The 115,343-nt window shown below is 48.5% G+C and carries 95 protein-coding genes, 1 pseudogene and 1 CRISPR repeat array (2 of these 97 cut by a window edge); of the genes and pseudogenes, 62 read left to right on the plus strand and 34 right to left on the minus strand.

Annotation, left to right across the window (positions count from 1 at the left end; translation table 11 throughout):
• The 4 genes in view from menD to menE are tightly spaced (at most 27 nt apart) and all read left to right on the plus strand, a layout consistent with a single transcriptional unit that may run on beyond the window.
• Positions 1-556, plus strand: the end of a protein-coding gene (menD, locus tag COW15_RS00260) for a 2-succinyl-5-enolpyruvyl-6-hydroxy-3-cyclohexene-1-carboxylic-acid synthase (protein ID WP_293628632.1). Its footprint begins 1,166 nt before the window's first position; the window shows 556 of its 1,722 coding nt (coding positions 1,167-1,722); the start codon falls outside the window, past its left edge; it ends in the stop codon at positions 554-556.
• A complete protein-coding gene (gene menH, locus COW15_RS00265) occupies positions 556-1,344 on the plus strand; it encodes a 2-succinyl-6-hydroxy-2,4-cyclohexadiene-1-carboxylate synthase (RefSeq protein WP_293628634.1) in 789 nt (262 codons plus the stop codon). The genes menD and menH overlap by 1 nt, the downstream gene beginning before the upstream one ends.
• 27 nt (positions 1,345-1,371) lie before the next feature.
• Positions 1,372-2,466 carry an o-succinylbenzoate synthase gene (menC, locus tag COW15_RS00270; RefSeq protein ID WP_293628636.1) on the plus strand — a complete coding sequence of 365 codons (1,095 nt, stop codon included), beginning with the start codon at positions 1,372-1,374 and terminating at the stop codon, positions 2,464-2,466.
• The gene (gene menE / locus COW15_RS00275) at positions 2,441-3,880 is read left to right on the plus strand and encodes an o-succinylbenzoate--CoA ligase (RefSeq protein ID WP_293628933.1); all 1,440 of its coding nucleotides are present in this window, start codon (positions 2,441-2,443) and stop codon (positions 3,878-3,880) included. Before menC ends, menE begins: the two co-directional genes overlap by 26 nt.
• 68 nt (positions 3,881-3,948) lie before the next feature.
• On the opposite strand, the gene rpoH is transcribed toward menE, so the two are convergent.
• The 4 genes from rpoH to ftsY form a co-directional block, all read right to left on the minus strand.
• Positions 3,949-4,806: an RNA polymerase sigma factor RpoH gene (rpoH, locus tag COW15_RS00280; protein WP_293628638.1), complete on the minus strand. Its 858-nt coding sequence runs from the start codon at positions 4,804-4,806 to the stop codon at positions 3,949-3,951.
• 232 nt (positions 4,807-5,038) lie between these two features.
• On the minus strand, positions 5,039-6,004 hold the full coding sequence (gene ftsX / locus COW15_RS00285; protein ID WP_293628640.1) for a permease-like cell division protein FtsX: 966 nt from the start codon (positions 6,002-6,004) through the stop codon (positions 5,039-5,041).
• Positions 6,001-6,711: a cell division ATP-binding protein FtsE gene (ftsE, locus tag COW15_RS00290; protein WP_293628642.1), complete on the minus strand. Its 711-nt coding sequence runs from the start codon at positions 6,709-6,711 to the stop codon at positions 6,001-6,003. The genes ftsX and ftsE overlap by 4 nt, the downstream gene beginning before the upstream one ends.
• Positions 6,712-6,714: 3 nt before the next feature.
• Positions 6,715-8,232 carry a signal recognition particle-docking protein FtsY gene (ftsY, locus tag COW15_RS00295; RefSeq protein WP_293628644.1) on the minus strand — a complete coding sequence of 506 codons (1,518 nt, stop codon included), beginning with the start codon at positions 8,230-8,232 and terminating at the stop codon, positions 6,715-6,717.
• A gap of 288 nt (positions 8,233-8,520) precedes the next feature.
• On the opposite strand from ftsY, the gene rsmD reads away from it, so the two are divergent.
• Positions 8,521-9,129, plus strand: coding sequence for a 16S rRNA (guanine(966)-N(2))-methyltransferase RsmD (rsmD, locus tag COW15_RS00300; protein WP_293628935.1), 609 nt, complete (start codon positions 8,521-8,523; stop codon positions 9,127-9,129).
• Positions 9,104-9,388, plus strand: coding sequence for a DUF1145 domain-containing protein (locus tag COW15_RS00305; protein WP_293628645.1), 285 nt, complete (start codon positions 9,104-9,106; stop codon positions 9,386-9,388). Before rsmD ends, COW15_RS00305 begins: the two co-directional genes overlap by 26 nt.
• A 102-nt stretch (positions 9,389-9,490) precedes the next feature.
• Here the strand turns inward: COW15_RS00305 and COW15_RS00310 are convergent, their stop codons facing one another.
• Positions 9,491-10,054, minus strand: a complete 564-nt coding sequence (locus tag COW15_RS00310) for a NapC/NirT family cytochrome c (RefSeq protein WP_007651987.1) — start codon at positions 10,052-10,054, stop codon at positions 9,491-9,493.
• Positions 10,055-10,491: 437 nt separating this feature from the next.
• Here COW15_RS00310 and COW15_RS00315 point away from each other — a divergent pair, with 437 nt between their 5' ends.
• The 7 genes from COW15_RS00315 to COW15_RS00345 all read left to right on the plus strand — a co-directional run bounded on the left by COW15_RS00315 (position 10,492) and on the right by COW15_RS00345 (position 18,460).
• Positions 10,492-10,854 carry a hypothetical protein gene (locus COW15_RS00315; RefSeq protein ID WP_293628649.1) on the plus strand — a complete coding sequence of 121 codons (363 nt, stop codon included), beginning with the start codon at positions 10,492-10,494 and terminating at the stop codon, positions 10,852-10,854.
• Between the two features lie 96 nt (positions 10,855-10,950).
• Positions 10,951-11,406 carry a DUF2057 family protein gene (locus tag COW15_RS00320; RefSeq protein ID WP_293628651.1) on the plus strand — a complete coding sequence of 152 codons (456 nt, stop codon included), beginning with the start codon at positions 10,951-10,953 and terminating at the stop codon, positions 11,404-11,406.
• 107 nt (positions 11,407-11,513) lie between these two features.
• Complete coding sequence (locus COW15_RS00325; RefSeq protein WP_293628653.1) at positions 11,514-11,951, plus strand: hypothetical protein; 438 nt, start codon at positions 11,514-11,516, stop codon at positions 11,949-11,951.
• Positions 11,952-12,164: 213 nt separating this feature from the next.
• Positions 12,165-12,425 (plus strand): heavy metal-binding domain-containing protein, encoded by a 261-nt coding sequence (locus COW15_RS00330; RefSeq protein ID WP_293628655.1) that lies wholly within the window; start codon positions 12,165-12,167, stop codon positions 12,423-12,425.
• 27 nt (positions 12,426-12,452) lie between these two features.
• Positions 12,453-13,994 carry an efflux RND transporter periplasmic adaptor subunit gene (locus COW15_RS00335; protein WP_293628656.1) on the plus strand — a complete coding sequence of 514 codons (1,542 nt, stop codon included), beginning with the start codon at positions 12,453-12,455 and terminating at the stop codon, positions 13,992-13,994.
• 9 nt (positions 13,995-14,003) lie between these two features.
• Entirely contained in the window at positions 14,004-17,153 is a 3,150-nt protein-coding gene (locus tag COW15_RS00340) for a CusA/CzcA family heavy metal efflux RND transporter (RefSeq protein WP_293628658.1), read from the plus strand.
• Positions 17,154-17,371: 218 nt separating this feature from the next.
• Positions 17,372-18,460, plus strand: a complete 1,089-nt coding sequence (locus tag COW15_RS00345) for a ribonuclease T2 (protein ID WP_293628937.1) — start codon at positions 17,372-17,374, stop codon at positions 18,458-18,460.
• An 82-nt stretch (positions 18,461-18,542) separates the two neighbouring features.
• On the opposite strand, the gene COW15_RS00350 is transcribed toward COW15_RS00345, so the two are convergent.
• The 3 genes from COW15_RS00350 to plsB all read right to left on the minus strand — a co-directional run bounded on the left by COW15_RS00350 (position 18,543) and on the right by plsB (position 23,137).
• On the minus strand, positions 18,543-19,316 hold the full coding sequence (locus tag COW15_RS00350; protein WP_293628660.1) for a VOC family protein: 774 nt from the start codon (positions 19,314-19,316) through the stop codon (positions 18,543-18,545).
• Positions 19,317-19,457: 141 nt separating this feature from the next.
• On the minus strand, positions 19,458-20,714 hold the full coding sequence (gene mtr / locus COW15_RS00355) for a tryptophan permease (protein ID WP_293628661.1): 1,257 nt from the start codon (positions 20,712-20,714) through the stop codon (positions 19,458-19,460).
• A complete protein-coding gene (gene plsB, locus COW15_RS00360) occupies positions 20,714-23,137 on the minus strand; it encodes a glycerol-3-phosphate 1-O-acyltransferase PlsB (protein ID WP_293628662.1) in 2,424 nt (807 codons plus the stop codon). Before plsB ends, mtr begins: the two co-directional genes overlap by 1 nt.
• Positions 23,138-23,297: 160 nt before the next feature.
• Between plsB and lexA the strand changes: the two genes are divergently transcribed.
• The 6 genes from lexA to COW15_RS00390 all read left to right on the plus strand — a co-directional run bounded on the left by lexA (position 23,298) and on the right by COW15_RS00390 (position 29,441).
• The gene (gene lexA / locus COW15_RS00365) at positions 23,298-23,918 is read left to right on the plus strand and encodes a transcriptional repressor LexA (RefSeq protein WP_293628663.1); all 621 of its coding nucleotides are present in this window, start codon (positions 23,298-23,300) and stop codon (positions 23,916-23,918) included.
• On the plus strand, positions 23,915-24,427 hold the full coding sequence (locus COW15_RS00370) for a SulA-like leucine-rich domain-containing protein (RefSeq protein ID WP_293628665.1): 513 nt from the start codon (positions 23,915-23,917) through the stop codon (positions 24,425-24,427). Before lexA ends, COW15_RS00370 begins: the two co-directional genes overlap by 4 nt.
• Positions 24,428-24,830: 403 nt before the next feature.
• On the plus strand, positions 24,831-26,384 hold the full coding sequence (coxB, locus tag COW15_RS00375; RefSeq protein ID WP_293628666.1) for a cytochrome c oxidase subunit II: 1,554 nt from the start codon (positions 24,831-24,833) through the stop codon (positions 26,382-26,384).
• A 9-nt stretch (positions 26,385-26,393) separates the two neighbouring features.
• Positions 26,394-27,986 carry a cytochrome c oxidase subunit I gene (gene ctaD / locus COW15_RS00380; RefSeq protein WP_293628668.1) on the plus strand — a complete coding sequence of 531 codons (1,593 nt, stop codon included), beginning with the start codon at positions 26,394-26,396 and terminating at the stop codon, positions 27,984-27,986.
• Position 27,987: 1 nt separating this feature from the next.
• Positions 27,988-28,569: a cytochrome c oxidase assembly protein gene (locus COW15_RS00385; protein WP_293628670.1), complete on the plus strand. Its 582-nt coding sequence runs from the start codon at positions 27,988-27,990 to the stop codon at positions 28,567-28,569.
• Positions 28,566-29,441: a cytochrome c oxidase subunit 3 gene (locus tag COW15_RS00390; protein ID WP_293628672.1), complete on the plus strand. Its 876-nt coding sequence runs from the start codon at positions 28,566-28,568 to the stop codon at positions 29,439-29,441. Before COW15_RS00385 ends, COW15_RS00390 begins: the two co-directional genes overlap by 4 nt.
• Before the next feature lie 4 nt (positions 29,442-29,445).
• On the opposite strand, the gene COW15_RS00395 is transcribed toward COW15_RS00390, so the two are convergent.
• A complete protein-coding gene (locus COW15_RS00395) occupies positions 29,446-29,664 on the minus strand; it encodes a DUF2909 family protein (RefSeq protein WP_006079600.1) in 219 nt (72 codons plus the stop codon).
• Here COW15_RS00395 and COW15_RS00400 point away from each other — a divergent pair.
• From COW15_RS00400 to COW15_RS00420, 5 genes are all read left to right on the plus strand, one after another.
• Entirely contained in the window at positions 29,663-30,427 is a 765-nt protein-coding gene (locus COW15_RS00400) for an SURF1 family protein (RefSeq protein ID WP_293628687.1), read from the plus strand. The genes COW15_RS00395 and COW15_RS00400 overlap by 2 nt on opposite strands.
• Before the next feature lie 91 nt (positions 30,428-30,518).
• Complete coding sequence (locus COW15_RS00405) at positions 30,519-31,064, plus strand: hypothetical protein (RefSeq protein WP_293628689.1); 546 nt, start codon at positions 30,519-30,521, stop codon at positions 31,062-31,064.
• The gene (locus COW15_RS00410; protein ID WP_293628691.1) at positions 31,064-32,041 is read left to right on the plus strand and encodes a COX15/CtaA family protein; all 978 of its coding nucleotides are present in this window, start codon (positions 31,064-31,066) and stop codon (positions 32,039-32,041) included. Before COW15_RS00405 ends, COW15_RS00410 begins: the two co-directional genes overlap by 1 nt.
• 14 nt (positions 32,042-32,055) lie before the next feature.
• On the plus strand, positions 32,056-32,961 hold the full coding sequence (cyoE, locus tag COW15_RS00415; RefSeq protein WP_293628693.1) for a heme o synthase: 906 nt from the start codon (positions 32,056-32,058) through the stop codon (positions 32,959-32,961).
• Between the two features lie 34 nt (positions 32,962-32,995).
• Positions 32,996-33,628 (plus strand): SCO family protein, encoded by a 633-nt coding sequence (locus COW15_RS00420; RefSeq protein WP_293628695.1) that lies wholly within the window; start codon positions 32,996-32,998, stop codon positions 33,626-33,628.
• Here COW15_RS00420 and COW15_RS00425 read toward each other — a convergent pair whose 3' ends face one another.
• Positions 33,629-34,675: a polysaccharide deacetylase family protein gene (locus COW15_RS00425; RefSeq protein ID WP_293628696.1), complete on the minus strand. Its 1,047-nt coding sequence runs from the start codon at positions 34,673-34,675 to the stop codon at positions 33,629-33,631. It lies immediately after the preceding gene.
• A 22-nt stretch (positions 34,676-34,697) separates the two neighbouring features.
• On the opposite strand from COW15_RS00425, the gene COW15_RS00430 reads away from it, so the two are divergent.
• Both COW15_RS00430 and COW15_RS00435 read left to right on the plus strand, forming a co-directional pair.
• Complete coding sequence (locus COW15_RS00430; RefSeq protein WP_293628697.1) at positions 34,698-36,065, plus strand: MATE family efflux transporter; 1,368 nt, start codon at positions 34,698-34,700, stop codon at positions 36,063-36,065.
• 80 nt (positions 36,066-36,145) lie between these two features.
• The gene (locus COW15_RS00435) at positions 36,146-38,083 is read left to right on the plus strand and encodes a S9 family peptidase (protein WP_293628698.1); all 1,938 of its coding nucleotides are present in this window, start codon (positions 36,146-36,148) and stop codon (positions 38,081-38,083) included.
• A 98-nt stretch (positions 38,084-38,181) separates the two neighbouring features.
• On the opposite strand, the gene nfuA is transcribed toward COW15_RS00435, so the two are convergent.
• Positions 38,182-38,760, minus strand: a complete 579-nt coding sequence (gene nfuA / locus COW15_RS00440) for a Fe-S biogenesis protein NfuA (protein WP_293628699.1) — start codon at positions 38,758-38,760, stop codon at positions 38,182-38,184.
• A 218-nt stretch (positions 38,761-38,978) separates the two neighbouring features.
• A complete protein-coding gene (locus tag COW15_RS00445; RefSeq protein WP_293628700.1) occupies positions 38,979-39,779 on the minus strand; it encodes a ComF family protein in 801 nt (266 codons plus the stop codon).
• Between the two features lie 32 nt (positions 39,780-39,811).
• Here COW15_RS00445 and bioH point away from each other — a divergent pair, with 32 nt between their 5' ends.
• The 12 genes from bioH (at position 39,812) to cas2e (ending at position 52,123) form a co-directional block, all read left to right on the plus strand.
• Complete coding sequence (gene bioH, locus COW15_RS00450; RefSeq protein WP_293628701.1) at positions 39,812-40,600, plus strand: pimeloyl-ACP methyl ester esterase BioH; 789 nt, start codon at positions 39,812-39,814, stop codon at positions 40,598-40,600.
• A gap of 61 nt (positions 40,601-40,661) precedes the next feature.
• Positions 40,662-41,216, plus strand: a complete 555-nt coding sequence (locus COW15_RS00455; protein WP_293628702.1) for a hypothetical protein — start codon at positions 40,662-40,664, stop codon at positions 41,214-41,216.
• Between the two features lie 211 nt (positions 41,217-41,427).
• Positions 41,428-42,267 carry a WYL domain-containing protein gene (locus COW15_RS00460; protein ID WP_293628703.1) on the plus strand — a complete coding sequence of 280 codons (840 nt, stop codon included), beginning with the start codon at positions 41,428-41,430 and terminating at the stop codon, positions 42,265-42,267.
• A 226-nt stretch (positions 42,268-42,493) separates the two neighbouring features.
• Entirely contained in the window at positions 42,494-45,202 is a 2,709-nt protein-coding gene (gene cas3, locus COW15_RS00465) for a CRISPR-associated helicase Cas3' (RefSeq protein ID WP_293628704.1), read from the plus strand.
• A 505-nt stretch (positions 45,203-45,707) separates the two neighbouring features.
• Entirely contained in the window at positions 45,708-47,330 is a 1,623-nt protein-coding gene (gene casA / locus COW15_RS00470; protein ID WP_293628705.1) for a type I-E CRISPR-associated protein Cse1/CasA, read from the plus strand.
• Positions 47,327-47,899, plus strand: a complete 573-nt coding sequence (casB, locus tag COW15_RS00475) for a type I-E CRISPR-associated protein Cse2/CasB (RefSeq protein WP_293628707.1) — start codon at positions 47,327-47,329, stop codon at positions 47,897-47,899. The genes casA and casB overlap by 4 nt, the downstream gene beginning before the upstream one ends.
• Before the next feature lie 34 nt (positions 47,900-47,933).
• On the plus strand, positions 47,934-48,968 hold the full coding sequence (cas7e, locus tag COW15_RS00480; RefSeq protein ID WP_293628709.1) for a type I-E CRISPR-associated protein Cas7/Cse4/CasC: 1,035 nt from the start codon (positions 47,934-47,936) through the stop codon (positions 48,966-48,968).
• A 13-nt stretch (positions 48,969-48,981) separates the two neighbouring features.
• Positions 48,982-49,725: a type I-E CRISPR-associated protein Cas5/CasD gene (gene cas5e / locus COW15_RS00485; protein ID WP_293628711.1), complete on the plus strand. Its 744-nt coding sequence runs from the start codon at positions 48,982-48,984 to the stop codon at positions 49,723-49,725.
• 2 nt (positions 49,726-49,727) lie between these two features.
• Entirely contained in the window at positions 49,728-50,429 is a 702-nt protein-coding gene (gene cas6e, locus COW15_RS00490; protein ID WP_293628712.1) for a type I-E CRISPR-associated protein Cas6/Cse3/CasE, read from the plus strand.
• A gap of 25 nt (positions 50,430-50,454) precedes the next feature.
• Positions 50,455-50,904, plus strand: a complete 450-nt coding sequence (locus COW15_RS00495) for a KilA-N domain-containing protein (RefSeq protein ID WP_293628713.1) — start codon at positions 50,455-50,457, stop codon at positions 50,902-50,904.
• 2 nt (positions 50,905-50,906) lie between these two features.
• Entirely contained in the window at positions 50,907-51,827 is a 921-nt protein-coding gene (cas1e, locus tag COW15_RS00500) for a type I-E CRISPR-associated endonuclease Cas1e (protein WP_293628714.1), read from the plus strand.
• A complete protein-coding gene (gene cas2e, locus COW15_RS00505) occupies positions 51,827-52,123 on the plus strand; it encodes a type I-E CRISPR-associated endoribonuclease Cas2e (RefSeq protein ID WP_293628715.1) in 297 nt (98 codons plus the stop codon). The genes cas1e and cas2e overlap by 1 nt, the downstream gene beginning before the upstream one ends.
• A gap of 87 nt (positions 52,124-52,210) precedes the next feature.
• Positions 52,211-60,961: a CRISPR direct-repeat array (repeat unit 29 nt; unit sequence CCGTTCCCCGTAAGCACGGGGATAAACCG).
• A gap of 211 nt (positions 60,962-61,172) precedes the next feature.
• Here cas2e and COW15_RS00510 read toward each other — a convergent pair.
• The 3 genes from COW15_RS00510 to greB all read right to left on the minus strand — a co-directional run bounded on the left by COW15_RS00510 (position 61,173) and on the right by greB (position 66,396).
• Complete coding sequence (locus COW15_RS00510; protein WP_293628716.1) at positions 61,173-63,137, minus strand: LTA synthase family protein; 1,965 nt, start codon at positions 63,135-63,137, stop codon at positions 61,173-61,175.
• A 215-nt stretch (positions 63,138-63,352) separates the two neighbouring features.
• Positions 63,353-65,728, minus strand: coding sequence for a Tex family protein (locus COW15_RS00515; protein WP_293628717.1), 2,376 nt, complete (start codon positions 65,726-65,728; stop codon positions 63,353-63,355).
• Positions 65,729-65,892: 164 nt separating this feature from the next.
• Positions 65,893-66,396 (minus strand): transcription elongation factor GreB, encoded by a 504-nt coding sequence (gene greB, locus COW15_RS00520; RefSeq protein ID WP_293628718.1) that lies wholly within the window; start codon positions 66,394-66,396, stop codon positions 65,893-65,895.
• Positions 66,397-66,773: 377 nt separating this feature from the next.
• On the opposite strand from greB, the gene ompR reads away from it, so the two are divergent.
• The 3 genes from ompR (at position 66,774) to COW15_RS00535 (ending at position 70,963) form a co-directional block, all read left to right on the plus strand.
• Entirely contained in the window at positions 66,774-67,499 is a 726-nt protein-coding gene (gene ompR, locus COW15_RS00525; protein ID WP_007652054.1) for a two-component system response regulator OmpR, read from the plus strand.
• A gap of 42 nt (positions 67,500-67,541) precedes the next feature.
• Positions 67,542-68,858, plus strand: a complete 1,317-nt coding sequence (gene envZ / locus COW15_RS00530; RefSeq protein ID WP_293628720.1) for a two-component system sensor histidine kinase EnvZ — start codon at positions 67,542-67,544, stop codon at positions 68,856-68,858.
• Positions 68,859-68,986: 128 nt separating this feature from the next.
• Complete coding sequence (locus tag COW15_RS00535) at positions 68,987-70,963, plus strand: methyl-accepting chemotaxis protein (protein ID WP_293628721.1); 1,977 nt, start codon at positions 68,987-68,989, stop codon at positions 70,961-70,963.
• A gap of 66 nt (positions 70,964-71,029) precedes the next feature.
• On the opposite strand, the gene COW15_RS00540 is transcribed toward COW15_RS00535, so the two are convergent.
• Entirely contained in the window at positions 71,030-72,307 is a 1,278-nt protein-coding gene (locus COW15_RS00540) for a DUF5666 domain-containing protein (protein WP_293628722.1), read from the minus strand.
• Between the two features lie 88 nt (positions 72,308-72,395).
• Between COW15_RS00540 and COW15_RS00545 the strand changes: the two genes are divergently transcribed.
• The 3 genes from COW15_RS00545 (at position 72,396) to COW15_RS00555 (ending at position 74,846) form a co-directional block, all read left to right on the plus strand.
• On the plus strand, positions 72,396-73,064 hold the full coding sequence (locus COW15_RS00545) for a response regulator transcription factor (protein WP_293628723.1): 669 nt from the start codon (positions 72,396-72,398) through the stop codon (positions 73,062-73,064).
• On the plus strand, positions 73,036-74,301 hold the full coding sequence (locus COW15_RS00550; RefSeq protein WP_293628725.1) for a HAMP domain-containing sensor histidine kinase: 1,266 nt from the start codon (positions 73,036-73,038) through the stop codon (positions 74,299-74,301). Before COW15_RS00545 ends, COW15_RS00550 begins: the two co-directional genes overlap by 29 nt.
• A gap of 155 nt (positions 74,302-74,456) precedes the next feature.
• Positions 74,457-74,846, plus strand: coding sequence for a NirD/YgiW/YdeI family stress tolerance protein (locus COW15_RS00555; RefSeq protein ID WP_293628727.1), 390 nt, complete (start codon positions 74,457-74,459; stop codon positions 74,844-74,846).
• Between the two features lie 71 nt (positions 74,847-74,917).
• Here the strand turns inward: COW15_RS00555 and COW15_RS00560 are convergent, their stop codons facing one another.
• Positions 74,918-75,391, minus strand: a complete 474-nt coding sequence (locus tag COW15_RS00560) for a peroxiredoxin (protein WP_293628729.1) — start codon at positions 75,389-75,391, stop codon at positions 74,918-74,920.
• 188 nt (positions 75,392-75,579) lie between these two features.
• Between COW15_RS00560 and COW15_RS00565 the strand changes: the two genes are divergently transcribed.
• Both COW15_RS00565 and COW15_RS00570 read left to right on the plus strand, forming a co-directional pair.
• Positions 75,580-75,864 carry a type II toxin-antitoxin system RelB/DinJ family antitoxin gene (locus COW15_RS00565; protein WP_293628730.1) on the plus strand — a complete coding sequence of 95 codons (285 nt, stop codon included), beginning with the start codon at positions 75,580-75,582 and terminating at the stop codon, positions 75,862-75,864.
• On the plus strand, positions 75,861-76,139 hold the full coding sequence (locus tag COW15_RS00570; RefSeq protein ID WP_253989521.1) for a type II toxin-antitoxin system RelE/ParE family toxin: 279 nt from the start codon (positions 75,861-75,863) through the stop codon (positions 76,137-76,139). The genes COW15_RS00565 and COW15_RS00570 overlap by 4 nt, the downstream gene beginning before the upstream one ends.
• 87 nt (positions 76,140-76,226) lie before the next feature.
• Here COW15_RS00570 and COW15_RS00575 read toward each other — a convergent pair whose 3' ends face one another.
• On the minus strand, positions 76,227-77,036 hold the full coding sequence (locus COW15_RS00575; RefSeq protein ID WP_293628732.1) for a GIY-YIG nuclease family protein: 810 nt from the start codon (positions 77,034-77,036) through the stop codon (positions 76,227-76,229).
• A gap of 274 nt (positions 77,037-77,310) precedes the next feature.
• On the minus strand, positions 77,311-78,243 hold the full coding sequence (locus tag COW15_RS00580; RefSeq protein ID WP_293628733.1) for a choice-of-anchor H family protein: 933 nt from the start codon (positions 78,241-78,243) through the stop codon (positions 77,311-77,313).
• A 357-nt stretch (positions 78,244-78,600) separates the two neighbouring features.
• Between COW15_RS00580 and COW15_RS00585 the strand changes: the two genes are divergently transcribed.
• From COW15_RS00585 to COW15_RS00600, 4 genes are all read left to right on the plus strand, one after another.
• Positions 78,601-78,903, plus strand: coding sequence for a PepSY domain-containing protein (locus tag COW15_RS00585; protein WP_293628734.1), 303 nt, complete (start codon positions 78,601-78,603; stop codon positions 78,901-78,903).
• Position 78,904: 1 nt separating this feature from the next.
• The gene (locus tag COW15_RS00590; RefSeq protein WP_293628736.1) at positions 78,905-79,600 is read left to right on the plus strand and encodes a response regulator transcription factor; all 696 of its coding nucleotides are present in this window, start codon (positions 78,905-78,907) and stop codon (positions 79,598-79,600) included.
• On the plus strand, positions 79,593-80,957 hold the full coding sequence (locus COW15_RS00595) for an ATP-binding protein (protein WP_293628738.1): 1,365 nt from the start codon (positions 79,593-79,595) through the stop codon (positions 80,955-80,957). Before COW15_RS00590 ends, COW15_RS00595 begins: the two co-directional genes overlap by 8 nt.
• Positions 80,958-81,093: 136 nt before the next feature.
• Positions 81,094-82,596, plus strand: coding sequence for a DUF3300 domain-containing protein (locus COW15_RS00600; RefSeq protein WP_293628740.1), 1,503 nt, complete (start codon positions 81,094-81,096; stop codon positions 82,594-82,596).
• A 51-nt stretch (positions 82,597-82,647) separates the two neighbouring features.
• Here the strand turns inward: COW15_RS00600 and COW15_RS00605 are convergent, their stop codons facing one another.
• Together COW15_RS00605 and COW15_RS00610 are read right to left on the minus strand one after the other, a co-directional pair.
• Positions 82,648-83,124: a cytoplasmic protein gene (locus COW15_RS00605; protein ID WP_293628742.1), complete on the minus strand. Its 477-nt coding sequence runs from the start codon at positions 83,122-83,124 to the stop codon at positions 82,648-82,650.
• A 91-nt stretch (positions 83,125-83,215) separates the two neighbouring features.
• Positions 83,216-86,884: an EAL domain-containing protein gene (locus COW15_RS00610; RefSeq protein ID WP_293628744.1), complete on the minus strand. Its 3,669-nt coding sequence runs from the start codon at positions 86,882-86,884 to the stop codon at positions 83,216-83,218.
• 556 nt (positions 86,885-87,440) lie between these two features.
• Here COW15_RS00610 and COW15_RS00615 point away from each other — a divergent pair.
• The 6 genes and pseudogenes from COW15_RS00615 to cyoE (COW15_RS00640) all read left to right on the plus strand — a co-directional run bounded on the left by COW15_RS00615 (position 87,441) and on the right by cyoE (COW15_RS00640) (position 92,860).
• Positions 87,441-87,761, plus strand: coding sequence for a hypothetical protein (locus tag COW15_RS00615; protein ID WP_363699608.1), 321 nt, complete (start codon positions 87,441-87,443; stop codon positions 87,759-87,761).
• Positions 87,762-87,949: 188 nt separating this feature from the next.
• Positions 87,950-88,978: a ubiquinol oxidase subunit II gene (gene cyoA, locus COW15_RS00620; protein ID WP_293628748.1), complete on the plus strand. Its 1,029-nt coding sequence runs from the start codon at positions 87,950-87,952 to the stop codon at positions 88,976-88,978.
• Positions 88,979-88,980: 2 nt separating this feature from the next.
• A pseudogene (gene cyoB / locus COW15_RS00625) lies at positions 88,981-90,960 on the plus strand (cytochrome o ubiquinol oxidase subunit I).
• Between the two features lies 1 nt (position 90,961).
• The gene (cyoC, locus tag COW15_RS00630) at positions 90,962-91,573 is read left to right on the plus strand and encodes a cytochrome o ubiquinol oxidase subunit III (protein ID WP_293628750.1); all 612 of its coding nucleotides are present in this window, start codon (positions 90,962-90,964) and stop codon (positions 91,571-91,573) included.
• A complete protein-coding gene (gene cyoD, locus COW15_RS00635; protein ID WP_023266130.1) occupies positions 91,573-91,914 on the plus strand; it encodes a cytochrome o ubiquinol oxidase subunit IV in 342 nt (113 codons plus the stop codon). The genes cyoC and cyoD overlap by 1 nt, the downstream gene beginning before the upstream one ends.
• Positions 91,915-91,927: 13 nt before the next feature.
• Positions 91,928-92,860, plus strand: coding sequence for a heme o synthase (cyoE, locus tag COW15_RS00640; protein WP_293628757.1), 933 nt, complete (start codon positions 91,928-91,930; stop codon positions 92,858-92,860).
• A gap of 148 nt (positions 92,861-93,008) precedes the next feature.
• Here the strand turns inward: cyoE (COW15_RS00640) and COW15_RS00645 are convergent, their stop codons facing one another.
• Entirely contained in the window at positions 93,009-93,581 is a 573-nt protein-coding gene (locus COW15_RS00645) for a hypothetical protein (RefSeq protein WP_293628758.1), read from the minus strand.
• Positions 93,582-93,700: 119 nt separating this feature from the next.
• On the minus strand, positions 93,701-94,447 hold the full coding sequence (locus COW15_RS00650; RefSeq protein ID WP_293628759.1) for a class I SAM-dependent methyltransferase: 747 nt from the start codon (positions 94,445-94,447) through the stop codon (positions 93,701-93,703).
• A gap of 262 nt (positions 94,448-94,709) precedes the next feature.
• Here COW15_RS00650 and COW15_RS00655 point away from each other — a divergent pair, with 262 nt between their 5' ends.
• Positions 94,710-96,974: a bifunctional diguanylate cyclase/phosphodiesterase gene (locus COW15_RS00655; protein ID WP_293628761.1), complete on the plus strand. Its 2,265-nt coding sequence runs from the start codon at positions 94,710-94,712 to the stop codon at positions 96,972-96,974.
• Between the two features lie 92 nt (positions 96,975-97,066).
• On the plus strand, positions 97,067-97,912 hold the full coding sequence (rlmJ, locus tag COW15_RS00660; RefSeq protein WP_293628763.1) for a 23S rRNA (adenine(2030)-N(6))-methyltransferase RlmJ: 846 nt from the start codon (positions 97,067-97,069) through the stop codon (positions 97,910-97,912).
• Positions 97,913-98,008: 96 nt separating this feature from the next.
• On the opposite strand, the gene COW15_RS00665 is transcribed toward rlmJ, so the two are convergent.
• The 6 genes from COW15_RS00665 to COW15_RS00690 all read right to left on the minus strand — a co-directional run bounded on the left by COW15_RS00665 (position 98,009) and on the right by COW15_RS00690 (position 105,451).
• Positions 98,009-98,743, minus strand: coding sequence for a lytic transglycosylase domain-containing protein (locus COW15_RS00665; protein ID WP_293628765.1), 735 nt, complete (start codon positions 98,741-98,743; stop codon positions 98,009-98,011).
• Positions 98,743-99,777, minus strand: a complete 1,035-nt coding sequence (locus COW15_RS00670; protein ID WP_293628767.1) for a DUF3137 domain-containing protein — start codon at positions 99,775-99,777, stop codon at positions 98,743-98,745. Before COW15_RS00670 ends, COW15_RS00665 begins: the two co-directional genes overlap by 1 nt.
• A 51-nt stretch (positions 99,778-99,828) precedes the next feature.
• Positions 99,829-100,395 carry a LemA family protein gene (locus tag COW15_RS00675; RefSeq protein ID WP_293628768.1) on the minus strand — a complete coding sequence of 189 codons (567 nt, stop codon included), beginning with the start codon at positions 100,393-100,395 and terminating at the stop codon, positions 99,829-99,831.
• 228 nt (positions 100,396-100,623) lie between these two features.
• On the minus strand, positions 100,624-100,935 hold the full coding sequence (locus tag COW15_RS00680) for a hypothetical protein (RefSeq protein ID WP_293628769.1): 312 nt from the start codon (positions 100,933-100,935) through the stop codon (positions 100,624-100,626).
• 226 nt (positions 100,936-101,161) lie between these two features.
• The gene (locus COW15_RS00685) at positions 101,162-104,296 is read right to left on the minus strand and encodes an efflux RND transporter permease subunit (RefSeq protein ID WP_293628770.1); all 3,135 of its coding nucleotides are present in this window, start codon (positions 104,294-104,296) and stop codon (positions 101,162-101,164) included.
• Between the two features lie 9 nt (positions 104,297-104,305).
• A complete protein-coding gene (locus COW15_RS00690) occupies positions 104,306-105,451 on the minus strand; it encodes an efflux RND transporter periplasmic adaptor subunit (protein WP_293628771.1) in 1,146 nt (381 codons plus the stop codon).
• A gap of 860 nt (positions 105,452-106,311) precedes the next feature.
• On the opposite strand from COW15_RS00690, the gene COW15_RS00695 reads away from it, so the two are divergent.
• A complete protein-coding gene (locus COW15_RS00695; protein WP_293628772.1) occupies positions 106,312-106,959 on the plus strand; it encodes a glutathione S-transferase family protein in 648 nt (215 codons plus the stop codon).
• A 22-nt stretch (positions 106,960-106,981) separates the two neighbouring features.
• Here the strand turns inward: COW15_RS00695 and COW15_RS00700 are convergent, their stop codons facing one another.
• Complete coding sequence (locus COW15_RS00700) at positions 106,982-107,512, minus strand: thioesterase family protein (RefSeq protein ID WP_293628774.1); 531 nt, start codon at positions 107,510-107,512, stop codon at positions 106,982-106,984.
• Between the two features lie 188 nt (positions 107,513-107,700).
• Positions 107,701-109,740, minus strand: coding sequence for an oligopeptidase A (prlC, locus tag COW15_RS00705; RefSeq protein WP_293628776.1), 2,040 nt, complete (start codon positions 109,738-109,740; stop codon positions 107,701-107,703).
• Positions 109,741-110,008: 268 nt separating this feature from the next.
• Here prlC and COW15_RS00710 point away from each other — a divergent pair, with 268 nt between their 5' ends.
• The 3 genes from COW15_RS00710 (at position 110,009) to gorA (ending at position 112,956) form a co-directional block, all read left to right on the plus strand.
• On the plus strand, positions 110,009-110,800 hold the full coding sequence (locus tag COW15_RS00710) for a hypothetical protein (RefSeq protein ID WP_293628778.1): 792 nt from the start codon (positions 110,009-110,011) through the stop codon (positions 110,798-110,800).
• A 107-nt stretch (positions 110,801-110,907) separates the two neighbouring features.
• Positions 110,908-111,444, plus strand: coding sequence for a hypothetical protein (locus COW15_RS00715; RefSeq protein WP_293628780.1), 537 nt, complete (start codon positions 110,908-110,910; stop codon positions 111,442-111,444).
• Positions 111,445-111,600: 156 nt separating this feature from the next.
• Positions 111,601-112,956 carry a glutathione-disulfide reductase gene (gorA, locus tag COW15_RS00720; protein ID WP_293628781.1) on the plus strand — a complete coding sequence of 452 codons (1,356 nt, stop codon included), beginning with the start codon at positions 111,601-111,603 and terminating at the stop codon, positions 112,954-112,956.
• Between the two features lie 124 nt (positions 112,957-113,080).
• On the opposite strand, the gene COW15_RS00725 is transcribed toward gorA, so the two are convergent.
• The 3 genes from COW15_RS00725 to COW15_RS00735 all read right to left on the minus strand — a co-directional run.
• Positions 113,081-113,884, minus strand: a complete 804-nt coding sequence (locus tag COW15_RS00725) for a PepSY-associated TM helix domain-containing protein (RefSeq protein ID WP_293628782.1) — start codon at positions 113,882-113,884, stop codon at positions 113,081-113,083.
• A gap of 30 nt (positions 113,885-113,914) precedes the next feature.
• Positions 113,915-114,520, minus strand: a complete 606-nt coding sequence (locus COW15_RS00730; RefSeq protein ID WP_293628783.1) for an FMN-binding protein — start codon at positions 114,518-114,520, stop codon at positions 113,915-113,917.
• A gap of 68 nt (positions 114,521-114,588) precedes the next feature.
• Positions 114,589-115,343: the 3' portion of a porin gene (locus tag COW15_RS00735; protein WP_293628784.1), read on the minus strand. The gene runs 427 nt beyond the window's last position; only the last 755 of its 1,182 coding nucleotides appear in the window; its start codon lies beyond the right edge, outside the window — the gene reads right to left on this strand; its stop codon occupies positions 114,589-114,591.

Consider the following 115,343-nt stretch of genomic DNA (forward strand, 5'->3'; position numbering starts at 1 on the left):
CGCCATCGCCAACACTCGCCCACTAGAACAACAACTGTTTATCGGTAATAGTCTGCCGGTTCGCTTATACGACATGTACGCTCCAGTGAGTTGTTGCACCACCACGACTTTTACTAATCGCGGCGCCTCGGGCATCGATGGCCTACTCGCGACGGCCTGCGGTATTGCTGCCCACGAGGGCAAGCCGACTAGTTTGATCATTGGTGATTTATCCCAATTACACGATCTTAATTCGCTGGCCATCGCCAAGAGCCTATCCAGCCCGCTGGTGATCGTTATCCTCAATAATGATGGCGGCAATATTTTTAATCTATTGCCCGTACCCAATGAACAAGTGCGCAGTGATTATTACCGCTTAAGCCACGGCTTAGAATTCGGTTATGCGGCGGCAATGTTTAATCTTCCCTATAATCAAGTGGATAATCTGGCGGATTTTCAGGATAGCTATAATGAAGCGCTGGATTTTCAAGGCGCTTCGATCATCGAAGTCAGTGTGAGTCAAACCCAAGCCAGCGACCAAATCGCCGCGCTCAACCTGTGGGTGAAACAAAGCTAATGCCGACCTTAGCCCGTTACGGTGAAACAACCCTGCCGACCTTAGTGCTACTGCATGGCTTTTTAGGCACTAAGGCCGACTGGTTGCCGCTAATGCCCAAGCTCAGCCAGCACTTCCATTGTGTATGCCTAGATCTAGCGGGCCATGGGGATAATCAAGCTAGCATCACGGCAGAAATGGAGGATGGTTCTAGTTTTTGTGTCCAAGATATTATCGCCAAGCTCGATAGGCTTAACATTAGTCAGTTCCACCTCTACGGTTATTCCCTCGGGGGCCGCATTGCTTTGCATCTTGCGAAGGCTCATCCCCAGCGATTACTGAGTTTACTGCTTGAGTCCTGTCATCCTGGACTTAACGATCTGCAGGAAAAAGCCGCACGAATCAAAAATGATACCTTGTGGGCCGAGCGTTTACTTAAGCTTAGTAGCATAGATTTTTTAAATTTATGGTATCAGCAACCCGTGTTTACCGATATGACTGCAGCCAAACGTAAAACAGTGGTCGAGAGACGAGCAGCCATGTTAGATCTGCATCCTAAACAGATGCTTAAAGAAGTATTCTTAGCCACCTCACTCGCACGCCAAGCCTCTCTGTGGGATGTGCCTTCGCAACTTGCCTGTGAATGCCATTTCTTTGCGGGCAGTCAAGATGCCAAGTTCCACGCCCTCGCCCAAGAGTGGCAATTGCACGCGCCTATTCTCATCCACAGCATTAACGGCGCCGGACACAACATACACCAAGCCGCTGCCGAGGCATTAACCTCAACAATACTTAAGCTGCTAGGGTAAATACCTGAATTAAAATGTAGGAAATATATGATCTTAACTTCGCTTAACCTGTATCAATATCGACTACCACTCGATGTCTTACTGCCCGTGGGTAAGCAACGCATCGACCACAGGGCCGGATTAGTATTACAGGCAAGCGCCAGCGTCGAAGGGGAACACAGACAAGCCGAAGTTGAAATCGCGCCACTCTCTGGCATAGATATCGATGAACAAATCTTAGTCGGATTTAGCCGCGAAACCCTAGCCCAAGTGCAAACGGCGTTAACTGAGTTATTACCCCAACTCTGTGGCCAACATATCGATGCCCTGTTGGAATGCGCCGAACACAGTCCCTATCCTTCCCTGGCCTTTGGTTTAAGTCTGTTACATGCCAAGTTAATGGGCAAACTCGACGCGATCCGCCCACAGACTGCCGTAGTCCCTTTGATTTATCACCCAACAGATGTGGGCAAAGACTTACTCGATAGCAAGATCGCCGCCCTTGGAATGGACATTCATGCGGTGAAAGTCAAAGTCGCCCAAACCTCCATCGAAGATGAGCTGCGTCTGATCTATGGGATTTTAAGCACTCGATCCGATCTAAAACTGCGTCTAGATGCCAATCGTGGCTTTACCTTAGAGCAAGCCATCACCTTTGCCGCAAGCCTGCCCCTAGATGCCATAGAATACATTGAGGAACCTTGCCAAAACCCGCAGGATAACCTGCCGTTTTATCAAGCGATTGGTATGCCCTACGTCCTAGATGAATCCCTTAACGATCCCGATTATCGGTTTGCGATGCAAAATGGCCTAGCTGCGCTCGTCATCAAACCTATGTTGCTCGGCACCATAGAAAAGCTCGCCAATTTAATCGATACCGCCCAGAGCTATGGTGTGCGTTGCATTATCAGTTCGAGTCTTGAAAGCAGTTTAGGCATTAGCGATCTGGCCCATTTAGCGACGATTCTCACGCCCGATGAGACCCCAGGACTCGATACCCTCAGCGCCTTTAGCCAAGATTTAATCGTGTCATCGGGCAAGAAGCACTGCCTCACACTGTCGCAACTGGAACCCATTGCACAGTATGCCGTTGATTCAAAATCACAAAGTGCTCTTTATGCTGCCAAGAGTGAGGAAAGCTAGTTTGTCTGACACCCACAGCCCAACGTCGCGAGCACTGTCCCCCGTGCATCGAGCCGCGCTTATGTTTCCTCAGCAGACGGCAATTAAGTTGGCGGGACAAGACATAAGTTACGCTGAGCTTAGCCAACGCGTTATCGCCCTGGGTGAACAATTAAGGGCGGCGGGTATCATTGAGGGTGAGCCGCTCGCCTGTATTGCAGTGAATAACCTCGAGATGATTTGCCTCTATTGGGCCTGTATCGATATCGGGGTAATCTTTTTCCCGATTTCGCCCCGTTTCCCACTTGCGCAGATCCAAGGTTTAGCCGATACCTATCGGATCCGCTACTTTTGGAGTTCGGAGATTTCTGCGCTACAGAACTGTCGTCAATTAAACTTACATTTTAATAGTGAAAGCTGTGGCTTAGTTCAACCGATTGATTTTGCACGTCCCGCCAATGTGGTTTTAACGTCGGGCTCTAGCGGCTTTCCAAAAGCGGCTGTGCATTGTTTAGCCAACCATATTGCCAATGCCGAAGGCGCTCGCAGCTTAATTCCACTCGAACAGGGCGACGCTTGGCTGCTCTCCCTGCCTTTATTCCATATCGGCGGCCTTGCGATATTGAACCGCTGCGCCTTAGTTGGCGCCTGTGTTGTGATGCCAGATCAAACGCTCAGTCTTAGCCAGCAGATTGACCAAGATAAGCTGACCCACATGTCTTTGGTACCAGCACAGCTGAGCAAGTTATTAGCCGATACGAACAGCCAACTTAACAGTATCAAAGCCCTATTGCTCGGTGGCGGCGCAGTCTCACTAGACTTACTCGCGCAGCTTAAGCAGCGTAACATTGTGAGCTACACGAGTTACGGCATGACAGAAATGGGCTCGCAGATCACCACAGGTCCCGCCTTAAGCGACGGCAGCAGTGGCAAGTTACTTCCCAAGCGTGAGCTTAAAATCGAAGACGGGGTGATTTGGGTGCGCGGCGAATGCCTGTTTATGGGGTACCTGACAGCAAACTGCATAGAAAGCAGTGTTGATCCCGATGGCTGGTTCTATACCAAAGACAGGGGCGAATGGGACGAAAATGGCAATCTGCACATCCTCGGCCGCATCGATAATATGTTTATCTGCGGCGGTGAAAATATCCAACCAGAAGAAATCGAAGCGGCACTGAAACAGCATCCAGAAATTGATGATGCCATCGTCTTTGCACAACCCGATCCCATCTTTGGCAACCTACCCGCCGCCATTATTCGCGGCAGCATAACCCGTAATATAGGTGCAAAAACCGCTGAGCTAGAAGCCTTTCTCGCCGACAAAATCGCCCGTTTTAAAAGGCCAAGACATTATTACCCTTGGCCTGAAGATAGCGAACAAACAGGGCTTAAGGTGAATAGAAAGACCCTAGTTGCACACATAAACCAGATTTGAGCCATAAAAAAACCTGCCGTAGCAGGTTTTTTATGGCTAACTCACTTTAGATCAAAGCGAGATGCTAATTAGGCTTCCATACAAGCCTTCAGTTTGTTCATGGCATTTTTTTCGAGCTGGCGAATACGCTCAGCCGACACTTGGTAAGTTTCTGCCAATTCCTGCAGTGTGGTTTTATCGTCATCTAACCAACGGGCGCGCAGTATGTGCTGGCTACGTTCGTCTAAGGTTTTGATGGCCGATAATAAACGACCTTGAGCGTTAGATTCCCAGTTATCGTTTTCGATATTTTCGGCTAAGTCCGACGAATGATCTTCGAGATAATGCACCGGCGCGAAGTCCTGTTCATCATCGTTATCACTGGTCAAGTCAAATGCGGGATCCTGCGCCGCCATACGTGATTCCATTTCGGTCACGTCAGCCTTAGAGACCCCTAGATTTTGAGCCACCATAGTGACTTCTTCATCGCTAAACCAACCTAAGCGTGTTTTCGCTTTACGGATATTAAAGAACAACTTACGTTGTGCTTTAGTGGTTGCGACTTTCACTATGCGCCAGTTTTTTAGCACATATTCATGAATTTCGGCTTTAATCCAGTGCACCGCAAAGGATACTAGACGTACGCCAACATCGGGATCGAAGCGTTTTACTGCCTTCATCAGACCAATGTTGCCTTCTTGGATCAAATCCGCCTGTGGCAGACCGTAACCTGAGTAGCCCTTGGCAACGTGCACGACAAAGCGTAAGTGCGACATAATCAGTTGCTTCGCTGCTTGCAGATCACCCGTTTCCTGCAAACGCTTGGCTAACTCATACTCAGCCTCAGCGTCCAGCATGCTAATGCTAGTCACTGAATGGATATAAGCTTCTAGACTACTACTGCCCTGTGGGACTGTCAGTGCCATTGATTGCGTTTGAAAGGTCATTCGCGCTCCTACTTTCTTACTAATTACTTATCAAATATAAGTCGATTACATTCCCTGATGATACAAAACCACCACAGGAATGAGCTGACGAACTATCGGCTAATTGACAGAGTATGTCAACCTTCACCCGTCTAGAGGTTACATTTAACCCCGATGAATAGACATTGCAAGTGAACAAAAGTTCATCGGCTACGTATTTCATCTCTTTATTTTTAGCTTAACAACCTGATACTTAAGAGGGTTCTATCGCCCTTAGATGTTGCCTTACGGATAGATAAGAACCCAGCCAGCCCAAGAAAGAGGCTAGGCCGACTAATTGTAGCAGTTCCATAAAAGTCAGTGACTTCATTTCCAACTGACTACCGTATAGTCCCAATAGCTCTGCCAGGGCAGAATCGAGATACCAAACGAGCAAGTTAATGATAATCCAAGCCAATATGCCGCCTATCACCCCATACCAAATCCCAGTATAAAGAAAGGGACGCTGGATAAAAGATTCTGTTGCGCCCACTAATTTCATCACCTCTATCTCGGTGCGGCGGTTCATAATCGCGAGTCGAATGGTGTTGCCAATCACCAACACCACAGCCAATACCAATAACGCAGCAATGGCCATCACAGTCCGTTCCAGTAAGCGCACCACGGCCTGCAAACGCTCAAGCCATTCAATATCCAAACGACCAAAACTGATCTCGGGCTCACGCTCTAATTTAGACAGTAGTTCGCGGGCACCTACGGGCGTGGAGTATCTTGGTGTCGGTGTCACTGTGATCACTGCGGGCAGCGGATTTTTATCGAGGTAAGCTAAGGCTTCACCAAAGCCCGATAGGCGCTGAAACTCCTCTAGGGCCTGGTTACGGTCGATATACTGCACTTTATCCACTTCGGAATAGGTACGAATACGTGTCAGTAGGCTCTGGATGGTCTGATCGCTGCGGTTTTCATCGATAAATAATGAAATTTCAGCCGCACTGTTCCACGAACTGGTAATAGTCTCGGCATTTTTCACTAAGACTTGTAATGCTGCTGGCAAACTTAAACTGACGCCCAATACGGCCATGGTCATCACGGATGAAACGGGGTTACGCCATAGCTCACCCATACTCGCCATAGCCTGCTGCACATGGCGAATAAAGAACATCACGATTCGACCCGAGATAGGTAATTTACTGCGGGTTAGCTTAGCATTGTCACTCATAGACCTTCCCTCGGTACTGCGGAACTGGTGTGAATGCCTTGATGCAGCTCTTGGGCGCCTATCATACGGCCTTGTTTTAGGGTAAAAGTACGATACTTCATCCGCGCAATCAGCCCCAGATCGTGGGTCGCAATCAGTACACTCGTCCCCGCATCGTTAAAGGTTTCAAACAGGCGCAAAATATCCATCGACAATTTAGGATCTAAGTTACCCGTGGGTTCGTCGGCGAGCAGTAGGGGCGGCTTGTTTACAATCGCGCGGGCGATGCCCACACGCTGCTGTTCCCCTCCAGATAACATAATAGGGTTATGGCGCTCTTTACCATATAAACCCACCATATCGAGCGCACCCGCAACCCGTTTGCGGATCTCGCCGTGGGAAAAACCTTCAATCACTAATGGCAAGGCGACATTGTCGAATACACTGCGGTCCATCAATAAATGGTGGCTTTGGAAGATCATGCCAATATTGCGTCTTAGGTAGGGCACGTGCTTGGCACTGATTTTGGCAATATCATGGCCGTTAATGGCAACCCGTCCCGTAGTTGCCCGTTCGATAACAGTGATCAATTTCAACAGCGTACTCTTACCCGCGCCAGAGTGGCCGGTTAAAAATGCCATTTCACCTTGCTGCAGGTGAAAATTCACATCTTCCAGCGCCATTTGGCCGCCGGGATAAATCTTACTGACCTGTTGAAAATCAATCATAAATTAGCTATCCGCCTTTTCTTGAGTGAAGAGGGCATCGATAAATTCTTTCGAATTAAAGGTACGTAAGTCATCAATTTGCTCACCAACACCAATATAGCGGATCGGTATGTTAAATTTGTCGGCAATCGCAAACACCACGCCGCCCTTAGCCGTGCCGTCTAACTTACTGATGGTAATACCCGTTACACCAACGGCTTCTTGGAATAATTGCGCTTGGCTAATGGCGTTTTGACCTGTGCTGGCATCCAGGGTCAACATCACTTCATGGGGCGCCTCTGGGTCGAGTTTCTTCATCACCCGCACGACTTTCTTTAATTCTTCCATCAAGTGCGCTTTGTTTTGCAGGCGGCCCGCGGTATCGGCGATCAATACATCTATCTTACGCGCTTTAGCGGCTTGCAACGCATCGAAGAGTACCGAGGCACTGTCGGCTCCCGTATGCTGGGCAACCACAGTAATATCGTTACGTTGACCCCAAACCTGTAATTGTTCAACCGCCGCAGCGCGGAAAGTATCACCCGCCGCCAACATCACCGACTTGCCCAGGGCTTGATACTGTTTGGCCAACTTACCGATAGTGGTAGTTTTCCCCACACCGTTGACACCCACCATCAGGATCACAAAGGGGCCACTCGCATTTTCGGGCACTAGGGGAATAGCAACCGGATCGAGTGTTTTTTGCAATTCATCCCGCAACAACTCGTATAGTGCCTCGGCATCTTTAAGCTGTTTGCGTGACGCATGCTCGGTCAAGTTTTTGATCAAACGCGTAGTCGTTTCGACGCCAACATCGGCAATTAGCAACTGTTCTTCGAGTTCTTCAAATAGATCGTCATCGATTTTCTTGCCGCGAAATAGGCCGATAAAACCACTGCCGATATTTTCGCTGGTACGCATCAAACCACGTTTAAGGCGGGCAAATAAGCCTTCTTTTACTGGCCTTGCCTGCGGTTCCGGCTGAACCTCAGCGGTGGGAATATCTTGTTCAGCCTTAGCTTGTGCTTGCTCGGCTGCTAATTGTTCTGCAGCTAATTGTTCTGCCGCAAGACGCACCGCTTCGGCCTGTTGCTCGGCTAAACGCTGGGCTTCGATTTGTGCTTGTTCTTGGGCGAAGCGTTCGGCTTCAGCCTTAGCTTGAGCTTGCTCGGCTGCTAATTGTTCTGCCGCAAGACGCGCAGATTCGGCCTGTTGCTCGGCTAAACGCTGGGCCTCGATTTGTGCTTGTTCCTGGGCAAGGCGTTCGGCTTCAGCCTTAGCTTGAGCTTGCTCGGCTGCTAATTGTTCTGCCGCAAGACGCGCAGATTCGACCTGTTGCTCGGCTAAACGCTGGGCATCGATTTGTGCTTGTTCCTGGGCAAGGCGTTCGGCTTCAGCCTTAGCTTGAGCTTGCTCAGTTGCTAATTGTTCTGCCGCTAGAGGCGCAGTGTCTTGTGTTGGAGTAACAACTGGAGTTTCAGCACCGACCTCATCCTGCGATTTATCTTTACGAAACCAAGAGAAAAAACCTTTCTTTGCCATGTGTGATCCCAGCGCTCTACTTCAGTGTTGAATGTAAAATAAGACCCTGACGTTATACCAGATTGCCTTAGCAATTACGTCCAAAAAGTCGGCAATTAACTAAGCTTGTTAAGCCATCTCACCTTTTAGTGGGACTTTGATATAAAATAGTGGCCTTTATTAAGGTGGCATAGTCTACCACTTTCTTTCTTCAGGCAAAATCACGGGGGAACTTTGATTAAGAACCGAGCGAGCAATCAGAGTGCGGCCAAACAACAGGCGAGCAAAAATCCAACGGCTAAAACCAAAATGGGGACTGGCCAAGTGCGGATTATCGCTGGGCAATGGCGTTCGCGTCGTTTACCTATTCAAGATCTCGAAGGTTTGCGCCCAACAACAGACAGAGTGCGCGAAACCCTGTTTAACTGGCTTGCCAATGACTTAGTTAATGCCCGAGTGCTCGATTGTTTCGGCGGCAGCGGCGCTCTAGCCCTCGAAGCCCTATCTCGCTATGCCAGTTTCGCCAAGATTATCGAATTGCAACGCTCTGCCGCCCTGCAATTGAAAGAAAATCTAAACACCCTAAAATGCGATAGGGCAGAGGTGATCAACGCCGATACCTTAGTCGTGCTGCAAAGGGGCTGCGAGCAAGGTTTCGACGTGGTGTTTATCGACCCGCCCTTTCGCAAGGGATTGGCAGAAAAGACGATTCAATTGCTAGACAGCCAAGGTTGGCTCAATGATGGCGCGCTGATCTATGTCGAAATAGAGTCTGAATTAACCACGCTGACTATTCCATCTAGCTGGAAAGCCTTAAAAGAAAAGAATGCCGGACAAGTGAGTTATCGCTTATATCAATATCAACCCGAAAACACCGCCGAGCCTATCGAAGATGAAAACCATGCCCTTGCTGATTAACTTAGGTAAAGCCATTACCCTGATCGCTTGGTTGATGATGGCCTACAACTTGGTCATGCCATTTGAAGGCAAGGTAGCGATTATTTTGAATATTTTGTTTGGTATTACCTGCATGATGCATTGCTTTCAAGTCGCCATCTTTCATATGCTGTTTAAAAGCTTGCTGCCATTAACTAAGCAGGATTATCTGCAAGTGTTTATCTTCGGCATTTTCAGCCTGTTAGCTTATCGGCAACGGGTGATGACTACAGCGAGTTAAGCTAACATTCAGACACCTTCAGGCACTCAGACACAGATAGCAAAAAGCCCTCAACAGAGGGCTTTTTAATGACTCACGATAACGCAAGTTAATCGCTAAACCTTATCCCTTTGGGTAAGGGTGAGCGATACCTTTATGACAGTCGATACAGGTTTTTCTGTCTTCTGGGGCTTTCTTGAAGTTATTGCTGTGCATTCTCACGGCCATTTTGCTCATATTTTCTGATTGGTTTTCATAAATACGGTTATGGCAGTTTTGGCAGGTTGAAGAATCGATAGAACGTAAATAATCACGTGCTAATTCGGCTTGTTCTTTACGATTTTCATCTAACCATGCTTGAGTATTAAAGCCATCGATAGTTAAGAAGCCAATAACATCTTTAGAAACAATGATTTTTTTCTTCAGGTATTGGAATGGTTCCTGTGCAATATGACATTGCTGACACTGAACCACGATACCGACACGGTTATTACCATGGGCTGATGCCATCACTTCATCTTTCAATGAATGCTGGCTGTGACAGCTCATACAGAATGCATCTTGGCTGGTTGCATGTAAGGTTGTTTGGGTTGCAAAGTAGCCCACAACACCGATAACAATACCGACGACCAGTAGCGCCAGGATTGAATATTTCGCGCTAGGTTTAAATAGTGCACGCCAGTTCATCACTCTATCTCCAAAAATTGCCAAAATTAGTTTTTATAAGACTAGTTTATGTTCTTTCATTTATTAGAAATTTGATTTTAAGCCTAAATCTGCCGATTAAATTAACCTTAAAAGCGCAAAATGAGACTTAGCTCTAACTATGGGGATGACAATTAGCTAAAACCAACTACACAGATCCATAAGGCACTTCAACTAAAGCTAATGCAATCATCACATAATCGCAAGTTATCGGTTATGGGATGGGATTTCCCCTTTGAGAATCAATAACTATTGAAATCATTTCTAAAAAATAGAAATGTGATCTGATCGACGTTTTGTTTAATTATTGAAGGCGAACAGAAAATAAATCATTAAAAATTAAAAATTTGAACCTTATATGAAACTTTATCGGGTTAACTAAGGTCTCTAAGGGTAAGCAATCATTTTTCCGAGTTATCATGGCTAAATTTTGGATCACCATAGCAGTGCTATTTTCACTAGTCGCCCAATCGGCGATGGTGAATGCTATGCCAACTTTAGCCAACACTGATAGCCACAGCAGTCAAACTATGCTGATGATGGACGCAGAAATGAACTGCACCATGCCAGATTGTTCTATATCCGATTGTTTGCAACACTGCCAAGATAGCATGACAAGCCATTGCCAAACCCATTGCCTATCATCACTTTTCCTTGAGCCCGCAGCGCTAAAACTGGCCTTCGCCAACCCATCAAGCAAACCTATTGCCATCCAAGGTTGGGCGATTCAAACTACCAATCTTGGACTCACAACACCGCCACCAAACTCCTCTTTGCTGTAATCGATCTTTTATTAACGATTAAATCAATCCAATACCCAGCGAAGGTGCCACCACGATTGTGCACTCTCGCGCTACAGCAAATTGTCGGAGTTTATTATGAAAACCACTTTATTAAATAAAACCTTAGTTGGCATTACTTTAATCATGAGCGTTATGGTTATCAGCATGACTGCAACAGCCGCCACCCTAAAAGGTACAGATACCCTCAGTGTCATCAGCCTTAATGGTAAAACGGTAAAGGCATTTAAACCTGTGCAGCTTCCTGAAGGTAAAGTGCTCGTTGAAGTAAAATATCAAGATATCTTTAATTACCGTGCAGATGACAGTGGCACTTGGGTGAAGTCTGAACCCTTATTCTTCTCCTTAGATGTTGCGCCGCAGGCGGACTACCAAATCACTAAGCCTAAGTTACCAAGCGAAGACGATGCCCGAGGTTTTATCAAAAACCCCACTATCCAACTGACCATTAATGGTACCGATACACTAAAACTGCCATTGCAAAACCATAGTCAGTTAATGGCGGATATGCTGGAAAGCCATTCATCAAAGTAATTAATCGGTAGGAGTTAAAAGCAGAGGCATTAGCCGAAATGTGAGTTAACGCATTGCAGCATAATGCCTCTATGCTAGAATCGAGCCGTTCATCATTTGGAATACTTATGCATCACACACTCGGTCGTTACTTTTTAGTCATGTTCACTTTACTCGCACTCGTCGGGCAAAGTGTTGTGTCTAATGGTCACGCCATGGTGCCACACACTATGGATATGAGTGCGATGAATCATGAAGCTTCCTCCCAAATGCACCATGCTGCCATGATGCAGATGAACACTGAGAACCCTTCTGACTCACATTCAATGGCCAACGCGGATTGCTGTAACGATAAAATGCTTCCCGGCGCGAAACAGCATTGCTGTGATGGCACCACATCATGTTCGAATGATTGTGGTCATTGTTTGACGATTTCAGTCGCTGGCACTCTATTCAGCCCACACCTCTGGCCAAGTGTGAGCATGAGCGATACTGCAATGGCCACTCCTATGCCTCATTTCCACTCTATCTCGTTATCTTCGGCCCTCAAGCCTCCGATAGCCTAGCCTCGCCGCCCTTTCAGGGCTAACCAAGCAAATTATTTATTTCGCCGTTTATTGTGGTGCACCAAACCTTAAGCACCCAGAGTTAAGCAAACACGTAGTACTGAGCCCGTATGCACTTGCTTGCATCGATTGCCCCTTCATGTTGAAAAACGAGGGATAAGCTCAGCACGTTATGCGCTCATATTCGGCCATTAATCCGATGGAGTGAACAATATGAAAACCTTAACTAATCTTGTCTTAGTGGTATTTTTAATGACCAGCACCAGTGTGTTTGCCACGGCAACCCCCCATGAGCATCAGCACGACAATGCGAGCACACAGCAACAAGCTCAGACCTATGCTTGCCCTATGCATCCAGAGGTTACAGGCGCTAAAGGCGACACTTGCCCTAAATGTGGTATGGACTTAGAGCCAAAAGCGGCGGAAGCAAAAACAGCTGAAGGTACAGTGCACAAAGCGCACGAACACCACTAAGCTAGGCAGGAGATGGAGATGAGGCATATGAACCAATTTAACCGAGTCAAAAAGCAGGCCCCTAAGGCCGTGCTGCTAAGCAGTCTAGTGATGGGAACACCTTGGCTGAGCCATGCTCAACTGGCGGACACGCAGCAACCCGTTGCGACCGAAATAGCGGCGCCGAGTCCTGCCAACAAGCCGAAAAATAATCCATTAAATCAAGTGAAAACTTACACTTGCCCTATGCATCCCGAAGTGATCAGCCATGAGCCGGGTCGCTGCCCTAAGTGTAATATGTTTTTAGTTGAGCAACAGGATGCCGAGAATCCTGCGGAGGAACATGCGGCGCACCAAGCCACAGATAATCCAATGACTGAGCCTAAGCAAACCTCGGCCGCCAAGGCGTCGAGTCAGGTATTCGACACACCAATATCTAAGGTCGACAACTTAGTCAAAGCGCAAAACCAAGGGGCGACAATTAAATATGTCTGTCCTATGCATGCCCATATCATCAGCGATGTCCCTGGCACTTGCCCTATCTGCGGCATGAACTTAGAAAAAGTCGAAACGGGTGGCAATACCCAAGAAATCAACATCAATGTATCCGGCAGTATGCAGCAAGCGTTGGCACTCAAAGTCGCCAAGGTTGAACGCGACACACTGTGGAAGTTTGTCGAAACCGTAGGTCAAATCGACTACGACGAAAGTCAGATCAGCCATATCCACGCCCGCGTCACCGGCTGGATTGAAAAGCTGGCGATCCAATCCGTCGGGGATCCCATCAAGAAAGACCAACTGCTGTATGAGATCTATTCCCCCGATTTAATCAATGCCCAAGATGACTACCTGCTCGCCATGGACACCGCCAAGGCAAACGGTCAAGGCCGCTACAAAGATTTAGTTCGCAATGCGGGCTTGCGCTTATCCTTTCTCGGCCTTAACGATAGACAAATCAAACAATTAGCGGAATCACATCAAACCCAATATCGCGTCCCTTTCTACGCTAAGGAAGACGGCATAGTTAAAGCCCTCGACGTGCGTGATGGCATGTACATTCAGCCTTCGACCGAAGTGATGTCTGTGGTGGATCTCTCCAAAGTCTGGGTGATTGCCGACGTATTCGAGAACGAGCAAAGCTGGATTGCCAAAGGCCAAAAAGCCGAAGTCGCCGTCCCCGCCATGAATATCAGTGGCATCGAAGGTACTATCGACTATATCTACCCTGAATTGGACCCTGTGACCCGTAGCCTGCGGGTACGGGTGGTACTCGATAATTCCGACGTCGATTTAAGACCCAAAACCTTAGCTAAAGTCTCGCTATTCGGCGGCCCAAATAAAGATGTATTAGTGGTCCCACAGGAGGCCTTAATCCAAACGGGTAAAGAAAACCGCGTGATCGTCAAACAGGCCGACGACAGTTTTACCGCTAAAGTCGTTAGGGTCGGCATGATGAGCCAAGGCAAGGCCGAGATAGTGTCGGGCCTCAGCGAAGGTGAACGGGTGGTGATTTCGGGGCAATTCTTACTCGACTCCGAGGCCAGCCTGAAGGGCAGTTTAATGCGTTTAAGCAGCGGTCATCAGCACTAGGAGCGCGTTATGTTGAAATATATTATCGAGGCGTCGATCAGGCAGCGATTTATGGTGTTGATTATCGCCGTCATGATCACCGTCTGGGGCGTACAAGAGCTGCGCAAGACGCCGCTGGATGCATTGCCGGATTTATCCGATGTGCAAGTGATCATTAAAACTCCCTACCCCGGCCAAGCACCTAAATTGGTTGAGGAACAAGTGACTTACCCACTATCGACCGCCATGTTAGCCGTACCCGGCGCCAAAACCGTGCGGGGTTATTCCATGTTCGGCGACTCCTACGTGTATGTGATTTTTGAAGATGGCACCGACATCTACTGGGCGCGTTCACGGGTGTTGGAATACCTAAGTCAGATCAGCAGCCGTTTGCCACAAAATGTGCAACCTTCCCTCGGCCCAGATGCGTCTGGCGTCGGTTGGGTGTTTGAATATGCGCTGGTCGATCGCTCGGGTAATTTGGACCTATCGCAGCTCAAGAGTCTGCAGGATTGGTATCTCAAGCTAGAGCTGCAAAGCGTCGCGGGGGTGTCTGAAGTCGCCACTGTCGGCGGCATGGAGCAAACCTATCAGATCGTACTCGAGCCCGATAAAATGGCGATCTATCAACTGGATATCGCCACCATTAAACAAGCCATAGATAAAGCCAACAGCGAAGCAGGTGGCTCAGTGGTTGAAATGGCCGAAGCCGAATATATGGTGCGCGCTAAGGGCTATCGCCAAACTCTGGAGGATTTCCGTGAAATCCCCCTTGGGATCACCAGTCCTTCTGGCACAGGTTTATTGCTCAAAGATGTCGCTACTGTACGTAAAGGTCCAGCCTCACGCCGCGGCATTGCCGAACTCGACGGCGAAGGTGAAGTCGTTGGCGGCATAGTCGTGATGCGTTACGGCGAAAACGCCCTAGCGACCATTGATGCGGTGAAGGCAAAACTCGAAGAACTCAAGGCTGGTCTACCCGATGGTGTGGAGATCATCCCAACCTATGACAGATCCCAACTGATCCTAAAATCCGTCGATAACTTGTTTAGCAAGGTCGTCGAAGAGATGTTGGTCGTCGGCTTAGTCTGTTTGCTGTTTTTACTGCATGCGCGCTCCACACTCGTGGCCGTGATCACCCTACCGCTATCTATCCTAATCGCCTTTATTGTGATGAATAAGATGGGTGTTAACGCCAATATCATGAGCCTTGGCGGTATCGCCATCGCCATCGGCGCCGTGGTGGATGGCGCGATTGTGATGATCGAAAACCTGCACAAGCATTTAGAGCATTTTAAGGCGGAACATGAGCGCGAACCCAATACAAAAGAGCATTGGCGCATCGTCACCGCAGCGTCGATTGAAGTCGGCCCAGCGTTATTTTTCTCTTTGATTATTATCACCTTAAGCTTTGTGCCTGTGTTTGCACTCGAAGCACAGGAAGGTCGCTTATTCGCGCCATTGGCCTACACTAAAACCTTCGCCATGGCCGCGGCGGCCTTCCTGTCGATCACCTTAGTACCGATCCTGATGGGTTACTTTATTCGCGGCAAAATCCCCAGCGAACGCAGCAATCCCATCAGCCGTTTCTTGATCGCGCTTTACCAACCTTCACTCAAACTGGTGCTTAAATTCCCTAAAATCACCCTGATGTTAGCCTTAGTCGCGCTGGCCAGCGCTTGGTATCCTATGACCCGCATGGGCAGCGAGTTTATGCCCGCACTCGAAGAAGGCGATTTGCTCTACATGCCAACGGCATTGCCAGGCATCAGTGCCAGCAAGGCCGCCGAAGTGCTGCAGCAAACCGACCGCTTAATCAAAACCGTGCCCGAAGTGGCCCGCGTGTTTGGCAAAGTAGGACGCGCCGAAACCGCGACCGACCCCGCGCCGCTGACCATGCTTGAAACCACTATCATGCTTAAACCCCATGACGAATGGCGTGAAGGCATAACGCTGGACGGCATTATTGCCCAACTACAGCAAACCGTAAAAGTACCAGGACTCACCAATGCTTGGGTACAACCCATCAAGACCCGTATCGATATGCTCTCGACCGGGATAAAAACCCCCGTCGGTATCAAAATCACCGGCGCCGATGTCAATGAGCTACAAAGCCTAGGCGCTAAGATTGAGGCTATCTTAAGTAAAGTGCCACACACTAAGTCGGCCTATGCCGAGCGCAGTGGCGGCGGCCGTTATATCGATATCAGCCCAAAACTCGATGTGGCCGCACGTTACGGTATGACGTTGCAGGATATTCAGGATGTGGTGCGTTACGCCATCGGCGGCATGGATATCGGCGAGTCGGTGCAAGGTGCCGAGCGTTACCCTATCAACCTGCGCTACCCACGGGAGCTACGGGACAATATCGAGAAGCTGCGCGAGCTGCCCGTGATCACTAAATCGGGGAATTATCTACCGCTGCGTAACTTGGCCGATATCGAGATCAACGATGGCGCGCCTATGTTAAAAAGCGAGAATGGCCGCTTAATCTCTTGGGTATTTATCGATATTGAAGGTACATCTATTGGTGAGTATATCGCCAGCGCCAAAACCGCCTTAGATGCCGAACTCGTCGTCCCGCCCCGTTACAGCTACAGCTTTGCGGGCCAGTACGAATATATGCAGCGGGTCGATGCTAAGCTCAAACAAGTGATCCCTATGGCGTTAGGGGTGATCTTCATCCTGCTGATGCTGACATTTGGTTCCACCATGCAGGCGAGTATGATCATGCTCAGCCTACCCTTCGCCTTGGTCGGCAGTACTTGGCTGCTATATCTGCTGGATTACAACATCTCAGTCGCCGTCGCCGTCGGTATGATTGCCTTAGCGGGTGTCGCAGCCGAGTTTGGGGTAGTGATGTTGGTGTATCTCAATAACGCCATCAAGCACAGGCAAGAGAAAGACACTTACCACAGCATAGAGGACTTAAAAGAAGCTTTAATCGAAGGTGCTGTGATGCGCATTCGCCCCAAGGCGATGACAGTGGCGACCATCTTCTTCGGCCTATTGCCCATTATGTGGGGCGCAGGTTCGGGTAACGATGTGATGCAGAAAATCGCCGCACCTATGGTCGGCGGTATGGTCACAGCGCCGATACTGTCGCTATTTGTCCTGCCCGCACTCTATCTACTGATTTACTCCCGTAGACTTAAAAATGAAGTTGAGCCCTCACATTAGCCGGGTATAAGTCTCACTATCAATAATCCCACATCCACTATCCCCTCAATATCAATAGGATTGAGGGGATTTTTATTATCAAATTGGCTCAAAAAAACCTAAAATCATCATTCAATATATGGCAGCCCAATAAATAGCTCTACTCTCAAGCAAGGATTCGCTCAATGACCCCATTCTATAAAGCCATAGTCAAAAAGCCCCTAAGTCGCTTATTCATAATGCTATTATGTGTAGTTGGCGCATTAAGTGTTGACCCTTTTCCCGCCTTTGCCACCCCCGCGAGCGGTGAGTTCGTTGCCGATAAACGCTGTGAACTATTTCAATCGAAAAATAAGCAGACGAATCCAGACCAATGGCAGAGTAATATTGGTGAGCGCTATCCCGTGCTCGAAATCCTCGGCAATAGCACTAAACCTGACTGGCTGCGAGTACGGACCAATGCCGCAACCTCGCCATTACGCTGGATTAGCGGCGATTGCGGTCAATATCTGTCTAATATTGCTGGCAGTAATTTATCGACACCTGCAACGGCGGTGGGATCCGTGCAAACCACTAGGGCATCGGAGAGTAAAGCAGACAATAAAGATAGCCTTAACACACCTAGCACCACAGAGAAACGCCCAGCCAATCAATGCCAAATCGAGGGTAATTTTGATTCACACATATTGGCATTGAGTTGGCAAAGTACCTTTTGTGAACTCTATGGCCGCCGCAAAGCCGAATGCCGCGCCCTCAGCCAAACGCCTGAATCGAGCCAGTGGCAACACTTCAGCCTGCACGGACTGTGGCCGAATAAACAACAATGCGGCACGCGTTACGGTTATTGCAGCACAGTCAAACTGCAACCAAATGATTTCTGTACTTATCCTGAGTTTGAACTTAACCCATCGGTGCGCAAAAATTTAGAAGAAGTCATGCCAAGCGCTCACTATGGCACCTGTTTAGAACGTCACGAATGGTGGAAGCACGGAACTTGCCGCAGCCAAGACCCTAACGAGTACTTTTTGCTGGCAACCCAGCTGACCCAAGCCGTAAACGCCTCGGCATGGGTGCAAAAATTTATTCATGACAACATAGGTAAGAGTGTTAGTAAAAGTGAGTTAAACCAAAGCTTTGATACTAGTTTCGGTCAAGGCGCCCACACCAAAATCAGCCTAGAATGTGCGAAGGGATTATTGAGTGAAATCCGCATTAACTTACCCGAAGTCATTAAAGCCTCAGATTCCCTACCTAGTCTACTCGCCAAAGCCAATCGGGCTAAAAAAGGTTCCTGCCTCGAGACTATCATGATTGATAATGCCAATTAAACAAATAGTTAGATGAACAAAAACGACGACTTAATGCCGCCATTTTTATTCTTAATGACACTAGCCGTCCTAAATATGGCAGTTATATCTGATTAAGCTTAATCACCGCAAATGTCGCACCTTGGGGATCGGTAATCACAGCAAATCGGCCAACCTCGGGAATATCACTCGGTGGAACACAAATTTGCCCTCCCAAACTCTGTGCTTTATTGGCAAACACATCGCAATCTGCCACCACAAAATACGGCATCCAATGGGCTGGAATATCTCCCCATTCGGGCATTATCGTCATCATGCCACCGATAGATTGGCCAGCGACCTGCCATTCAATATATTCAATATCAGGCACTTGGCTGGGTAGAGCTGTCCATGGGAATACTTTACAATAGAAAGCCTCTTCAGTGCGGGGGGTTCGACAGGCTAATTCGACCCAACACAGGGTATTGACCTCTCCCTGACGACGGGCACCTATATGGTTTTTGGCCTGCCACAAAGCAAAGCGCGCGCCTTCAGGATCACTCACCTGCGCCATGATCCCCGCATCTCCCACAATATGCGGCCCCATGTGCACTTGGCCGCCCGCCGCTTGAATATCTGCAATACAGGCATCAATATCTCGCACGGCAAAATAGATCCGCCAATGGCTAGGGATCTGTGCCTCTAAACTCGATATTTGATACATGGCACCCAAGTCATCGCCATCTAGGTTGAACAGCGAGAAATGCCCCTCAGGAATAGGCATTTCAATCGCATTCCAACCAAACATTGCATGGTAAAATACCTTAGCGCCTTCCCAGTCGTGGCTTGCGAGTTCAACCCAACATGCATGTCCTTGTGCGTACTGAGTAATCTTCATTATTGGCTCCCATTTTTGTCTCAATCGTAGGAGTTAAGCTGGAGTTTTTCATTATGTCCAGTTTCCGAATTAAAAAGACAGGACTTAGGGGGTAGTACAAAACAAAAAGCCCTCAAATGAGGGCTTTGGCGGCATAAACGACTAGGAATATTGTGGCAGTAAATCCGCCATCGCCAGTAAATGGCAGGCACCCGTGACTATACCAAATAACACCACGAGGATGATCAAGGGTGTACCGCCTATCACTCTAAAACCTGTGCTGTCCTGGAATAGTTGCCTAGATTTATAGGCCATCAGTGCTGGAACTATCACAGCCCATACGGTCGCCGCTAATGCCGCAAACCCGATCGCCACTAAAAAACCATCGGGAAACAGCAATCCCAAAATCGTCGGCGGCACAAAGGTCACTAACGCAGTTTTCATCCGACCTGAACGCGAGTCATCGAAGCCAAATAAGTCGGCTAGATAATCGAACAGACCTAAGGTCACCCCTAAGAAAGATGAAGCCACGGCTAGGTTGGCAAACAGGGTTAACATGCTGTTCAACCAGCTACTCGCCATTACCTTTGACAAGGCGCCCACCAAGACCCCCATATTGCCGCCTTGGGCGATAATATCGCTAAACTGGCTGCGGGGAATATTGCCCATAGTCGCCACTAACCAACAGGTATAAATGACCAGTGCGATAAAAGTACCGATAACAATCGCTTTGATAATAGTGGAAGAGTCCTTACCGTAATACTTTACTAAGCTAGGGACGTTGCCATGGTAACCAAAGCTGGCCAGACCAAAAGGCAGTGCCGCCCATAAATAGGGCGCAAAACGCTGGGTGCCATCGGGTTCGAGCAACTTAGTCACATCAATTTCAATCAACAAATTGCCGATAGCAAGGAAGAAGGTAATGATCATCCCACCGAGCATAATGGTGGTAATACGATCCACGGCCTTAGTGCTGATCAATACGATACTTGCCAACACTAGGGCAAAAACGAGTCCAGCCACGCTTTGGGGTAATACAATCCCCATGCCCTCTAGACTGTGATTCACAATCGATCCGCCACCGCTGATATAGGCATAGGTCAAAATATACAGCACGAAGGCAATAGAAACACCGTTCATAATCCGCCAAAACTGCCCTAGGGTTTGTTTGGTTAAGGTATCGAAGCTGGCGCCGGGTTCAAAATGCAAATTGGTTTCGAGCAAGAGTAAACCCGACATCAACATGCAAAACCAAATGCCGAGCAACATAAAAATCGAATAGCCGAACCACATACCGGCACCCACCACGGGCAGAGAGAACATCCCAGCACCTACGGTCGTGCCAGCTATAATCATGGCACCACCGAGCAAAGACTTACCTGCAGGCTTATGTTTAGCCGCATCCATATAATTTGCCATTAAGCAATGTGCTCCGCAGTGACACTCGCTACAATCGTCTGTCTCACTGAGGCTCTCAATAGGCCATTGGCTTGATCTCGAATGCGCTTAATATCAGATTTATCTTCTTTATCAGAAAGATAACCTAACTCTTTTAATTTAACACTTAAGGTACCGTAGAGTTTTTTATCGTAAAACTCCGGTGCAGTAATGCCGTGCAATGCCCCTAGACGTTGGGCAAGTAGATGGCTTTCGGACTCAAGTTCCGAGCGCTCCATCTTAGGTCTATGGGCTAACAAATTGAAAATAATTGCATAACGCTGCAAGGTTTCACTCACAGAACCCGCCAGCAATAGCAACTGACTGGTGTGCACCGTCACGACCGATAAACCGTCTTGCTCAATCACAAAACCTTGCTCAACAAAGAGATCTAGCACTTGATTCACATAGGCAGATAAATCTTTAATACCCATGAAAAGCTCGGCTTTTAACAGCGGATAAAAGTCATTCACTATTGCGAGGATCTGCTGCCGCTGAATTTGCTCATGGTTGGTCAAACAACTCGCAATCAATGAGGGAATAATAAATAAGTGAATAATGTTATTTCGATAGTAAGTCATAGAGATGGCTTGGCTTTCATCGATAGACACTATTTCACCTAAGGGATCGGCATTGATTGAAAATTTATTTAGCTCAAGGCCTTGCTGCACTAAATACTTACCATCGCCTTCGGCAACCGAAGTGAAAGAAGTGTAAGGCACCCGCTTTAACAGAGTCAGATACAGGTCTAGCTGACGCTCAAGCAGGCAGCGCTCGAGGGCATTTTGCTCCGATGCCAATAACACTAAACTGGTGAGGGTGACAGAACTGGCCGCCGCGGCATCGTTAATGCGTGTCATCACCCGATTCGCTAGCACGTTGACCGCTGGCGTTAACCAACTCGGTTTTTGTTCTGGATCATCGGCAAGCTCTGCCCGCCAATTAGGTGCCCGCTCATTTAAGAAATTTTGCAGCGTTATTGGCTCACCAAAGTTCACATAACCTTGACCAAAATTACCTAATTTACGAATTGCCCCAAAGACTTGCCAAACAGACTCTTTCTGCTTTTTCTTACCGCTTAATTCTTTATGGTAAGTGGCCACTTCCATCACATGGTCATAGCCTAAGTACACAGGTACTAAAGTCACAGGACGCTCAATCCCGCGCAGCACACTGTTCATCGTCATCGCAATCATGCCAGTTTTGGGCGCCAACAGGCGACCCGTACGCGAACGGCCGCCTTCGGAGAAATATTCCACCGAATAGCCCTTAGCAAACAGTTGATCTAAATACTCACGGAATACTGCGGTGTACAGTTTATTACCATTAAAACTGCGGCGAATGAAGAAGGCGCCACCACGGCGGAACAGTGGCCCAGCGGGCCAGAAATTGAGGTTAATGCCGGCGGCGATATGCGGCGGAACCATGCCTTGATAGTACAAAATATAGGATAACAACAGATAATCCATATGGCTGCGATGACAGGGCACATAAACAATCTCGTGGCCATCGTGGTGCAACTGCCGAACTTGCTCGGCACCTTTAATGTTGATCCCGCTGTAAAGCTTGTTCCATAACCAAGTTAAGAAACGCTCGGCGATACGGACTAAACTGTCCGAGTAATTTGCCGCAATTTCATCTAAATATTCAATCGCAGTCTCACGGGCTTGGGTTTCAGAAATTTTCTTGCTGGACGCTTCTTCTTGAATGGCCTTACGCAGGGATTCTGACTTGAGTAACGAATGGAATAGCGCCTGACGATTGGGCAACACGGGCCCTGTCATTACCTTACGCTGACGACGGAAATGCACCCGGGCAACACGCGCTAACTTATGGGCGATCCCCATATCTGTGCCATGTTCGTCGGCCATATAACGCAATGACACTGCATTCGAAAATTGCACAAAATTATGCCGGCCTAAAAATAAAATCATCAAGCACTTGCGCAGCCAAGTCGGGTTTTCACGCTCCAGTACCGCCGCCTTCATAGTGTCGTCTTCTTTACCCGGCGTACGCCCCCAGTACAGGCTGACAGGCACCAATTGGATATCTAATTCAGGTCTTTCCTTATGTACAGCCAATAAGCGCATAAAGCACTCTAGGAAAGGCGCATTACTGGCACGCTCACCAAACAATGGCTTGCGGCCTTCGAGGCAAACGACACGGGGAGCCACAACACCATTGACCACTAAGGGATCGTAGGGACTGGGCAGCCCTAACTTTGCAGTGATTTCGCTCAATGCAGCAATATCACTGAGGGATTCTGTTTTCATCACATAAGCAAGGGGGCTGGAGGCATCCAGATTCAGATCGGCAAAGGGATCCTGGGGCACCACAATAGTGTGCACTAAGTGTTTTTGGATCCAACGTAATGATTTCAACCAAAGAGAGTCTTGTTTAGGCATTTTTCTTATGCAATTAAATACGTTCACTAGCCCAATAGAATACCAGACTCTGGGGAATATTCGCTAATACTCTCCGATATCGTTAAAAAGTGGTTAATACTTGCACTATCCATATTACTGTATATACTAACAGTAACTGTATAGAAAAACAGGAATCACCATGAGACCCTTGACGCCACGCCAAGCTGAAATTTTAGCGCTAATTAAACGAAATATTGCCGATACAGGCATGCCACCTACTCGCGCAGAGATCGCTGCCCGTCTAGGTTTTAAGAGCGCCAATGCGGCTGAAGAACATCTTAAAGCGTTAGCGAAAAAAGGCTGTATCGAGATCATGCCCGGTACGTCTCGTGGTATTCGTCTCCCCGCAGAGGAAGAAGAAGTCACTGAATCGGGCCTCCCCCTTATCGGCCAAGTCGCCGCGGGTGAGCCTATACTCGCCCAGGAACATGTCGAGCAGTATTACCAAGTTGATCCCAGCATGTTTCACCCAGCAGCCGACTTTTTACTGCGAGTAAAAGGCGACAGCATGAAGAATATAGGTATTCTCGAGGGGGACCTGCTGGCCGTTCATAAAGTACAACAGGCAAGAAATGGCCAAGTGGTTGTCGCCAGAGTCGACGACGATGTCACGGTTAAACGCTTCGAAAAAAAAGGCAACTTAGTCTACCTACACGCCGAAAATGAAGATTATTCACCAATTAAAGTCGATTTAAGTTTTCAAAGTTTAACAATTGAAGGACTCGCCGTCGGTGTGATCCGTAATGGAGATTGGCTATGAACAAACTACTCGGCAATGCCCCACGCCATCCAGGCTTGTGGTTAGATGAAGTACGAGATACAGATACCGACTGGCAACATACTCCCATTAGCTGTATGCCAACCCAAACCCAAGGACAGCACGAACTAGGGCAATTGAGCGCTCAGCTAGCCCAGCTCAGCCAACAGGGACGATGGGTTGTACTTATCAATCCTCCCAGCATCGGCTATAAGCAACTCCTCGCTAATGCTGGGGTACGTATGGATCGCATCCTGTTAGTTCACGCTAAAGATGAGGTTGAAACACTCTGGGCAATGGAAAAAGCCCTGACAAGTGGTACGTCCAGTGCGGTCATTACTTGGACCCAATCACTCGATGCCCGTGATAATCGCCGCCTACAAATCGTCGCTAAGAGTGCCCGCGCTATGGGGATAGTGCTCGAAGAGGTGAATAGTCACTTACGCTGTGATACTAGGCTCGAGCAACAAACACACTTTAACCAGCAAGCTTTTTTCAACTCTATGCATTAATTTTTTTACGCTATATTTGACCGCGAAAGCCGCCTCACCTATGAATGTGAGGCTTTTTTTTGGCAATTTTTCAGGCAATTAGAAAAATAAGTGATCTTGATCAATATTTAAACTGCAAGTATGGTTGGTGAAGTCGGCGATGATATATCGCCGCCCGTGGCACAGACATCGAGCAGGAATCCTGTTAGCAATGCCACTAAAAATAGAGAACAGATTTATTTCAGTCGTATGTGCCAGCGTGGCTAATACCAGCAGTAATAATACTTAATTAAAAGTAACAGCCGCCAACGCACGTTGAAGTCAAAAACGCTTTTTTGGGAACTGAAGAGTTTGCATAGAGTTGAGACTTACTGTGTTGCTCTTCTTTGTAGTTGCTATTCGCAATTGGCAGAGGAGAAGTCTTGTGAAGCAATTGTTGTATTGTTTACTCGTGGTGTTATTCGCACCACCGTTGGCCGTCGCAGATACGCGGTTCAACATGACCCCCGGCGTGACCGAGATCAGTGGCAAGGTTTATCACTTGCACATGACCATCTTGTATATCTGCTGTGCGATCGGCCTAGTGGTCTTTGGAGCCATGGTTTACGCCATGATCAACTACAGAAAATCCAAAGGCGCTGTCGCGTCCCACTTTCACGAAAGCACTAAAGTTGAAATCGCTTGGACCATTCTGCCATTTATCATATTGATCTTAATGGCGATTCCAGCGACAAAGACCTTAATTGCGATGGAAGATCCCAGCAATGCCGATCTCACCGTAAAAGTCACAGGTTCCCAATGGAAATGGCATTACAGCTATTTCGACCAGGACATTGATTTTTACAGCATACTCGCGACCCCCAGAGCGCAAATCGACGGCACCGAAACCAAGGGTGAACACTACCTATTGGAGGTCGATAAGCCGCTCGTTCTGCCGATAAATCGCAAAATTCGCTTCCTGATGACCTCAGAAGATGTGATCCATTCATGGTGGTTACCCGCCTTTGCGGTGAAAAAAGACGCCAACCCTGGATTTATCAATGAGGCCTGGACTCGCATAGACAAACCCGGCATTTACCGCGGTCAGTGCGCCGAACTCTGTGGTAAAGACCATGGTTTTATGCCGATCGTAGTGCAAGCCCTGCCCGAAGCCGAGTTTGATGCTTGGGTAACAGAACAAAAACAAGCCGCAGGTGCCGCGGCAGAAGCCGCCCAAGCCGCCTTATCACAAACCCTTAGCAAAGAAGAGCTGATGACCCAAGGTGAACAAGTTTACCTTGGGCACTGTGCAGCCTGCCATCAGCCCAATGGTGAGGGATTACAAGGGGTATTCCCACACCTCAAAGGCAGCCCAATAGCAACGGGACCGCTCGGTGGCCACCTTGAAATCGTGCTCAACGGTAAAACGGGGACGGCCATGCAAGCCTTTGGTAAGCAATTGACTGCACAAGAAATTGCCGCAGTGATTACCTATGAGCGTAATGCGTGGGGCAATAATACTGGCGATGCTGTGCAGGCCAAAGATGTCAACGAGCATATGAACGGCAGTGCTGGCACACAGGCATCTGCTACCGCGCCGGCCAATACGACCCCAACACCCGCACCTGCAACTGACGCGCCCACAACTGAGCCCACAGCGGTTGTCGATCCCGCGAGCCTCCCCACACTCAGCCATGACGCCCTGATGGCCGAAGGTGAAACTGTCTACGCCACCATTTGCGCGGCCTGTCATCAGTTGACGGGAGCAGGCGTACCACCCGCCTTCCCCGCACTCGCTGGCAGCGCTATCGCCACTGGACCCGTCGCTAATCACATCGATATTGTGATGCACGGCAAAACGGGCACGGCGATGCAGGCATTTGGCAAACAATTAAGCCCACAGCAACTCGCAGCAGTCATTACCTATGAGCGTAATGCTTGGGGTAACAATACCGGCGATACAGTGCAACCTGCTGATATCGCAAGCCATGGACAGTAGGGGATTATGATGAGCACAATGACTCAAGATCAAACCGCAGCCCATGATGACCATCATCATGGTGCACCAAAGGGCATCATGCGTTGGGTACTAACCACCAACCATAAAGACATTGGTACTCTGTATTTATGGTTTAGCTTCGCTATGTTTTTAACCGGTGGCGCAATGGCCATGGTGATCCGCGCCGAACTCTTTCAGCCAGGATTACAATTGGTCGAGCCCAACTTCTTCAACCAAATGACCACAGTTCACGGCCTAGTCATGGTATTTGGCGCGGTCATGCCAGCCTTTACTGGACTCGCTAACTGGCTGATCCCGATGATGATTGGTGCGCCCGATATGGCGCTACCAAGGATGAATAACTGGAGTTTCTGGATCTTACCCTTTGCCTTTACCATTCTACTCAGCTCGCTGTTTATGGAGGGCGGCGGACCTAACTTTGGTTGGACCTTCTACGCGCCACTGTCGACCACTTATAGCCCTGACAGCACGGCTCTGTTCGTGTTCTCTATTCATATCATGGGGATAAGTTCAATCATGGGTGCAATCAACGTGATTGTCACCATAGTGAACTTACGCGCGCCTGGCATGACATGGATGAAGCTACCGCTGTTTGTGTGGACTTGGCTTATCACTGCATTCCTGCTGATCGCTGTGATGCCCGTACTCGCGGGTGCTGTGACTATGGTGCTGACCGATAAGTTTTTCGGCACTAGCTTCTTCGAAGCGGCGGGGGGCGGCGATCCTGTGATGTTCCAGCATATTTTCTGGTTCTTCGGTCACCCCGAAGTTTACATCATGATCTTGCCGTCCTTTGGCATCATCTCCGCCATAGTGCCCGCCTTCAGTCGTAAAAAACTCTTCGGCTATGCATCAATGGTTTATGCGACGGCGAGCATTGCCATTCTGTCGTTCCTCGTGTGGGCGCACCATATGTTCACCACAGGCATGCCAGTGTTTGCCGAGCTGTTCTTCATGTATTGCACTATGTTGATTGCGGTGCCAACTGGGGTGAAAGTGTTTAACTGGGTCGCAACTATGTGGCGCGGTTCACTCAGCTTCGAAACCCCTATGTTGTTCGCCGTGGCCTTTATCATACTCTTCACTATTGGCGGTTTTTCGGGGTTAATGCTCGCCATTACACCCGCCGACTTCCAATACCACGACACCTATTTTGTGGTGGCGCATTTCCATTATGTGCTCGTGACTGGAGCGATTTTCTCCATCATGGCGGCGGCCTATTACTGGCTACCTAAGTGGACGGGGCACATGTATAACGAGCGATTGGGACAATGGCATTTCTGGTGTTCGGTGATTTCGGTCAACGTACTGTTTTTCCCGATGCATTTCCTTGGGCTCGCGGGCATGCCAAGGCGTATCCCCGATTACTCGATTCAATTTGCCGATGTTAATCAAATCGTCTCGATTGGTGGGTTCGCCTTCGGCTTATCGCAATTGATTTTCTTAGTCTTAGTGATCAAGTGCATCCGTGGCGGCGAGAAGGCCCCCGCTAAACCCTGGGAAGGCAGCGAGGGTTTAGAGTGGACATTGCCAAGCCCAGCGCCTTACCACTCCTTCACGACACCACCCGAGGTGAAATGAAATGACCAACCATCACCAGCCCAACAAACCTAAGTCAAATCGCAAACTCATCAGCCTGTTAGTCATGGGTTGTATCGGTATGTTTGGCTTTGGGTTCGCGCTGGTGCCGCTATACGATGTGCTGTGTGAAAAACTGGGGATTAACGGTAAAACCACCAATACTGCCAGTCGTTATCAAGCGATAACCGTCGATACTAGCCGTGTTGTCACTGTGGAATTTATCTCCCAAGTGCAAACGGGTATGCCGTGGAAATTTGAGCCGCAAACCAAGCGGCTCGAAGTTCACCCCGGCGAGCTGATACACACAGCATTTCTGGCACGTAATGTGTCAGACAGAGCCACCGTCGGTCAGGCGATACCATCGATATCACCCGGCCAAGGCGCAGCCTATTTTAATAAAACGGAATGTTTTTGCTTTAATCAACAGCACTTAGCGGCTTCGACAAGCGCCGAGTTGCCGCTCATTTTCTTTGTGGATCCTCAGTTACCTGAATCCATCCACACTCTGACCCTCTCTTACACCCTCTACGACATTACCGACAAGCAGTTAGCGTCTGCCATAGAGCAAGGAGCTGCAAAATGACCACAAAACATGAAAATTACTATGTTCCCGCCCAAAGTGCTTGGCCCATCATTGGTGCTATAGGATTGTTTTTAATCGCCTTTGGTGCTGGGCACTTTGTCCATCAACTAAAATCGGGCGCATCGGGTGGCGGTTATATCCTACTCGCGGGTATCGCCGTGATCCTCTTTATGCTGGTTGGCTGGTTTAGAACCGTGATCAACGAATCTATGACTGGGCTCTATTCCCATCAAATGGATAGATCCTTTCGCCAAGGCATGAGCTGGTTTATTTTTTCGGAAGTGATGTTCTTCGGCGCATTTTTTGGGGCGTTGTTTTATGCCCGCATGGTCGCAGTGCCTTGGCTCGGTGGCGCTTCTAATAATGCCATGACCCATGAAGTACTCTGGCCACAATTCGAAGCCGTTTGGCCGCTACTCACTACGCCAGATGGCACCAAAACCGAGGCAATGCCGTGGAATGGCCTGCCATTAATCAACACTATCGTGCTGCTCACCTCCTCAGTCACCTTACATTTTGCCCATGTCAGCCTAGAGAAAGGCAAGCGCTCGGCCATCACGCTATGGCTCGGGATCACCATACTCTTAGGTATGGGTTTCCTTGCCTTGCAGGCCGAAGAATATATGCACGCCTACCATGAAATGGGGCTCACCCTGGCCTCTGGGGTTTATGGCAACACCTTCTTCCTCTTAACTGGCTTTCACGGCATGCATGTCACGCTCGGCACGCTGTTTTTATTAGTGTTGTTTTTCAGAGTGTTAAAGGGTCACTTTAGCGCAGATAAGCATTTTGCTTTCCAAGCGGGAAGTTGGTATTGGCACTTTGTCGATGTGGTCTGGCTGTGTTTGTTTATTTTCGTCTACGTACTCTAAGGCTTTAGTAAGGCGTGGGATTGGGGCTGATTAATCCGGTCCCTAATGCCACCAGCAGCAACAGAATAACCAGTACAGAGAAAATCACCCGGCGGCCAAGATAACGGCTCATAGGCACTTTGTCGTCACCTTTCACCATAATAAACAAGGCTCTACCTAGATTAAAAATGATAAACAGCAACAGCAGAACTAAGACCAACTTAAAAATAAACAGGGTATTCATGCAATATCCTTATGTGCTGCTGAATAAATTAACGGTTTTTTTACTGATACTGACTGTGGCTGTATTCATGATTCTGGTCAAGTTGGGTCTATGGCAATTAGCCCGCGGCGAAGAAAAAACTAGGCTATTAGCCCAAATGGAGGCAAGACAATCCTTGCTGCCATTAAGTTTTGAGCAGCTCCAACTCAAAATCGATAAAGAAGGGGTGACAGGTTATCGACTGCAAGTGCATGCCACAGCCGCCAGCTCGCCAATATGGCTGCTGGATAATCAAATCTATCGGGGCCAAGTGGGCTATTTGGCCTTTCAGCCCCTGCAAGTGGCGGCGGGTCAACCTTGGTTACTGGTCGAATTAGGTTTTGTCGCCGCCGGTTCCCACCGTGGTGAGTTGCCCCACATCAGCCCACTTAGCGGTGAATTGAATATCGAAGGTCGGCTTTATCAAAAGCAAATCAATCCCCTGAGTCAGGCTTTAATGGCAGAAACGGGGACAAGTATTCGCTTTCAAAACCTCAACATTCCCGAGATGGCGCAGCTGTTAGGCCACCCTTTACTAGATGCCGTGCTACAACCGGATGAGCTACCCGCCCTCGCCTTGCCACATCCTTGGCAGCCTTTTCCGTTGCCTGCGCAAAAACATTGGGGTTATGCACTGCAGTGGTTTTCGATGGCGGCCGTGTTTGCAGGGCTTATGCTGTGGCAAGGGGTTAAGTATGTAAAACGCCATAGTGCCGAAGCAATCGCAAACTCAAGCAGCGAATAGGGAAATTCGACCCATACTTAGCAAGACACAAATAAAAACTAAATAAAGATAAAACAATAAATTAGGGATAATTTGAATGAGAGGAGCAAGCATGAACTCCCAGAATAAATCTAAACACAGGGCATTGGGCTTATTGTTGCTGGCGTTTATCGCGCCCGTAGTAATAGCCAAGCTAGTGCTAAGCTTAAATTTATACCACGGCGGCGCCACCAACCATGGTGAGCTGATCAGCCCTGAGACCAGTTATGCCAGCCTTGGGGTTGAAAATCCCAATCCCAAAGAATGGCAGCTGCTATATTTATTACCCGCCCAATGCGACGATGCCTGCCGCGAACGCCTGTATATTTTACGCCAAAGCCACACTGCGCTGGGGCCAGATCAGGCACGAGTCGAACCGCTGATCCTCACCCATCCCGACAGCGATCTTAATGCCTTAAGCAGTTTTAACTTCAACACTCGTCCCGCCAATGCTGGCTTAAGCCACTGGCTAGATGAACAGCAGTTGATCATAGTCGATCCCTTAGGCAGCTTAGTGCTGCGCTATCCCCAAGTGCAGGGTAGAGAAGCCCATTTAGCTCAAGGCAAGGCCTTGATTGCGGATCTGCGTAAGTTGTTAAAACTGTCGAGGGTAGATTGATGCAGCTAACTTGGGTCCTACGCTTAACCTTAGTCTTCACCCTGATGGTGATCTTAATGGGCGCTTACACCCGCCTATCGGACGCGGGTCTAGGCTGCCCCGATTGGCCGGGTTGCTACGGCCATATCAAGGTGCCCACCCAAGACCATGAAGTCGCCCATGCCCAAACCATCTTCCCCGATCACGATATCCACCCAGAGAAAGCGTGGCTGGAGATGATCCACAGATATATCGCCGGCGGACTTGGCTTACTAGTATTGTTCATCTTAGTGCTGTGTTTGAAAACGCCGGAAGCGCCGAAAAAATTGCCACTTATCATAGTGCTGCTGATCCTCTTTCAAGCCGCACTCGGCATGTGGACAGTGACGATGAAACTCATGCCCATAGTGGTGATGTCGCATCTTATTGGTGGCTTCAGTTTAATTTCACTGCTGTTACTCCTCTATCTTCGCACCCGGCCGCGGCGGATCTTTAATAGCGAAACCCATGCCCGCAATCTGGCACCGCTGGCGCTAGTGAGCCTATTCGTGCTTGTGGGTCAGATTATGCTGGGCGCTTGGACATCATCTAATTATGCGGCGCTCGCCTGCACCGCTTTACCCATTTGCGAAGGTAACTGGGTGGATAACTTGGCAATAGCGGAGGCCTTTTCACCGTTCCAGGGCCAACATCCTAGTTTCGAATTTGGGGTGCTCGATTATCCTGCCCGTATGACTATCCACATCGCCCACCGAATTGGCGCTATAGTCACCGCGAGTTTATTACTCGTGCTCGCCTATCGATTATTTGTTGGCGCGGCTGGGCTGAGGGCCTTAAGCCTCTTACTAGTGGGACTCGTGATCCTACAAGTCAGCTTAGGTATTTCTAACGTAGTAATGCATTTACCACTGGGTATTGCCGTGTCTCACAACGGCGGGGCGGCACTACTGCTGCTGACCTTAGTCGCAATCAACTATTTCTTATGGCGCAAAGCATAAGCGAGGGCTCCAAGATGGCAAAACCACTCTCAATCACCCGTAGCCTACCCACGTTCAGCGTGACATGGCGGGCCTATTTTGAAATGACCAAGCCAAAAGTGGTCGCACTAATGCTGCTCACTGTCCTAGTCGGCATGTGTCTGGCCGTGCCCAATGCTGTGCCCGTTCAACCTTTGCTCGCGGGTATGCTGGGCATTGCCATGATGGCGGGCTCGGCGGCGGCGCTGAACCATCTGATCGATCGCCGTATCGATGGCTTAATGGCGCGCACCTACAATCGCCCATTGCCTAAGGGACGCATTTCGGCCACCCGTGCCTTAATTTTCGCTGCCAGCTTAGGTAGCCTTGGCTTTATCGTCTTATATTCCTTAGTGAATCCACTCACTGCTTGGCTCACCTTTGCCAGCCTGATTGGTTATGCCTTGGTTTATACTGCCTATTTGAAACGCGCGACCTCGCAAAACATTGTGATCGGCGGCCTTGCGGGAGCCATGCCGCCGCTACTGGGATGGATGGCAGTAACGAACGAATTTCACGGCCATGCGCTGTTGTTAGTGATCATCATTTTTACGTGGACGCCGCCACATTTTTGGGCTCTGGCCATTCACAGACGCGCCGAATATGCCAAAGTAGATATTCCTATGCTGCCCGTTACCCACGGTGTCGAATTTACTAAAACCTGCATCTTGCTCTACACAGTATTGCTGGCGATTGCTTGCCTGTTACCTGTGCTGGTTGGCATGTGTGGGCCAGTGTATTTCGTCAGCTCGAGTTTACTCAGTACGGGATTTATCTATAAAGCATGGCAACTTAAATATCGGGATCACGATGGCTTAGCGATGCAAGTGTTCCGCTTCTCTATCTACCATTTAATGTTGTTATTTATGGCATTACTACTAGACCACTATCTGTGGAGCTAGTTTGGCGCGCTAACCTATATTGATGGAGCGAATAATGAAGAAAAGAATTTTAGTCGTCGCCATTTTATTAGTCGGCCTTGGTGGCCTCTTTACGGTAAAATTGGATCCCCCCAAACCCGTCGAGCTAGAGAACGGATTTCTATATCCACAGGCCTATGACTTAGCGCCCTTTGAATTGGTCGATCAGCATAAGCAGGCCTTTACTAACACCAGTTTGCAGGGAAAGTGGAGCTTATTCTTTATCGGTTTTACCTTTTGCCCCGATGTTTGCCCTACGACCTTAAATAAACTCGCGGCGGCCTATCCTGAGCTTAATAAAATCGCACCATTGCAGGTGGTATTTTTATCCGTCGACCCCAAACGGGATACACCGGATAAACTCCTGACCTATGTGAATTTTTTCAATCCAGAATTTAAAGCCGTCACGGGCGAGCAGACACAAATCTTCCCGCTCACCCGCAGCTTAGGACTGACCTATGCCATGGTCGGTGAAGGGGAAAACTACCAAGTCGACCATAGTGCGGGTTATGTGTTGGTGTCACCGCAGGGTACGCGCGTTGCAGTGTTCAAACCTACGGCTGCGCTAGGCAAGCCGCCGCAGGTGTTAAATGAGCAATTGATTAACGATTTTAGAAAAATAGTGGCGCAATACAAACCTAGCCGCTGATCACTCTTTGACCCAAGCGCCATCGTCCTTTGGCCTTACCCAAGGCTGAGAAAACCAATAGTAGCCATTGCGCGCCTTACTCGGCGCGGTGCAGTTGTAACGCGAACGCCCCGCAGGTAAGGCTAAATCCGCTTGAATACTAAACTCGGTTTCACTGAGCCAAGTCGGCTGTTTTGAACCTTGGCCTTGGATATAACACATCACTTGCTTAGCTGAGATATCGCTCATATCTAGGGTGACTTTAAGCTCTGGGCGCCAGTGGCCGCCCTTTAACTCAGGATCGCTTGGACTCTGTGTAATTACAGGCATGTTTAAACTGTATAGTTTGGCCTTAAGGCTTTTTAAATCGGCATATTGTCCTGCAACGGGGAAACGCGGCAGTGCCGTTAACGGCGAGTAGGGCCCGGCGGCTCCCGATTGTTGCCCCAGGGCGACAAAGCCGTTGTCGGTTAGCATATCTTGCAGGGCTTGATTGTACTCACCGTAGGGATAAGCCAGCATTTTGAAATTGTGCCCAGTGGCATCCGCAATCGCTTTTTCTGTGTCTAAGATATTGGCCTTTACCCGCGCTAGCCACTGCGCCTGTGATTCATTTTCTAGGGCGCGGATCAGATGTTCGTGGGCCCAACTGTGGTTAGCGATGTCGGCGCCTTCCTTGGATAGCGTTATCAGCTCATCCCAGGTCATCATCTCGGTAAACTTTTGTTTAATCGGCTCAATTGCCACAAACAAGGTGTAGGGAAAGCCAAATTCCTTTAGGATAGGATGCGCCGTCGTGGCTATGCTGCGATAACCATCGTCGAAGGTAATTGCGACTGTTTTGGCCGGTAAATCTTGTTTTTGCTTTATCGCTTCAACCACCTGAGAAAGCGGGATCACCTTAAAGCCATCATCGGCGAGAAACTGCATTTGCTCACGAAATTGCGCGGGCGTCACGCTAGTTGCCGCCGGAGTGGTTTCTGACACATGGTGATATTGCAGAATGACCACGGCATGGGCCGAAAACGTCATTAGCCCTATGAGTGCCAACAGCACACGTTTAACCATAATGTGAACACCTCTGAAATTAATGAATACTGCTAAATCAACTTGGCTCGACCTCATGCTTAACAGCGCGAAAAATCGTCAATTACTGGCGCTTGCCCTGCCGATGATACTCTCCAATATCACTATCCCACTGCTGGGCTTAGTCGATACGGCGGTCATAGGTCATCTGAGTGACGCCTATTATTTAGGGGGAGTCGCCGTCGGGTCAACGATTATCACCTTAATCATTTGGTTATTGGGATTTTTACGGATGGCGACCACAGGTTTAGTCGCGCAGGCCTTTGGTGCAAATGATCTTCACGCCCAGCACAAACTCTTAGTCCAAGGCGCTATGCTAGCGATGTTATTAGGCGCAGGCGTTATCGCGTTGCAAGTCCCGATATTGAATTTAGCGTTAGGATTATCCGAAGCGAGTAGCGAGGTCGAACGTTATTGCCGCGAGTATTTTCAGGTACGGATTTGGTCAACGCCCTTCGCCCTGCTCAATTTAGTGATGTTAGGTTGGCTCTTAGGGCGACAACAACCTAAAGCCGCCATGTGGCAGCTGATTTTAGCCAACCTTGCCAATATTGTGCTCGATGTGGTGTTTGTCCTCGGCTTGGGCTGGGGCGTTAAAGGCGCTGCCCTCGCCTCAGTCTTTGCCGATATCACCGCTTTCTCAGTCGCACTCACTATGGTGTTACAACAACTCAAGCGCGCCTCAGGCTTTCAACTATCCGAGCTATTTCCCCATGTCACCCTGACGGGTTATGGCAAATTACTGAGGCTCAACACAGATATTTTTGTCCGTAGCCTCTGCCTGCAGGCAGCTTTTGCCTTTATGACATTCCATGGTGCGGGTCTGGGTGATAATACCGTTGCTGCCAATGCCGTGTTACTGAATTTACTGCTGTTAATCTCCTATGCACTGGATGGCATTGCCTATTATGCCGAGGCAGAAGTCGGCCGAGCCTATGGGCAAAAGCAGGCGCGGCAATTACGGGAGGCGGTGATTTTAGCCTGGAGCTGGTCGGCACTGACTGCGCTAGGGTTCTGCGTTATATTTAGTCTTTTTGGCAACAATATTATCGCGTTGTTGACCAGTATTAATGAGGTCAGAGCCACAGCACAAACCTATCTCATCTGGCTGATATTTATGCCTTTATGGTCGTTTAGTTCCTATTTATTCGACGGAGTCTACATAGGTGCCGCTAAAGGCAAAGTGATGCGCAATAGCATGATACTCGCCACCTTCGGCGCATTTTTCCCAACATGGTATGTACTGCAGCAACTATTATTGCCAGAGCAAGGTAACCACGCTCTCTGGGCCGCCATGAGTGCCTTTATGATCGCCAGAAGCCTGACGCTTGCCGGGCACTATTATTTCAGTAACACCTTTTTGAATAAATAAATCTGTAAAGGCAGTAGTTTACTCATACCAAAATCATTATCATGCGCCCCTTACAATTGTAACTAAGATGTAGCTCAATCATGAAAAGGATTTTTCCTCTGTTCTTCCTGTGGCTCTGCAACCCTGCTTTTGCCGACACTGCACCCCAATTACCCATCGAAGCCTTTGCCAGCATCCCAGATGTGAGCTCTGTACAACTCTCCCCTAATGGCAAAAAACTCGCCTCGGTTGTTCGTGTCGAACTCCCTAAACTCAAGGGAACGGTTGTCAGTATTCTCGATTTAGATACGGGAGAAAAAAACTATGCCATTCATACAGACAACCAGAAGTTTGTCATCCAGTCGCTACTGTGGGCAAATGATAATACTTTATTAGTCAAAGCTAAGTTTCCAGCTAACCGTTACGGCACACCCACCACCGAAACCCGCCTTGTAAAGTATGATTTGACCACGAAAAAGACCTCAAATGTGCTTGCTAACAGTATCTTAGAGCGCCTCAGTTGGATCCCACAGCATCAGGGGCAAATTATCGATCTTATGGCCGATGATCCCGATAATATTTTGCTCTCTCTAGATGGTATGGGAGAAAACGTAGGCCAAGATAGTGTGCTCAAAGTCAATCTGGCACAGGGAAAATCCACATATATTCAAAATGCTAAAAATCATGTCATAGGTTGGATTACCGACAGGCAGCACAAGGTCCGCATTTCTATCTATAACGATGAGACTGAGTACCGCATTTATGAACAGCCAGAACAGAAGAGTGATTCACGCTTGCTCTGGACCTTTAAAGCCTTTTCTGAGGACAGTGTCTGGCCCTTAGGTTTCGACGCTGACCCCAATATTCTTTACGTTCGTGCCTATCACCAAGGTTTCGAAGCCATTTTTAAAGTCAATCTGACCGATCCTAAGCTCACAAAAGAATTGGTCTACGCCAATGAAGAGACCGACGTCGAAGGCGAATTACTTTATTCCGGTCTAAAACAAAGAGTGATAGGGATCAGCGAGGGTGACGGTGAAGAGTACACCTTTTGGGACAAGGAATATGCAGGCCTGCAGAATGGCCTTAAAGCCGTGCTGCCCGACGCCCGCAACTATATTACCCAGTTCAGCGCCGATGAGCGCCGCTACTTAGTGTATTCCACTAGCTCGACCGAGCCCGGCACTTATTATTTTGGCGATAGAGACGAAAAAACGCTTTATCCCATAGCTAACCGATACGGCAGGCTCAAGAGTGAACTCCTCGCCAATACCCAATATTTAACTTATGAGGCAAGGGATAAGCTCAAAATCGATGCTTACCTAACCGTGCCAAAGGGGCTCGAAGCCAAGCAACTGCCGACGATTATTTTCCCCCATGGCGGCCCCATCAGTTACGACAGTAACGACTTCGATTACTGGGCACAGTTCTTCGCTAATCGTGGTTATGCGGTATTTCGGATGAACTTCAGGGGCTCGGCGGGTTACGGCTATGAGTTTATGAAAGCCGGCCTGAAAAGCTGGGGACTCGAGATGCAAAACGACGTCGAAGACGGGACTCGTTACCTAATAGATCAAGGCATTAGCGATCCTAAACGCATCTGTATTGTTGGGGCTAGCTATGGGGGTTACGCGGCCTTAATGGGGGCGGCCATGACCCCCGATCTCTACCGCTGCGCCGTGAGCGTTGCGGGCGTTACCGATGTGGCCTACCTAGTCAAATCCAGCCGCAGACATACCAACTATGAAGTGGTTAAAGAGCAAATAGGCAGTGATCTCGACGCCCTCTATGAACGCTCACCGATTAGCAAAGCCGATAAAATTAATATCCCAGTATTGTTGCTACATGGCGATAAGGACAGGGTCGTTAAGGTTCAACATAGCCGAGAAATGTATGACGAACTCAAATCGCTGAAAAAACCCGTGGAGTATATTGAGCTGGAAAATGGCGATCATTATCTGAGCAATAATGATCACCGCCTTGCCACCTTTAAGGCACTAGATAAGTTCCTCGCCGATAATCTCAAAAACCAGCTATAACTTAACGCTCGAACGCTTAAAAGACAGTAAAGTGAAAAGCTAGGCATAAAAAAACGCGACTCAAGGTCGCGTTTTTTATTGATAACTAATCAGCTAGATTAAGCGTAAGAATGCTCACCGTGTTGATGATCTGTCACGTCACGCACGCCACTCAATTCACCGGGGAACATGTCTAACAGTTGTTTTTCGATACCATCCTTCAGGGTGATATCCACTTGAGAACAACCGTTACAGCCACCGCCAAATTGCAGTACGGCAACGCCTTCTTTGGTGATCTCCACCAGCATAATATTACCGCCGTGGCTAGCAAGCTGAGGATTGATTTCAGATTGAATCACATACTCGATACGCTCGACTAAGGGCGCATCACCAGACACTTTACGCATTTTCGCATTAGGCGCTTTAAGCGTGAGCTGTGAGCCGAGTTGGTCGGTTACAAAGTCAATGGTCGCTTCTTCAAGGAAAGGCGCACTCTTCTCATCGACCATAGCGTTAAAACCATTGAACTCGAGTTCAATATCATCACTTTCAACCGCATCCGGTGGACAATAGGACACACCACACTCAGCTTGAGCGGTGCCAGGGCTTATCACAAACACACGAATATGAGTGCCTTCAGGTTGATCTGCTAACAACTTAACAAAATGGGCTTGGGCCGCATCGGAAATAGTAATCATGAAAACCTGCTCCGTCAGGGGATACCTGAGTGTTTTAGTAAGAATTAGCCGTATGATACTCCGACTCACCTTGGCTTTGTAGTCCCTTAGGCGGCAACTTCTAGAATTTTGCAAAATCCGTCACGCTTTTGAGGGATGGTTTCAGTGTGGCAAGAGAGATCTAAAGGACCTCAAGCTGCGAGTTTCAGATCGCCCTAAGTGCAGCGTAAGTGTATAGATTAAAAAGCATCTTCACTATCCATATCCTCGAGTAGTCCTGGGGCTTCCGCCCTTGCTAAACACCATACTTGAACATGCACATAGCGGGCCTCGAATAAGCGGGCAATTTCAGCGACCGTAGTCCCAGTCGTCACTACATCATCCACCAATGCAATACGCTGAAACTCAATATTATCCGCGAGGATGAAGGCATCCTGTAAATTGCGTCGTCGCTGCGCCCCCGACAATCCCGCCTGCGGGCGCGTGTCTTGCCGACGTGTTAATCCCCCGTCCACTAAGGGCAGTTGCAGGAGTTGCGATAACTCATGGGCAATCAACCAAGCTTGGTTAAATCCCCTCTGCCGCAAACGTTTCGGATGCAGTGGTACAGGCACAAGCGCCTGCGGCAGTGTTAATAAACCTTGCTGTTCGAGTCGATATATTCTCGCCACTAAAGCGCGGCACAACACGGGTAAGGCGGCGAGTTGCCCTTGATACTTAATCGCCCCAATCCAAGTGCCCAGCCCCTGGTGATAGCTACAGGGGGCCACCACTTTACGCGGCTGACGCTTCAGGCATTCACCGCAGTAATCCACTTGTAACTGCATTGACTTACCACAGCCAAGGCAAATGGGGCCGTGGTACAGACAGGTTTGCAGGCAAGTAGCACAAATCCCCGAATCGGGCGCTTGTATGGATTGGTGGCACAGCAGACAACGGTTAGGTAAACTGCCCGCCAACCAAGTTGCAACTAAGCGATACACTAAACGCAGCAATCGAGTTCCATCCTGCGACCAAATCCCTTTGTTATCGCGCGGCATAAATTTATCCTAATTGATTTTAGAGGCATAAAGTGAACCAAGTGACCCACATACCCTATGTGCATATTGACACCAGAGGCCAAGGACCTGATGTGGTGATGCTCCACGGTTGGGGCGTTAACAGTGCCGTGTTTACGCCGTTGCAGGAGTCGCTCTCTGAGTATAGGGTGCACTACGTCGATCTGCCGGGCTTTGGACTAAGCCAACCCATTGCAGGCGAACTATCAGACTGGATCGAGGCTTTAGTACAGGCACTGCCCCCACAGGCAATTTGGGCGGGTTGGTCATTGGGAGGGTTAGTGGCAACTCAGGTGGCACTCAGTCATCCCTCACATATAAAAGCTCTGGTGACTATAGCCTCATCCCCTTGCTTTATGGCGAGGGAAGCTGAAGCCTGGCCGGGGATCCCATCCGAAGTGCTTAACCAATTTGGCGAACAACTCGAACAAAACCTGCCTCGCACCATAGAACGCTTCTTAGCCATCCAAGCTATGGGGAGTGAAACCGCCAAAGAGGACATAAAACAACTGCGGGATCTCGTCCTCGCGCGCCCCTTGCCCCATGCCACAGCTTTAACTCAAGGTCTTGAAATGCTTGCAGGAATAGACTTAAGAACCCAAATACCAACCATAGAACAACCTTGGCTGCGGATCTGGGGGCGGCTCGATGGACTCGTACCTAGACGGGTACAACCTAAGATGCCAACGGCGACTCAAATAGAGGATGTGATATTAGCCAAAGCCTCCCACGCCCCCTTTATTTCCCATAGAGATGAATTTTTACAGGCATTTTTGCCTTGGTTAGCCCGGCAGACACGCTAGCGCTTTATCTTTGAGCAATTAATGGCTAGTATTTAACCATTAGTGTTCCAAGGAGTTTTCCATGTTAGTTGTCAGTAACTACCCCCAAGTCCCGCTAGCGACCACTAATGTCGCCACGGACACGGCTCGGGTCGACAACCAACTCAAGCCTGTGGTCATTCCTCCCCAAGCCGCCACTAAGGGCCACGAAGAACGCGCCTTCAATCCACAGAATGAACGCACAGCGGAACAGGCCCAGCAACAGGCACGCTTACTCGAGCACAGCCAACAACAGATCCAAGAAAAACAGCAGCAACAGCAATCCTCACAACAGCAGGGCCAGCAACAGCAGGAAAAAAAGGCCGTTATCGCCGTTGCTGAACGAGTGCAACCTAAAACCTTGAAATTAGCGGCTCGCGGCCAAGCAGCACTACAGCGCAAAGATATCCGCTTAAAGGTGGGCCAAGGCGCGATAAATTACGCCAGCACCAATAACCAAGCAAGCAATAGCCTCACTCGCCAATCCATCCAAGGCGAGTCCCCCCAGTTTTATCAGCAGCTCGGGCAGCGTATCGGCCAGTTTTACCAACAACAGACCCAGCCAGAACAAGAACCCGCCATGTCAGCGTGGATTTAACTTACCCATTGCAAGGTTCTGTCACTGTATAAACAACAGATGATCGGACTACACGCTGGCAGTCAAAAAGTGTGATCCTCCTCCCGATTGCCCTCTTAGCTCAGTGACCACTTAAGTTGGCAGCAATAAACCACTTGTTGTCTTTGTATCTGTTACGTTAAGGTAAATGCTTCTTTACAATGCGCATCTGGCTAAACTTCAAGGACATGAAGTGCTTAGTATTAATCAGGACAAAAGATTATGGTTTATCGAACTGATTACCTGGTGGGAAGGCCGCATCAGCGCCAGTCACTTAATTCGGCAGTTTGGTATCAGCCGTACTCAGGCACAAAAAGACATTCTTTATTACCAACAGCTATTACCCGGCAATCTGCTTTATAACGCCAGTCATAAAGGGTTTCTGCCACAAACTGAATTTCAGCAAGGCTATATCTCCGGTGACGTAGTGGAATACCTGAATTGGGTCAGCCATCAGGACGCCATTGCAGACATAAGCACTGCTTTGCCATACACCACCCTAGCTTTACCAAAACGCCAGGTAAACGCCGAAATTATTCGGGTATTGGTAACGGCTATCCGCCAACAACGCCGGGTAGAGGTAGATTATGTGTCTGTCAGCAACCCCGACCGCCAGGGCCGCATTATAGTGCCACATCATTTTGTCAGCGCTGGCTTACGCTGGCACCTTAGAGCCTTTTGCGAAAAATCAAATGGCTTTCGCGACTTTGTATTAAGTCGCTTTCGTGGTGTACCTGACTTGCTGAATAAAACCAATATCGGCGCCGGACAAGACCCCGGCTGGATCACTGAACTTTGTTTAGCATTCCAGCCCGACCCACGTTTAACACCAGCCCAACAAGAGGTGCTGGCCCACGACTATCAAATGCAAAATGGCAAACTCCACATCCACAGCCGCGCCTGCTTAGCCCAATACGTGCTACAGGAAATGCAGGTTAACATCCGCGATATCGACATCAGCCCCGAAGCCCAGCAACTGGTTTTAGTGAACCACAGCGATATAAAGCCTTGGCTATTTGACGAAAAATCATAAGCTTACAAGTAACCTGCACACTTAGTTTACAGGTGTTTTTGTACAGTGTTGTCAGTTCAGGGATTGAAGGTAGAGTGGTGATTAAGTATTTGTACAACTACCTGCAACTAACTAAGGCGCATTCGCCACAATTGGAAAGTTGTTTCAAGCTTGTAGCAAAAGGTGTTGATGCGAATGAACGAGCAGAAGATAGGCAATGATCGTTTGAACACAAGGAACAACAGCAATGACTGAAACACTCGCAGCTGGCTATTTTGGTTATTGGGGCAAAGCCAAGAAAGACCCTGACCAAGCCGGGCCGGATTATCATTTACTGGTTTATCATAGTTTGGATGTGGCGGCTGTGGGGTGGAGTTTGTTGAACCCTAACAATAAGTTGTGCCAAGAGTTGGCAGAATTTATTCAACTTAGCCCCAAACAGCTGCAGCGCTTATTTACCTTTGCCTTGGTACTGCATGACTTGGGCAAGTTTAGTGGCGCTTTTCAGGCGTTAAAGCTGTTTGATACACCAGCTTTACACCAATTTAAGGTGCGCAGGCCTTATGATGGCGCCAAAGCCCGGCATGATATGTTGGGCTTGGTGTTGTGGCAAATAGCGTTGGAAGAAGGTTTAGACCTGCCGCAATTAACAAAGCAATCGCTGTCGCAAGATGAGTTAGATGACGTGCTTTGTACGCTGTTGGATACCACTTGGGGCCATCATGGTAAGCCCATTAGACCCGGTCGTTTAGGGGAGTTGGAAGATCACTTAGCTGACGCCAATATTCTTCATGCCAAGAGCTTTATTGAAGATGCAGCAAACTTACTGCAGCCAGAGTGGCCTGCAGCTTTTTTTACAGCTGAAGTACAGCAATGTTTTCGCCAAATCAGCTGGCACCTGGCGGGTGTAGCGATACTCGCCGATTGGTTGGGCTCAGATACCCGCCACTTTCCTTATCAGGCTGAAGTAATCAGCCTTGCATCATACTGGCCTAAAGCTTTAGCAAAAGCAGAAGGAGCTGTGGCCGCAACAGATTTATTTAAGCCATTTAATGTGCAGCCATTTAGTAATTTTCAGCAGCAGTTTGGTTTTACACCTACGCCATTACAACAATGGGCGGCGACAGTGCCGCTTGCAGCGGGGCCACAGCTGTTTATTCTGGAAGACGTTACTGGCTCAGGTAAAACAGAAGCAGCACTTACATTAACGCAGCGCATTATGGCAGCTGATCAAGCCGATGGTTTTTACTTTGGCTTGCCCTCTATGGCGACATCGAATGCCATGTTTAAACGCGTCACGTCACACTATCAGCACATGTATCAGGGCGGTGCGCCAAGCATAGTGCTGGCGCATGGTGGCAGAGACATGGAGCAAGCGTTTAGAGACTTACTGTTGCCCAGTAGTGCAGGTGATGCCAACTATCAATCTGACGAGCAAACCGCTACAGCGGTGTGTAATGAATGGTTTGCTGATTCGCGTAAAAAAGCCTTATTAGCGCCGGTTGGGGTGGGCACCTTAGATCAGGCGTTGTTGGCGGTGTTACCCCGGCGGCATCAGGCCCTGCGCATGATTGGCTTGCACCGTAAGGTGCTTATTTTTGATGAAGTACATGCCGCTGATGAATACATGCTGGTGCTATTGCAAGACTTACTGCAATTACATGCCAGGCAAGGTGGCAGCGTAATTTTGCTCACGGCAACACTGGCGCAGCAGCAGCGGCAGCAATTGGTCAGGCGCTGGCTTGATGTGTTGGGGCAGCCTGAGCTAATCGATTGTAGCGATGATTTTCCGTTAGCGACTCAAGTCAGTATGGTCGGAATGCAACAAGCCGCTTTGGCCTCTCGACCTGATGTATGCCGTACTCTGAAAGTTGCTTTTTTGCATAGTGTCGAAAACTGTGTTGCCACCATCGTCGAGGCTGTGGCAAGAGGCCAATCGGTGGTATGGATTTGTAACTCTGTAGGGGATGCTTTGGCTGCATATAATGAGGTGTCGGCAGCGTTACCAGAACCAGCGCAATGCCTGATATTCCATAGCCGCTTTGCCTTAATAGACCGGCAAAGAATTGAGCGACAGGTACTAAGCACCTTAGGTAAGCAATCCACAGCAATTGAACGCAAAGGCAAGGTAGTAATCTCAACTCAGGTGTTTCAGGAGAGCCTGGACGCAGACGCAGATTTAATGATTTCTGATCTGTGCCCAATTGATGATTTAATTCAACGTGCAGGCCGTCTGCATCGGCATACCCGCGATGCTAATGGCAGTTATCAGGCTGGGATAGCAGATCAACGGCCGGCACCGGTGCTATATGTACATAGCCCGGAGTTTACTAACTCACCTAATGCAGATTGGCTATCGGCGCAATTTCGCAATACGCAGTTGGTGTATCGCTCGCCGGGTAAACTATGGCTGGGGCTACGCGTGTTAACTGAACAGCACGCTATCCGGATGCCGGAGGATGCCAGATTGCTGATTGAAGCCGTGTACGGAGAGCACGCCAGCAAAGAAATCCCCGAGACTTTGTGGCAAGACGAACTTATGCATCATGGTGAAATTCAGCGAAAAACCAACAAAGCCATGCAGCAAGTCATTGATTGGTATCAAGGTTATTGCGCAGACAGTGCCGTAAAGTGGTATGAAGATGAAACGGATATCAGTACCCGCTACAGCGATATGGAAACTATCGAAGTTGTGTTGTTAAAACGTGGCGACGCCGGACAAATCAGGTTATGGGCAGATGGCCAGGCTTATGCATTGGCTCTAAGTAAATTAAAACTGCCAAAACACCATGCCGATAAGTTAGCGGATTTTTCCGCTCAGTACCCTGAGCAAGCAGAGCAATTTAAACAACAATATCGGCAGGCAAAATATACCCGCTTTTGGCTGGCCGAGGATGATCCTAATTTCAGTTACTCAGCACTGATTGGTTTCAACCCAAAAGAAAACCCCGCCTAAGCGGGGAACGTCTTGCTGTTTTACGTGATGCATTGCATCAATGCGGTTTATCTCTGCGAAGCGGAGAAGTAACAAGAATACGCTGACGCCTGTATACTTTCAATGTTGCTTTGATAATTTTGATGCATTGCATCAATGCTTAATCAATTATTGATTTGTTCATTTTGCGAGCGTATAGTCGTTCTTGTACCTGAGAAGTGGAGCGTAAATGAGGCAGCTTCACCCCAAGAACGCTCACGAGTGGAACCGTTGATACTACTTGGTTTAGGTATGGCTTGCAACATGGCCTAGTCAGAGTCCTCTATCACCTTTTGAGGACAATAAAATGCTGAAATCAAATGATGATTACATTGTTATTTTTAGGCGCTACAAGAAAGACAAGTCTGGTCAGTTGTTAGACGCTAGAAAATATGGATTAAAGGCCTGGCCGATAAAAATCCGTAAGTCTGCTTAACGAATAAAAGGTGTGGCGCTAAACCCGCCACTCCTTTCATCAGGAGGATGGATGAACTTACTTTTTGACTCATGGTTACCAGTGCGTTTGCATAGTGGCGAGCAACGCACTGTCTGCTTTAACCAACTAATCGATTCCAATATTGCTGACTTTGCTTTTCCGCGAGCTGATTTTCAGGGGGCTGCGTATCAGTTTTCTATCGGTGTGCTACAAACCTTATTTGCACCAGATAATGAAACGCAATGGTTGCTTAGCTATCAGCAAACTCCGAGGCTGCAAGAATTAACTGCAGCACTGGAAAAGGGGCGTCATGCTTTCGAGTTAATCGCAGAATCTGCGAAAGCCACCCGTTTTATGCAGGATTATGATCCGCTTGAGCAAGCGGAAGCAGGGCCTATATCCGGGCTATTAATTGAAGCGCCGGGAGCTAATGCGTTAAAGCTTAATACCGATCATTTTATTAAGCGTGGGTTATGCAATCAGATTTCTTTGCCTATGGCAGCCATTGCCTTATTTACACTGCAAATTAATGCGCCATCCGGTGGTCAGGGCCATCGCACTGGCTTGCGCGGCGGCGGGCCGCTGACGACTTTAGTGTTGCCGCACACTGTCAATGCTAGCTTATGGCAAAAGCTTTGGTTAAATGTGCTAAGCCGGGAAAAATTCAAATATGACGAGCCGGATTTACACAGTTCAGTGGTATTCCCCTGGCTTAGCCCAACCAAAGAGAGCAAGCAAAAAGGCACTGAAGTGTACGAAAAAGATGTACATCCGCTGCATATGTACTGGGCTATGCCACGTCGTATCAGGCTGGAAGTACAACAAGGCAGCGCCATTTGTGATTTAGACGGCACTGAGTGCCAGCAGTTTGTTACTGGCTACCGCACACAAAACTACGGCTACAACTACAGCGGCAGTTGGTGGCATCCTTTAACTCATTACCGTATTAACCCGAAAAAGCCGGATGAAGATAATTTGTCGACTAAAGGCCAGCCAGGCGGTATCAGCTATAAATACTGGCAAGCCCTGACTTTACTCGATGAGGAAGAGGGCAGCATTCCGGCAAAAGTTGTCAGCGTTTATAACCCCGATAGAGCAAAGTTACTTGGTGCTGGGCGTAGAGGCGAATATCAGCGGCTTTGGGCTTTTGGTTACGATATGGACAATATGAAAGCCCGTGGTTGGTATTCAACTGAGTTGCCATTATTTAACTTAACCTCGAGTCAGCGCGAAACCCTGCTCAAGCATGTAAAAGTTGTGCAGCAACTGGCAGCAGAAGCCTTGTGGCAGTGTCGCACCCAAATCAAATCTGCCTGGTTTAGCCATCCTGGTGATGTAAAAGGCGATACCTCCTTTATTGATCTGCAGTTTTGGCAACGTACAGAGCAGGCCTTTTATCACACCATTGCCACTATGCTGGCGGATGAAAACAGTGCTGAGCCGTTAACTCCTGAAGCCGCATTAAGCTGGTTGTTAGCACTTAAACGCACCGCCACAGATTTATTCGATGAACTGGTGTTGTCGGGCAGTGACAGTCATAAGCATATGGCACGTTTTATTCAATCCCGCCGTGCCCTTACCGGGTGGCTGGCTAAAGGTAAAGCGATACAGAGTTATAAGCAGTTCTATCAAATTCTCAATTCAGATGAACACAAGCAGGAGGCTAAAGCATGAGTGAGCAACAACGTGAACAAACGCGGCAAGCATTGCAGCAAGCCGAATATTGGTGGCAGCAAATGCACCTGCCGGCTAGCGAGGTAAAAGGTATTAAAGCACCGAGTCGTTACCGGGCAGAGCTTCGCCGCTGTAACACGGCCGATGCAGCCATGCTGACAGAGGGTTTTAGAACTTTGTGGTTGGCATTGCCTGAAAGTGTAAGGCTACAGCGGCCATACAGCATTGAAGCCTGGGCAACGGTGGCGGCGGTATTAGCGCATATTACCGATGCACAAAGTTGTAGTTTTGGCGCCAGCCTGGGGCAGTGGGACAGTAAAACAGACAAAGCGGTAGTGAGTGAACTTCGCCTGCAACAGCTGCAAGGCGCCCGTAGTAGCCAGGATTTTTTCCGCCGCTTGCATCGGCTGGTTAAACAGCTCGGTGGTAAAGCTAACCCCAAGGTGCTGACTCAAGACATTCTGGATTGGTTCGACGAACACTATTCGCAACAACCGCGCCGGGCAGATAAAAGAGTGGCGGTGCGCTGGGCGCTGGATTACTTCAGCCTGCAACCGAAAAAAGCTTAAAACACAAATCTGATAACGAATTAAGGAAAATACCATGAGCAAATTTATTCAACTGCATTTATTAACGTCTTATGCGCCGTCTAACTTAAATCGCGATGATTTGGGGCGTCCGAAAACAGCGCGTATGGGCGGGTCTGAACGGCTACGGGTTAGCTCACAAAGTTTAAAGCGCAACTGGCGTTGTTCAGACTTATTTGAGCAAGCTTTATCTGGCCATATTGGCACCCGCAGTAAACGTTTTGGTGAGCAATTACGCCAACAGTTAACCACTAAAGGTGTAAATGACAAAAAAGCCACTGAGTGGGCTGCTGCAATTGCCGGGCAATTTGGCAAGCTGAAAAAGGATTCGGTGGAGATAGAGCAACTGGCGCACCTTAGCCCAGCAGAGCAACAAGCTGCCTTTGCCTTACTGGATACTCTGGTTGCAGAAGATCGGGCTCCAACCACAGATGAATTAGCGTTGTTAACCAGTAGCACTACGGCTGTCGATATTGCTATGTTTGGTCGTATGCTGGCGTCGAGCCCGGAATTTAATATAGAAGCTGCATGTCAGGTTGCGCATGCTGTTAGTGTCCACAGCGTAGCGGTGGAAGATGATTATTTTACTGCGGTGGATGATTTAAATGATGGTCTGGACGATCGCGGTGCTTCACACATTGGCGAGTCTGGTTTTGCAGCCGCATTGTTTTACAGTTACATCTGTATAGATAAAGAACTGCTGGTCGAGAATCTTGCTGGCGACCTTGACCTGGCAAATAAAGCCATTGCCGCCTTAGTGGAAGCAGCGGTAAAAGTATCACCTAAAGGCAAACAAAACTCTTTTGCGTCACGTGCTTATGCCAGCTATGTGATGGCTGAAAAAGGCGATCAACAGCCACGCTCGTTGTCAGTCGCGTTTTTAAAGCCAGTATTTGGTGATGACCTGGCCGCCGAAGCGATAAGCAAACTGCAGCAGCAAGCTGTTAATTTTGATCGCGTGTATGGCCCTTGTGCTGATAGCCGAGCTGAGATAAACGCCATTACTGGTGAAGGTAACTTTAATGAGTTAGTCGCGTTTATTGCCGATTAATACAGGAGGCGTTATGCAATATCTGGTTTTTCGGTTGTATGGCCCTATGGCAAGTTGGGGCGAAGCTGCCGTGGGCGGCGATCGCCCCTCGGCAAGCCATCCCGGCCGTTCTGCAGTGTTGGGCTTATTAGCCGCAGCCCTTGGCATTAAACGGTCGGAGCAAGCACAGCTTAGTACTTTGTATCAGTCGGTGCAGTTTGCAGTAAAAGAGTATAGCGCTGGCGTCTTGGTTCGCGATTATCACACCGCCCAGGTGCCTTCGACCGATAAAAAACGGTTGCACAGGCATCGTAAAAGTGAGCTTTCGGCTCCGGGTTACAAGCTAAACACAGTGTTATCAAGCCGCGATTACCGCTCTGATGGCGTATGGGTAGTGGCAATTTGGTTAACTGACAAAGCCGTAGTTACTTTGGCCGAATTGGCAGAAGCACTACTGAAGCCGCGCTTTACTCTTTACTTGGGCCGTAAATCTTGCCCTTTGGCAGCACCATTAAGTCCGAAAATTGTGGAAGCTGAAAGTTTGCAGCAAGCACTAGATAGCGATTTTTCACCTTTGCTGAATTCTGCGGAGCAAGACAGTAGTTGGTTACGCTACCCCAAACAGAGCATTTACTACTGGCAAGGAGCTGTTGACCTAATGCAGGTTCCTGCTGCTGTTATACAAAGCAGACAATTATGGGATGAACCCGGCGACAGGCTTAAATGGCAATTTTCCAGCCGTATTGAACATCAGCTAACGGTGAACAGGGAGCGTTAACTATGTATCTTTCCAGAGTTCGTTTTCTACCGGGCCATACAGCCCACTCAGCGCTGCTGAGTATTCAACGTAAAGGCAGCTATGCAAGCCATCAGTTATTGTGGCAATTGTTCACTGAGCAACAGCAACGAAACTTTCTGTTTCGGGAAGAGCAGTCAAATGGCTTAACCAGCCAAAGAGGTATGCCGGAGTATTTGGTATTGTCGCAAACCGCACCCGAGCTTAATTCGGAATTGTTTCATATTGAAACAAAGCTGTTTGCGCCCAAGTTAAACGAAGGCGACCAATTGGCTTTTCGGTTACGTGCTAACCCTACGGTATCGAGTAAGGCAGGGGATGCTACTGGTAAACGCGGGCAACGGCATGATGTGATGATGCATGCCAAAAAGTCTGCACAGGCAGAGGGAATTACTGATCCGATTGTATTAAAGCAACAAATGGAACAAGCCGCGCTGGACTGGTTAGTTAAAGATGAACGAGCCGCAGCATTAGGGGCCCGTTTTGATGCTCAGCCCGCTGTTATGGCATACAGTCAGCATCAAACCAGTAAACAAGCCCAGCAACCGGTAATAAGCTACAGCGCAGTTGATTATGAAGGTGTGTTAACTGTAATCGAACCAGAGTTGCTATTGAACCAGATTGCCACTGGGATAGGCAGGGCAAAAGCCTTTGGCTGCGGCCTGATGTTGCTGCGGCGAGTGTAAAAACGCTAATCACGGAGGATAACCAATGGCAGCAAAACTGGAAGTTCTGGAGCAGCAAATAGCTACTGATGCCAGAGATGGCATTGAGTACATTTGTATTACCGACATTGCTCGCTATAAAAACAGCGAACATACCGATGATTTAATCCGTAACTGGTTGCGTAATCGCAATACCATTGAGTTTTTAGGCATCTGGGAGCAACTAAACAACCCAGATTTTAAACCCGTCGAATTTGACGGGTTTAAAAAACAAGCCGGATTAAACAGTTTTACCTTAACGCCAAAACAGTGGATTGAGAAAACTGGTGCTATAGGGCTGATCTCCAAAGCTGGCCGTTATGGTGGCACCTATGCACAAAAAGACATTGCCTTTGAATTTGCCAGTTGGATCTCGGTGGAGTTTAAGCTGGATATTTCACAAATGACTCTTTTAACCAAACAGCCAGCTGCACTGTCGGCAAAAGGTGGTCACTAGTTATGGCCTTTATCCCACTAAAACCTATTCCTCTAAAAGAACGTAACTCGATGATTTTTATCGGCATGGGCCGTATTGATGTAAAAGACGGTGCCTTTGTAGTGGTCGATGAAGTTAACGGAGAACGGATGCATATTCCTGTAGGCTCTATCGCCTGCCTGATGTTGGAACCGGGTACCCGCATTTCCCATGCAGCCATGAAACTGGCGGCTGAAGTCGGCACCCTAATCACTTGGGTTGGCGTGGGTGGCGTACGTTTTTATTCGGCAGGGCAACCGGGTGGAGCACGTTCTGACAAGCTGTTGTATCAGGCCAAACTCGCGCTCGATGAGCAATTGCGTCTAAAAGTCGTGCGCAAGATGTTTGAACTGCGTTTTGGCGAAGAAGCCCCACAGCGGCGTAGTGTCGATCAATTGCGAGGGATTGAAGGCTCCAGAGTACGCCAAACCTACCAGCTAATAGCCCGGCAATACGGTGTGCACTGGACTGGCCGCAAATATGATCCGAAAGATTGGGCCGCCGGAGACATTGCCAATCAATGCATTAGTGCAGCTACGTCCTGTTTATATGGCATTACTGAAGCCGCGATACTGGCAGCGGGTTATGCGCCGGCCATCGGTTTTTTACATACAGGCAAACCGCTGAGTTTTGTTTACGATATCGCCGATATCATTAAGTTCGATACTGTAGTACCGCTAGCCTTTCGCATTGCCGCAAAAAGTCCTGCGGTACCAGAAAAAGAAATCCGCTTAGGCTGTCGTGATTTATTTCGTACCGATAAAACCCTAAAACGGCTGATCCCCTTGATCGAGGAAATACTGGCGGCCGGAGAAATCCTCCCGCCAGAACCTTATCCAGATGCCCAGCCACCCGCCTTACCCGAACCACCCTCAATTGGCGATGCTGGTCACAGGAGTCGCTAATGAGCATGTGCATGATAGTGACTGAAGCCGTACCACCACGCCTTCGGGGACGATTAGCAGTGTGGTTGCTGGAAGTGAGAGCCGGAGTCTATGTTGGTAACATAGGGCAGCGAGTACGGGAGATGCTCTGGCAACAAGTTGAAGCCATGGCCGATGACGGTAATGTGGTAATGGCGTGGGCCACAAATACCGAGTCTGGTTTTGATTTTATTACCTTTGGTCAAAACCGACGGCAACCTGTTGATTTTGATGGGCTAAGACTAGTTACATTTCTGCCAGAAGAAGATAAAGATTAACTACCAGTAGCTCTTTAACAACTCGGAAAATTTGGTAGAAAAAAGTAACTGCTTTTTTCTATTTAAAATCAGTTATATACTTTTAGGCCGTTCCCCGTAAGCACGGGGATAAACCGCTGCCTTTCATCTTTACCGCTTTAGCGTGAATCCGTTCCCCGTAAGCACGGGGATAAACCGCATGGCTTGGTGTGCATACAGGATTGAATCACCCGTTCCCCGTAAGCACGGGGATAAACCGCTTGTCTGCGTAGGCGGCTAACGACAAATTAGCCGTTCCCCGTAAGCACGGGGATAAACCGGCGATCGAGTGTATGGATTATCGGATATTAAACCGTTCCCCGTAAGCACGGGGATAAACCGGTACGTGACGTTTTTGGCATGAGTGCCGACGGCCGTTCCCCGTAAGCACGGGGATAAACCGTACTCAACATGGACCCTGCAGACTTAGTGCAGCCGTTCCCCGTAAGCACGGGGATAAACCGCAACTCGCGGACAAGTTTTTAAATTCTATGGCCCGTTCCCCGTAAGCACGGGGATAAACCGCGAGAAGTTCGCGCCAGTAAACGGACAAGTAACCGTTCCCCGTAAGCACGGGGATAAACCGCTAAACCAGAAAACCAAGGTAAAGTATTCAAACCGTTCCCCGTAAGCACGGGGATAAACCGGTATCTATTCATTTAGTTACGAAAAAACAGACCCGTTCCCCGTAAGCACGGGGATAAACCGCAGCTAGAGCATTAGCCCTAGCGAAAAAAGAACCGTTCCCCGTAAGCACGGGGATAAACCGTAGGTAAAACCTTTAAACACGATGGTCCAGTTCCGTTCCCCGTAAGCACGGGGATAAACCGTTACTTGCAGCAAATGGTTTTGAAATTCCGGACCGTTCCCCGTAAGCACGGGGATAAACCGCGTTTGGGGCGTTACGCGGGTTAGTTATCTGTCCGTTCCCCGTAAGCACGGGGATAAACCGTATTTGCCTATCGTGAAATGCACTTGGTTGCGCCGTTCCCCGTAAGCACGGGGATAAACCGCACTGCATCAGCCAGGCGTTAATAACGTCAACCCGTTCCCCGTAAGCACGGGGATAAACCGTCGCTATTGAGCTCGCTGCCATTGCCAAAAAACCGTTCCCCGTAAGCACGGGGATAAACCGTTCAGCTCTTTAAGGGTGTAACCATAGGGAACCCGTTCCCCGTAAGCACGGGGATAAACCGCCGCTGGTGCTGGTGAGCTATCTAATGTATTGCCGTTCCCCGTAAGCACGGGGATAAACCGCGCATAGACCAACTTTTGTCGAACATGACGGCCCGTTCCCCGTAAGCACGGGGATAAACCGTTTGACGTGCTTAACAAGCTGGCCTCGGCAATCCGTTCCCCGTAAGCACGGGGATAAACCGCAATTTATAGGTGATCTGCCAATAGTGGCTTACCGTTCCCCGTAAGCACGGGGATAAACCGTAACATTAAAAAATCAAATAACCTCACATTAACCGTTCCCCGTAAGCACGGGGATAAACCGTTTTGGATAAAAATGTTTTCAATCATGACTTGCCGTTCCCCGTAAGCACGGGGATAAACCGCTTATACAGCCATATTGACCATGTTGAATAAGCCGTTCCCCGTAAGCACGGGGATAAACCGCCTAGATTGATTATCTGAGCCAGACACAGAGCCCGTTCCCCGTAAGCACGGGGATAAACCGCACAATGAACCGAGCTGTCCGTTCATTATTCGCCGTTCCCCGTAAGCACGGGGATAAACCGTCGTATTCAGTGCAATTTTTTTCTTTATCTAACCGTTCCCCGTAAGCACGGGGATAAACCGTTATCTAGAACCCACCATAGAAAATCTTTGCACCGTTCCCCGTAAGCACGGGGATAAACCGTGTCTAGATACTCTAATATCTGCTTTACTCATCCGTTCCCCGTAAGCACGGGGATAAACCGTGTGGATGAATCACCCCTTTCATCGCGGCGAACCGTTCCCCGTAAGCACGGGGATAAACCGCGTACTGGATAAAGGCTTGCTGGTTTATATTGCCGTTCCCCGTAAGCACGGGGATAAACCGTTACAGTATCATTTTTACCTTGTGGAGCTACGCCGTTCCCCGTAAGCACGGGGATAAACCGCAATACGGGCCCAGAATAATGAGCAATTTGCACCGTTCCCCGTAAGCACGGGGATAAACCGCAGATCACTTTAGATCGTGCGGCCACCATTGCCCGTTCCCCGTAAGCACGGGGATAAACCGTCATCGTTAACTTTAACGTGAGGCGGATTGTGCCGTTCCCCGTAAGCACGGGGATAAACCGCAAGTTCCGTCACTCAGAATGACGACTAAAAACCGTTCCCCGTAAGCACGGGGATAAACCGTTGAGACTATCCTTATCCATCGTCCGGAAGTGCCGTTCCCCGTAAGCACGGGGATAAACCGCTTGTATTTCTGCGTATTCACGCAGCAGCGAACCGTTCCCCGTAAGCACGGGGATAAACCGTATGGCGGGTGACATTACCGTGCCCGAGCCTACCGTTCCCCGTAAGCACGGGGATAAACCGCTGGAATAGCCATATTAATCCTTACCAAGGCCCCGTTCCCCGTAAGCACGGGGATAAACCGCAAACTTAACGGATATTCAAAAGGCTGAGGACCCGTTCCCCGTAAGCACGGGGATAAACCGCATATTTTATGTCGTGCGGATATCCGATTTAACCGTTCCCCGTAAGCACGGGGATAAACCGATGGCACAGCACTCCCGCCATATTAAGTACTGCCGTTCCCCGTAAGCACGGGGATAAACCGCATACTCAACAACATGACGCAGTTCGGCACAGCCGTTCCCCGTAAGCACGGGGATAAACCGTCATCACCCAAGGCGGGCGCTAATTTTTCCCACCGTTCCCCGTAAGCACGGGGATAAACCGTCACCCACGACGGCGCCAACACTTACGGCGAACCGTTCCCCGTAAGCACGGGGATAAACCGCTAAAATCTAGGAAGAAGTAGTGCGACCTTGACCGTTCCCCGTAAGCACGGGGATAAACCGTCAAATGCCAGCAATAACGGCACGGTGGGCGACCGTTCCCCGTAAGCACGGGGATAAACCGCCTGGTACAGCGAAGACGTGAACGACGTCAGTCCGTTCCCCGTAAGCACGGGGATAAACCGCAATCGCCGTGCTTAGAGATATGCTCGTCCAACCGTTCCCCGTAAGCACGGGGATAAACCGTCGGAAACCTTATAAACGCCGTGAATAAACGGCCGTTCCCCGTAAGCACGGGGATAAACCGCCCTTCTCACAGCCAAATACACCCGTATTGCGCCGTTCCCCGTAAGCACGGGGATAAACCGTACAAGAGGCCGCAGCGCAAAAAGACGAGTCCCCGTTCCCCGTAAGCACGGGGATAAACCGATCAGTATTTTGCTGACAGAGAAGCTATTTACCCGTTCCCCGTAAGCACGGGGATAAACCGCACTTTTTCCGCTAATTGCTTTGCTTCAATTGCCGTTCCCCGTAAGCACGGGGATAAACCGATTCTAGCCGCGCTCGCATACTGTGAGCAGTCCCGTTCCCCGTAAGCACGGGGATAAACCGCTACCCAACAGGGATATATATTGATGAAAAAACCGTTCCCCGTAAGCACGGGGATAAACCGCAAGGACGGCGCTAGTGACCTTAATAATGATGCCGTTCCCCGTAAGCACGGGGATAAACCGGAATTTAACCCGATGAAAACCAGTACCCGCAACCGTTCCCCGTAAGCACGGGGATAAACCGTTGTGCGCTTATGACTGATTTGCATTATTAGACCGTTCCCCGTAAGCACGGGGATAAACCGCACCTCAACCTATTCGGTGATGGTCAAAACTGCCGTTCCCCGTAAGCACGGGGATAAACCGCCCGCATTGCCGCAGCGGAACTCTGTATACCGCCGTTCCCCGTAAGCACGGGGATAAACCGGATCCGTTATGACGTTATATGAGTACGATAACCCGTTCCCCGTAAGCACGGGGATAAACCGTCGCGGGCCGATAACCCGGTCATGATGTCAAGCCGTTCCCCGTAAGCACGGGGATAAACCGTGTACGTGGTCACGCCGTTGGCACCGGCAACACCGTTCCCCGTAAGCACGGGGATAAACCGGTTTAGCCCCTGATACCCAATATTGGTTTTGGCCGTTCCCCGTAAGCACGGGGATAAACCGTGCTGTCCTTTGGCGATTTGATTAACGTCAACCCGTTCCCCGTAAGCACGGGGATAAACCGTTAATTGCCTGAAATACCGTTCCACCGGTTTCCCGTTCCCCGTAAGCACGGGGATAAACCGCAAATCGATGTGGAGGACGTTTGGGGTATTGGCCGTTCCCCGTAAGCACGGGGATAAACCGCCCTATATTTGTTCGCGTCCAAGTGCTTACCACCGTTCCCCGTAAGCACGGGGATAAACCGGACTCTTATGAGTCCTCTTCGCAAGGTGCGCACCGTTCCCCGTAAGCACGGGGATAAACCGTTGCGCAGCGCGGGGTACAGGCTGGTCTATGACCGTTCCCCGTAAGCACGGGGATAAACCGTTTATACGGGCGATAAAAAGACCCTTGAAGCCCCGTTCCCCGTAAGCACGGGGATAAACCGCTATTAAGGAGCTTTGTTATGCTGCAAAGCAACCGTTCCCCGTAAGCACGGGGATAAACCGTCATGTTAATACTGGTTACTTATCGGGTTTGCCCGTTCCCCGTAAGCACGGGGATAAACCGCGACTTGAGATTGATTTGCTGGCTGTGGAGATCCGTTCCCCGTAAGCACGGGGATAAACCGTCATTCACAGCATTGTAAAATGACGATTTGCCCCGTTCCCCGTAAGCACGGGGATAAACCGCCAAAAATAGGTTTGCTCCCTCATGCACGATACCGTTCCCCGTAAGCACGGGGATAAACCGCCCCATTGGGAATGACGTTGTTTAAATTTTTGCCGTTCCCCGTAAGCACGGGGATAAACCGCCCGGACGCAATTTATATTGGCAAGTTGGCTACCGTTCCCCGTAAGCACGGGGATAAACCGCCACCTTCTGCCTTGACTCGTTGTAGTCCTTCCCGTTCCCCGTAAGCACGGGGATAAACCGTCAGGTACTTCCGTGTCATCAGCATGACGATGCCGTTCCCCGTAAGCACGGGGATAAACCGGGAAAGAAACAGGGATAGTTACGCAGAAAGAACCGTTCCCCGTAAGCACGGGGATAAACCGCCTATCCAGTGCTCACACCGGTACAGCATGAACCGTTCCCCGTAAGCACGGGGATAAACCGCGGTTAAACTGCTTATCAAAAAACACCATCAACCGTTCCCCGTAAGCACGGGGATAAACCGTGCGCCGAGTAGTACAACCCATCCGAATGTAACCGTTCCCCGTAAGCACGGGGATAAACCGCCTCAATGGACAATTCAAAAAGCCTGGCAACCCCGTTCCCCGTAAGCACGGGGATAAACCGGTAAGAATTTCTGTTCAGTATCATAAGCACGACCGTTCCCCGTAAGCACGGGGATAAACCGCTGTCGGTCGAGAATATGTCGAGGAAGTCGAGCCGTTCCCCGTAAGCACGGGGATAAACCGGTCACACCGTAAAATATCATGATGCCCGTGGTCCGTTCCCCGTAAGCACGGGGATAAACCGCATTATGAGAAATTTGAACTCGATACCAGTATCCGTTCCCCGTAAGCACGGGGATAAACCGGTTAGCAATCAAAAGCGGGTTAACCCTGATGACCGTTCCCCGTAAGCACGGGGATAAACCGTGGTAGCCAATGCCGTACCGCTTCAAATAGGGCCGTTCCCCGTAAGCACGGGGATAAACCGGGGCCGAATCACTCGCCAAGTTTTTCAATTGGCCGTTCCCCGTAAGCACGGGGATAAACCGTCGAGCGTGACACGGTCAGCCTGTGGGACTCGCCGTTCCCCGTAAGCACGGGGATAAACCGCCAACTGGCATAAACACGCTGCCTATTTTGATCCGTTCCCCGTAAGCACGGGGATAAACCGAATGCCATTTGCTCTCTTGTCCATCTGATGCGCCGTTCCCCGTAAGCACGGGGATAAACCGGCACTGCTGGCTGCACAGTCTTTACTCGGTGTCCGTTCCCCGTAAGCACGGGGATAAACCGCATGGCGGCAAATTATCTGCCCCTGAATATTACCGTTCCCCGTAAGCACGGGGATAAACCGCCTGCTTACCTTTGTGTACTACGCCCAAATCACCGTTCCCCGTAAGCACGGGGATAAACCGATTACAGTTTCTCAGGTGCCTACAATCATTGGCCGTTCCCCGTAAGCACGGGGATAAACCGGTAATGAGGTTGATGAGTTCGGTGGTTTTACGCCGTTCCCCGTAAGCACGGGGATAAACCGCTGCAGTAAGACTGCATAGCTCTCAAGCTCAGCCGTTCCCCGTAAGCACGGGGATAAACCGCATCCGAGCAATAAAATTGTTATCAATCTCATCCGTTCCCCGTAAGCACGGGGATAAACCGCTGCTCTAGCACTAATCTATCCGATGCAGCACCCGTTCCCCGTAAGCACGGGGATAAACCGGCCGAGGCGCAGCGATTGAAAGCTGTTTCAGACCGTTCCCCGTAAGCACGGGGATAAACCGTCACTCTGCACCAATGGCTAGACTTGTTTGAGCCGTTCCCCGTAAGCACGGGGATAAACCGCCCTTTAGAACGTTGTTTTAACTCATACTTTTCCGTTCCCCGTAAGCACGGGGATAAACCGGAGTTGAATACCAAGGCGTAGGCTGCAAGCTACCGTTCCCCGTAAGCACGGGGATAAACCGAAAATTGTTGCGTGTAGTCCTACTGTTGACGGCCGTTCCCCGTAAGCACGGGGATAAACCGGTTATTGAATTGGCCACAGCTTATGTTGCTGGCCGTTCCCCGTAAGCACGGGGATAAACCGTATTACGAACTTATGAAATGTGTTTAGCTCATCCGTTCCCCGTAAGCACGGGGATAAACCGTCGGACTGATATTGAATGGAAGGGTGCTGCACCGTTCCCCGTAAGCACGGGGATAAACCTGATTACGTCTTCCAAACTTTAGCGGCGCAGGCCCGTTCCCCGTAAGCACGGGGATAAACCGCACCAAGACCTTCAACATTGATTTGGCTTGAGCCGTTCCCCGTAAGCACGGGGATAAACCGCGCACCCCCGTTAAGGCGCGGCCTATGATTGGCCGTTCCCCGTAAGCACGGGGATAAACCGCAGCCGTGGCGCTCGGAATATTTTGGACTCGGCCGTTCCCCGTAAGCACGGGGATAAACCGACCCTGATGCGTTGGGCTCATATCTGCGTGAACCGTTCCCCGTAAGCACGGGGATAAACCGCCCACTACCTCGCCATCGACTACCGCAACAAACCGTTCCCCGTAAGCACGGGGATAAACCGCTGGTAGGCTTCGCGAGCTTCGTGGTTGTCGACCGTTCCCCGTAAGCACGGGGATAAACCGTCCAGCCCCTTCAGTGCGGTAAAACTCAATTACCGTTCCCCGTAAGCACGGGGATAAACCGGAAATGGCCAATATCAATGCTGGCCGACCTAACCGTTCCCCGTAAGCACGGGGATAAACCGGAACTCTGCGGCCTCTTGCTTAGCAGAAATAACCGTTCCCCGTAAGCACGGGGATAAACCGGTCTGCGCTGTTATTCATGGCGCTGCCCGCTACCGTTCCCCGTAAGCACGGGGATAAACCGGTTCGAGTGCTAATGCCAACATTTTCAGATAACCGTTCCCCGTAAGCACGGGGATAAACCGCCAACATACTGTTTTTTTAAACAGTAAAGGGTCCGTTCCCCGTAAGCACGGGGATAAACCGGATGGTATTGATGGTATTGACGGCATTAATGGCCGTTCCCCGTAAGCACGGGGATAAACCGGTTTCTGTTCAACCTGATGGTCAAACTGATTGCCGTTCCCCGTAAGCACGGGGATAAACCGGACGGCGGCCAATCCATCGATATTTATAACACCCGTTCCCCGTAAGCACGGGGATAAACCGATGCCATGGCGTTGTAACCTGTATCGCTTACACCGTTCCCCGTAAGCACGGGGATAAACCGGTCGGAGTAACTGCAGACGGTAAATACTATGGCCGTTCCCCGCAAGCACGGGGATAAACCGCTGCCGCGAACGCAGCTCAACAAGGCGTTACGCCGTTCCCCGTAAGCACGGGGATAAACCGCCCATTACTGAGCCAGTTGCGACGCGCATCGGCCGTTCCCCGTAAGCACGGGGATAAACCGCGTCTTGCTCTGACTTAGTTAGTTTTGGCATACCGTTCCCCGTAAGCACGGGGATAAACCGCATTGGCCGCGATTGCGCCCATTGATATTGGGCCGTTCCCCGTAAGCACGGGGATAAACCGCAACTCAGCATTGTTAGCTTTAGCTTCTTTTACCGTTCCCCGTAAGCACGGGGATAAACCGCAATAAAATCATTACCGGACATAATGATCACACCGTTCCCCGTAAGCACGGGGATAAACCGCCAAACACGGAGACGCATTGCTGATGAGAAATCCGTTCCCCGTAAGCACGGGGATAAACCGCGTTCGGGCTGATTGTAGCCCTTTTTATTTCACCGTTCCCCGTAAGCACGGGGATAAACCGCTTTCCGGCTTTGCGGTTGATGGTGTGGAGGGCCGTTCCCCGTAAGCACGGGGATAAACCGTGTGGGGCTTTGTCGAGTGGAATGCCGAAGGCCCGTTCCCCGTAAGCACGGGGATAAACCGCAGCAAATATTTTCAACCCGTAGCGTTGGCGACCGTTCCCCGTAAGCACGGGGATAAATAGGTTCGGAGTTCTAGCTCCTAAAGCCTAGGGCCTATCTCCTAGGGCCTATCTCCTAAAACCTAGCCCCGACCCATTACACTAAAGATCCAAGAAACAGTATTTTTCACTGATAGTAAGCTGTCATATCAAGATATAACCATCTTTAACATTGGTAGTTAGAGGACCAAAAACAATAATGCCGCTATTTAGCGGCATTATTGTTTTTACGCAATTAGTTAGCTAGGCGATACAGTTCTTGCTGGTAGGCTAAACTGCCCCACAATGCCCAGCTTAGGGCCTTTGCCTCAAGGGCGTGGGCGGCAGGAACGTGAGGGGTTAGCTGCTCAGTTTTCTCGTCATATCGGAAACCTTGTGCCGCTTTTTCGGGTTGCAACACAACCACATCTTTGCCTTCCATCAGGGCGAAGTTTTTATCGTATTGCATTAACGCGCGCCCCGGCCAATCGTCGCTCACCTGGGTCAAATCGCGGCCAAGCATAGGGTAAGAATCTGAAATACCGATTAAAGATAGCAAAGTGGGTGGTAAATCAATTTGACTCACAATGCGATGGTCGCGCTTAGGTTGAATCGCATCCCCGAGGATCAGCCCCGGAATACGAAAGCGTGATACGGGTACGAGATCCGCGCCACCCACTCGGCTGTCATGGTCGGCAACCACAATAAAGATCGTGTCCTTCCAGTAGTCGGCATTTTTAGCGAGTTTGAAAAACTCACCGATCGCATAGTCGGCGTACTTAGCCGCATTATTACGGGTTTGCTTAGGTTGTTCGTAGAGGTCGATGCGATCATCGGGGAATTCGAACGGATCGTGGTTACTCGAGCTAAACACTAAACTAAAGAATGGCTTACCTTCACTGTGTAGGCGTTCAAACTCGCTATTCGCCTTACGCATTAAGTCTTCGTCAGAGGCGCCCCAGGAGCCCACAAAGGCGGGAGACTGATAATCTTTTTGGTCTATGATATCGCTAAAGCCATTGCCCAAGAAGAAGCTGCGCATATTGTCAAAATGGCTTTCGCCACCATAGATAAACTGGGTGGTATAACCATGATTTTTAAGAAGTTCTGCTATGGTAAAAAAGCCAGTTTGACTCTTACCCAGTTTTACCACGGCACGTGCGGGTGTGGGGGTAAAGCCCGTTGTTACCGCTTCGATGCCGCGAACGGAGCGAGTGCCCGTTGCGTATAAATTATCGAAATACCAGCCTTCCTTCGATAGGGCATCGATATTCGGTGTCAGGGGTAATCCACCTAAGCTCCCGACAAAACGGGCGCCTAAACTTTCTTGCAGTAGGATCACTAAGTTCTTTGGCTTACCGGTGAAACTCGCTTGATTAAAACTCAGTGAGGGTACATCCGTCGAAGTAAAGGCATTTTCGGGACGACCACTTTCCTGCCTGATAGTGGCGATAATCTCGGCATTATCGAGTTTGCCATACACTTTTGATGCATCGGCCTCACTGCCCATCTGTTTGATGGCAAACACTAATGAATAGGCCGAGTTAATCACTAACGAGTTCACTAATGGATCGTCGGCAAAGGCGACCATAGCGGGGTTAATCGGTCTATGGCCTAAGGTCGAACGGGCCCCCAATAATGTCACGGCAATAACAAGTACCGCCAGCACAGGGCGTAAGTACCAGCGCGGGAAACGTAGATTTTTCGTGAGCTTACCGCTTAACCACCAGCCGCCACAGAGTGTACCTATCGTTAATAGCACGGAGAAAATCAGTTCGAGTTTGCGCCCCGCCCATAACATGGAAATCACTTCTTTCGGGTAAATCAGGTATTCCACATATAAACGGTTAGGACGAATACCGTATTCTTCGATAAAGGCGGGGGTCGATGCCTCTAAAAAGAGCATGATCCACAGGCCAAGCGTCAACCACAGCCTTAGGATCGGCTGCCAAAGGCGGCCAATGAGATGCTCACCCGAAAACAAGGCAGTCCCTAGGGCGGCAATCCCCCACAACCAACACAGTGTCGCTATATCGACGCGTAAACCTTGGATTAACAGGTGTGACCAACCGTCGACCGCGCTCACCCGTTCGGCTTGCCATAGGCCTAAACCGATACGACTTGCACTCGCAATCAACAGAACTAATAGGCAAAAAATGAAAATGGCGCGAAAAGGCCCGTGGGCGCCCTGGCGTCCGCGAGCAGATAAACCTGACAGCATGTATTACCCCAAAACAATCAATTTCCACTCAGCTTTGGAGTGTCGATTTGAAAAAACCTAGGAAGAAGTCGTCCTATGACAACCTATTTGGCTTAAGGTTGTATTAAATTGCCGCCTTTATAGTCTCGATGGCAGCAAAAATGCAACAATTTTATGACTAGCTTGGGTATAAATGTCGACTCGGACACAGGCCTGTCCGAGTCTGACATCATGGCTTACTTTTTCAGCTTAGCGAAGGCATCGGCAAAGGCGTTACCCATGGCCGCATTGGCTGGCGCTTTAGGCGCGGGCTTTTGGGCGGGACGCGCAGCGGGTTTTGCCGCTTGCGGGGCTTTACCATTATGCGTCTTTGCTGGGTTATGGGGTCTTGGCTGCGACTTGCTCTGATCTATCGCTTCATCCAGACGCATACTCAGGCCGATACGGCGGCGCTCGACATCCACCTCCATCACTTTCACTTTTACTACATCACCGGCTTTCACCACGGTATGTGGGTCGCTGATAAATTTGTCGGTCAGTGAAGAGATATGCACCAGTCCATCCTGATGCACGCCGATATCGACAAAGGCGCCAAAGTTAGTCACGTTAGTGACCACGCCTTCTAAGATCATCTCGGGTTTTAGATCCTTAAGCTCCTCAACCCCGTCCTTAAATTTAGCGGTTTTAAACTCACCACGGGGGTCGCGCCCAGGCTTATCCAGCTCGGCTAAAATGTCCGTTACGGTCGGCAAACCAAACTCGGGGGTAATAAACTCCTTGGCGTTAATGTTTCGCAGCAGATCCGAGTTGCCGATAAGACTCGCCAGCTCTACTTGCTTAGTCTTAGCGATAGTTTCGACGAGTGAATAAGCCTCTGGATGAACCGAAGAGGCATCGAGTGGATTGTTACCATCACGGATACGCAAAAAGCCCGCCGCTTGCTCATAGGCCTTAGGCCCTAAACGCGGCACTTTAAGCAGTTCTTTACGGTTGGTAAATTGGCCATTGGCATCGCGATAATCGACCACATTTTTCGCTAATGTCTTGTTTAAACCCGCCACTTGCGCCAATAAGGGCACAGAGGCCATATTGAGATCCACACCCACACCGTTTACACAGTCTTCCACCACGGCTTCGAGTGAACTGGATAACTGACTCTGGCTGACATCGTGCTGATACTGCCCAACGCCGATAGATTTAGGCTCGATTTTCACTAACTCGGCCAGTGGGTCCTGTAGACGACGGGCAATAGACACGGCGCCGCGAATAGAGACATCGAGATCAGGAAACTCCAGCGCCGCAAGCTCTGATGCCGAATACACAGAAGCGCCCGCTTCACTGACCATGACTTTAGTCAACTGTGGCTGCGACTCTTTAACGCTGGCAATCAATTCGGCGGCCAGCTTGTCGGTTTCCCGCGAAGCCGTACCGTTACCAATCGCAATCAACTCCACCTTATGCATCTGCACTAAGTTGGCTAGGGTTCGAATGGATTTGTCCCATAAATTTTGTGGCGCATGGGGGAAGATAGTGGTGTGAGCCACTAGTTTACCGGTGTTATCGACCACGGCCACTTTAACGCCGGTACGTAAACCAGGATCGAGTCCCATAGTCGCTTTGGCACCCGCGGGAGCGGCCATCAATAAATCCCCTAAATTACGGGCGAACACTTTAATCGCTTCGGCTTCGGCGCGTTCACGCATTTGCGAGATAAACTCAGTTTCCATTTGCAGGGCGATCTTAATCCGCCAGGTGGCGGTCACCACGGTTTTAAGCCATTGGTCGACGCTGCTGTCACCCAGTTTTAGCTGCAAATGCTCACTAATAATCACTTCACAGTAACCGCCCTGACCCGCTTCCACGCCGGGATCGGCATTCATAGATAAAGCTAAGAAACCCTCATTTCGACCACGCAACATGGCCAAGGCGCGATGTGAAGGCACCTTTGCCAAGGGCTCAGTGTGCTCAAAATAATCACGGAATTTTGCACCTTCTTTCTCTTTACCCGCGATAACACGGCTTTCTAACACACTGTTTTGGCTGAGATGCCCACGCACTTTGCGCAATAGCTCGGCATCTTCGGCATAGCGTTCCATCAAAATATAACGGGCGCCTTCGAGCACGGCTTTGATATCGCCAAGGCCCGCATCCACATTCAAATAACCCGTCGCCATCGCCTCGATATCGGCATTGCGATCCCTAAGCAGCGCATCGGCTAATGGCTCAAGGCCCGCCTCTATGGCAATTTGGCCCTTAGTGCGGCGCTTAGGCTTGAAGGGTAAATAGAGATCTTCGAGGCGCGTTTTACTGTCGGCGTTATCGATATCCTGTTGTAACTGTGCGGTTAATTTCCCCTGCGCCTGAATGCTAGACAAAATCACTTGGCGGCGATCATTCAGTTCCCGCAGGTAACCTAAACGCGTGTACAAGGTACGCAGTTGCGTATCGTCTAAACCACCCGTGGCTTCTTTACGGTAACGGGCAATAAAGGGAACCGTTGCGCCATCGTCGAGTAGGCTAATGGTCGCGCTAACTTGCTGCTCACGAACATTCAGTTCTTGGGCAATGGTGTGAGCGATGTTATGGACAGGGTTATGGGCATTAGTTTGCATAAATAAAGTGTCGCGCCTAACGGGTTGTGTGGGTCATGATTGCGCCCAAGATACCACAGGCGCAGGATCAATTTCATGTTAAAGCCAGTGTCAAATCACAGAGTTTGATCTTCCGCGCTATGATTTTCGAACGACTGAGCCCTCTTACGCCGGCAATCATAGGCTTAATCCGTTTCGCCGACGAGGGGAGTTTCGAAGGCTGTGTAACGGATCTCGTTGATATACCATTCTTTTGGACCTGAAGGGGTTTGCACCACCACCTCATCATCCACTTGTTTACCGATTAGCGCCCGCGCCATGGGGGAATCGATAGTGATATAGCCGAGTTTAGTGTCGAGTTCATCTTTACCGACAATCCGATAACGTACCCGCTCACCGGCTTCGTTTTCGAGTTCAAACCAAGCACCAAAATAAATCTTACCTTCCTGCTGGGGCGAGTAATCGACAATCTTCAGCTCTTCGAGGCGCTTGACCAAGTAACGAACACGACTATCTATTTGACGTAAAAGCCTTTTATTATAAGTGTAATCCGCGTTCTCACTTCGGTCTCCCTGCGCGGCCGCCTCCTGCACTTTGAGGGTGATCTGCGGCCGATATTCCTTCCACAGGTATTTTAATTCTTTATCTAAGGTCATCCAGCCTTGGCGGGTGATCAAATGCGCTTTCATGTTATGACTCAATCGTTGAATAAAATTGCCGCCATTAAAACGGGCCAATATTGACTGATAATACTCAGACTCACAGCCAAAGTTAACAAGCTATCGAGCAGCATTCCAACTCTCCCCAAGCTAAAATGCCAATTTAGTTACAATTTCATGTGCATAGTGAATAAATACAATGATTCCCATGCAATTTCATTTGCTTAGTATTAACATTGAACGGAAATAATCAGCATTAAGCGCATACTCGCTGAGATGATCAGCTAGTCGCTTAGGCTGAATGCGGCTATATTAGGCGGATTCGTTTTCAATTTCAGCTAGTTAATCTTAACTGCATTAGGGCAACACCTATAAAAGCAGTAATCCGAGCAATTAAAGGACATCCCATGGGACAAGAAACCTCGAAAATCCTCGTCGTCGATGATGATATGCGCCTCAGAGCGTTACTCGAGCGTTACCTGATGGAGCAAGGCTATCAGGTACGCAGTGCGGCCAATGCCGAGCAGATGGACAGGCTATTGGAACGTGAAAACTTCCATCTTTTGGTGCTCGATCTTATGTTGCCCGGCGAAGATGGCTTATCCATCTGCCGTCGTTTACGCCAACAGGGAAACCCAATTCCTATCGTGATGCTGACCGCCAAAGGCGATGAGGTTGATCGCATTATTGGCCTAGAGCTAGGTGCCGACGATTATCTACCTAAGCCTTTTAATCCAAGGGAATTACTGGCGCGAATTAAGGCCGTGATGCGCCGCCAAACCCCAGATGTCCCCGGCGCGCCGGCGCAGCAGGAAGCCGAGATCAGTTTTGGTGAGTTTTCCCTCGATTTAGCCACCCGCGAGATGTACCACGGCGACGAAGCTATCGCGCTGACCAGCGGTGAATTTGCGGTGCTCAAGGTATTAGTCACCCATCCACGGGAACCTTTATCACGGGATAAATTGATGAATCTTGCCCGTGGCCGCGATTATTCGGCATTGGAACGTTCGATTGATGTGCAGGTCTCTCGCCTGCGGCGTTTGATTGAAAAAGATCCGGCAAACCCAAGGTATATTCAAACCGTGTGGGGCTTAGGTTATGTGTTTGTACCCGATGGTGCGGCGCGTCGATGAGCCGCATTGCCATCTTAATTCCCTGCGGTGATTGAGCCCACGATGAAACTCAAGTGGTGGCAACGATTAATCCCCCGCAGTGCATTTAGCCAAACCGTGATGCTGATTGGTTGCCTATTACTGATCAATCAGTTGGTGTCTTACCTCACGGTTGCCGTGTATGTGCTTAAGCCAAGCTATCAGCAAATCAACCAGCTCATCGCCCGCCAAGTGAAGCTGTTGTTTGTCGACGGTATCGACATTGGCCGCGAGCACTTGACCATAGTCGATGCCCTCAATGCCAAAGTCCGTGACGATGGGATGAAGATCTACAATCAGCAACAGGCCAGAGAGGCGGGGATAGAACAGGCGACCTATTACGGTTTTTGGTCATCACAAATGTCGGAGTACCTCGGCGGTGAAGCCGAAGTGCGCGTCACCCACGGCAGCGTATTACAGATTTGGATCCGCCCTCCCCAAGCGCCTTCGGTGTGGATAAAAGTGCCGCTTATCGGCCAGAATGTCTCCGATCTCTCGCCGCTTACTCTCTATTTAATGGTGATCGGCGCACTCAGCGTCGCCGGCGGTTGGTGGTTTGCCCGCCAGCAAAACCGTCCACTCAGAAGGCTACAAAAGGCTGCGATTTCGGTCTCCCGCGGCGAATTTCCCGAACCTTTACCCCTTAAAGGTTCCAGCGAACTGGTCGAAGTAACCAATGCCTTCAACCAGATGGCCCGCAGTATGAAACAACTAGAGCAGGATAGAGCACTGTTGATGGCAGGGATTTCCCATGATTTACGCACGCCACTGACGCGCATTCGCCTCGCCTCTGAGATGATGGTGGTGGAAGATCAATATCTTAAAGACGGTATTGTCAACGATATCGAGGATATGGACGCCATTATCAGCCAATTTATTGCCTATATACGCCAAGATCAGGAGACCAGCCGCGAGCCGGGGCAAATTAATAAACTCATTCAGGATATCGCCCAGGCAGAAGCGAACCGCGCGGGTGAAATTGAAGTCGTGCTGAGCGACTGCCCCGAAGCCTTGTTCCAAGGGCTAGCGATTAAGCGAGTGCTCAGTAATCTGGTCGAAAATGCCTTCCGTTATGGTTCGGGCTGGGTGCGGATCAGTTCGCAATTCGATGGAAAACGTATCGGTTTTAGTGTCGAAGATAATGGCCCCGGAATCGAAGAGTCACAAATTCCTAAACTTTTCCAGCCTTTTACCCAAGGTGATATCGCTCGCGGCAGTGTGGGTTCTGGGCTAGGACTGGCTATCATCAAGCGGATTATCGATAGACATCAAGGGCAGATCAAGCTCTCGAACCGCGCCGAGGGTGGCTTAAAAGCCCAGGTGTGGCTGCCACTGGAATAGCTCGAGATCACAGATTTGCAGTTGAGATAACAAGGCTAGCTTCAACATAGGCCTTGTCATATTAATGTCACCTTAAATTCATAAACTCGGAGCAGTTAACTCGCTCTGTCCATTATGAAGATTGCCAAATGAAAATTTCAACGCTGTCGCTCTCTGCCTCCGCCCTGTTGTTATTGCTTGCGGGGTTACTCGCCGCCGTCGTGCTGTGGAGCAGCGATCAGCGGCAACATATTGAGCAACAAACTCAGGCATTGCAAAGCATTCAGCAGGATTTTCTCGTCGGCGTACGCCGCGATCTCGATGGTTACTTAGCCAATGGTAATGCCAGCCAGCTTGAACAGGCGAAAGCTAGACTCATTGCAATTAACACTCAGATCACTGAACTCAATCTCGCCGCCACGGGCGCCGCCGACAATGAATTGCAGCTCGGCCTGAAGCAGTTTATTGAAGATTTAGACACTAAATACCGCGCCGCAGGTAAACTCGCCGCGAACCCGCGGCAACTGCTCGCCCACGCCGAGTCAGAAATGCTCGACTATAACCGTCGCCTCGGCAGTTATGCCGATAAAGGCTTAGGCATCAATGCCGCAATCGCCGAGCAATATCTGCAATTGAGCCGCGATTTACCTTCTATTGTCTATCAACTTTCCCAACTGACCGACGGCTATCTGATCGGCAAAAATCAACAACTCAAGGGCATTCTAGATAGCACCAGTAAGGAGTTAAATACCTGGCACGACGCCCTTAGCGCACTACCGCTCATCGGCGTATATGAACAGCAAGAAGCCGATGAGTTTGCCCTTGGCGCCAGCGAGCCTGAACAAATTGAAATCGGTGAGAGTGACCGCAGTGAACTGCTGAGTCTCGCCAATAGATACAATAAAGAAGTCGCCAATACCCACCAATTGCTGCAAGCCAACCAAGAGATGCAAGCTCAGCTCATTCAAGCGGTTAGTAATATGGAACAACAGCTTATTGGTTTAGGCGATGCGCAGGCGGCGAAAAATCAGCAGCTTAAATACGAGTTGCAACTGATCCTCTATACCATGGTTTCGATTATGGCCTTGTTTGCCATAGGTTATTTGATCCTGCAGCAGAATCGGGTCGTCAAACCACTGAAACGTCTCAATCAAGCCTTTATGAGATTAAGCGAGTCCAATAGCCGTGAGCGTTTAGATATTAATCGGCGCTGTGAGACAGGCCAAATTGCAGGCCATTTCAATCAACTATTACAACGATTTGAGCAGGAAGATGAAACCCAGCGTCAACAAATGACTAAGGTTTCCCAATCCTTAAGTCAGCTGGTGGCGCGTATCACCCAACTATCGCAACATACTGAGCATACACAAACGATTGTGACCGATACTCAAACCCAAACTGAGCATATCCGCCACTTAGCCCATGAGGTCAGCCATACCTCGGAATTAGTTGAGCAAAGCGCCGCCGAAACCATGCGCCAGATGCAATCGAGCCAAACCGAAGCCGAAGCCGTGCTCAGCGCCACAGAGCAGACACAGACCGCCGTTGGGCTCTGTCATGACTCCCTCGAAAGCCTGAATAATTCAGTGATAAATGTATCCAAAATCATTGATGTGATTGGTAATATTGCCGAGCAAACCAACCTACTCGCCCTCAACGCCGCCATCGAAGCGGCCCGGGCCGGTGAGCAGGGTCGCGGCTTTGCCGTGGTCGCCGATGAAGTGCGTAGCTTAAGCCAGCGCACCCAAGTGTCCTTAAATGAAATCGTAAAAATCCTGCAGCAACTCACCCAATCGAATCATGCCCTAGGTGAGAGCGTCGATGGTATAGCCCAGGCCACCAGCAGCCAAAAACTGCGGGCCCAAAGTTTATGGCAGGTAGCACAAACAGTACAAAATCAAGCCAGTGAAATGGCCCATACCGCCAAACAGGGCTCGCACAATGCCAAAGAGCAAGTCGATTATCTCGATAAGTTTGTTCGCAGTATGGACAATTTAAAGGCGCAGGCACAAACCAGTTCCCAACAGAGTGGAGTCATCGCCCAAGAAGTCCAGCAGAGCGTTGAAGATATAGAAACCAGTTTGGGTATAGGCGACAGCCGTGTCGTGCAAGTGCGAGCGGCATAAGCCTTAAGCACATAAAAATGGCAACGAGAGAACAATCTCGCTGCCATTTGCAGTGATTAAGTAGCGTTAATCGTCAATGCGACAACTGTGGATTTGCATGCCATCAAACTGACACTCCACATTGGCCCATTTGCCGTCAAAGGTCGCTAAAGAGGCATCACTAGCATGGTAACCCCACAGACTATCCTGGCTCACCTTTCCGGTTAGCTCCAGTTCATTACTCTGCTGTTCAAGATCAATTTCCTTCACTAACCATTGGCCATCGGCTAATTCAACGCCCTCAATTTGCAGCCATTTTTGATCAAGGGTTGCAAGGGTTAAGCCATCATCAAACTGGGTTCTTGCGTCGATAATAAAGGTAAACCCATTGATTTGTAGCTGGTTATTGCTATCGAGTGTGGCTCGCCCCTCAAGCTCAAACTTGTTTCCTAAATCGGGGAACTGGCCCCCCCCATCTGAGTTTTCAAAGTCGACCTCTTTGGCCCACAACCCCTGCGCTGTCGTCTGAATATCCACCTCTAGGCGCTTACCCTCCAGCAAATTGGCACGATTACCATCTTCAAATTGAGTCTGTTCAGTCACATAGAGTCGTGTGTGGCTATTGAGCTCAAACTGACTCTTGTCTTGGTTAACCCAAGTCACAGTGCCCTCTAACTCCATCCCATTGAATGTCGGCACATCACTCGCATCTTCCACGTCGACTTCATGGGCCTTAAATACTGCGTTATCTTGCTGGCCTTCTACCTCAACCCATGCGCCTTCGGCTAACTGCCCTTCCAACTCGGCATTAGCATAATCGATCAGGGCTGAACCAAGGCGGAATTGCTGCGCAACAGGATCGAGCCCAGTCACCCGGCCTTCAATTTCAGCAATAGCGAGATTCGGAAAAAGGTTAATCGACTCTACCTGCCATTGTCCGACCACGGTAGGATAGCCATTTACCGCCACCCAATCTCCCACTTTATATTGGCTCGCTGATGCAATAGCTAACTGTATGCCATTGAGCGTGATATTATTTTGATTAATAGCGCTGATTTCGCCGACCAGAGCAGGATCAACAGCAATCGTTTTAGCCTGCTGACCTTGGTTAACCAAATCAAGGCGCATCCCCACTTGAATAGCTTTGGCCTCCAGTGGCTGTTGTTGATAACGAATCTCTGCATTAGCGATATTAATCTTATATCCATTCACAGTGATCTGCTGATGGTCTGCGGACACCTGAGTCACAGTCCCCATCATTTTAGCGGGTAAATTCGTCGGAGGTGGTGTCACATCCGCTGATGAGCCATCGCTACCACAGGCGGTTAATAGTAATGCGCTAATGCATACTAAGTGCTTATTCATTTTTTCTCCCTTATTTACCTTGTTAAATCAACGGCTGGCATCTTAGTATGGGAAACGTCAAGCAAACGTGAAGAAATGAAGATAAGTAATGAAAGTATTAATTGTTGATGATAATCATGATGTTATTGAAACGATCATGGATTATTTAACTCTAGAGGGTATTATTGCCGACTGTGCATATCACGGGGAAAGTGCAATCAATTTAATTCAACAAAACCATTACGATGTCATCATAATGGATATTATGATGCCCAAATTAGACGGTATTAATACGGTCAAAAAACTGCGTGAAGAAATTTATTGTAATACACCGATTATATTTTTAACAGCCAAAGATAGTCTGCAGGATAAAATTGATTCTTTTACATCAGGTGGGGATGATTTTTTAAATAAACCTTTTGCGATGGAAGAATTATGCTTACGACTGCATTCACTGCATAATCGTGGCCCACGTTTAGATGTGGGTATTTTGCACTTCAGTGATATCAGTTTAAATTTGCAAACCCATCAAGTTACCCGTGCTGGTAAAGAAATTAAGCTCAGTAAAATTCAGCGCACCATTCTTTCACTGTTACTAAAACATGCGCCCGCTATCGTGAGTAAAGAGCAATTGGTAGATACAGTATGGGGAGATGATGCACCTTCGAGTGATTCGCTTCGCAGCCACATATACAGCTTACGCAGTGCACTCGATAAAGGTTTTTCAGACTCAAAATTAGAGACTATCCATGGCCAAGGTTACCGACTTATCCCCTGAGCATTTTCCGAGTTTATATAAAAAAATCCGCCTCACTTTTTTAGTTTTAACTAGCTTGATGTTTGCCATTTTTTGGAGCCTCATTTATATCGCCGAAGAACAAATTGAGAAGATTAGCCTCGAGCAAACGCTGGCCACAGAGACTCGCGAATATCTAAAGAATTATCAAAGGCTTGGTGATAAAGCACAACTCCCCGATATCAATGAATTGAAAACATATTGGAGCAAAGAGTTTGTACCAGCTTGGCTGCAACCTTATCAAAATACCGGATTTTACGAACATCAACTGGGCGACGAAGATAAACACTTGTTAATATCAGCTCATCCTTCTGGGCAAGGGCTGTTGTATGTGGTTTATAAGGATGATGCGGACGATTTCCTTGATAGCTATGAAGATAGAATGCACATTTTGATCTCAATGATGGGGATCGGTTTACTCCTGTTTATCATGGCGTATGGATTGTATTTTGTACGTCTTCTATCCAGTCCACTTGCCGAGATTGAGAATAAAATCAATCAACTACCACCAGAGAAACCGACATCAACACCGAGTACCTCATACCGTGAAACCCGCCATATTGAGCAAACTCTATTAAGCAACAAAGCTAAAATTGCCGCCTACTTCACTCGGGAACAAGAATTTAGCCGTTTTGCCTCCCATGAGCTACGCACGCCCATTATGGTGATCCAAGGTTCGGTAGAATTGCTCAAAAAAATCCCCAATGCGACAACCGAGGCTCAACAATTAATGGTCAAAAAAGCCATTACACGTATTGATTACGCAGGGCATCAAATGAAAACCCTCACCGAGGCCTTTTTATTTCTCGGAAAAGAAGACATTGAATCACAGCACTACAGCCAAATTGATTTAGCACCACGCCTTGAACACATTTTAGCTGAAATGGCGCAGCATTTTGCCAAGCAAGAAATTACCTACAGCTTAACGCTTAAAGATTGCTTGAGCATCAAGGTGCCACTGAGCTTTATTAACATAGTAATAGGCAATTTAATTAAAAATGCTTTCAATTACAGTGCCGGAAACATTGAAATTACGATGCAAAGCAACCAATTATGGATACTGAATCCACTAAGCACTCAAAGTACCGATACTTCAGGCTATGGCTGCGGATTAATTATTATTGAACGTATTTGCGAGCGAATGGGCTGGGCATTTTCAACCCAAAACGATGGTGCTAGCTATCAGGCTTATGTTCAGTTTATAGATAATACCCATTAACTGAAGTTAGCGTGGATAAATGACCTCATTTTAGCAAATTCTGAGTTGCAGACCCAATCTTCACAACCGTTTCACGCTTGTCTTGGTACTATGCTCACAACACTGTAATAGCCATTGAGGCTGAGTAACATAAAAACCATAGAAAGGACAAACAGATGAATAAAATGACTCTTACCGTTTTCGTCATGGCACTTTCATTCACCACTATGACCAGCCAAGCCGGCTTTCAATCTACAACGGATGAACCTCAAATACAGGGCGGCTTCCAAGGTCCGAGTGCAAGACAGATGATTCGTGATGTGGTGAGCGCGCTCAATGCCAGTGATGACGCCCAAATTGAGTTAACGGGCCATATCATTTCTTCCATTGGACACGATGATTATATTTTTCGTGACGCTACGGGTGATATTAAGGTCGAAATTGATGATGATTTATGGCGCAGCAACACAGTAACACCTGAAACTCCGATCATTATTCGTGGTGAAGTGGATAAAGATTGGTCTGAAGTGACCATAGATGCAGACAACATTCAAATCGTACAATAAATTGATTTAGTTAAAGCCAGCCAATGAATGGCTGGCTTTTATCACATCCAAACTTCATTTCTTAAAAAAGCTTAAAGTGCGGCTAAAACCGCTTCGGCTTTGCTGACCTCGAATGACTTTGGCGCTTCAACATTAAGCAAGCTCACTACGCCATTGTCGATAATCATGGCGTAACGCTGCGAGCGCACACCGCCAAAACCTGCGGTATCCATCTCTAAGCCTAGCGCCTTAGTAAAGCTCGCATCGCCATCGGCAAGCATCAGTAACTCAGACGCATTTTGCGCCTCGCCCCAGGCTTTCATCACAAAGGCATCGTTTACCGATACACAGGCAATGATATCCACACCCTTGGCTTTAAATTGATCGGCTAGTACCACATAACCTGGCAAATGCGCCTCGGAGCAGGTTGGTGTAAAGGCACCAGGCACTGCAAATAACACCACTTTTTTACCCGCGAATAGCTCGGTAACTTGATGATTTACCATGCCATCTTTAGTCAGTTGGCTTAACGTCGCCGCTGGTAATGTTTGACCTTGAGCAATCATGTCTCTCTTCCTTTAGTTAAAGTAACCCGCTCATACTAGCCCTATTTTTCCAAGATAAACACAGAGAGAAAAAGGGGGCATTTATAGGAGAGTAATAAAGTTTCTATCCTTAGGATGACTTGTTCACCCCTTGCTCTTGCCTAACGTCAGTGCTAACATTTGTACTCACTTAAACTTAGGAGCTACTCATGGACACTAGAATTCAATTTCGTGTTGATGACGAAGTTAAACGCTTAGCTCAGCAAATGGCTGAGAGCCAAGGACGCACTCTAAGCGATGCTTGCCGTGAGCTTACTGAGCAGATGGCTGAGCAACAACGAAAAGCATTATCCCATGACGCTTGGTTAACTGAACAAGTCAACCTAGCATTTGAGAAGCTTGACTCAGGAAGAGCTTCATTTGTTGACCATAACTCAGCAAAAGCGCGAATGAATCAACGAAAAGCTAAGATTCGTAGCCGAGATCAGCAATGATTTTATGGGAAGAAGAATCGCTACATGATCGTGAAAAGATCTTTGAGTTTCTTTATGACTTCAACCCTGATGCAGCTGAAAAAACTGATCAAACCATTGAGGATAAAGTAGAAAATTTACTCGAACAACCACTGATGGGCGTTCAACGTGATGGTATTCGAGGGCGATTACTCATTATCCCTGAAATCTCAATGATCGTTTCTTACTGGGTTGAAGGTTCAATTATTCGCGTGATGCGAGTTTTACACCAGAAGCAAAAATTCCCTACCGACTGATAGTTGTCGCTGGACAAACTAACGTAAAAGTAACTGACGCTGCCCGACTTATCACGCAGCGTCTGTGTTGACAGCTAGGTTAAGTTTTTAATTTTTGTTATAGCCAAACGCATTGGTTTGAAGTGCTCTCTTCCAGTATTGCTCTCGGTTGCGAATTACTTGGTCATCCGTTCTCATAGATCGAAACTCAAGTATTGAAAACTGAAAATTTTCACGGGCATATGCAATGCCATTGGTGTTTATGAGTTTTGTGAGTTCATCATTCCACCCGTGGCCTGTACCGATGTAGCAGGCCCATCTTGACCAAATACCAGCGTCACCATATGCCGAACCAACGTACATCTTGCAATTACTTTTATCTACTATCAGATAGACACCTTTTACGTTTTCAAGGGCAGCTTTCCAGTCAGATTTGTTCTGCTTGATAATCGCTTCGAGCTGCGAAAAACCATGCTCAACATTTTCGTAACCACAAAATGCTTCACCCTCAAATGGTTTTTCAAACAGTTGTGCGACCTTTAATTCGTTGAAATGACTTTCGAGGTAAAAAGCGCGTCCTCTTACACCAGGGCCAGGATAGTGAATGAGGAGGCGCCCGATATACTCTTGGTGAAGCGCAACGAGTTTGACGTTATATGAGTCAGTGTTGCGTTCGATGACTTCAAAAATTCCGCCAAAAAGCCATTTATCCGTTTGATGGTAGTAGCGAATTAAGCTGAAAATAAACTTGCGACTGAAGTCATTACGGCTACCGCGCCAACTATTCCAACCCTTCCATTCATCAGGATCGCGAACAAAAACGTCTAGTGGCTGTTCTTCGCCATTCCAAACGGCAAAATGAATTTTGTACTCATCGAGATTATCTATTGGGAGTAATTTATTCGCAGAAATATCCATTGCATCTCCAAAAACCTAACGCTTTGCTAATGAGCCGCCCAAATACCACAAAATAAAAAATACATTAAAAACAATGACATAAAACGAAACCAAATTACCCTCAAACGATTGACCACGTTTGTCAAAGCGGATGATTAGCCCAGTATCATCCACCATTTTGAGGTAATCCCTTAACGAAAAAGCAGTGGTAGGGCCTTATTCTGTAAACAATCTGTACCATTACTACAATAGGGGTAATACCTTGATGAGTTATATAAGAGTATATTTCAAAGTATTAAACCCATTTTTCACACTTGCGCACTGCCGCCAACAACCCAAGACAGAGCAAGGCCAAGACAGAAAATGCGCCGCCGCTTTCTTCCACCACAATCACTTCATCAATGTGGTCACGGTCGCTACTTTCCAGTGGCAGCGCGTACAAACCATCGGTTTCATCGGCACTGATGGTCGCAACAATATCGCTGTAGCCCACTTCATACACATCGATTAGTACATCGTAGTGATCCGTCGCATAACCAGAGTAGAGTGTGGTCAATACCTCATAGTCATCCTGAGTCGAGTCGCCATAAATGGTGAATACATCCGTAGTGTAGTAATGCACCCAAGGGCCGCCATTACGGCTAAGGTACAATTCGGCAAACAGATCGGCGCGCTCATTAAGATATGCCCCGAACACATCCACATCGAAGGTCACACTAAAGGTTTGATAAAAACCATCGTAATCAAAGTCTTCGAACATACGACTACTGGCATCAAAAATCGCAAAGTTGTGATAAACCGGGGCACGATAGGGATCTTCAGTCGCGGCGCTCGAGCTTGGAATGGGCTGACTCGTATGTTTGGCGATCACTTGTTCGCGGGTCATGGGTGTTGCGCCCATCAGTTGTATGCGATTTGTACTCGGGCTCTTAGTCGAGAAGGACGGTGCTAGCGACTTGACTGCAGCGGCTGCAACTTCACCCACACTCTGGGCGGGTGCCGACTGTTGCAATAGGCTTAAGGCTTGTTGTTCTTGCTTTGCGGCTTGTTCGGCATCGGCTGTTTTCACCATGCCAACACTGGCCGCGCTAAAGGGCGCCAAGCTTGGCTCCTCAGTAGACTGTGCGCTCACAGTCGTCGATGTCATTAATGCGCCAGCCAATACCATCGCCCTAACAAAGCTGGAGTTTGTTGTGGTTGCCATACCCTGTTGATTGAGTGTGTTCATCTTGAATACCCCGTGATAAGCCGTTCAAATTGGTGACATTAGAGGGCACTCAAGGTGAACATAAGCTGAACATTTGCATGCGTCGTCCTTCAGCGAAAAAACCGTTCAGCCTCAATTCATCTGCTGTGGTTAACACTGCTAACATGACACAGGATATGACTCGTGTACGATAAATAGGTTCAGGCGACAGTTAGCAAATCGCTATAATCTGAAGCACAGAGAATTTTAAAGGAATTGTGTTTACCAATTGGCTGATCTCTATGTGTTTGTTATGGTGATAAGGTATTCTTAGTCGACTCGATAAGCTATCCATCTAGCTACTCACTTAAGATCGCCGAACCTGCACGGGGAACAGATATGAAGCTTGGTTTAACACTGACCCTAGTCGCTTGCTTATGCGCTTCCTTTGGCAGCATAGCGGGCAATGATAAACACGATGATCGCAATCAATCGCGCAACCAAGGCGTGAAGAATGAGCAGCGCCAACTTGTAGTGAACAGTCCAGACCAAGCCGTGGCTATGGTGCAGCGTCAATATCGAGGAAAAGTGCTCAGCGTACAATCGAGTGGCTCAGGCTACAGAGTTAAAATCCTCAATAACGATGGCCAAGTTTTTTCAGTTTCGGTAGATGCCGCCACAGGGCGCGTTTCGAGGAATTAATATGCGACTCTTACTCGTTGAAGACGACTTAGCACTGCAAGCCAATTTAAAGCAGCACTTGCTTGATGCCCATTACAGCATAGATGTCGCCAGCGACGGCGAAGAAGGCTTGTTTCAAGCCATTGAATATAACTATGACGCCGCCATTATCGATGTAGGTCTACCTAAACTCGACGGCATTAGCCTTATCCGCCGCGTGCGTCAAAAAGAGCGGGCTTTCCCCATCTTGATCTTAACCGCGCGGGATAGCTGGCAGGATAAAGTCGAAGGCCTCGATGCCGGTGCCGATGATTATCTCACTAAACCCTTCCATCCAGAGGAATTGGTTGCCCGCCTCAAAGCCCTTATTCGCCGCTCTGCGGGTAAGGCAAGCCCTGTGATCACTAACGGGCCATTTAGTTTAAATACCAGTAGCTTAGAAGTACGTAAAGGGGATGAACTCGTCACCCTTAGCGGCTCGGAGTACAAACTGTTTGAAATCTTTATGTTGCATCAGGGCGAAGTGAAATCCAAAACCGCGCTCACTGAACATATTTATGATCAGGATTTTGATCTCGACTCCAACGTCATCGAAGTCTTTATCCGCCGTTTACGCAAAAAACTCGACCCAGATGGCCAATACAATCTGATCGAAACCCTGCGCGGCCAAGGCTATCGTTTAAGAGTCATCTCCCCAGAGCAAGGTGTTGATGAGTAAGCGCGCGCTTGCCTGGCAGTTACTCAACTCCCTCAAAACACGGCTCGTTCTCAGTGCGCTGTTGTTTATCTTAGTGCTACTGCCGCTGATCGGTATCGCCCTCAACAACGCCTTTGCAGAGCAGGTAAAGAGTGCCGCTAAAAATGAGCTGAGTGCCTATGTTTATTCGGTTTTAGCCGTCACTGAGGTCGAAAACAAGCGAGTTTTTATCCCTGAATTAGTACTCGAAAACCGTTTTAATCTCATCCAGTCAGGACTCTATGCCATTGCCACCACAGAGGATGCGGAGCATAAACAGAGCATAGTCTGGCATTCCCAGTCCTTTATGGGCATTACGCCGCCGGCGCAGTTCACTATTCCCCCGACGGGCAAAAGTGCCTTCGAGCAAATCAACCTCGCTGGCGCGCCACACCTTATCTATAGCTTTAGTGTGAGCTTTGCTAGTTTGAATGAAAATGTGCCCGTCACCGTACACATCATTAAGGATGAGCAGGAGTTCCAGCAGCAGATAACCCAGTTTAATCAACAGCTTTGGACTTGGTTGCTGATCTTAATCCTAGTGATGCTGGTATTTCAGCTGAGTTGGTTATTGTGGACAATTAGGCCACTTGCCCGCTTCACTCAAGAACTCCACGATGTGGAACAGGGTAAATCGACCCAGTTAAGCAGCCAATATCCCAATGAATTACAGGCGGTGGCGAGGCAGCTCAATATCCTGCTCAATACCGAACAAACCCAGCGTAAGCGCTATCGCAATGCCCTCGCGGATTTAGCCCATAGTCTGAAAACGCCATTAGCTGTGATTAAGAGTCAAAAGGATTTAAGCGAAGCCTCGAGCGAGCAAGTGTCTAACATCAGTCGCATTATCAGCCACCAGCTTAAACGCGCCCAAACAGCGGCGGCGGCCTCATGGCATTTAGGGATTAAGGTTGATGAGGTGGCCAATAAACTGCTACGCACCTTAGCCAAGATTTACCGAGAGCCACTGATTAACCTCAGTGGCGAAATCGCTGAGCAGGCCGTATTTAAAGGCGATGAAGCCGATCTCACCGAGATTTTAGGCAATTTGCTCGACAACGCCTGCAAGGCCGCCAAATCGACGGTCAAATTAACTGTGACTGGCGATGCCTATCAATTGCTGATCTGTATCGAAGACGATGGCCCAGGGATCAGCGAAGCTCTGCAAACTCAGATATTTGAGCGTGGGATCCGCGCCGATTCTTACCGCCAAGGCAATGGCATTGGGTTGGCGATTGTCCGTGACTTAGTGGACAGCTATAACGGTAGAATTTCAGTTTCGCGTTCAGAAACCTTAGGTGGCGCCCAATTTAGCCTCAGCTTTATCCACTCTGCTTAGTCTTTATTTTCAATAAAATAGATAAATTAATTCCTCATAATAAAGGTTTTTTCTGACGAAATACTTTCAGCTTATGTTCATATTCAAACGCCTATGATGCCAATAACATCCTCACACAGGATTATTGGAGCGAATCATGAACAGATTATATCGATGGAAATGGCTAGTGTTATCGGCGGCATTAGTTGCCCTGCCTTTCACCGCGCCAACCCAAGCCGCAGGCGTATCGGTCAGCCAAGGTTCAAGTGCTTCACTGGGCCAGGCCGAACTCGAACAGATGCTGGCGCCCATTGCGCTCTATCCCGATAGTTTGCTGAGCCATATTTTGATCGCCTCAACCTATCCACTCGAAGTGGTACAGGCGCAGCGTTGGTTGGAGGATCACCCTAAGTTATCGGTCGACCAAGTGATGTCACGCACCGAAGACAAGGACTGGGACCCGAGTGTCAAAGCTCTGATGGCCTTCCCCAATGTATTGCAAAAGATGAGTGAAGATTTGGATTGGACCCAAAGACTCGGTGAAGCCTTCTTGGCCGACGAGGCGCAAGTGATGGACGGCATCCAATCGCTCAGACAACAGGCGGATAAAGCCAACAACCTGGCCAATATGGATAATATGGCCATTACCCGCGCCAATAACCTGATCATTATCGAGCCAGCAAGACGCGAAGTCGTATATGTGCCCTATTATGATCCCCGTGTAGTCTACGGCACTTGGCGCTGGGGCGTAGCCTATCCGCCCGTATATTGGGAGTTTGGTGGCTATGTTGGCTATCCTTACCGCCCAAGCAACAGTTACTTTTATTGGTCACCCGGGATCCATATTTCCTTTAACTACTTCTTTAGCTCATTCCATTGGCATAACCACAGGGTCGTAGTGATTGACCACCATCATTCACACCACTATCGCCCACGGGAGAGATACTCTGTCAGCTATGGCGCTCAACCTTGGAAGCATAAACCCGAGCATAGACGCGGTGTGGTTTACCATAACCCCGTAGTAAAACAACGCTACTACAGTGACAGCAAATTGCGTGGCCGCGATTCTCACTCCAGCGGCAGTGGTCAGCACTTTACGAGTCAGTATGCCAAATCACGGGAACAGCAAAATGTAGGTTATCAGCGTGATAACAAGGGCTATGATAAGAGCCATAGTAAGGACAGAGGCTACAACTATAGCCGCGAACGTGCACCTAACTTCCAAAATACTCAGGCCGAGTTAAAAGAGCGTCGTTCCGTGCCGATGAACTCAGTTCAGGCTAAAAAAGAAGGTTACCCAAAAGAGCGTAACGACAATGGCCGCCATGATAATCAGGTCAGACAAATGCAAGCGAAGGCGTCGAGGGAACAAACTAAGGACAGCCCACAGCGGCAGTATCAAAGCCGAGACTCACAGCCACGCAATCTAGAAATACGGGCTCAGCCACAGAGACAGGAAACACGCCCCGAGGTCAGACGCGCAGAACCGCAGCACAGTGAGCAGCCCAGACAATCTGCACCAAGACAAGCCGCGCCAAAGCAGCGGGAAGAAGTGCGAGTGAGACAGAACGAACCACGCCAAAATATGCAAACGGCACGCAATGTAGAGCATAATCAGGGAAGATCGGCACAAAGCCAGGAACGACGTCACAGGGAGTAGTACAACAAACGAAAAGAGCGCGATAGTTGCGCTCTTTTGCTGCTTAAGCGTTTAAAACTTTAGGGTCAGGGATTGCCCCTCACCCATACCTTGCCACTCTATAGTTAACTCCATTATCTCATTGATAATATGCTCAAAATCAGATTCCGAAACCTCAGGTACGGCTAATTTTCGGTGACTACAGGCCTGCTCTAGTAAATAGATAAATCCGGCATAGCTAGGCGCATCGACTGACCACAACAGAGATTGTAATGCTTCGACAATCGATTCGGTTTGCCAAATTTCGGTTTTATCCGCAACCGCTAAAGAAGCCTCGTTATGCTCAAGGGTAAAATTGATATCGGCACCAGCGCGGATCTGCGAGAAGAAAGCACCTTGAATATGCAGACGTTTTTCAACTACGTAGTGGATCATATCGTGGGGTGCTATCCCCTGCTCGGGCATCTGAGTTTGTGTGGCACTGCCGTCCATACGCACACAACGTAACTGTGCATAACGTGCTGAACCTTTAGTAAAGATAACTTGCATATAACCATCCTTAGCCTGTGATTATTGAACCCATAATGCAAACTCAAGTGTAGCTCAACTCGCAAAGATAATGTGCCCCCCTGATAAGCCGTTACAAATTACGCTCGATAAAACGCCAACAATCTTCGGCTGCCAAGGGTTTACTAAAATAGTAACCCTGCACTAAGTCACACCCCATGCTTGAGAGCAGTACCAGTTGAGCTTCGTTTTCTACCCCCTCGGCAACCACAGTTAACCCTAGCTCATGGGACATTGAAATAGTGGCAGCACTAATGGCGGCATCATTTGGATCGCTCTCAATATCCTTAACAAAGGATCTATCTAACTTGAGTCGATCTAAGGGCAGCAACTTCAAATAAGAGAGCGACGAATAACCTGTACCAAAATCATCGATAGCCAACTCAATACCCTGCTGGCGTAACTCGGCCAGTAACTTAGCATTCTGTTCAGGGTATTGCATGGCAACACTTTCAGTGATTTCAAGCTCCAATGCTCCCCTGCCTAGCTCATATTGCGCTAACACATTGAGAATATCTGCAACTATGGTTTCTTTACGCAGCTGATGCGCCGAAAGGTTAACCGCCATCCGCAACTTTTTAGCCCCCTTTTCTCGCCACTGGGCAAGTTGCCTAAGGGCAGTTTCAAGCACCCATTGGCCTATGGGAATGATCATATCAATTTCTTCGGCGATGGGAATAAAACGATCTGGCGCAATTAGACCAAATTCAGGGTGTTGCCAGCGTACTAAGGCTTCGACACTCACAACTTGGCCAGTTTGAATATCGATCTGTGGCTGATAATGTAACCTTAGCTCATCACGGATAAGCACTTGCCTTAAGCCAGTTTCAATATGTTGACGTTCGGTCACCGAGGTGTTCATTGCCGAGGTGAAAAACTGATAGTTATTACGTCCTGCCGCCTTAGCACGATACATGGCCATATCGGCATTTTTCATTAACGCTTCAACACTGTCACCGTCAGTTGGAAACAGGCTGATCCCAATACTGGGGGATGAATGCAACGGTTTATTATCAATGATATAGACTTGACTCAGGCTATTACGTAATGCCTCGGCAACCGTGGCAACTGCGTCATGTTGGATATCTGACAACACGATCACAAATTCGTCACCGCCAAGACGAGCCACAATATCACGACTCCCCACCACAGCCTTAAGGCGATGTGCCACCTCGAGTAACAATAGGTCACCAACATGGTGACCCAAGGTATCGTTGATATTTTTGAAGTGATCCATATCGATAAACATCACAGCTATCTGGCTATGCGACGCCAATGCCTCTTGGAACACCATTTCGAGGCGCGACTGTAAACTGAGTCGATTAGGCAACAATGTCAGCGAGTCGTGGTGGGCGAGAAAATGAATTCGTTCCTCATTCACTTTACGCTCACTGATATCGGTGAAACTGCCGATGTAATGGCTGATCGCCCCCGTTTCATCCCGCACCACGGACATCATCAACCATTTAGGGAAATCATATCCATCCCTGTGACGATCCCACACTTCCCCTTGCCAAAATCCCGTTTGCTCCAGCGCGGCGCGCACTTGAGCATCTAGGCTTCTATCGGTACGCTCCGCCTCTAACAATCGGCAATTTTTACCGATAATTTCATCCCTAGAGTAACCCGTAATATGGGTGAAGGCGGTATTCACATCCACAATAATATCGTTGGCGTCCATAATGGTGATGCCCTCACCACTCTGTTGAAAAACCTGAGCCAACAGATTGACCCGCGCCGCAGTGCGTTCTTGTTCGGTAATATCCTCGACGATAAAGAGGATTAAAGGCTCACCATTCGCCGCCGTCACTAAAGTTCCATTAAGACGCACCGCCACTAACTGGCCATTCTTATGGCGATAATGCTTCTGATAAGGGCCGTAACGGCAGGTATGTTTTAAGCGCTCTAATTGCTCGGCTTCACTCGACTGATAGCGACTTGGCGTTAACTCCCAGGGTTCGAGTCGATTTAATTCCTCCAGCGTATAACCCGTAATATCAACAAAGGCTTGGTTTATCGCAACAAACTGCCCATCTCCTAGACGTTTAAGCACATGCCCAACCGGCGCCTTATCAAATAGATTGCGATATCTTTGCTCACTTTCACTCAGAGTGACCTGAAAAGCCTCGCTGCGGGCAATCTCCTTCGACAAGGCCATGGTTTTTTCAGTCACTTTCTCGGCAATACGATGGCGTTCACCGGAAGAGATCAAGGTCATGCCACCCACCACGGCGCAGGTGATAAAGGCGAGGAGCAACATGAGTAACGACAGGCTAAAGGTATCTCCCATCAGCGTGGCATAGGATTGGTAGATCACTATGTGCCAATTGCGGTCGGCTAACATCAGATTGGTCTGAAAATATTGCCCCGTCTTATCGCTATAAACACTGCCGGAAAACTCGGGAAAATCTTTCTGGCTATTGGCGTAGAGTAAAGTCCCGCCTGCACTGGTATCGGTCAGTTTCCAGTGCAGCCCTTGCACTTTTTCCACCCCACTAATAATTTCCCGTAGATCTATGACGGCCGAACAAAATCCCGAAATATGGCCTAGTCGATCAAAGACAGGGGCGATAAGCAACGAAGCTCCTGGGCCATTAGGATCCTGAGCCAATTGAATTTTTTCCGTCATTACCGGCGTTAGCGTGGCACGGACTTTGGCAATCGCTGCGGCGCGGGTGGGCTCGCTATTGAGATCTAGCCCAAGGGCGGCTTCGTTCCCTCGTAGCGGTTGTATATACATCACAGGCACTAACCAACCATCGGCATTGATATGCCAGTCCGCTGGACGTTTGATTTCATAGGTGCCAGCAATGGCATCGCGCGCCGCGGCTTCAAACTGCTCTTTATCTTCCACTGGGACTAGAGGCAACCAAGACCAAGCACGAAACCCCTCCGTCTGTAGCTGATTACGCTTACCAAACTGGATAAACTCGTCTTCGGAAACCCGTTCACTATTATCGAATAGGCTCGCGAGGGCGACGATTTGCTGCAGATTAGCTCCTTGAAAACTCTCGATATCACTGATGATGGCGTTAGATTGAATTTGAAACTTATCCTGCAACTGCTGACGTTGGTTGATATCTGAGTAGTGATAAATCCCCACGCAAAATAAAAAACCGACCAGCAGCGGAACCCCGGTCTGAATACGCCGAGACCGCCAGATAGTCCTAGGATCGAACAGCAACATAGTCAAAGGGATAAAGATCACCGCTCCGAGCAAATCCCCCATCCACCAATTGAGCAGACTGCCAAGTAAATCGGTACGGGGAATGGTGTCATTAGCGACTAAGGCTAAATTCCCAAACAGCGTTGCTATTAAGCAAGTGAAGCTTAAGCTCAGGCAGGATTTTATAACGGTATTGGGTCTATCTAAGGTCACCAGATGGTCGATACGGCGAAGGACATGGGCCGAGATTATAGCCTGCAGCACAGAACCGAATGCGATGACAATAGGCAACCATCCCCAATGTATCTGCCCGCCCACATTGATATTAATCAGCACAGATCCTATCAAGATGCCAATCCAAGGGGCGTATTCTTTCCATAGGATACAACTCGCGATGGCAATCCCTGCCGCAGGCCAAATTGCCGCCGAGTAACCTGGGGGCAGCGCAATCATCAAGCCCATTTTACCCACGACAAAATAGGCTAAGGCAATACAGAAATTAACCCTAAGGCAATGACTAAATGATTTAATATACAATCCCTTCGCGCTGATACTTATAGTGTTATTAATAGGCATAATGCCCTATTCACCGAATCAATCTCAAGCCCAGAGATGGGACTCCGCTGATTTAATGCTGGCAATAATCGTTTGTGCCCAGTTATTTGCTTTCCTAAGATCTCCACCACGACATTCTTGACACAGATGCTCGTCCTGACAAGTGAGCTACCACTCGGAACCGCTATTTGAGATAGCAAACCAAGATTTGACGAAAGTGGATATTAACGAAAGTCGATCACTTTGCTACCGAACAGATTCGCCAGTGCGATCACGCTTTTGCATTTTTTGAGACTTAGGCCAGTTTCAAATACGTTAAATACGTAAATAAATATGGCAACTATAGTTTTAATTAAGGTTTTTTTAATATTAACTCACTTTTTAGCAGGTGATCTGCTTTCAATCAATCCCCGCTTCTTGTTATCCTCCCGCCGCATAAAAAAGTTGCATGCTGAATATTTTTTATTCAGTTAGTTGACCCACGTTCCCGTTAACCCGGATCCATTAATTGAAATTTGCCCTTAGCCAATTCAGCGCTGAAGGATTGAACCAAGCGGTTCGATTTTCCCACTTCAGCATGACAAACTTAGCCCTGCTTTTTGGGTTACTGTTTGTGCTGCCCGCTGCGGACTTAGTGTCTGTGATGGTCGGCGGCTGCATCGATATTGGCGAATTAATCACCCTAAGTGATGGCTTTTTAATTGAGTTTTTCGGCGCCACGCTGCTGAGCATTTTACTGCTCAACCCCCAGATAATTAAGCAATTGTGGAATCTGTTCGACAATGGCTTCAAGTTTTTCAACAGCTTAGACCTCACTAATGCTGCCCAGTTTTTAGCACCCCCAAGGCTAAAATCCCTCGAACACCTTGCGCACGGTTGTCGCGCCCCACCATTGTAACTCTCTGTTTTAAAATTCAAATTTAGCATTAAGCGCTGAAAGCCGATCCTCAATCTCGCATTGGGGTGGCAGGCATTTTTGTGCCACGCTCGGGCCACTCTCGGATTCGCCTTCGGATAACGCCGCTCAATGCTACTGCCAATCTCTCTGGGCAGAGTTGTAAACCTTAGGGTTAGAGGAATCTTCCTTTGTTAATTCGAAATTTAAGTAAAGTCGCATTCGCGGCGATAGCCCTGATGCTCGCAGGCTGTGATGGCGGCGTATTGGATCCCAAGGGCCAGATCGGTGTCGATGAAAAGCACCTGATCATCATCGCTACCCTACTCATGCTGATTGTGGTTATTCCCGTGATCTTTATGACCTTGTTCTTCGCATGGAAATACCGCGATGGCCGAGATCATGAGGTTTACACGCCTAAATGGTCCCATTCAAGCGCGATTGAAACCGTGGTTTGGATTGTGCCTATTGTGATCGTTGTGATTCTAGGGGTGATTACCTGGGGCTCGACCCATGATCTCGACCCTTACAAGCCACTCGAACACCAGGCCAAGCCGATTATGGTTGAAGTGGTTTCTATGGACTGGAAATGGTTATTTATCTATCCAGAACAAGGTGTCGCATCGGTCAACGAGCTGGCCTTCCCAGCCAATGTGCCGGTGAACTTTAAGATCACCTCTGATACCGCAATGAACTCTTTCTTTATCCCGCAGTTAGGTAGCCAAATCTACTCAATGGCTGGGATGACGACTAAGTTGCACCTGATTGCCAACGAACCCGGCACCTATGGCGGTATTTCCGCTAACTATAGCGGCGCAGGTTTTGCGGGCATGAAGTTTAAAGCCATTGCCACGCCAACGGCGGCCGACTTCGATGCTTGGGTCGCCAAGGCCAAACAACAGGCGACTAAGACCTTAGATTCTGCGACTTACCAAGCCTTAGCACAGAAGAGTGAAAACAATCCTGTTGAATACTTTGGCTCAGTGAGTCACGGCATGTTCGATCAAATCGTTATGCAATACATGCACATGGACTCAAACGAGCACATGGCAGGCCATGAAGGTATGGAACACATGAGTGCCGACCACAGTATGGCTGGCATGCACCACGATATGGTGCATATGGCGAGCGAACAGAAGATGGCCGACATGGAAGGCTCAACCCATTCTGACACTTCATCTACAGAACACTCATCCACTCACAAAGTGGAGGCGGAGTAATCATGTCTTTTCTCGGTAAATTAAGCCTAGATGCGATCCCGTATCATGAGCCTATCATCATGGTGACCCTTGCGGTTGTTGCCGTGATAGGCCTGTACGTCGCAGCCTTTATCACTAAACACAAAAAATGGGGCGTGCTTTGGCACGACTGGTTAACCTCGGTTGACCATAAACGCCTCGGTATCATGTACATAGTGCTTGCCTTCATCATGCTGATCCGCGGTTTTTCCGACGCCATCATGATGCGTACCCAACAGGCACTGGCCACCAATGGCGCCGCAGGTTATCTGCCGCCTGAACATTACGACCAAATCTTCACTGCCCACGGCGTGATCATGATTATCTTTATGGCGATGCCATTTATGATCGGTCTAATGAACTTAGTGCTGCCACTGCAAATCGGTGCCCGCGACGTTGCCTTCCCCTTCTTGAACAACCTCAGCTTCTGGTTAACCGCGTCTGGTGCCGTGCTGATCAATATTTCATTAGGTTTAGGTGAATTCGCCCGTACCGGTTGGGTAGCTTACCCGCCCTTGTCTGAACTGGCTTACAGTCCGGGCGTCGGGGTCGATTACTATATCTGGGCGCTGCAGATTTCGGGGATAGGGACAACCTTAACCGGGGTCAACTTTATCGCGACTGTGCTTAAGATGCGTGCTCCAGGCATGAAGCTGATGCAAATGCCTATCTTCACTTGGACTTGTACTTGGGCCAACATCCTGATCGTGGCATCGTTCCCGATCCTGACCGCGGTTTTAGCGCTGTTAACACTCGATCGCTACATGGGTTTCCACTTCTTCACCAATGATGGTGGTGGTAATGCCATGATGTATATCAACCTGTTCTGGGCTTGGGGTCACCCTGAAGTGTACATCCTGATTTTACCTGCGTTCGGTATCTTCTCGGATGTGATTTCAACCTTTACCTCTAAGCGTCTGTTCGGTTATTCCTCAATGGTATGGGCCAGTGGCGCGATTTCGATCCTCGGTTTTATCGTGTGGTTACACCACTTCTTTACCATGGGCTCTAGTGCCAACGTCAACGCCTTCTTCGGCGTGATGACCATGGTGATTGCGGTCCCGACTGGGGTAAAACTGTTTAACTGGTTGTTTACCATTTACCGCGGCCGCCTGCGCTTAACTGTGCCAGTGCTGTGAACCTTAGGCTTTATGGTGACTTTCACCATTGGTGGTATGACGGGCGTGTTATTGGCCGTACCTGGCGCCGACTACGTACTGCACAACAGCTTGTTCCTGATCGCTCACTTCCATAACACCATTATCGGTGGTGCCGTGTTCGGTTACTTAGCCGGTTTTGCTTACTGGTTCCCGAAAGCGACGGGTTTCCACTTAAATGAGCGTTTAGGTAAAGCGTCATTCTGGTGCTGGCAAATTGGTTTCTATGTGGCCTTTATGCCGCTGTATGTACTCGGTTTTATGGGGATGACTCGCCGTATCAACCACATTGATAACCCAGCATGGAACATGTGGATCTATATCGCTGCCGTGGGTGCTTGCATCATCATGGTCGGTATCATTCTGCAATTCGTGCAACTGTACGTGAGTATCCGTGACCGCGACCAAAACCGTGACACCACGGGCGATCCATGGAATGGCCACACGCTGGAATGGTCAACCGCATCCCCACCACAGTTCTACAACTTTGCTAAGTTGCCACAGGTGTCTGATATCGATGCCTTTACCGATGCCAAAGAAAAAGGCACCGCATATCAACGCCTCAAACACTATCAGCCAATCCATATGCCGAAAAATACCCCGAGCGGTATCTTAATGGCGCTGGGCATTACTGCCGCTGGTTTTGCTGCGATTTGGCACATTCTGTGGCTCGCGATTGTGGGCATGGTGGGCGCGTTTATCGTGTTCTTATTCCGTGCTTATAACAACGATGTCGACTATTACGTTCAACCCGATGAAGTGGCACGCATTGAAAATGCTCACTTAAACAATGTAGTAAGGGGCTGATATGAGTGTTGCAATCCCAGCTGATTTAGAAGTTGCTCACGCCGAGGAGCACCATGACACGGGTGGCAACACCCTGTTTGGTTTTTGGCTCTACCTGATGACCGACTGCATCCTGTTTGCATCGGTATTCGCCACCTACGCCGTGCTCTATATGAACACCGATGGCGGTGTATCGGGTAAAGACATTTTCGAACTGGACTTTGTGTTGATCGAAACCGCAGCCCTGCTGCTCAGTAGTATTACCTATGGCTTCGCCTTGATTTTCGCTAAGCACCACAACAAAGCGGCGACCCTCACTTGGTTAGCCATTACCTTTGCACTGGGCTGTGTGTTTATCGGCATGGAAGTCTATGAGTTCCATCACCTGATCGAACATGGCAACGGCCCACAACGCAGCGCCTTCCTGTCATCTTTCTTTACCTTAGTGGGCATGCACGGCTTGCACGTGACCGCTGGGTTAATTTGGATGGCGATCATGATGATTGAAGTCGCCAAAACGGGCTTAGGCAACCGCAGCATCACGCGCCTGAGCTGCTTAAGCTTGTTCTGGCATTTCCTCGACATTGTGTGGATTTGCGTATTCACCGTTGTGTACTTATTGGGAGCACTGTAATGGGCGCACATACTCATTCGCATGATCATAGCCATGGCGCAGACGATCTGGCCGCCAGCATCAAGTCCTACTTAGTCGGTTTTGTGCTGTCAGTGGTGTTAACTGCCATCCCATTCTGGGCGGTAATGACCCATCACTTCGAGCAATCGACGACGCTTGCCATCGTCGTTGTCACGGCACTGGTGCAGATTTTGGTACACCTTAAGTACTTCCTGCACTTGGACTTCTCAAAGGAAGGCAAGATCAACACCTTCTCCTTCCTATTTACCGCGCTGATCATAGTCATGGTGGTTGGCTTGTCGGTATGGATCATTCTCGAAGCTAACGCTTTGATGATGTAACGAGACACAGCAAATGAACACACAAGCTAGATTGACATCGACGCAATGGAAAGCACGCTCCAAAGGGTATGTACAGGTGACTAAGCCTGGCATCATTTTCGGGAATCTGATTTCCGTTGCTGGCGGCTTCCTATTGGCCGCTAAGGGCGATGTGGATCTGGTCTTGATGCTGGCAAGCTTAGTGGGATTATCCTTAGTCGTCGCCTCAGGCTGTGCGATTAATAACTGTATTGACCGTGACATTGACGCCAAAATGCAGCGCACCTGCAAACGCGTCACCGTCACGGGCGCAATCCCCCTAAGCCATGTCTTGCGGTTTAGCATCGCCTTAGGCGTGTTTGGATTCGGCATCTTAGCCCTGTTCACCAATGCTTTAGCCCTGCTGTTTGCCGCTATTGGCTATGTCGTTTATGTCGGGGTTTATAGCCTCTATATGAAGCGAAACTCGGTTTACGGCACCTTAGTCGGCAGCTTTTCGGGCGCAGTACCGCCCGTGGTGGGCTATTGCAGCGTGACGGGGCAAATGGATATGGGCGCAGTGATTTTATTGCTGATGTTCAGCCTCTGGCAGATGCCCCACTCCTACGCCATCGCGATTTTCCGCTTTAATGACTATGCAGCCGCGAAGATCCCCGTGCTGCCAGTCGCCGAAGGGATGGCCAAGGCGAAGCATCATATAGTGCTCTATATCGCAGTGTTCGCCTTGGTCAGCACTATGCTGCCACTCGCAGGTTACACAGGCACCGCCTTTATGGCCGTGACCTGTGCCACCAGCCTCTGGTGGCTAACTATGGCCCTCAAAGGTTATCGTCAAGATGTGGATATGCCACGTTGGGCCAGACAAGTGTTTGGTTTTTCAATTATTACCATCACAGCACTCAGTGTAACCATGGCGCTCGATTTTCAAGCGGTCAGTCAAACCCCACTGTTTATCTTAGTGCGATAAACATAACCTTTATTCAAAAACAAAAGCGCTAACCTAGGTTAGCGCTTTTTATTTAACGCATTTAAACGCGGCACACTTTGGTAAGCGCCAAGCAGTCTCGTGGAATCCCAAATCAGACTATTCGGCCTTAGACAATGTCTTATGACGTCTACTTACAGATCTCAGTGATCAGTTGATAGTTTGGATCCTCGGTCTTAACGAAATCACCTTTATCCTCAACAATATCAAACAGTTTAATTGTGCACTGATCTTTTCCGTTAATTTTATCCACAAAATACTGAGCTTCATAACTTGCCCCAGCTTTAGGCGTAAAACTGACTTTTTTCACACAATAGGCATAACCATCAATTCGCGTGTTAGCGCCGTCAACCCATACACCGGCAAAATAGAATGAAAGTGGTACTCCCGCCTCTACTTTTAATTCAGTTTGTTGTTTTTCATGGACATCTGAACGATACAACGGCATCCCGATTTTCCGGCCTGCTTGGCGATTTGCCAATAAATTCGCTTTCATACCTAATACAGCAATTTCACCACCTGGAATGAAATTATGTTTGATACAACCTTCAGTGTTATCTATCCATACCGACGTATTAGCACTGTCAGTCGATAACACACGAAGAGAGGCGGTTTCTTTTCCTGAAGCAACTTTATAACCGCTAGTTGCACAAGCCGTTAAAACTGAGGACATTAATAAGACAGATATTGTCTTTAACTTCATAATATTTCCTTTTATATAAAACACAGATAAGGTTGTGCAATCCGCCAAGAAAGCACAACAAAAATACTTATATCAAATAGTTAAACAATTTCAGTCGAATGAAAAACGAATGGAATTCACTACTTCATTGCCGATTTTATATAGACATCGAAGCGGTTTTTCTTAGTCTCGATAACCATACTAGGCTTAATGCCTGCTAAGTCTTCGGCATAATCGGGGCGCTTAACGACCACGCGCTTACTGGCTAGGGCCATGGCGGGGGCGAGCAAACCGTCGGCATCGAGATCCGCGCCGACTAAGGTTTGGAAGACCCGCATTTCCTTTTTAACTAAGGCTGATTTGTCGCGATGGGGATACATAGGGTCGAGGTAGACCACATCAACTTCTTGCTCCAGCTTAGCAAGAGCCTCGAGGCTTGAACCATGGAAAAGCTGCATACGTTCACGCATCCAGTCGCCGATTTCCGCATCTTGATAGGCGCGGCGCAGGCCGTCTTCCAATAATGCGGCCACCACAGGATGGCGCTCCACCATAGTCACACTGCAGCCTAAGCTTGCGAGTACAAAGGCATCGCGGCCTAGACCCGCAGTGCCATCGACCACTTTTGGCGTAACGCCCTGCTTTAACCCAACAGCCTTAGCAATCGACTGACCACGACCGCCACCAAACTTGCGCCTATGGGCAACGGCGCCAGTCACAAAGTCCACCATAATACCATCGAGCTTAGGTTCATCCCGCTTATGCAGAGTCAAAGTGTCTGACTCAAAACGCAATTCAAATGCTGCATTCGCATCAAACACGAGCTGCCAGCGGGCACAAATATCCACAAGTGTTGGGTATTGCTGATTAAAAAAAATCGGGGTCACAGGCTGTCTTCAAACCAACGAAAATGATGGTCATTATGCCTAAAAATCTCATTTATGAATATGCAAGCAAATCACATCACCGAAAGCATCACTGCTTTAGTTAATTTGTCTAAGCCCCCCCTTAAAGAAGAAGACGAATATCACACTGTAATGTACTGATTTATAAAGATAGTAATCTATTTGTATAACAGTTTATTGATTTATGTTATATGTTATATCCCCAGTCAACCTGTGTGACTTCCGTATGGGATAAGGAATTTTTTTGCTTCAATGGCTGAAAGGTTTTTTGTTTATCAGGGAGCAAGACTTTTTAAATCCCGATAGAACGATATTAAAAACCAGTTTATTGCGGATTATTCTGCTCAGTGGTGCGATGCTGACCACTAGCATAGTGCTGCATAGCTCATTCATTGCCTATGAATTAAACCTCACTTTTGTTATCAGCATTACGGCCAGTTTTTTAGTAGTACTGTTTTTGTCTTTATGGTTTACGCGCAAATATTTACTTGCCAGTTCAATCAGTTTGCTGGCAATGGTGATCGCGGCCTGTTTATCTATGCTGTTGTTTATTCCCGACTTTAACCTATCGCAGGCAGGCATTACTTTCCTGTATACGCTGCCGTTAATGGCACTTTTCCTCTTTAGCAGGAAAGCAGCCTTCGCTATGATGTGTTTCAATGTATTACCTTTTTTATTGCTGCTGCGTAACCAAAATCTTCCCCCTATTATCGATATTGATATCAGCCTGCCCGCGACCCACGCTTATCTCAACGGGTTGCTATTTATGTTTTTTAATATCTGTATTCCCTTATCGGCGATGCGCCTGTTAAAAACCCAGAAAGTCCATGCACAGCAGATGATCCAGCATCAAAACGCGCTGCAACGCTCCTTAGATCAATATGCTGAAATCTTTGACAATAATGGTACTGCTTCTTTCTTCTGCAATGAGGAGGGGGTAATTCTCAATCTGAATAATGCGGCGAAGGACATTACAGCCAAGGTCACCCTCAACAGCACTCGCCTATGTGATATTTTTGAACTGACCGAAGATACCAGCGTGAATTTACTGGCGGCGTCATTTCAGACCCGTTTGAAAAACAATGAAAACAGTCGATATCTACTGCAAAAAGCCTCATTGGAGCACCATGATACTTTGTTGTTTCACTGCCACGATATCACGGCACAAACAAACCATGCGCTTGAATTAAGTCGGCTCAAAAAACACCATATCAGCACACATTTTTATGATTTAGTGACTGGGTTGCCAAACGAAAACCACTGGTATAATCCTGCCCCAAGCGCGATCCATCAAAAAATGACCGTCGCCTTGGTTAAAATTGATAATCTGAGTCAAATCAATACCGCCTTTGGGATAAGCGTCGGCGATGCCATCCTAAAAGCCTTTGCGATTGAGCTCAAAGAACGCTTCGGCCATCAGGCAAAAATATACCGCTTCAGGGGAGTATCGCTTGCACTCGAGTTTACTAGCCTGCCGCTGATCTCCCCCGAAAACCTAGCGCAACAATTACGTCAGCACATTCCAACTAGCCTAAAACTAAAGCAAGAACAGCAAATTGAATATCATCTCGAATATAGAGTTGGTTGCTGTTCGGGTAATAAATCGGCACCGCAACAGGCTGCCGAGCAATGCTTAATTGCCATAAAACAAACTACCCAAGCTAACCCTGTCATAGTGTACTACGTTGGTTTAATTAATAATTTATTAGAAGCATCATCCCAAGAAGTCAAAATCCGCGACGCGTTAAAACACAACCGACTCGAAATGTGGTTACAACCTAAAGTGATGGCGGATGGCCATATCATTAGCTTTGAAGCACTCGCCAGAATGTTCGATAAAGACGGCAGTATGATCATGCCCAGCACGTTTATCCCCATCATAGAATCATCGCAATTACAGGCGATTTTTGCGGTAAAAGTGTTTAGACAGTTACTCCAATTGATCCGTTCTTGGCCGAAAAATGTCCCTATGGTCACGATCGCCTTCAATCTATCGGGGCAAGATATTCTGTCGGATCGCTTCTTTAAAGTCTTGATCCAGACCTATATGAATCATCCCGAGCTTATCCCATTACTAGAAATTGAAATTACCGAAACCTCTGTATTTTCAACCCACAAAGAAACAGGCCGTCGCCTAAACACCTTAGCTCGCATGGGTGTATCCATTGCGATTGATGATTTTGGCACTGGCCATGCTTCATTGAGTCAGCTCATAGATATCAGTGCCGACACGATTAAAATCGACCGTTACTTCGTTAGCCAACTGGGCATTAGCGAGCGTCACACTCAAATTGTTAACGCCGCAATTCTGTTAGCAAAAAGTTTAAAACTGAATGTTATTGCAGAGGGGATCGAAACCGAAACTCAATTATTGCAACTCACCGCACTTGGGTGTGAACAGTTTCAAGGCTATCTATTTGGTAAACCGGCGCCCGCCGCGCTTTGGCTAAAAACATTTCAACTGCAAACCCCCACACACTGGCTCACCCATAAAAAACATGCTAACTGAGGCATTAATTTTACGCATTAGCGCATCCTAGGTATAATTGCCGATATGCATTTGCCTCCCTTTGCTTTGTTTGCAAATAACTAGGATCCCCCATGTTAAGTTACCGCCACGGTTATCACGCCGGCAATTATGCCGATGTGCTGAAACACGCTATTTTGCTGCAAACCCTGCAGTTAATGCATAAGAAAGACAAACCACTCGTGTATATCGACACCCATGCGGGTGCGGGTGGTTACGCGTTAACGGATGAGTTTGCCCAGAAGACGGGCGAGTACCTCGAAGGTGTAGCTAAGCTCTGGGATAAAACCGATCTACCAAAATCGCTGCAGGATTATGTCGCTGCGGTGCGTCACTTTAATGAAGACAATCCTGAAGAACTCAACTTCTACCCAGGATCTCCCGCCATTATCGATATGGAGCTGGGGCCAAAGGATCGTATGCTGCTGCACGAATTGCACGGTACCGATCATCTGCTGCTGGACGAATATTTCGAACAAGATAAGCAAGTTAAAGTTATTAAGGGCGATGGGTTAAAAGGGCTGATTGCCGCAGTACCACCGTTAGAGCGCCGCGCCTTAGTGCTAGTCGATCCTAGCTATGAGATGAAAACCGATTATCAAGATGTCGCCGAAACTCTGATTAAAGCGCACAAACGTTTCGCTACTGGAGTGTTTATCCTGTGGTATCCGGTGGTAAACCGCGCCCAGACCGAGGGCATGTTATCGCGCCTCGCCAACAGTGGCATTAAGCGTCAGCTTAGAATTGAGCAGGCCATTAAACCCGACTCCGACGAATTTGGCATGACAGCGGCGGGATTATGGATCATCAATCCACCTTGGCAACTGGATGAAATTGCAACCGAATTAATCGACTATCTCGGAAAAACCCTAGGCCAAGCGGGCGGTAACGTCACAGTCAAATGGGAAGTCGGCGAATAGGCAGGTTTACGATTAAGCCATTGCATAGAGCAGCAAATACCCTAAGGGTTCGCTGCTTTTATTTTTGAAGCTCAAAATCTGTGGTGGCAGCGAATCCTATACCTTAGTGCTGCGGTAACGTTTTAGCAGAATTTGCACCCGCTCAACATAGGCTAGGGTTTCAGGATAGGGGGGAACCCCCTTGTATTGGGTGACGGTTGTGGGTCCCGCATTATAGGCGGCACAGGCTAATGCAATATCACCATTAAACTGTTTTAGCATTTGTGCCAAATACTTACTGCCACCTAAAATATTTTCCTCTGGAAGAAACGCGTTCGTCACCCCCATTTCTTTGGCCGTTTCAGGCATCAATTGCATCAATCCCATAGCACCGGTACGGGACAAGGCTTTGGCATTGAAGGCTGACTCGGCATGGATCACAGCGCGAATTAAGGCGGGTTCTAGTTGATGTTTATGGGCCGCATTGGAGATCAAAGCGTCATAATTCTGGGTAAATAACCGGATACGATTCCAATCGATAGTGGAGTCGGGACGACAGGCAAAACAGTCGAACAGTAATATCTGATATTGGCTGTTACTCGGGGCTTTATCGGTAAAAACTGTGACCCCATTGGCCTGTTTATATTGATAAACTTTAACTTTCTCCTGCCCTTCACTGCTGGCGATACCAGTGTCGGAATAACGCGCCACGATACGAGGTTTAGGTTTAGCCACGCTTTCCTCCGCGTAGACACTCGGCATCATCAAAAACAAGATCACCCACAGGCTAAGCCCGAGTTGACGAGGTAGTGTGAGTGGCGCACGCGTATGCAGTGGACGAGTGAACGACATTAAAGCCCCGTGTGTTGATTAAGTTTAAGTACTTCAATAATAGCAAAGAGTTGCTTCATCTCACGGTTTAACTGGCTAAATTCTGCTGAAAAACTCGCGCCATGGAAAATAGACTGCATTTGAAAATGGGTTCGGCGATTCGGCAGGAACATAATCAACTTACTTCTGAAGAAAGCGCATTGGATCTCGCCGTTAAAATGTTTGGCAAGCTCCAGTAAACGCGCCATAAATGCCGTATTGAGCAAATAGCGTGACTCAACTTGATCCGTAGAAAAGACATCAAACTCCTTTTCAAACAAGGGATCTTCGAGTTTTACGCGCTCAAGTCCTGCATGGCTGTCGGAAAAAAAGTTGGCTAACCCACCACGATCCCTGAGCACGACAGTATGACCCATAAAGGTCTTATGGCTGCTCAACTCCACGACTAGTCCGCGGAATCGAGTTTCCGTTCGCGTCACGGTTCTGCGCCTATTGGTACTGATATCCAACTCTTCGACCTTCACATCCTTAGTCAGGGTAAGCTCATTGACGATAAGTTCTACCCCTTTATATTGGCCGTGAATATAGTCACCGAAACTCACTTTGTCGTAATTGGGCAAGACTTTCGCCGCCGAGAGCCGATGCATATCGACGCGCATCTCGCGGTTATAGATAAAGTCATCACCAAAGAACTTACACATGATGGGGTAAATTTCCTGTTGCACCTGACGTTTAAATTGTCGAGTGGGAGTAAAACTCCATAGGCTTAGGCCCAATAATGCCAGCAACGGCAGAGGAAACAGAAAAAGGCCACGACTCCACCCCACCATAGCCAATAAGACAAAACCTAAGACAATCAGCAAACTCAAATATAGGCGTTTGCGAGTGGCCTTTAGGCAAGCGACTCGCTTAGTCTCATATCCCATGGCTATGGGCGCAAGGTGCGCCTGATAATAGGCTTCCAATTGCGGTAACTCGGTTGAATCCGCAGACAACGCAGAGGGCTGCCGCTGAGCTTTAATCGGACGACCTAAGAGAAAGGACAATATATTCATTTATATCGCCCTTTTTGCAGGGCATAGCACCCGGTAACAAAAAAGAAGAGGTTAGAGATAATCAGCGGCATCGATAGGTGCCTTGGAGGCCTCATCCACCTCATAGAATGGCATCACTTTGATGCTCGCCATGGAAGCGATGATCGACCCAGGAAAAATTTCAACCGCCGTATTCAGCTCGGCAACGGCCGAATTGTAAAAACGTCTAGCGGCGGAAATATGGGCTTCCACCTCGTTGTAGGTCTGCATCGCCTCTAACATAGTATTGTCGGATTTAAGTTCGGGGTAATTTTCCACACTGACCATCAGCGCGCCCATTTTACTGTTCAGTTGCTCGGCTTGGGCGATATGATCTTTGACGGCACTAGGGTCAGTTTTGTTGTAACTGCGGGTGAATTGCGCACGCAACTCAGTGATCTCTGTGAGTAATGACTTTTCATGATCCATAAATCGTTTGGCGATTTTAAGGATATTGGGCACCAGATCGGCGCGCTTAGCGAGCTGCACATCGATACCCGATAACGCCTCAAGGGCGGTATTGCGCTTTTTGACTAGGCTGACGTACCAAAGATAGGTCACGATAAAAATCAGCGCTAATCCCAATAACAGTTTGTCCATCTTCCATCCTTAGTGCTTATTGTTGTTTTTAATGGCTACAGCTAATCATAAATAGGCAAGAATTTCATCTAAAGGATAGAAATCCTTCAATATTCAGCTCCAGTACAGCAAAGGTTGTTTATCGTTAGCTCGCACAACATTAGAGCAACCAAATTTTGCTCGTGAATACTGGACTCCTCGAGAGTCCATTTTTTTTACTTATATTGCTAGGGAATGTATCGGCACGCCTTAGTCATATAACCATTCCATTAAAAAGCTACAGATAAACAGAAAAACCCCGAGATTAAATACTAAGGCCTGCACTTTTGCCCTTATCGTCTTCTCCTCGGTTTGCAATAGGACTTGGTTAAGCGGCGTGAAAAACATCTTAGGTTCGAGCCCCATCCCCATAAAAAACACGGCTACGGCGATGCTGCGGATTAATTCGGGCGGCACTAACATCTGCCAATAAAACGCATATACGCCATAGGCTAATATTCCCAGCGCTATGGTGTGGCATATTATTCCCACGATAAGTTGCTTGGTCGCAAGGCTTGCCATCGATGACACCATTTCACTCCAATACTGTTAGTACAACACTGATTATGATTGATATTTGCCGCGCAGTTTATCTCTTCTATAATTTAACTGCATCCAAAGAGTCCAACCAAATAGCACGCCACTTATCAATATGCCCAACTTAACTCAGACTTCCTATCCATCCTTGTAACGAAATAGACATAAAAAAGCCCTACATTTGTAGGACTTAGATTTGATAGGATTTAGCTTATTCCGCCGATGTCGACTTTTGTTGTTTCGCTTTTCGCTCTCGCTTACTAAAGATCCGCTCTACGATCACAAAGAACAGCGGCACGAAGAAGATACCTAAGAAGGTTGAACTCATCATGCCGCCGAGCACGCCTGTACCAATGGCGTTTTGACTACCAGAGCCCACACCCGTACTGATGGCTAAGGGAACCACACCTAAACCAAAGGCGAGGGACGTCATCAAAATGGGGCGTAAACGCACACGTACCGCATGCAGAGTCGCCTCAATCAAGCCCGAACCTTTCTCGTAGTACTCTTTGGCGAATTCCACGATCAAGATGGCATTCTTAGTCGCTAAGCCGACAGTGGTTAATAGACCCACTTGGAAGAACACATCGTTAGGCAGGCCGCGCCCATTCATGGCAATTAAGGCACCGATAATCCCGAGCGGAACCACAAGCACAACCGCAAATGGCACAGACCAACTCTCATACAGTGCTGCCAGCACTAAGAAGACTACTAAGATCGACAGGGCATACAAGGCAGGCGCTTGGTTACCCGATAGACGCTCCTCGTACGATAGGCCGTTCCACTCGACACCAAAGCCAGGGGGAAGCTGCTTAGCTAAGTCTTCCATAATGTTCATCGCCGCACCGGTACTGAACCCTGGCGCAGTTGCCCCTTGAATATTCATGGCTGGCAAGCCGTTGAAACGCTCTAAACGGGGAGAACCATATTCCCATGTACCAGTGGCGAAGGCAGAGAAAGGCACCATATCACCCTTGTTGTTACGCACGTACCAAGTATCTAAATCACCCGGTTGCATACGATACTGGGCATCACCTTGTACATATACTTTCTTCACGCGGCCACGGTCAATAAAGTCGTTCACATAGGAACCACCCCAAGCCGTTGCTAATACGCTGTTCACGTTAGCAATTTCAACACCGAGTGCGCTCAACTTCGCATGATCAACATGTAATTGATAAATTGGCGCATCTTCCTGGCCGTTAGGGCGAACACCCACAAGGTTGGGATTTTGTGCCGCCATGCCCAGCATTTGATTACGCGCCGCGAGTAACTTGTCGTGACCTTGACCGTTTTTATCCTGTAGGTACATGTCGAAACCGTTCGCCGTACCTAACTCGATCACCGCTGGCGGTACGAAGGCAAACACAAAGGCCTCCTTCATTTGGCTGAATACGCCCATAGCACGGCCCGCGATAGACTGCACATCCATGCCTGGCGCTTCACGCTCCGACCAGTCCTTCAAACCAACGAACGCGATACCCATGTTTTGCCCTTGGCCCGCAAAACTGAAGCCCGCCACGCTAAATACCGATCTCACACCTTCCTCAGCCATAAAGTGATCAGAGACTTTCTCTAACACTTTCAGTGTGCTTTCTTGGGTTGAGTTTGTCGGTAAAATGGCCTGGGTGAATAAAATACCTTGGTCTTCATCGGGTAAGAATGCGGTAGGCATACGGACAAAGATCCAGCCCACGGCAATGACAAGCACAACATAAATCATCATGACCCTAAAGCCGCGCTTAATGATCCCTGCAACGCTTGACTCATAACGATTGGTTAGCCTGTCAAAACTACGGTTAAACCAGCCAAAGAAACCCGTTTCAATATGGCCATGGCCCTTCTTGAGGGGTTTTAACATGGTCGCACAGAGTGCTGGCGTTAAAATCAAGGCCACCAATACCGATAACGCCATCGCAGACACAATAGTGATAGAGAACTGGCGGTAAATCACCCCGGTTGAACCCGACATAAAGGCCATAGGTACGAATACGGCCGACAGCGTCAAGCCGATACCCACTAAAGCGCCAGTAATTTGGTCCATCGACTTACGCGTCGCCTCGAGTGGGCTCAAGCCCTCCTCGGACATGACCCGCTCGACGTTTTCCACCACCACAATCGCATCGTCCACCAACAAACCGATGGCGAGTACCATGGCGAACATGGTGAGTGTGTTAATCGAGAAACCCGTCGCAGATAGGATCGCAAATGTCCCCAGCAGTACCACAGGTACCGCGATAGTCGGGATCAAAGTTGCACGGAAGTTCTGCAGGAAGAGGTACATGATAACAAACACCAGCACGATAGCCTCAAGCAGAGTGTGCACCACGCCCTCAATCGATTGTTCCACGAAAGGCGTTGTATCGTAGGGATAAACGACTTCTAAGCCCTGGGGGAAGAAGGGTTGCATCTCATCGATTTTTGCCCGTACGGCGGCGGCCGTATCGAGGGCGTTTGCCCCCGTCGCCAGCTTGATTGCTAAACCTGTGGCAGGTTTTCCATTGTATAGAGAGACCACGGCATAGCTTTCGGAACCTAACTCGACGCGTGCCACATCACCTAAGAATACGTTCGCACCCGATGTATCCGATTTAAGGATGATCTTGCGAAACTCTTCCGGTGTTTGTAAGCGACTCTGCGCCGACACTGTCGCATTCAGTTCCTGGCCCTGTATTGATGGAGTGCCACCTAATTGTCCCGCCGACACCTGCGCGTTTTGCGAACGGATGGCAGAGATAACATCTAGGCTGGTCAGGTTATATTGGGTTAGTTTTAATGGATCTAACCATATGCGCATCGCGTACTGCGCACCAAATAATTGGATTTCCCCCACACCAGACACTCGGCTCATCGGATCTTGAACGTTAGAACCAACGTAATCCGAAATGTCGTTTTTACCCAATGAACCATCGCTAGAGACAAAGCCTAGTACCATTAAGAAGCCAGAACTCGACTTGTTAACGTTAACCCCCTGGGCCTGAACTTCCTGGGGCAATAGGGTCATTGCACCCTGTAATTTGTTCTGTACTTGTACCTGTGCAATATCCGGATCGGCTTCGGCATTGAAAGTCAAAGTGATTTCAGCATTACCAAAACTATCACTGGTGGAGGCGATATAACGTAAATGGTCAATCCCCTTCATGCGCTGCTCAATCACCTGCGTCACTGAGTCTTCGACAATTTTAGCGGATGCACCAGGGTAGTTAGCACTGATCACCACGGTTGGTGGAGCAATGCTAGGATACTGGGATACTGGCAACCCAAGGATAGATAACACCCCTGCCAGCATAATAATTAAGGCGATCACCCACGCAAAGATGGGGCGATCAATAAAAAAACGTGCCATAGCTATGCCCTATTGTGCTTGCGTTTCAGAAATAACTTTCGGGGTTACAGGCGCACCTGGACGGATTTTTTGCAATCCTTCCACAATCAACTTATCACCCACAGCAAGGCCCGCAGTAATGCGCCACTGATGATCGACCACTTCCGCAGTAGTCACAGTTCTCGCTTCCACTAGACCCTGATCATTGACAACCATAGCCACAGCTTCACCCTTAGAGTTACGGGTAATGGCCTTTTGCGGGATCATAATAGCCTGGGGATCGGTCCCCGCATTCAACATAGCGCGGACATACATACCCGGTAATAGGATACCTTCAGGGTTAGGGAACTCGGCACGCAGGATCACCGACCCGGTATTTTCATCTACGCTCACCTCCGCAAATTGCAACTTGCCTGGGTAAGCATAAACAGAACCGTCCTCGAGTAATAACTGCACATCGGCGTTATCCCCTGCCAGCAACTGACCCTGCTTTAGCTTGGCTTTAAGGCGTAATAATTGGACGCTCGATTGCGCGATATCCACATTGATGGGATCAAGCTGTTGAATCGTGGCCAAGGTCTGACTCTGGTTTGCCGTTACCAGTGCACCGGCAGTCACACTCGACTTACCGATACGACCAGAAATAGGTGCTAATACTTCGGTATATTGCAGATTGATTTTCGCCGTATTGATCGCCGCTTCCGCCACAGTCACGCTCGCCAGCGCTTCTTTATAAGCCGCTTCTGCTTCATCGAAGTCCTGCTTACTGATGGCGTTGGTTTTAACCAGTTGCTGGTAACGGGACGCCTTAGCTTTTGCCGATGCTAAACTCGCATTTGCTCTGGCTAAATCCGCATTCGCGCTCACGAGTGCTGCCTTATAAGTAGCAGAATCAATTTGATACAATGACTCGCCCTGTTTAACAGTACCGCCTTCAGCGAAGCTACGTTTAGTGATAATACCGCTCACCTGTGGGCGAACCTCTGCCTCGAGGAAAGCCTTACTCCGCCCCGGTAACTCCACCTGAATCACCTGTGGCTTAGCAACAATATTCAGAATTCCCACTTCCATGCTCTGCGACCCAGTACCTGCATGGGCTTTTTCCTCTTGGGGACTGCAAGCTGCCATCCATAACGCCACACTTATAACTGAGGCAAGTTTAATTGTCTGCCGCATGAGAACTCCTTCAAAGATGAACGACCTACATATCAACACACTTATTTGTGCTGATATGGCCGTAATTGTAACTAAAATCAAATCCGTTATTTATCGCACACCCTATTAGGATCAACAAGGAAGATTAGCCAACTAAAGTGTAAACTAATGAAAATATTTACCCTTCGAGTAATACTAAATTCAATCAATTGTTATTCCATTTAAACAGTATGTGAACAATCGAAAAGGTTGTTAGAAATATAGAATCTAAAGCATATTAACAGCCGACTCTATCGTTAGAATGTTGCAAATTTGTTCCATTCGACTCATGACACAGTAAATAAACGCTTATCGATGGCCCTTAAGCAGCAACAGACGGTATTAATTTGTCTGTCTCGATAAGGGTTTAATAAGCAATCACGCATGTACTTTCAACTAAAACCTTCGAACCAGCCATTTTAGTGGTAAGCCCAATGTAGGGCAAATTTGCAACAGGCTTTTATGCCCCATTAAATGAAACCCATATTCCCATAAATCGCACTTCTATTATTGGAATAATGGCTAGTATCCCGGCATCGCAATGAAAACCGCTCGATTCATTTTTTATAATGGGTTTATACCCTATGGTAGCAACCCACCATTTACTTTTGTAGCAAGATTCAATTTACCTAGCTTAATGTAGAAATTAAGACGCCCCTCTTATTGATAAGCCCAGTGAATTGGGCGGGGCAGACTGGAACCTTCAATAACTGAGGTGCGGTCACATCGACTCGCAAATATTTTTTGGGAAAATGCCTACAACAATCGTCTTGATAACGACTAAAGTTAAGGCGTAAGGTCAGTAAAAAACAGGGTTGGAGTTGGAACTGGAGTTAGTGTCTATGGAGCTTTTTTATCATCCATTATCGCGTTATTCACAGAAAGTGCTGATCGCGCTCTATGAAAAACAAGCAAATTTCTACCCACGTATCACTGATTTACGCGATCCATTACCGAGAAAAGCGTTCCAGCATTTTTATCCACCCGCTAAACTGCCCCTGCTTAAAACACAAGATGGCACATTAATCCCCGAATCCAGCATTATCATCGAGTATTTAGACAGGCATTTTACCCACGGTACTCAGCTTCTCCCTCGGGAATCACAGCGCAACCTGCAGGTGAGATTATACGACCGGATTATCGATAACGATATTAATAATCCTTTGTTTCAATTAGAAAAACTAAAGCATACCGACGAGATGCGTGAGTTTGAAATCAAACAAATTGAGAAGCAAATGCTCACGCAATTTCAACGCTTAGATACGCATTTAGGTCAAAACCATTGGATTTGTGGCGATAGCTTTACCTTGGCCGACTGCGCGTTAATCCCTTGCTTAAGTTATAGTTTTAAACACTTAAATCTATTGGACTTAGATGAACTAGTCCGTTACTGGCAGCAGGCACAACTGCGTGGGGCTTGGATGTTGGTGCTTGAAGAAGTGTTACTCGCAGAGATGGAGGAAGATACAGGCTTGAGGAGCATACCTTAGCCTAAGCTATGCTCCACTGGCATCACATATTGCGCTCTTTCTTCAACTGTAGGAACGCTTTCCACTTTACGACTTCTGGCGGCAGTTCAGGTGCAGCATCGGTATAACCCGCCTCTTTCACTAACACATCGAGCGGCACTTGCTTACCTTTGCACACAAATACGCCGCGCACATGCACGATACAATGTAGGCCACGTTCGCTCACAAAGCGTTGTTCAATATAGAAATATTTCTCATCCCAGCCAACGACTTTGGTTTTAATTTCAAAGGTTTTTAACGGCTTGATATCACGAATATAGGTAAATTCGGCGGCGTTAACTATCGGCATCCACTTCAACTTTAAGAAACGTTTTAGCAGGCCCATCTCGGCCAACATATAAGTCCGCGCCAGATCCATAAATGCGGGATAGCGGGAATTAGTCAGATGGAAATTGATATCGCAATCGCTCGGTAACGCCCGATAGGTGATACGGCTTGTTCCGAGAAAATCGATCTTACGGCAGTGGCGCGTGCGCCAAAATAATAACCAAAACAAACGAAAATACAGATTCATAACCAGTCGCCCTTAAAATAAGAGCCACAGGCTAACAGAGGTCATACCAGATAACAAGCGGGATCTAGGTCACAAAAAAGGCGCCGGATGGCGCCTTTCTATCGTTTGGTTAAGCTCACTAACCCGAGATAATCAGCCCGATACGCTGGGCTGGTTTATGATAATTAACAATAGCTTATCTAGCCTGATTAGGCCGCAATGCCTGAGTGTCTTAGCAGAGCATCGATATTCGGCTCGCGTCCCATAAACTGTTTGAACAAGTCCATAGGTTCGGCCGAGCCACCCATTTCGAGGATATTGTGCAGGAAGCGACGGCCCGTTTCTGGGTTGAAAATCCCCTCCTCCTCGAAGCGAGAAAACGCATCCGCCGACAGCACTTCAGCCCATTTGTAACTGTAATAACCCGCGGCATAACCGCCCGCAAAAATGTGGGCAAACCCATGTTGGAAACGGTTAAAGTCCGGCGGCGTTAATACGGCCACCTGACGACGCACTTCGTCTAAGGTTTCTTGAATACGCGCGCCTTTTGCGGGGTCGTATTCGTGGTGCATTCTAAAATCGAACAAGGAGAACTCGAGTTGGCGCAGCATCATCATGCCAGATTGGAAGTTTTTCGCCGCCAACATCTTATCTAACAAGGCTTTTGGTAATGGTTCACCCGTTTCGAAGTGACCAGAAATTTCGGCTAAGGCTTCTTCCTGCCAACACCAGTTTTCCATAAATTGGCTCGGTAACTCGACCGCATCCCAAGGCACACCATTAATCCCCGACACGCCTGCAACATCGATTTTGGTCAGCATATGGTGAATGCCATGGCCAAATTCGTGGAATAGGGTCGTGACTTCATCGTGGGTAAACAGTGCAGGTTTGCCATCGACCGGACCATTAAAGTTACAGGTCAAATAGGCCACAGGCTTTTGCAATCCATTGGCGGTTTGACGGCGCACACGGCAGTCATCCATCCAAGCGCCGCCACGTTTACCCGTGCGGGCATATAAGTCGAGGTAGAAACTGCCCCTATGTTCACCGGTTTCGTCATGAATATCGAAGAAGCGAACGTCCTTGTGCCAACGGTCAAAGTCTTTTTGCTCGACAATCTTAAGGCCGAACAAACGCGATACTGTATAGAACAAACCCGAGAGCACTTTATCTTCGGGGAAGTACGGGCGCAGAATTTCCTGCGAAATCTCATACTTATGATGTTGCAACTTCTCGGCGTAGAAACTTAAGTCCCAAGAGGCCATTTCAGTGACGCCGTATTGCGCCTCGGCAAAGGCTTTTAACTCGGCCAATTCCGCCTTGGCTTGATCCTTAGATCGCAGCGCTAATTCATTTAAGAAAGCCATCACCTGCGCCGGCGTTTCGGCCATTTTGGTGGCGAGGGATTTTTCGGCAAAGCTATCAAAACCCAGTAACAATGCCAATTCATGGCGCAACGCGAGGATTTCATCCATCAGCGGGCTGTTATCAAACTCGCCGGCATTCGGGCCTTGATCCGAGGCGCGGGTCACGAAGGCGCGGTAACACTCTTCACGGAGACTGCGGTTTTCACTGTAGGTCATCACGGGTAAATAAGAGGGGAAGTCTAAGGTAAATAACCAACCCTCTAATTCACGGGCCTCGGCCATCGCCTTAGCGGCGGCTTTAGCGGAATCGGGCAGACCCGCAAGCTCGGCTTCATCGGTGATCAACTTAGTCCAGGCTTGGGTCGCATCCAGTAATTGGTTCGAAAAACCACTGGTGAGTTCAGAGAGGCGCTTTACGATTTCGCCATAACGCATTTTTTGCGCATCGTCTAAGCCAATGCCCGAGAGTTCAAAATCGCGCAGGCTGTGCTCAATCACCTTCTGCTGGGCTTGGCTCAAGTGTGCAAACTCATCCGATGCACGCAGGGCCTTATAGGCTTGATATAAACCTTGGTGTTGACCAACGTAAGTGCCGTATTCCGACAATAACGGCAAGCAAGCATCGTGGGCGGCACGCCACTCATCTGTGCTAGTCACTGAATTCATATGGGAAACTGGCGACCAAATTTGACTCAGCTCGTCGTCGACCTGTTCGAGTGGTGCGACTAAATTCTCCCAAGTGTAGGGACCTTGGTGTTGTAGCACTTCATCAATCTTAGCGCGGCACTGAGCAAGGGCATGCTCAACGGCGACTTGAATATGTTCCGGTTTGATCTGTGAAAAAAGGGGTAATTTTGCGCCGCTAAGCAAAGGGTTGCTCATAGTGATTCCTCTACAATCTGTGTCACTTATAGATAAGGGCTAATGTGCTATTTATCAAGGCGAGAAAACCGATTACCTCCTTCGGTTGGCTGCCTATCTAGAATCACCACCGAAAAAAGTGAGCCAGATCTCAATTAATCTTTACGCTTAGTTTACTGAGTGAATCTTGATGAGTTGATCGCAAATTAGATCCATTCTCATTAACAATTAGATTTATCGACGTTAGTATCTGCACCAAATCCACATCACTAGCCTGATTGGCAAACCTATGACCACCAGCTCAGTCAATTCCATCACTCGCACCCTCTGCACCTTAGGTCTGTTATTTCTCAGCCAAACCTCAAGCGCGAATGAAAGTTTATCCCAAACAGAGAGTCTTTCGAGTGCCACATTGCAGACTCAACCTATTGAACCTTTGGCAGTAAACTTGGACTTGGGCTGGGACAGCAAATACATCTCACAGGGGCGGAATAATTTATCACTGGGTGGCATCTATTGGCTAAACGCCTCGGTCCAGTATGGCAATCTAACCACCTATGCCTTAGTCGGCCGCGGCGATAGTCAAGCCTATACAGAGTGGAATATCGGCCTCGAATATCGCTTGAATTTGACTGATAACTTAGAAGCCAATCTGGGATATCAACGCATTGAAGGCTACAGCAGCAACCGCTGCCAAGATAACGAATTCTTTACCGAGCTTGCGTACACGGCCACCCCATGGCTAGTACCCTCGATGAGTTATGTCTACTCCACCGAGGCTGCAGGTTACTTAATCGAGGCGAGTTTACACAGTTACTGGGATATCACTGAGCAATTCACTCTTACCCCATATATCACCCAAGGATTTGATTTTAAATATCGAACTGAGGCGCACAACGGTCGAAACAACCTACAATTTGGCCTAGAGGCCGCTTACCAACTGCTGCCCAATATGAGTGTTAGCGGGCATCTTAGCCATAGCATTGCCCAGGGCGATATTGAGCAAGAAGCCGCGGCCAATGGCGATTTAGGCTCACAGGACCAAACCTACGCAGGCATTCACTTTTCGATGACCTTTTAATGCTCCCAATATTAGGCTGAATTTGGCAAAACCCGACCCGCTAACTACACTGAAAACGTCGACGGAGCGACGTTCATCTTCACCCCTTTTATGCCGAGGAACAGGGAATGTTAGCGCATCAGTTATATTTCACCCGCACTGCACTTATGGTTTTTGCCATACTTTTTATACCTTTAACAGATTCGGTCAATGCGCGTCAGGCACCCGACCCCAGTTTAGTGTCTTTGCCACAACCGGCGCAGGCCGAGCCTTTGCCCTTAGGAACGCTGCTCGACAGTGAGGGGAAGCCGATTATCATCCCCAGCGAGCCACAGAGTGGGTTCGAGTATTCGGCTCCCACTACCTCCGCAGAACCCAAAACCAAAACACCTAAATCAACCACAGCGACTAAAGCAAATAAGAATAAAAAACTCAGCCGTAAACAGCAGCTTGCTAGTCGTGAACGCGTCGCAAATGATCCTAACTGCCGCTGGCTAGACCAACGAATGAATCAGTTAGAAGCCCAAATGCGTAGCAAACAGGGTAACACAGCCAAATATCGCTCCGATGAACTGAGTGCCCGCCAGCAGGAATGGCAATGTTTAAAATGTGGTGCCGAAGGGCCAAATCAAGACGATCACTCCCGCTGCCAGTATCGCCGCTAAATGGTTTAACCCAAACGACCGTGCTACTGGAATATTTTCAGTAAAACCACGGTCCTATTGCCAACCCATGCAATAGGCTGGTCTGTAAGCACAATCCGCCCTACAATGACCTTCTGCTGTAAAGCACCTCATCCTTGAAGTAAGACGGAGAAACTCATGGCTCAACATTTTGACTATATCTGCCTAGGCGCTGGCAGCGGCGGTATTGCCTCAGCAAACCGAGCGGCAATGCGTGGCGCTAAGGTGTTGCTTATCGAAGCTAAACACGTGGGTGGCACCTGTGTAAACGTAGGCTGTGTACCGAAAAAAGTCATGTGGTATGGCGCCCATGTTGCCGAAGCTATGCACCTTTACGCCAAAGATTATGGCTTCGATGTCACTGTTAATAAATTCGATTGGAGCACCTTAGTCAACAGCCGCGAAGCCTATATTGGCCGCATTCACGATGCCTACGGCCGTGGTTTTGCCAATAACAAAGTGACCCTGTTAAATGGCTACGGCCGCTTTATCGATGGCAACACCATCGAAGTTAACGGCGAACATTACACCGCCGATCATATCCTGATCGCCACCGGCGGCGCGCCAACTATTCCAAATATTCCCGGTGCCGAATATGGTATCGACTCCGATGGTTTCTTCGCCCTGCGTGAACAACCTAAACGTGTTGCCGTTGTTGGCGCTGGCTATATCGCGGTCGAAGTCGCTGGTGTGTTACACGCCCTTGGCAGCGAAACCCACTTATTTGTGCGTAAGCATGCGCCGCTGCGCAACTTCGACCCTATGCTTATCGACGCCCTAGTCGATGCCATGGCCACCGAAGGCCCAACATTGCACACCCATAGCGTGCCAAAAGCCGTGGTCAAAAATGCCGATAACAGCCTGACATTAAGCCTAGAGAATGGCGAGAGCGTCACTGTCGATTGTCTGATTTGGGCCATTGGCCGTTCACCCGCCACCGGCAATATCGGCTTAGAAAACACCGAAGTGCAATTAGATAGCAAAGGTTATGTCATCACGGACGAGCAGCAAAATACCACTCATAAAGGGATTTACTGTGTCGGCGACATTATGGCGGGCGGCGTAGAACTCACCCCTGTCGCAGTTAAAGCGGGCCGTTTGTTATCCGAGCGTTTATTTAACGGCATGACAGATGCAAAAATGGATTACAGCCTGATCCCAACCGTAGTGTTTAGCCATCCTCCCATCGGCACTATGGGCCTGACCGAACCCGAGGCGCGCACTCAATACGGCGATGATAACGTCAAAGTGTATACGTCGACATTTACCTCAATGTACACCGCCGTCACCAGCCATCGCCAAGCCTGTAAGATGAAATTAGTTTGCGCTGGCAAGGACGAAAAGGTTGTCGGTATTCACGGCATAGGTTTTGGAATGGATGAGATCCTCCAAGGTTTTGGAGTCGCACTTAAAATGGGCGCAACCAAGGCCGACTTCGATGCCGTTGTCGCCATTCACCCAACGGGTGCCGAGGAATTTGTTACGCTTAGATAATTGTGGCGAAGCGTCTTAGAAGCAATGATTAAGGCCAGTAGCATAGCTGGCCTTTTTTATATTTGCGCGGTTCTCAATCTTGCCACCACTGTTGGCCTTCGGCGGTTTGACTGAGTAAACAAGTTTATCGCTTAGATTTGGTTTGCTTTATCCACAGCCAAAGGCCGCTTAGGGATACCAGCAATAACGCTAATCCGAAAATATCCCATAGCCACACGGCGTAGGCGCCAAATAAGCGGCCGCTGTGCAAATCTAGCATCACCCTTTCCCAGTTGAGGTTTGTGCTGCGGGCGTATTGAATCATATCTGCGTCCACAGGATCCGCTGGCGTGACCCACTGCAATGGCGCTAATGGCTGTGCAGGTATCCAATCGATAAGATTTTCGTCGGCTTGAAAATAGCCTGCAGTGGTTTTAAGCCAAACGCGATTGACTGTTTCGGCGTGGGTTGCATCGAGGGGAGATGATTCAATGGCTAAGGCCTCTAAACCTCTGGGTAAACCTGTGCTGCTATTTTGAGTTTCCTGTAAGTGCCCTTGGCTATCGAATAGATAAAGTTGATTATTATCAATAGCTATCAACAGATTAGGCAGAAACACCGCACTAATTAATGGGTTTTGAGCCTCGAGTATTGGTTCACGCCCCAGCCAGAGTCGGTTATCTGTGATCAATAGCGGCTGGGCTTCACTGCCAAATTGGGCAATATGCTGGGGCGTCGCAATCCCGTAATAATCCAACAACCAAGTTTGTTGCACTGGGGATTTATTAAGCTGTAGTGCTTGGCTGTGATTGATGGCGACACCCGTCACGGCGAGCAATAGGATAAATAAACAGCTTAAGATACCCAGTCGACGGTGCCAGGGGCGAAGCGCGCGGGCAAATTTGTAGCTAATAGTCTGTATCGATTGTGGTTTATGCTTACGAGTCATAGTTACATTTTACGTCTGGCTAGTTGACTATTATTGACTCTTTTCGGCCTTGGTCACTTTGGCTTTTGTAGCTTCGGCTTTTGTAACATAGTTATCGAGCCACAAAGCAATACGAGACAGTTTCGTCAAGGCTCTGACCGACAAGGTGGCGCCGGTAATACCGTCAATATGCTGATCGAGTTGAGTTTGGTCGTCGAGTTTGGCTGATTTAAATTGATCCGTAAAGAAATCATGGCGAACTTCATCGCCGCGGCTTTCACGGTAAACCAATACCTTAGTCCTGACTATGGCTTGGTCTTTAATATGGATCCCGACTGTGATTGGCGCTTCTTTGCCTATTTCATCTAAAATCCACACGGTTTCATTGTCTTGCTGCCAATAACGAAGGCGCATCTTATTGAAACTATGGGCAAGTATCGATTCGATAACCTGTTTGGCATGGTCGTCAACCCAATAGACCTTAGTTGTGCCTTTATTGCCATTAAACGCCTGTTGAATAAAGGCATCGGCACTTTGATATTCGACGGCGCTCAGCCGCAGTGGGCATACCACGAGTAATAATATCGCTAGGCTGCGAATCAATGATCTGCCAAGGCGCGGATTAGCCTTTGTCAGTGCAGGGAAAACTATGCCCATAAAAACCTTCAAGAATAATGAATAAAGTCACACATCCGCAGATGTGTGACTCGAGTGAGACACAGTGTTTAGAACTGGTAACCCACACCTAAGTTGAAACCGTCGGCGTCTTTAGCGCCACCTTGGGTTTCATAATCGGCTTTAAACACCACGTTTTCATGTAACCAATAATTCACACCAATGTTGGTTTGGGTGATTTCGGTATCAGTGCTATTACCAGCCTTGTTATCCCATGCATTGTAACGGGCGAAGACACCAAAGCTGTCGTTGAAACGATACGATGGCTCAATGTAATAACCTTGCTGCTTATCTTGTCCTAGGGCTTCGGCCTCTTTGCCATCGATATCCCATTGAGCATAAAGCGCTTTAATGGTGAAGTTTTGAATGCTGTAGATAGCGTGCGCGGTTAACAGCGTGGCCGATGCCGTATCGACACCCGCAGCCCCTTGGGTTAAATCCGTTTGGTATTGTGCAGAAGCGGCCAGCTCTAAACCTGGCACTGCGGTGTATTTCACGCGGGCGGTATAAGCTAAATCTTCACCCTTAGCGTTAGACACTTTTTGGCGACCGCTACGAATATTAAAGGCTTTGTCGCCCGTTGTAGCAACGGCAAGACCACTCGTCACTGCGGTATCAAATGCTAGGCCGGGAGCCGCTTTAATATTTAACGCTAAACCCGCTTCCCACCAAGTCGCGGGGATAATGTCAGCTTCAACGGGATTACGCTCAACACCGTAAAATGCAGGTGGCTCGTGGGTTTCGTTGGTGATACCGACGGGCATCAGGAACAGACCCGCTTTACCCGTGAAGCTCTGGTTAAAAT

This window comes from Shewanella sp. CG12_big_fil_rev_8_21_14_0_65_47_15 (assembly GCF_002783505.1).
Taxonomy (GTDB): domain Bacteria; phylum Pseudomonadota; class Gammaproteobacteria; order Enterobacterales; family Shewanellaceae; genus Shewanella.

Coding starts and splice junctions, on each gene's coding strand:
- rlmJ (WP_293628763.1), top strand. CDS start 97,067: ATGTTAAGTTACCGCCACGGTTATCACGCCGGCAATTATGCCGATGTG.
- COW15_RS00350 (WP_293628660.1), bottom strand. CDS start 19,316: ATGAAGATTACTCAGTACGCACAAGGACATGCATGTTGGGTTGAACTC.
- COW15_RS00315 (WP_293628649.1), top strand. CDS start 10,492: ATGGCTAAATTTTGGATCACCATAGCAGTGCTATTTTCACTAGTCGCC.
- COW15_RS00715 (WP_293628780.1), top strand. CDS start 110,908: ATGTTAGCGCATCAGTTATATTTCACCCGCACTGCACTTATGGTTTTT.
- COW15_RS00700 (WP_293628774.1), bottom strand. CDS start 107,512: ATGAATCTGTATTTTCGTTTGTTTTGGTTATTATTTTGGCGCACGCGC.
- lexA (WP_293628663.1), top strand. CDS start 23,298: ATGAGACCCTTGACGCCACGCCAAGCTGAAATTTTAGCGCTAATTAAA.
- COW15_RS00590 (WP_293628736.1), top strand. CDS start 78,905: ATGCGACTCTTACTCGTTGAAGACGACTTAGCACTGCAAGCCAATTTA.
- COW15_RS00430 (WP_293628697.1), top strand. CDS start 34,698: ATGAATACTGCTAAATCAACTTGGCTCGACCTCATGCTTAACAGCGCG.
- COW15_RS00455 (WP_293628702.1), top strand. CDS start 40,662: ATGTTAGTTGTCAGTAACTACCCCCAAGTCCCGCTAGCGACCACTAAT.
- menE (WP_293628933.1), top strand. CDS start 2,441: ATGCTGCCAAGAGTGAGGAAAGCTAGTTTGTCTGACACCCACAGCCCA.
- COW15_RS00385 (WP_293628670.1), top strand. CDS start 27,988: ATGACCAACCATCACCAGCCCAACAAACCTAAGTCAAATCGCAAACTC.
- COW15_RS00515 (WP_293628717.1), bottom strand. CDS start 65,728: ATGCAAACTAATGCCCATAACCCTGTCCATAACATCGCTCACACCATT.
- COW15_RS00710 (WP_293628778.1), top strand. CDS start 110,009: ATGACCACCAGCTCAGTCAATTCCATCACTCGCACCCTCTGCACCTTA.
- ctaD (WP_293628668.1), top strand. CDS start 26,394: ATGAGCACAATGACTCAAGATCAAACCGCAGCCCATGATGACCATCAT.
- cas1e (WP_293628714.1), top strand. CDS start 50,907: ATGGCCTTTATCCCACTAAAACCTATTCCTCTAAAAGAACGTAACTCG.
- COW15_RS00685 (WP_293628770.1), bottom strand. CDS start 104,296: ATGGCACGTTTTTTTATTGATCGCCCCATCTTTGCGTGGGTGATCGCC.
- COW15_RS00390 (WP_293628672.1), top strand. CDS start 28,566: ATGACCACAAAACATGAAAATTACTATGTTCCCGCCCAAAGTGCTTGG.
- menC (WP_293628636.1), top strand. CDS start 1,372: ATGATCTTAACTTCGCTTAACCTGTATCAATATCGACTACCACTCGAT.
- rpoH (WP_293628638.1), bottom strand. CDS start 4,806: ATGACCTTTCAAACGCAATCAATGGCACTGACAGTCCCACAGGGCAGT.
- rsmD (WP_293628935.1), top strand. CDS start 8,521: ATGGGGACTGGCCAAGTGCGGATTATCGCTGGGCAATGGCGTTCGCGT.
- cyoE (WP_293628757.1), top strand. CDS start 91,928: ATGAACACACAAGCTAGATTGACATCGACGCAATGGAAAGCACGCTCC.
- COW15_RS00610 (WP_293628744.1), bottom strand. CDS start 86,884: ATGCCTATTAATAACACTATAAGTATCAGCGCGAAGGGATTGTATATT.
- COW15_RS00535 (WP_293628721.1), top strand. CDS start 68,987: ATGAAAATTTCAACGCTGTCGCTCTCTGCCTCCGCCCTGTTGTTATTG.
- COW15_RS00580 (WP_293628733.1), bottom strand. CDS start 78,243: ATGAACACACTCAATCAACAGGGTATGGCAACCACAACAAACTCCAGC.
- cyoC (WP_293628750.1), top strand. CDS start 90,962: ATGAGTGTTGCAATCCCAGCTGATTTAGAAGTTGCTCACGCCGAGGAG.
- greB (WP_293628718.1), bottom strand. CDS start 66,396: ATGAAAGCGCATTTGATCACCCGCCAAGGCTGGATGACCTTAGATAAA.
- cas7e (WP_293628709.1), top strand. CDS start 47,934: ATGAGCAAATTTATTCAACTGCATTTATTAACGTCTTATGCGCCGTCT.
- COW15_RS00560 (WP_293628729.1), bottom strand. CDS start 75,391: ATGATTGCTCAAGGTCAAACATTACCAGCGGCGACGTTAAGCCAACTG.
- COW15_RS00645 (WP_293628758.1), bottom strand. CDS start 93,581: ATGAAGTTAAAGACAATATCTGTCTTATTAATGTCCTCAGTTTTAACG.
- COW15_RS00435 (WP_293628698.1), top strand. CDS start 36,146: ATGAAAAGGATTTTTCCTCTGTTCTTCCTGTGGCTCTGCAACCCTGCT.
- COW15_RS00595 (WP_293628738.1), top strand. CDS start 79,593: ATGAGTAAGCGCGCGCTTGCCTGGCAGTTACTCAACTCCCTCAAAACA.
- COW15_RS00675 (WP_293628768.1), bottom strand. CDS start 100,395: ATGGACAAACTGTTATTGGGATTAGCGCTGATTTTTATCGTGACCTAT.
- COW15_RS00305 (WP_293628645.1), top strand. CDS start 9,104: ATGAAAACCATGCCCTTGCTGATTAACTTAGGTAAAGCCATTACCCTG.
- gorA (WP_293628781.1), top strand. CDS start 111,601: ATGGCTCAACATTTTGACTATATCTGCCTAGGCGCTGGCAGCGGCGGT.
- COW15_RS00550 (WP_293628725.1), top strand. CDS start 73,036: ATGGCCAAGGTTACCGACTTATCCCCTGAGCATTTTCCGAGTTTATAT.
- COW15_RS00570 (WP_253989521.1), top strand. CDS start 75,861: ATGATTTTATGGGAAGAAGAATCGCTACATGATCGTGAAAAGATCTTT.
- COW15_RS00605 (WP_293628742.1), bottom strand. CDS start 83,124: ATGCAAGTTATCTTTACTAAAGGTTCAGCACGTTATGCACAGTTACGT.
- COW15_RS00510 (WP_293628716.1), bottom strand. CDS start 63,137: ATGCTGTCAGGTTTATCTGCTCGCGGACGCCAGGGCGCCCACGGGCCT.
- ftsE (WP_293628642.1), bottom strand. CDS start 6,711: ATGATTGATTTTCAACAGGTCAGTAAGATTTATCCCGGCGGCCAAATG.
- COW15_RS00405 (WP_293628689.1), top strand. CDS start 30,519: ATGAACTCCCAGAATAAATCTAAACACAGGGCATTGGGCTTATTGTTG.
- COW15_RS00400 (WP_293628687.1), top strand. CDS start 29,663: ATGCAATATCCTTATGTGCTGCTGAATAAATTAACGGTTTTTTTACTG.
- COW15_RS00690 (WP_293628771.1), bottom strand. CDS start 105,451: ATGCGGCAGACAATTAAACTTGCCTCAGTTATAAGTGTGGCGTTATGG.
- ftsX (WP_293628640.1), bottom strand. CDS start 6,004: ATGAGTGACAATGCTAAGCTAACCCGCAGTAAATTACCTATCTCGGGT.
- COW15_RS00540 (WP_293628722.1), bottom strand. CDS start 72,307: ATGAATAAGCACTTAGTATGCATTAGCGCATTACTATTAACCGCCTGT.
- prlC (WP_293628776.1), bottom strand. CDS start 109,740: ATGAGCAACCCTTTGCTTAGCGGCGCAAAATTACCCCTTTTTTCACAG.
- COW15_RS00575 (WP_293628732.1), bottom strand. CDS start 77,036: ATGGATATTTCTGCGAATAAATTACTCCCAATAGATAATCTCGATGAG.
- COW15_RS00335 (WP_293628656.1), top strand. CDS start 12,453: ATGAACCAATTTAACCGAGTCAAAAAGCAGGCCCCTAAGGCCGTGCTG.
- menH (WP_293628634.1), top strand. CDS start 556: ATGCCGACCTTAGCCCGTTACGGTGAAACAACCCTGCCGACCTTAGTG.
- COW15_RS00555 (WP_293628727.1), top strand. CDS start 74,457: ATGAATAAAATGACTCTTACCGTTTTCGTCATGGCACTTTCATTCACC.
- COW15_RS00395 (WP_006079600.1), bottom strand. CDS start 29,664: ATGAATACCCTGTTTATTTTTAAGTTGGTCTTAGTTCTGCTGTTGCTG.
- COW15_RS00615 (WP_363699608.1), top strand. CDS start 87,441: ATGACAAACTTAGCCCTGCTTTTTGGGTTACTGTTTGTGCTGCCCGCT.
- cyoD (WP_023266130.1), top strand. CDS start 91,573: ATGGGCGCACATACTCATTCGCATGATCATAGCCATGGCGCAGACGAT.
- COW15_RS00340 (WP_293628658.1), top strand. CDS start 14,004: ATGTTGAAATATATTATCGAGGCGTCGATCAGGCAGCGATTTATGGTG.
- COW15_RS00310 (WP_007651987.1), bottom strand. CDS start 10,054: ATGAACTGGCGTGCACTATTTAAACCTAGCGCGAAATATTCAATCCTG.
- envZ (WP_293628720.1), top strand. CDS start 67,542: ATGAAACTCAAGTGGTGGCAACGATTAATCCCCCGCAGTGCATTTAGC.
- COW15_RS00725 (WP_293628782.1), bottom strand. CDS start 113,884: ATGACTCGTAAGCATAAACCACAATCGATACAGACTATTAGCTACAAA.
- ompR (WP_007652054.1), top strand. CDS start 66,774: ATGGGACAAGAAACCTCGAAAATCCTCGTCGTCGATGATGATATGCGC.
- nfuA (WP_293628699.1), bottom strand. CDS start 38,760: ATGATTACTATTTCCGATGCGGCCCAAGCCCATTTTGTTAAGTTGTTA.
- plsB (WP_293628662.1), bottom strand. CDS start 23,137: ATGCCTAAACAAGACTCTCTTTGGTTGAAATCATTACGTTGGATCCAA.
- cas5e (WP_293628711.1), top strand. CDS start 48,982: ATGCAATATCTGGTTTTTCGGTTGTATGGCCCTATGGCAAGTTGGGGC.
- casA (WP_293628705.1), top strand. CDS start 45,708: ATGAACTTACTTTTTGACTCATGGTTACCAGTGCGTTTGCATAGTGGC.
- COW15_RS00585 (WP_293628734.1), top strand. CDS start 78,601: ATGAAGCTTGGTTTAACACTGACCCTAGTCGCTTGCTTATGCGCTTCC.
- COW15_RS00695 (WP_293628772.1), top strand. CDS start 106,312: ATGGAGCTTTTTTATCATCCATTATCGCGTTATTCACAGAAAGTGCTG.
- ftsY (WP_293628644.1), bottom strand. CDS start 8,232: ATGGCAAAGAAAGGTTTTTTCTCTTGGTTTCGTAAAGATAAATCGCAG.
- COW15_RS00565 (WP_293628730.1), top strand. CDS start 75,580: ATGGACACTAGAATTCAATTTCGTGTTGATGACGAAGTTAAACGCTTA.
- cas6e (WP_293628712.1), top strand. CDS start 49,728: ATGTATCTTTCCAGAGTTCGTTTTCTACCGGGCCATACAGCCCACTCA.
- COW15_RS00370 (WP_293628665.1), top strand. CDS start 23,915: ATGAACAAACTACTCGGCAATGCCCCACGCCATCCAGGCTTGTGGTTA.
- cas2e (WP_293628715.1), top strand. CDS start 51,827: ATGAGCATGTGCATGATAGTGACTGAAGCCGTACCACCACGCCTTCGG.
- COW15_RS00600 (WP_293628740.1), top strand. CDS start 81,094: ATGAACAGATTATATCGATGGAAATGGCTAGTGTTATCGGCGGCATTA.
- COW15_RS00320 (WP_293628651.1), top strand. CDS start 10,951: ATGAAAACCACTTTATTAAATAAAACCTTAGTTGGCATTACTTTAATC.
- COW15_RS00495 (WP_293628713.1), top strand. CDS start 50,455: ATGGCAGCAAAACTGGAAGTTCTGGAGCAGCAAATAGCTACTGATGCC.
- COW15_RS00730 (WP_293628783.1), bottom strand. CDS start 114,520: ATGGGCATAGTTTTCCCTGCACTGACAAAGGCTAATCCGCGCCTTGGC.
- mtr (WP_293628661.1), bottom strand. CDS start 20,714: ATGGCAAATTATATGGATGCGGCTAAACATAAGCCTGCAGGTAAGTCT.
- COW15_RS00410 (WP_293628691.1), top strand. CDS start 31,064: ATGCAGCTAACTTGGGTCCTACGCTTAACCTTAGTCTTCACCCTGATG.
- COW15_RS00445 (WP_293628700.1), bottom strand. CDS start 39,779: ATGCCGCGCGATAACAAAGGGATTTGGTCGCAGGATGGAACTCGATTG.
- COW15_RS00545 (WP_293628723.1), top strand. CDS start 72,396: ATGAAAGTATTAATTGTTGATGATAATCATGATGTTATTGAAACGATC.
- COW15_RS00670 (WP_293628767.1), bottom strand. CDS start 99,777: ATGAATATATTGTCCTTTCTCTTAGGTCGTCCGATTAAAGCTCAGCGG.
- casB (WP_293628707.1), top strand. CDS start 47,327: ATGAGTGAGCAACAACGTGAACAAACGCGGCAAGCATTGCAGCAAGCC.
- cyoE (WP_293628693.1), top strand. CDS start 32,056: ATGGCAAAACCACTCTCAATCACCCGTAGCCTACCCACGTTCAGCGTG.
- COW15_RS00420 (WP_293628695.1), top strand. CDS start 32,996: ATGAAGAAAAGAATTTTAGTCGTCGCCATTTTATTAGTCGGCCTTGGT.
- COW15_RS00425 (WP_293628696.1), bottom strand. CDS start 34,675: ATGGTTAAACGTGTGCTGTTGGCACTCATAGGGCTAATGACGTTTTCG.
- cas3 (WP_293628704.1), top strand. CDS start 42,494: ATGACTGAAACACTCGCAGCTGGCTATTTTGGTTATTGGGGCAAAGCC.
- COW15_RS00680 (WP_293628769.1), bottom strand. CDS start 100,935: ATGGCAAGCCTTGCGACCAAGCAACTTATCGTGGGAATAATATGCCAC.
- COW15_RS00325 (WP_293628653.1), top strand. CDS start 11,514: ATGCATCACACACTCGGTCGTTACTTTTTAGTCATGTTCACTTTACTC.
- COW15_RS00665 (WP_293628765.1), bottom strand. CDS start 98,743: ATGTCGTTCACTCGTCCACTGCATACGCGTGCGCCACTCACACTACCT.
- COW15_RS00330 (WP_293628655.1), top strand. CDS start 12,165: ATGAAAACCTTAACTAATCTTGTCTTAGTGGTATTTTTAATGACCAGC.
- COW15_RS00345 (WP_293628937.1), top strand. CDS start 17,372: ATGCTATTATGTGTAGTTGGCGCATTAAGTGTTGACCCTTTTCCCGCC.